This is a genomic window from Gimesia sp., from assembly GCF_040219335.1.
GTDB lineage: Bacteria > Planctomycetota > Planctomycetia > Planctomycetales > Planctomycetaceae > Gimesia.
On record NZ_JAVJSQ010000020.1, the window covers coordinates 115,343 to 230,685 of the forward strand.

The 115,343-nt window shown below is 51.9% G+C and carries 94 protein-coding genes and 1 tRNA gene (2 of these 95 running past the window's edge); 42 read left to right on the forward strand and 53 right to left on the reverse strand.

Features of this window, described 5'->3' with window-relative positions; genetic code table 11:
* Positions 1-10, reverse strand: partial view of a YaiI/YqxD family protein gene (locus RID21_RS17820; protein WP_350191135.1) — the 5' end (the start) only. 452 nt of this gene lie to the left of the window's left edge; only the first 10 of its 462 coding nucleotides appear in the window; the start codon lies at positions 8-10; its stop codon lies off the left edge, out of view.
* Positions 11-224: 214 nt separating this feature from the next.
* On the opposite strand from RID21_RS17820, the gene RID21_RS17825 reads away from it, so the two are divergent.
* The 3 genes from RID21_RS17825 to RID21_RS17835 all read left to right on the forward strand — a co-directional run bounded on the left by RID21_RS17825 (position 225) and on the right by RID21_RS17835 (position 3,470).
* Entirely contained in the window at positions 225-635 is a 411-nt protein-coding gene (locus RID21_RS17825; protein ID WP_350191137.1) for a carboxypeptidase-like regulatory domain-containing protein, read from the forward strand.
* 435 nt (positions 636-1,070) lie between these two features.
* A complete protein-coding gene (locus RID21_RS17830) occupies positions 1,071-2,045 on the forward strand; it encodes a DUF1559 domain-containing protein (protein ID WP_350191139.1) in 975 nt (324 codons plus the stop codon).
* Positions 2,046-2,498: 453 nt separating this feature from the next.
* Positions 2,499-3,470, forward strand: coding sequence for a DUF1559 domain-containing protein (locus RID21_RS17835; RefSeq protein WP_145044347.1), 972 nt, complete (start codon positions 2,499-2,501; stop codon positions 3,468-3,470).
* Positions 3,471-3,592: 122 nt separating this feature from the next.
* On the opposite strand, the gene RID21_RS17840 is transcribed toward RID21_RS17835, so the two are convergent.
* Entirely contained in the window at positions 3,593-4,972 is a 1,380-nt protein-coding gene (locus tag RID21_RS17840) for a tetratricopeptide repeat protein (RefSeq protein WP_350191141.1), read from the reverse strand.
* Entirely contained in the window at positions 4,969-6,273 is a 1,305-nt protein-coding gene (locus RID21_RS17845; RefSeq protein WP_350191143.1) for an FG-GAP repeat domain-containing protein, read from the reverse strand. Before RID21_RS17845 ends, RID21_RS17840 begins: the two co-directional genes overlap by 4 nt.
* A 492-nt stretch (positions 6,274-6,765) precedes the next feature.
* On the opposite strand from RID21_RS17845, the gene RID21_RS17850 reads away from it, so the two are divergent.
* From RID21_RS17850 to RID21_RS17860, 3 genes are all read left to right on the forward strand, one after another.
* Positions 6,766-7,164: a BlaI/MecI/CopY family transcriptional regulator gene (locus RID21_RS17850; RefSeq protein WP_350191145.1), complete on the forward strand. Its 399-nt coding sequence runs from the start codon at positions 6,766-6,768 to the stop codon at positions 7,162-7,164.
* Positions 7,161-11,282, forward strand: a complete 4,122-nt coding sequence (locus tag RID21_RS17855) for a M56 family metallopeptidase (RefSeq protein WP_350191147.1) — start codon at positions 7,161-7,163, stop codon at positions 11,280-11,282. The genes RID21_RS17850 and RID21_RS17855 overlap by 4 nt, the downstream gene beginning before the upstream one ends.
* Positions 11,283-11,440: 158 nt before the next feature.
* Positions 11,441-12,175, forward strand: a complete 735-nt coding sequence (locus RID21_RS17860; RefSeq protein ID WP_350191149.1) for an SGNH/GDSL hydrolase family protein — start codon at positions 11,441-11,443, stop codon at positions 12,173-12,175.
* 85 nt (positions 12,176-12,260) lie between these two features.
* On the opposite strand, the gene RID21_RS17865 is transcribed toward RID21_RS17860, so the two are convergent.
* From RID21_RS17865 to RID21_RS17890, 6 genes are all read right to left on the reverse strand, one after another.
* Positions 12,261-12,334 (reverse strand) — tRNA-Arg (locus RID21_RS17865).
* A gap of 306 nt (positions 12,335-12,640) precedes the next feature.
* Complete coding sequence (locus tag RID21_RS17870) at positions 12,641-13,030, reverse strand: hypothetical protein (RefSeq protein ID WP_350191151.1); 390 nt, start codon at positions 13,028-13,030, stop codon at positions 12,641-12,643.
* A gap of 489 nt (positions 13,031-13,519) precedes the next feature.
* Positions 13,520-13,810 carry a hypothetical protein gene (locus RID21_RS17875; protein ID WP_350191153.1) on the reverse strand — a complete coding sequence of 97 codons (291 nt, stop codon included), beginning with the start codon at positions 13,808-13,810 and terminating at the stop codon, positions 13,520-13,522.
* Positions 13,811-14,135: 325 nt separating this feature from the next.
* Positions 14,136-15,068 carry a fumarylacetoacetate hydrolase family protein gene (locus tag RID21_RS17880; RefSeq protein ID WP_350191155.1) on the reverse strand — a complete coding sequence of 311 codons (933 nt, stop codon included), beginning with the start codon at positions 15,066-15,068 and terminating at the stop codon, positions 14,136-14,138.
* A 128-nt stretch (positions 15,069-15,196) separates the two neighbouring features.
* Entirely contained in the window at positions 15,197-17,449 is a 2,253-nt protein-coding gene (locus tag RID21_RS17885; RefSeq protein ID WP_350191157.1) for an ABC transporter permease, read from the reverse strand.
* A complete protein-coding gene (locus RID21_RS17890; protein ID WP_350191159.1) occupies positions 17,446-18,579 on the reverse strand; it encodes an HlyD family secretion protein in 1,134 nt (377 codons plus the stop codon). The genes RID21_RS17885 and RID21_RS17890 overlap by 4 nt, the downstream gene beginning before the upstream one ends.
* Positions 18,580-19,122: 543 nt before the next feature.
* Here RID21_RS17890 and RID21_RS17895 point away from each other — a divergent pair.
* On the forward strand, positions 19,123-19,695 hold the full coding sequence (locus RID21_RS17895) for a type II secretion system protein (RefSeq protein ID WP_232106685.1): 573 nt from the start codon (positions 19,123-19,125) through the stop codon (positions 19,693-19,695).
* Positions 19,696-20,286: 591 nt separating this feature from the next.
* Positions 20,287-21,021, forward strand: coding sequence for an OmpA/MotB family protein (locus tag RID21_RS17900; RefSeq protein WP_350191161.1), 735 nt, complete (start codon positions 20,287-20,289; stop codon positions 21,019-21,021).
* Here RID21_RS17900 and RID21_RS17905 read toward each other — a convergent pair.
* Genes RID21_RS17905 through RID21_RS17915 form a run of 3 tightly spaced genes read right to left on the reverse strand, consistent with a single transcriptional unit; the run spans position 21,018 to position 24,693 of the window.
* A complete protein-coding gene (locus tag RID21_RS17905; RefSeq protein WP_145442871.1) occupies positions 21,018-22,619 on the reverse strand; it encodes a hypothetical protein in 1,602 nt (533 codons plus the stop codon). The genes RID21_RS17900 and RID21_RS17905 overlap by 4 nt on opposite strands.
* A 19-nt stretch (positions 22,620-22,638) precedes the next feature.
* Positions 22,639-23,259, reverse strand: coding sequence for a MarC family protein (locus tag RID21_RS17910; RefSeq protein WP_350191163.1), 621 nt, complete (start codon positions 23,257-23,259; stop codon positions 22,639-22,641).
* A 36-nt stretch (positions 23,260-23,295) separates the two neighbouring features.
* Positions 23,296-24,693 carry a sulfatase gene (locus RID21_RS17915; RefSeq protein WP_350191165.1) on the reverse strand — a complete coding sequence of 466 codons (1,398 nt, stop codon included), beginning with the start codon at positions 24,691-24,693 and terminating at the stop codon, positions 23,296-23,298.
* Between the two features lie 165 nt (positions 24,694-24,858).
* On the opposite strand from RID21_RS17915, the gene RID21_RS17920 reads away from it, so the two are divergent.
* Entirely contained in the window at positions 24,859-25,845 is a 987-nt protein-coding gene (locus RID21_RS17920) for a Gfo/Idh/MocA family protein (protein WP_350191167.1), read from the forward strand.
* A gap of 13 nt (positions 25,846-25,858) precedes the next feature.
* Here the strand turns inward: RID21_RS17920 and RID21_RS17925 are convergent, their stop codons facing one another.
* Positions 25,859-27,100, reverse strand: coding sequence for a lactate racemase domain-containing protein (locus tag RID21_RS17925; RefSeq protein ID WP_350191169.1), 1,242 nt, complete (start codon positions 27,098-27,100; stop codon positions 25,859-25,861).
* 228 nt (positions 27,101-27,328) lie between these two features.
* On the opposite strand from RID21_RS17925, the gene RID21_RS17930 reads away from it, so the two are divergent.
* The 5 genes from RID21_RS17930 to RID21_RS17950 all read left to right on the forward strand — a co-directional run bounded on the left by RID21_RS17930 (position 27,329) and on the right by RID21_RS17950 (position 32,468).
* Positions 27,329-27,916 carry an RNA polymerase sigma factor gene (locus RID21_RS17930; RefSeq protein ID WP_145044372.1) on the forward strand — a complete coding sequence of 196 codons (588 nt, stop codon included), beginning with the start codon at positions 27,329-27,331 and terminating at the stop codon, positions 27,914-27,916.
* Between the two features lie 120 nt (positions 27,917-28,036).
* Positions 28,037-28,591: a PspA/IM30 family protein gene (locus RID21_RS17935; RefSeq protein ID WP_350191171.1), complete on the forward strand. Its 555-nt coding sequence runs from the start codon at positions 28,037-28,039 to the stop codon at positions 28,589-28,591.
* A gap of 446 nt (positions 28,592-29,037) precedes the next feature.
* The gene (locus tag RID21_RS17940; RefSeq protein WP_350191173.1) at positions 29,038-30,570 is read left to right on the forward strand and encodes a hypothetical protein; all 1,533 of its coding nucleotides are present in this window, start codon (positions 29,038-29,040) and stop codon (positions 30,568-30,570) included.
* 216 nt (positions 30,571-30,786) lie between these two features.
* Positions 30,787-31,848, forward strand: coding sequence for a BPSS1187 family protein (locus tag RID21_RS17945; protein ID WP_502892622.1), 1,062 nt, complete (start codon positions 30,787-30,789; stop codon positions 31,846-31,848).
* 11 nt (positions 31,849-31,859) lie between these two features.
* Complete coding sequence (locus RID21_RS17950) at positions 31,860-32,468, forward strand: HAD family hydrolase (protein WP_350191175.1); 609 nt, start codon at positions 31,860-31,862, stop codon at positions 32,466-32,468.
* 22 nt (positions 32,469-32,490) lie between these two features.
* On the opposite strand, the gene RID21_RS17955 is transcribed toward RID21_RS17950, so the two are convergent.
* Entirely contained in the window at positions 32,491-33,303 is an 813-nt protein-coding gene (locus RID21_RS17955) for a class I SAM-dependent methyltransferase (protein WP_350191177.1), read from the reverse strand.
* A gap of 389 nt (positions 33,304-33,692) precedes the next feature.
* On the opposite strand from RID21_RS17955, the gene RID21_RS17960 reads away from it, so the two are divergent.
* The 4 genes from RID21_RS17960 (at position 33,693) to RID21_RS17975 (ending at position 36,960) form a co-directional block, all read left to right on the forward strand.
* On the forward strand, positions 33,693-34,220 hold the full coding sequence (locus tag RID21_RS17960; RefSeq protein WP_350191179.1) for a sigma-70 family RNA polymerase sigma factor: 528 nt from the start codon (positions 33,693-33,695) through the stop codon (positions 34,218-34,220).
* On the forward strand, positions 34,220-35,587 hold the full coding sequence (locus tag RID21_RS17965; protein WP_350191181.1) for a FecR domain-containing protein: 1,368 nt from the start codon (positions 34,220-34,222) through the stop codon (positions 35,585-35,587). The genes RID21_RS17960 and RID21_RS17965 overlap by 1 nt, the downstream gene beginning before the upstream one ends.
* 127 nt (positions 35,588-35,714) lie before the next feature.
* Positions 35,715-36,752 carry a DUF1559 domain-containing protein gene (locus RID21_RS17970; RefSeq protein WP_145191763.1) on the forward strand — a complete coding sequence of 346 codons (1,038 nt, stop codon included), beginning with the start codon at positions 35,715-35,717 and terminating at the stop codon, positions 36,750-36,752.
* A gap of 37 nt (positions 36,753-36,789) precedes the next feature.
* Positions 36,790-36,960, forward strand: a complete 171-nt coding sequence (locus tag RID21_RS17975; protein ID WP_350191183.1) for a hypothetical protein — start codon at positions 36,790-36,792, stop codon at positions 36,958-36,960.
* A 153-nt stretch (positions 36,961-37,113) separates the two neighbouring features.
* Here RID21_RS17975 and RID21_RS17980 read toward each other — a convergent pair whose 3' ends face one another.
* Positions 37,114-38,802 carry a hypothetical protein gene (locus tag RID21_RS17980; protein WP_350191185.1) on the reverse strand — a complete coding sequence of 563 codons (1,689 nt, stop codon included), beginning with the start codon at positions 38,800-38,802 and terminating at the stop codon, positions 37,114-37,116.
* Between the two features lie 430 nt (positions 38,803-39,232).
* Between RID21_RS17980 and rffA the strand changes: the two genes are divergently transcribed.
* The 7 genes from rffA (at position 39,233) to RID21_RS18015 (ending at position 47,280) form a co-directional block, all read left to right on the forward strand.
* Positions 39,233-40,444: a dTDP-4-amino-4,6-dideoxygalactose transaminase gene (rffA, locus tag RID21_RS17985; protein WP_350191187.1), complete on the forward strand. Its 1,212-nt coding sequence runs from the start codon at positions 39,233-39,235 to the stop codon at positions 40,442-40,444.
* A 64-nt stretch (positions 40,445-40,508) separates the two neighbouring features.
* Positions 40,509-41,474 (forward strand): glycosyltransferase family 2 protein, encoded by a 966-nt coding sequence (locus RID21_RS17990; protein WP_350191189.1) that lies wholly within the window; start codon positions 40,509-40,511, stop codon positions 41,472-41,474.
* Positions 41,467-42,612 carry a Gfo/Idh/MocA family protein gene (locus RID21_RS17995; protein ID WP_350191191.1) on the forward strand — a complete coding sequence of 382 codons (1,146 nt, stop codon included), beginning with the start codon at positions 41,467-41,469 and terminating at the stop codon, positions 42,610-42,612. Before RID21_RS17990 ends, RID21_RS17995 begins: the two co-directional genes overlap by 8 nt.
* The gene (locus RID21_RS18000) at positions 42,612-43,706 is read left to right on the forward strand and encodes an FkbM family methyltransferase (protein ID WP_350191193.1); all 1,095 of its coding nucleotides are present in this window, start codon (positions 42,612-42,614) and stop codon (positions 43,704-43,706) included. Before RID21_RS17995 ends, RID21_RS18000 begins: the two co-directional genes overlap by 1 nt.
* 1 nt (position 43,707) lies before the next feature.
* Complete coding sequence (locus tag RID21_RS18005; protein ID WP_350191195.1) at positions 43,708-44,892, forward strand: ATP-grasp domain-containing protein; 1,185 nt, start codon at positions 43,708-43,710, stop codon at positions 44,890-44,892.
* Positions 44,893-44,923: 31 nt separating this feature from the next.
* Complete coding sequence (locus RID21_RS18010; protein WP_350191197.1) at positions 44,924-45,337, forward strand: EamA family transporter; 414 nt, start codon at positions 44,924-44,926, stop codon at positions 45,335-45,337.
* 170 nt (positions 45,338-45,507) lie between these two features.
* Positions 45,508-47,280, forward strand: coding sequence for a hypothetical protein (locus tag RID21_RS18015; RefSeq protein WP_350191199.1), 1,773 nt, complete (start codon positions 45,508-45,510; stop codon positions 47,278-47,280).
* A gap of 302 nt (positions 47,281-47,582) precedes the next feature.
* On the opposite strand, the gene RID21_RS18020 is transcribed toward RID21_RS18015, so the two are convergent.
* On the reverse strand, positions 47,583-48,962 hold the full coding sequence (locus tag RID21_RS18020; protein ID WP_350191201.1) for a hypothetical protein: 1,380 nt from the start codon (positions 48,960-48,962) through the stop codon (positions 47,583-47,585).
* 378 nt (positions 48,963-49,340) lie between these two features.
* Here RID21_RS18020 and RID21_RS18025 point away from each other — a divergent pair, with 378 nt between their 5' ends.
* The 5 genes from RID21_RS18025 to RID21_RS18045 all read left to right on the forward strand — a co-directional run bounded on the left by RID21_RS18025 (position 49,341) and on the right by RID21_RS18045 (position 57,138).
* A complete protein-coding gene (locus RID21_RS18025) occupies positions 49,341-50,162 on the forward strand; it encodes a sugar phosphate isomerase/epimerase family protein (protein ID WP_350191203.1) in 822 nt (273 codons plus the stop codon).
* 557 nt (positions 50,163-50,719) lie between these two features.
* A complete protein-coding gene (locus tag RID21_RS18030) occupies positions 50,720-50,962 on the forward strand; it encodes a hypothetical protein (RefSeq protein WP_197999543.1) in 243 nt (80 codons plus the stop codon).
* Positions 50,963-51,220: 258 nt separating this feature from the next.
* The gene (locus tag RID21_RS18035) at positions 51,221-53,122 is read left to right on the forward strand and encodes a transglutaminase-like domain-containing protein (RefSeq protein ID WP_350191205.1); all 1,902 of its coding nucleotides are present in this window, start codon (positions 51,221-51,223) and stop codon (positions 53,120-53,122) included.
* A gap of 246 nt (positions 53,123-53,368) precedes the next feature.
* Positions 53,369-54,724 carry a GTPase HflX gene (gene hflX / locus RID21_RS18040; RefSeq protein WP_350191207.1) on the forward strand — a complete coding sequence of 452 codons (1,356 nt, stop codon included), beginning with the start codon at positions 53,369-53,371 and terminating at the stop codon, positions 54,722-54,724.
* 227 nt (positions 54,725-54,951) lie between these two features.
* On the forward strand, positions 54,952-57,138 hold the full coding sequence (locus tag RID21_RS18045; RefSeq protein WP_350191209.1) for a tetratricopeptide repeat protein: 2,187 nt from the start codon (positions 54,952-54,954) through the stop codon (positions 57,136-57,138).
* Between the two features lie 46 nt (positions 57,139-57,184).
* On the opposite strand, the gene RID21_RS18050 is transcribed toward RID21_RS18045, so the two are convergent.
* The gene (locus tag RID21_RS18050) at positions 57,185-58,192 is read right to left on the reverse strand and encodes a ParB/RepB/Spo0J family partition protein (protein WP_350191211.1); all 1,008 of its coding nucleotides are present in this window, start codon (positions 58,190-58,192) and stop codon (positions 57,185-57,187) included.
* 158 nt (positions 58,193-58,350) lie between these two features.
* Complete coding sequence (locus RID21_RS18055) at positions 58,351-60,168, reverse strand: ArnT family glycosyltransferase (protein ID WP_350191213.1); 1,818 nt, start codon at positions 60,166-60,168, stop codon at positions 58,351-58,353.
* 287 nt (positions 60,169-60,455) lie between these two features.
* Here RID21_RS18055 and RID21_RS18060 point away from each other — a divergent pair, with 287 nt between their 5' ends.
* Positions 60,456-60,773 (forward strand): tetratricopeptide repeat protein, encoded by a 318-nt coding sequence (locus RID21_RS18060; protein ID WP_145044398.1) that lies wholly within the window; start codon positions 60,456-60,458, stop codon positions 60,771-60,773.
* An 87-nt stretch (positions 60,774-60,860) separates the two neighbouring features.
* On the opposite strand, the gene RID21_RS18065 is transcribed toward RID21_RS18060, so the two are convergent.
* From RID21_RS18065 to RID21_RS18175, 23 genes are all read right to left on the reverse strand, one after another.
* Complete coding sequence (locus RID21_RS18065) at positions 60,861-61,676, reverse strand: hypothetical protein (RefSeq protein WP_350191215.1); 816 nt, start codon at positions 61,674-61,676, stop codon at positions 60,861-60,863.
* An 89-nt stretch (positions 61,677-61,765) separates the two neighbouring features.
* Positions 61,766-62,371 carry an ATP-dependent Clp endopeptidase proteolytic subunit ClpP gene (gene clpP, locus RID21_RS18070; protein WP_145044403.1) on the reverse strand — a complete coding sequence of 202 codons (606 nt, stop codon included), beginning with the start codon at positions 62,369-62,371 and terminating at the stop codon, positions 61,766-61,768.
* Positions 62,372-62,443: 72 nt separating this feature from the next.
* Positions 62,444-63,076, reverse strand: a complete 633-nt coding sequence (locus RID21_RS18075; RefSeq protein ID WP_145442889.1) for a ClpP family protease — start codon at positions 63,074-63,076, stop codon at positions 62,444-62,446.
* A gap of 480 nt (positions 63,077-63,556) precedes the next feature.
* Complete coding sequence (locus RID21_RS18080; protein ID WP_350191217.1) at positions 63,557-64,603, reverse strand: DUF1559 family PulG-like putative transporter; 1,047 nt, start codon at positions 64,601-64,603, stop codon at positions 63,557-63,559.
* A 58-nt stretch (positions 64,604-64,661) separates the two neighbouring features.
* The gene (locus RID21_RS18085; RefSeq protein ID WP_350191219.1) at positions 64,662-65,723 is read right to left on the reverse strand and encodes a DUF1559 family PulG-like putative transporter; all 1,062 of its coding nucleotides are present in this window, start codon (positions 65,721-65,723) and stop codon (positions 64,662-64,664) included.
* 209 nt (positions 65,724-65,932) lie between these two features.
* Positions 65,933-67,024, reverse strand: coding sequence for a DUF1559 family PulG-like putative transporter (locus tag RID21_RS18090; RefSeq protein ID WP_350191221.1), 1,092 nt, complete (start codon positions 67,022-67,024; stop codon positions 65,933-65,935).
* Positions 67,025-67,313: 289 nt separating this feature from the next.
* Positions 67,314-72,335: a hypothetical protein gene (locus RID21_RS18095; RefSeq protein ID WP_350191223.1), complete on the reverse strand. Its 5,022-nt coding sequence runs from the start codon at positions 72,333-72,335 to the stop codon at positions 67,314-67,316.
* Positions 72,336-72,422: 87 nt separating this feature from the next.
* On the reverse strand, positions 72,423-74,018 hold the full coding sequence (locus tag RID21_RS18100) for a PulJ/GspJ family protein (RefSeq protein WP_350191225.1): 1,596 nt from the start codon (positions 74,016-74,018) through the stop codon (positions 72,423-72,425).
* 52 nt (positions 74,019-74,070) lie between these two features.
* Positions 74,071-75,375, reverse strand: a complete 1,305-nt coding sequence (locus RID21_RS18105; protein ID WP_350191227.1) for a type IV pilus modification PilV family protein — start codon at positions 75,373-75,375, stop codon at positions 74,071-74,073.
* Positions 75,372-76,712, reverse strand: a complete 1,341-nt coding sequence (locus RID21_RS18110; RefSeq protein WP_350191229.1) for a pilus assembly FimT family protein — start codon at positions 76,710-76,712, stop codon at positions 75,372-75,374. The genes RID21_RS18105 and RID21_RS18110 overlap by 4 nt, the downstream gene beginning before the upstream one ends.
* A 5-nt stretch (positions 76,713-76,717) precedes the next feature.
* Entirely contained in the window at positions 76,718-77,767 is a 1,050-nt protein-coding gene (locus tag RID21_RS18115; RefSeq protein ID WP_350191231.1) for a type II secretion system protein, read from the reverse strand.
* Between the two features lie 54 nt (positions 77,768-77,821).
* Positions 77,822-78,742 carry a prepilin-type N-terminal cleavage/methylation domain-containing protein gene (locus RID21_RS18120; protein WP_350191233.1) on the reverse strand — a complete coding sequence of 307 codons (921 nt, stop codon included), beginning with the start codon at positions 78,740-78,742 and terminating at the stop codon, positions 77,822-77,824.
* 240 nt (positions 78,743-78,982) lie between these two features.
* Complete coding sequence (locus tag RID21_RS18125; RefSeq protein WP_350191235.1) at positions 78,983-80,245, reverse strand: type II secretion system F family protein; 1,263 nt, start codon at positions 80,243-80,245, stop codon at positions 78,983-78,985.
* 63 nt (positions 80,246-80,308) lie between these two features.
* The gene (locus RID21_RS18130; protein ID WP_145044426.1) at positions 80,309-82,015 is read right to left on the reverse strand and encodes a GspE/PulE family protein; all 1,707 of its coding nucleotides are present in this window, start codon (positions 82,013-82,015) and stop codon (positions 80,309-80,311) included.
* 80 nt (positions 82,016-82,095) lie between these two features.
* Positions 82,096-83,217, reverse strand: a complete 1,122-nt coding sequence (locus tag RID21_RS18135; protein ID WP_350191237.1) for a type IV pilus twitching motility protein PilT — start codon at positions 83,215-83,217, stop codon at positions 82,096-82,098.
* A 402-nt stretch (positions 83,218-83,619) separates the two neighbouring features.
* Positions 83,620-85,320, reverse strand: coding sequence for a GspE/PulE family protein (locus RID21_RS18140; protein WP_145044428.1), 1,701 nt, complete (start codon positions 85,318-85,320; stop codon positions 83,620-83,622).
* A 389-nt stretch (positions 85,321-85,709) separates the two neighbouring features.
* A complete protein-coding gene (locus tag RID21_RS18145) occupies positions 85,710-86,882 on the reverse strand; it encodes an aminotransferase class V-fold PLP-dependent enzyme (protein WP_350191239.1) in 1,173 nt (390 codons plus the stop codon).
* A gap of 33 nt (positions 86,883-86,915) precedes the next feature.
* Positions 86,916-87,917, reverse strand: coding sequence for a GTP 3',8-cyclase MoaA (gene moaA / locus RID21_RS18150; protein ID WP_350191241.1), 1,002 nt, complete (start codon positions 87,915-87,917; stop codon positions 86,916-86,918).
* A 103-nt stretch (positions 87,918-88,020) separates the two neighbouring features.
* Positions 88,021-88,452: a molybdenum cofactor biosynthesis protein MoaE gene (locus RID21_RS18155; RefSeq protein ID WP_350191243.1), complete on the reverse strand. Its 432-nt coding sequence runs from the start codon at positions 88,450-88,452 to the stop codon at positions 88,021-88,023.
* Between the two features lie 38 nt (positions 88,453-88,490).
* Positions 88,491-88,745 carry a MoaD/ThiS family protein gene (locus RID21_RS18160; RefSeq protein ID WP_350191245.1) on the reverse strand — a complete coding sequence of 85 codons (255 nt, stop codon included), beginning with the start codon at positions 88,743-88,745 and terminating at the stop codon, positions 88,491-88,493.
* The gene (locus RID21_RS18165) at positions 88,742-91,720 is read right to left on the reverse strand and encodes an anaerobic glycerol-3-phosphate dehydrogenase subunit C (RefSeq protein WP_350191247.1); all 2,979 of its coding nucleotides are present in this window, start codon (positions 91,718-91,720) and stop codon (positions 88,742-88,744) included. Before RID21_RS18165 ends, RID21_RS18160 begins: the two co-directional genes overlap by 4 nt.
* Before the next feature lie 258 nt (positions 91,721-91,978).
* Positions 91,979-93,007, reverse strand: coding sequence for an alpha/beta hydrolase family protein (locus RID21_RS18170; protein ID WP_155365219.1), 1,029 nt, complete (start codon positions 93,005-93,007; stop codon positions 91,979-91,981).
* Positions 93,008-93,046: 39 nt separating this feature from the next.
* Complete coding sequence (locus tag RID21_RS18175) at positions 93,047-93,538, reverse strand: hypothetical protein (protein WP_350191249.1); 492 nt, start codon at positions 93,536-93,538, stop codon at positions 93,047-93,049.
* A 107-nt stretch (positions 93,539-93,645) separates the two neighbouring features.
* Here RID21_RS18175 and mazG point away from each other — a divergent pair, with 107 nt between their 5' ends.
* Complete coding sequence (gene mazG / locus RID21_RS18180; protein ID WP_350191251.1) at positions 93,646-94,584, forward strand: nucleoside triphosphate pyrophosphohydrolase; 939 nt, start codon at positions 93,646-93,648, stop codon at positions 94,582-94,584.
* A gap of 6 nt (positions 94,585-94,590) precedes the next feature.
* Here the strand turns inward: mazG and RID21_RS18185 are convergent, their stop codons facing one another.
* From RID21_RS18185 to RID21_RS18200, 4 genes are all read right to left on the reverse strand, one after another.
* Positions 94,591-95,547 (reverse strand): ornithine cyclodeaminase family protein, encoded by a 957-nt coding sequence (locus tag RID21_RS18185; protein WP_350191253.1) that lies wholly within the window; start codon positions 95,545-95,547, stop codon positions 94,591-94,593.
* Positions 95,548-95,638: 91 nt separating this feature from the next.
* Entirely contained in the window at positions 95,639-96,595 is a 957-nt protein-coding gene (locus tag RID21_RS18190; protein WP_350191255.1) for a GNAT family N-acetyltransferase, read from the reverse strand.
* A 101-nt stretch (positions 96,596-96,696) separates the two neighbouring features.
* Positions 96,697-97,650, reverse strand: coding sequence for a transketolase family protein (locus RID21_RS18195; RefSeq protein WP_350191257.1), 954 nt, complete (start codon positions 97,648-97,650; stop codon positions 96,697-96,699).
* Positions 97,651-97,761: 111 nt separating this feature from the next.
* Positions 97,762-98,604 (reverse strand): transketolase, encoded by an 843-nt coding sequence (locus RID21_RS18200; protein WP_145191859.1) that lies wholly within the window; start codon positions 98,602-98,604, stop codon positions 97,762-97,764.
* 460 nt (positions 98,605-99,064) lie between these two features.
* On the opposite strand from RID21_RS18200, the gene RID21_RS18205 reads away from it, so the two are divergent.
* Positions 99,065-99,487, forward strand: a complete 423-nt coding sequence (locus RID21_RS18205) for an anti-sigma factor (protein WP_145191862.1) — start codon at positions 99,065-99,067, stop codon at positions 99,485-99,487.
* 14 nt (positions 99,488-99,501) lie between these two features.
* Here RID21_RS18205 and RID21_RS18210 read toward each other — a convergent pair whose 3' ends face one another.
* Both RID21_RS18210 and RID21_RS18215 read right to left on the reverse strand, forming a co-directional pair.
* A complete protein-coding gene (locus RID21_RS18210; RefSeq protein WP_350191259.1) occupies positions 99,502-101,097 on the reverse strand; it encodes a sulfatase family protein in 1,596 nt (531 codons plus the stop codon).
* Positions 101,098-101,224: 127 nt separating this feature from the next.
* On the reverse strand, positions 101,225-101,932 hold the full coding sequence (locus RID21_RS18215) for an LON peptidase substrate-binding domain-containing protein (protein ID WP_350191261.1): 708 nt from the start codon (positions 101,930-101,932) through the stop codon (positions 101,225-101,227).
* Between the two features lie 132 nt (positions 101,933-102,064).
* On the opposite strand from RID21_RS18215, the gene nth reads away from it, so the two are divergent.
* Together nth and dcd are read left to right on the forward strand one after the other, a co-directional pair.
* The gene (gene nth / locus RID21_RS18220; protein WP_350191263.1) at positions 102,065-102,766 is read left to right on the forward strand and encodes an endonuclease III; all 702 of its coding nucleotides are present in this window, start codon (positions 102,065-102,067) and stop codon (positions 102,764-102,766) included.
* Between the two features lie 129 nt (positions 102,767-102,895).
* Entirely contained in the window at positions 102,896-103,468 is a 573-nt protein-coding gene (gene dcd / locus RID21_RS18225) for a dCTP deaminase (protein WP_155365211.1), read from the forward strand.
* Positions 103,469-103,549: 81 nt separating this feature from the next.
* Here the strand turns inward: dcd and RID21_RS18230 are convergent, their stop codons facing one another.
* From RID21_RS18230 to RID21_RS18250, 5 genes are all read right to left on the reverse strand, one after another.
* Positions 103,550-104,572 carry a 2-oxoacid:ferredoxin oxidoreductase subunit beta gene (locus tag RID21_RS18230; RefSeq protein ID WP_350191265.1) on the reverse strand — a complete coding sequence of 341 codons (1,023 nt, stop codon included), beginning with the start codon at positions 104,570-104,572 and terminating at the stop codon, positions 103,550-103,552.
* Positions 104,573-104,640: 68 nt separating this feature from the next.
* Positions 104,641-106,512, reverse strand: coding sequence for a 2-oxoacid:acceptor oxidoreductase subunit alpha (locus RID21_RS18235; RefSeq protein WP_350191267.1), 1,872 nt, complete (start codon positions 106,510-106,512; stop codon positions 104,641-104,643).
* Between the two features lie 752 nt (positions 106,513-107,264).
* Positions 107,265-108,350, reverse strand: a complete 1,086-nt coding sequence (locus RID21_RS18240) for a class I SAM-dependent methyltransferase (RefSeq protein ID WP_350191269.1) — start codon at positions 108,348-108,350, stop codon at positions 107,265-107,267.
* 239 nt (positions 108,351-108,589) lie between these two features.
* On the reverse strand, positions 108,590-110,014 hold the full coding sequence (locus RID21_RS18245) for a sulfatase (protein ID WP_350191271.1): 1,425 nt from the start codon (positions 110,012-110,014) through the stop codon (positions 108,590-108,592).
* 141 nt (positions 110,015-110,155) lie between these two features.
* Positions 110,156-110,524, reverse strand: coding sequence for a chromosome partitioning protein ParB (locus tag RID21_RS18250; RefSeq protein WP_350191273.1), 369 nt, complete (start codon positions 110,522-110,524; stop codon positions 110,156-110,158).
* Between the two features lie 300 nt (positions 110,525-110,824).
* On the opposite strand from RID21_RS18250, the gene RID21_RS18255 reads away from it, so the two are divergent.
* The 6 genes from RID21_RS18255 to RID21_RS18280 all read left to right on the forward strand — a co-directional run bounded on the left by RID21_RS18255 (position 110,825) and on the right by RID21_RS18280 (position 115,027).
* A complete protein-coding gene (locus RID21_RS18255) occupies positions 110,825-111,802 on the forward strand; it encodes a YihY/virulence factor BrkB family protein (RefSeq protein ID WP_350191275.1) in 978 nt (325 codons plus the stop codon).
* Positions 111,803-111,855: 53 nt separating this feature from the next.
* Complete coding sequence (locus RID21_RS18260; protein WP_350191277.1) at positions 111,856-112,281, forward strand: DUF4112 domain-containing protein; 426 nt, start codon at positions 111,856-111,858, stop codon at positions 112,279-112,281.
* Positions 112,282-112,437: 156 nt separating this feature from the next.
* Positions 112,438-112,875, forward strand: a complete 438-nt coding sequence (locus tag RID21_RS18265; protein ID WP_350191279.1) for a GNAT family N-acetyltransferase — start codon at positions 112,438-112,440, stop codon at positions 112,873-112,875.
* Positions 112,876-113,261: 386 nt separating this feature from the next.
* The gene (locus RID21_RS18270; protein WP_145044484.1) at positions 113,262-114,047 is read left to right on the forward strand and encodes a hypothetical protein; all 786 of its coding nucleotides are present in this window, start codon (positions 113,262-113,264) and stop codon (positions 114,045-114,047) included.
* Between the two features lie 94 nt (positions 114,048-114,141).
* Complete coding sequence (locus RID21_RS18275; RefSeq protein WP_350191281.1) at positions 114,142-114,588, forward strand: hypothetical protein; 447 nt, start codon at positions 114,142-114,144, stop codon at positions 114,586-114,588.
* Between the two features lie 118 nt (positions 114,589-114,706).
* Entirely contained in the window at positions 114,707-115,027 is a 321-nt protein-coding gene (locus RID21_RS18280) for a transcriptional repressor (protein WP_350191283.1), read from the forward strand.
* Positions 115,028-115,057: 30 nt separating this feature from the next.
* Here RID21_RS18280 and RID21_RS18285 read toward each other — a convergent pair whose 3' ends face one another.
* The gene (locus RID21_RS18285; protein WP_350191285.1) at positions 115,058-115,270 is read right to left on the reverse strand and encodes a hypothetical protein; all 213 of its coding nucleotides are present in this window, start codon (positions 115,268-115,270) and stop codon (positions 115,058-115,060) included.
* Between the two features lie 18 nt (positions 115,271-115,288).
* On the opposite strand from RID21_RS18285, the gene RID21_RS18290 reads away from it, so the two are divergent.
* Positions 115,289-115,343 carry the beginning of a PQQ-dependent sugar dehydrogenase gene (locus RID21_RS18290; RefSeq protein WP_350191287.1) on the forward strand. The gene runs 1,865 nt beyond the window's last position, so 55 of the gene's 1,920 nt are visible here — the first part of the coding sequence; the start codon lies at positions 115,289-115,291; its stop codon lies off the right edge, out of view.

Below are 115,343 nucleotides of genomic sequence, written 5' to 3' on the forward strand. Positions count from 1 at the left end.
AGATTTGCATTCCGCCTCCTGATGGTGGGGCCATTTTAGTGATAAGGTACAGATGATTCGTCTGTTTGCTTCGATTTCACAGACCATGATTAATCTGATATAACGGGTGTTGAGCAGTTTGACAGTGTCAAACCGGAACGATTAGAATTCGTTTCATCAATTCTTCATTATAGCAACACTTCATTCTCAAGTTGCTGTCAACACTTTTAGCGCCAGGAGTAATCATGAAATACTGGAAGTTGTTCTGCCTGTCTACACTCAGCCTGTGTTTAACTGTCGGATGTGGTGACAGTGCCGGCAGTGATCAGCCCGATCTGGGAACCGTCAGCGGTGTCGTCACCATGGATGGCAAACCGCTGCCCGCCGTGACCGTGACCTTCACGCCGACCGAAGGACGTCCCTCAAACGGCGTTACCGACGAGGAAGGACGCTACGAGCTGGGATATTTACGAGACACACAAGGTGCTGTCATTGGAACTCACAAGGTCAGTATCTCCACACCGCAGGACGCACCGACTCCGCCGGGACAGACTTATAAAGACCCCATCCCAGCCAAGTACAACACCCAGACCACGTTGACCGAAGAAGTGAAAGCCGGCGACAATACGATCGATTTCAAACTGGAATCCAACTAAGCCACACCTTAAGATCTCCAGGATCTGCAAATCATATAAACTGAAGAGCCCTGACGACTTACATCCAGTCGGCCGGGCTCTTTTTTTATGGATGGAAGTGCGGGCAGCCGACTTTTCACTGTCAGGATTCAGAGTTTCAAACGTCTTAACTCTGAAGGCAAGTTTTCAGCCCCCACTCAGTTCACATTTTCTAACCATCGTTAATTAACTCGTGGTATCCTCTTTGCCGATCTGTTAGCATTAGATAAGTATGTTTAAATATGACGATATAACGACAACAGGAAATAGATAGCAGGCTTTGGTCCCGCCAATGTAATTCATCCGAATTACGTTCCAATCACCGAAATCATCATTGTTTCCCACAGAGCTCAATCTCATGTCGCGAGGCATGCAGATCTGTTTTTGTTTTTTTATATTTCAGGAGAGATGAAGAACATGAAACGTTTACCTTTGGGGATCCGGTTCAGGTGGAAGCTGGGATTCACGCTGATTGAATTGCTGGTTGTGATCGCGATTATCGCAATTCTGATCGCGTTGCTCTTACCGGCAGTTCAGCAGGCACGCGAAGCAGCACGCCGCAGTACCTGCAAAAACAGTCTTAAACAGATTGGACTGGCCCTGCACAACTACCATGAAACCCATGGTGTTTTCCCGCCCGCCTATATCGACAGCGATCCGGGTTTGAACACTCCAGCGGCTGCCGCTTCCAACCTGAATGGTCTGGGATGGGCCACCATGATTCTGCCGTTCATGGACCAGGCGCCACTTTACAATCAGATTGGAACACAGACGGCCGGGTTCACATATAACTGGCTGGATTCCACTCACAGCGGTTCTCTGACCAGTGCGATTCCTGCGGCCAAGGTTGTATTGCCGGTCTACAACTGCCCCTCTGATCCCATGGGAGGCATCAATACTGATTGCAGCAGCTATGGGAAATCAAACTACCTGGTTTGTGCGGCCACAGGGGCTAACAGCCGAAACGGTGCTTTCTATGTGAACTCGAAAACACAGATGAAATCCATCACCGATGGCAGCAGCAACACCCTGTTTGTTGGAGAGCGGACCACGGCGAATGATCCCAGCAGTTCAACTGCCTGTGGTGGTTCCCCCTGTAACTGGGCGGGCGGATTGTGGATTGGTCCCCGGAACTACACTGCTCCTGCCGGCTGGCATACCAGCCTGCGTGGACTGGATGTGGCTGTGAACGGTGGTTCGAGTACCATTTACATGATCAATGGATCCAGCATCAACTGGGGTCCTGCCTGGAATGCTGGAAGTACACACGTCGGTGGTGCTCACTTCCTGCTGGGCGACGGTCAGGTTCGATTCCTCTCCGAGAACATTGACCTGGCAACCTATCGCGGACTCTACACCCGCAGTGGTGGTGAAGTGCTCGGCGAATTTTAATCCTGAATCAATACAGGATCATTGTTGAACGATAAAAACTCGGTCGCTTCTCTCAGGGAAGCGGCCGTTTTTTTACCCATACGCACACTTACTTATCTTTAATAATTATCGTACAGAACTGTGCAGACCCAACACTAAGCCAGCTCTTAATTCACATGTTCACACCCCCCCGTTATTCATGTGATCACATTCCTGCTGATACATCTATTGTATCGTCTTATATTCTCTATAGTTGAGACTATTCTACACTGGCAGAAGCATCCGATTCCGTATAATAATAGAGCATTGTCATCCTGACTGTGATACTGGGATTTTCCCAGTCACAACGTTGTTTGAGTTACGAGTATTCTCTCTGACGACAACAGTTCTGCACACGGCTGAGCTTATCATTTCGGGCCTCCAGGATGATCTGAATCCATTCATTTTTTTTCGTTACTAGTAAGGATGTAAAGTATGAGACGACCTACGTTCCCGCTCCGATTCCGGTGGCGGCTCGGCTTCACACTGATCGAACTTCTGGTGGTAATCGCGATTATTGCCATTTTGATCGCGCTCTTGTTACCCGCTGTGCAACAGGCACGTGAAGCAGCCCGTCGCAGTACCTGTAAGAACAATCTGAAGCAGATCGGACTGGCCTTACACAACTACCATGAGACGCATGGCGTCTTTCCTCCCGGTTACATGGACAACGACTTGAACTTTACCGCATCCAAAGGTTCCGGAACCGCTGCCAACAACAACGGCATCGGCTGGGGAGCCATGATTCTACCGTTCATGGACCAGGGACCGCTGTATAACCAGTTGTCATCCCAGACGAATCAGTTTGGCGAACACTGGAGTGTCAGCGCAGGTACGCTGGCGAAAACCGTTCTGCCTGCCTATGTCTGTCCGTCTGACCCCATGGGTGGTATCAACACCGACAAGAGCAGCTTCGGTAAGTCCAACTACCTGGGCAGCCATGGAACTTCAGCGGCAAATGCAACCAACGGGATTCTGTTCGGTAACTCGAAGACCCGCATCCGCGACATCACCGATGGAACCAGTAATACCATTCTGGTTTCTGAACGTACCACCAAAAGTGAAGGTTCCGGCACAACCGGTTGTGGTGGTTCGGCCTGTAACTGGGCCGGTGGTCTGTGGGTTGGCCCACGTTACACTTCGAGCATGTCAACCTGGCATCCCGGGATGTACCATTTCGATGTTTCCAACTTTGGTGGAGCTAACTCGACCTATCTGATTAACAGCTCAGCTGCAACCTGGGGTGATGACTGGACTGCATCCAGCGCTCACGTCGGTGGCGTGCACATGCTGTTGTGTGACGGTCAGGTTCGGTTCATCAGCGAGAACATGAGCAGTGGCAGCACAACTTCAACCTACTATCAACTCGTCACCCGCAGTGGTGGTGAAGTAGTCGGCGAATTCTAAACGCCTCTGTTTTATTTGAGATCAGGCGACTCACGATCATCGATTGTGAGTCGCTTTTTTCTTGCGCTCAATCTGAGAGAAGGCTTACACGCCGAGAGTCACCTCGGACTGCCAATATTAACCTACTGGGTTAACAGCTTAAGCTCGTCAATGGCCCGACCATGATTCGGATTCAGCTTGAGGCATTTCTCGTATGCCTCCCGGGCGGCCTGCCTGTCTTTCTGGAGCCGTTTGATTTCGGCAAAGTAAAACCAGGCCTGAGGGTCGTTGGGATTCTTATCAACAGACTGCTGAATCGCTTCCTCGGCTACCACGAGGTTGTCATTGCGAAAACTCATCATGGCTGCCAGTAATGCCATCTTGCCTTGATGGTAATCACGTTTTTCTGCGTCATTCCGATCGTTGTAAATATTGGCAAGCGTCTCGTGGATCTCAATTGTGGGGGACATTTCTGCCACCCGCAGCAAATATTCCTCTGCGGTTTTCAGATCGCCCTTCAGGAGATAAACGCCCCCTTTGAACTGAATCGTATCGGGTTCTTCGATGCCAAATTCATTCAATTTATTCAACAGCAGCAGCATTCGCTCGGGATTCTTACGTTGGAACTCCACTTCGATCATCCGCATCACGGTCGCTTTGACCTGCGGAGTTCTGCGATCCCCCATCAGCGTAAACACTTCATCCAGTTTCTTCGCGAGATGATCCATGTCATCCCGATCCAGCATCTGGTTATAGTCTTCAATGGCCTTGGAGACGCCCAGTCGCTTGCTGTAGGGCATAATAAATTCCGTATTGAAATTCAGGGGAACGACATACATCGCCCGCTCCACCTGGTCGGCAGCCTGTTTTGCCTCAAAGTCACGTCCGAGTTCTTCCAGCGCCAGGTAATTCAGAAAGTTGAAGTAGAGGGAGTTAGGGGATTCCTTCAAATTACGCTCAACGATCAACAACGCTTCTTCAGTCCGACCGGAACGCAACAGCAGCTTGGCCCGCTGGAAATCGGCAGGTTGAAAATCGGTATTCTGCAGAAAAGCCTGCTCGGCTTCATCTGGTTTTTCCTGTCGCAGATAATTTCTGCCGATGGCATACAGATAATGTTTGGGGCTGGTAAATGGAACAGACGTGTCCGCCTGCATGTCTTTTAGTTTTTCGTATTCCAGAGTACTGTCTGCCATACGCCCGGTACGTTCCAGACAGAATGCGTAGCTGGATTGAGCAACTGCACTCTCAGGATCCTGTCGGGCCGCTTCGGCGAAACAGTTCTCGGCGTAGGCATACATCCCCTGCCCCAGAAAGGCCTGCCCTAACCTGATCCATTCCGGTGCATACCCGGTCTCCGCTTCCCGAGCCAGTTCGCGATATTCTTCCATAATCAGAGTATCGGTACTCTCCGCATTTGGCAGAACGGGAAGCGGACGAGACATCCGCTTGGCAACAAGATATCCACAATAGCCTGTCTCCACGACAAGCAGAATCAAGAGCATACGAATAATCTGAATCATGGTTTCACCTCCTGTCCCAGATTCAGCCAGGCAGAAACCCGGCCAATCCGCTGATAAGGCTTTCTCATATTCAGAGCCCCCGCCACCAAGTCTGTTTTCCCATCCCCATCCAGATCTCCCGTGTCGACGGTGACCAGGTGAATGGGATCACTGGCGATCTGCCAGGTTTTGAAATTCTGTTTACCATCATTTTCCAGCCAGACGACGCTGGCCGTTGTTGGATCGTACCAGTCATTGGTCATACTCACCAGAACCACATCCAGGTCGCCGTCAGCATCCATGTCGGCAACGTCGGCCGCATAGGTACCTGCCAGATCCGAAATTCGCTTCAATTCGAATTCCCAGTTGCCCTTGTTCTCGAACCAGTAACAGCCATGATAGGGTTGCGGGTAAGCATCCAGGTCTTCCAGGTTATCACCGGCAGGGAGAATCAAATCCTCATCTCCATCCTGATCCAGGTCTGCTTTGACAAGTCCGGCGCCCCCCAGGTCGAGGTTGACCGTGTACCACAGACGCCGCTTTTTGAATTTCCCCTCGCCCAGATTTTCAAAAGCCCAGAGTTCCTCCTCGTCCTGAGTGACAATCGCAGCGATATCCAGGTCGCCATCCCCGTCATAGTCGGCCACTGGAACGTGAATGGTACCCGGAGCATTTAAGAGTTCGTGATCTCGAAATTTGAAATCGCCCCGGTTCTCCAGCCAGAGAACCCGACCGCGATTGTATCCGAATACCGCGACAGCCAGATCGAGGTCGCCGTCACCATCAAAATCGCCCGGCTGCACATCAGCCACACGACGGACATCATCCAGGATCACGTGCTTGATGTATTTGTCGCCTTGTCGCTCATAAAGTTCGACGCGACCGATCACCCGATCGTCGGGTGTCAGATTCCCCAGAATGGAAATGATGATATCCTGGTCGCCATCCTGATCGATGTCGACGACGGTCGCATGGCCGGGTGCGGCCAGATCTTTTAACAGGACTTCCTCATCCCAGCCCCCCTGTGGATTCGATCGGAAAACGGAGAGCACACTCTGGGCTGAGTCACAGGCCAGCACTTCATTCTTACCATCCCCGTCGATATCGACAATCTGCACGTTGGTGATCAGGGGCAGCCCGGGTGGGTCTGCCGCCAGCTTCAACGGTTTCCAGGCAACCGGGGACGCGGGATAGGATTTTCCTCCCGAAAAGACTTCCGGTGCCTGCCCCAGTGAGGGGAGGGTAGGTAAAAAGAACCAGGTTAATACCGGGATCAGCACCACCAGTATCAACAGCAGACAAACAGTGACTTTCTGGGACATAAAGTTTCGTCAATTCCATAGATGAAAAAATGGAGGGTGGCAGGCCGGAATGCCCGCAGGATTATTCTAGAACGGGAGGGTGCACTCCGCCATTAAGTCCTTACGACAAAACGGAATGAGACACGAGAAAAAACTGAAAGTTTGCTGAATTTTGACTAAAACCTGTCTATTTAACCCCTTACCTCCGGTTTCGTTTTGCAAAAGCGGAGAGCAGATCGCAAAAATCAGCTCAGGGAAACAGGCCGTGATTTTGCGATCAATCCAGCCTGTGCTCCTTCGCGGATTAGTCGGGAAAGAGATTCCCTCTGTTTCCCCAACTATAGCCCAAGCCCCCGATTCTGAACATCATCGCCACCCAATCATCTAATTATTTAGAAGAATAGATTGACAAACGGCACTCATCGATTAGGATCATCTAATTATTTAGATGTTACTCCGGTATCACCGTGCATCTGCCCCTTCAACCAGACGTCAAACACAGGACCAATCACTATGGCACGCCCTGGTTCAGAACACCCGACTCAACTGGAACTGGAAATCCTGAAAGTGCTCTGGGACGAATCGCCTCTCCGCGTGCGCGAAGTGCGGGCTCGCCTGGAAACTCAGGCCCAGCGTCCACTGGCACACAGTTCGGTGATTACGATGCTGAATATCATGTTTGACAAAGGATTTCTGAACCGGGAAAAAGTAGGCAAATCATTTCACTTTTCCCCCAAGGTCCGGAAAGAAGAAGTCGCCGGCGGCATCATGAATGATCTGCTGTCACGTCTATTTGATGGCTCTCCCTCGGCGATGATGTTGAATCTGCTGGAAACCAGCAATGTCGATGCCACCGAGATGACAGAGTTACGCAAACTCATCACACGCAAAGCACGGGAGCAGGAAAAATGAATGACATTTTCTTTCTTCATTCGGACTTCAATCTCTGGCTCTGTCTGACACTGTTGCATTCTCTGTGGATCTGGACCGTGATCGCACTGTTTGTATACACTACTGACTGGTTCATGAAACGAGTTCGCGTCGAAAAGCGTTATGGTTTTCATCTCGCTGCCCTGTTAATCGGACTGGCCAGTCTGCCACTCTCTTTTTATTACGTCATGCTTCGTACGACACCCGTCAATTCCACGGTGACTCAGATCTCCGCTCCCCGTTCGACTCCTCTCCCGACTGTGACGCCTGCAGAGAAACCTGGTGACCACACTCTTAAGCCTGCTCTCCCCACGACAGCACCTGCGGCCGACAATCAATCAAGGGAAACAGCTCAACGGCTCTCTCCCCTGACCGACCAGCAAGCAGACGCGTTGCTTACCCAGTCGAACTGGAACCGTTACCTGCCCTGGATCGCCGGTGGCTATCTGTTGGGAGTCGGCATCATGCTGTTCCGCCTGTTGAGATCCATGCTGCAGGTGAACCGCTTGAGCTCACGCGCGATACAACTCACGAATGGCCCTCTGGTGGAAATCGTCAGCACGCTCGCCACCCGGTGGTCTCTCAAACTGGCTCCCCGGATTGCAGAGACGAAAGAACTCATTGTGCCGACTGTCGTCGGCCTCTTCCGCCCGCTGATCCTGCTGCCCACGTCGATGCTGAGTGGCCTCACCCCGGCTGAACTGGAACTGATTCTGACCCACGAACTGGCGCACATCCGACGCTGGGACATGTGGATCAACCTCTTACAGCGTCTGGCGGAGACCATCCTGTTTTTCAACCCCGGTCTCTGGTATGTGAATCGCAAAATCAACGTGCTGCGTGAGTTCTGTTGTGATGAAATGACCTGCAATTATGAGCCCTGTGATCAGCACACTCAGCGGGTCAACTATGCGAGTGCCTTACTGCGCGTTCTGGAACTGGCACAACCCCAACATCCCCGGACCGCGGATCTCTCTTCACTGGCCGTCAGTGGTGCCTCGCCCTCTGAAGTCCGTCGGCGGGTCGCACGACTGTTCGGGGAACCATTGTCCGAACCGCTTCGGCTGTCCAGAGGGTTGATTTATCTGACTCTGCTACTCTGTGTCATGTTGGGCTCTGCGATCTGGGCCAGCCAGTCCCCGTCCGAAGAGTCGGACAAGAAAGCTGCTGAGTTGGAGCCCCGTGATTCATTCCAGTTGAAGGGGAATGTCGAAGTGATTGCTCTGGGAACTTACGATACTCCAGAGCAGCGCTGGTGGAATCTTACCGGGAAGAGGCTGAATTCGGTTCCTTATCAGCAGCAACCACGGATGATCGCCGATAATCCTGGTGAAACAGGTCGTCAGATCATATACAGAATTCGAAATCTGCCTGAAGGGTCCAGCGTCCGGGGAGCTTTGATTCGGCAGGATCCTGTGACCGGAAAACAGTACGTTTCACGAATGGGCAGTTCTCCATTTCAGAAAGATCAAAAAGCATTTCCCCCCGGGATCTTTGGAAATGCTTTTGCTGTCAAAGAGAAGCAAATCAAAGCCAATGTACGAATCAGTGTTGCCAGCGGTTCCTGGGACACCAAGATCAGACTCCCCGCAGATAACACCTATGGAGATCAGGGTCTTTCAGAATCGGGTGGTTCTGGCGAAACGTATCACATGCAGATGTCCGGTCCTTATCAGCAACAGGACCGTATTGTTGTGGTGGCGACACACAATAATCATGATCGTGAGGTTCGTATCATCGCCGTCGATAAGACAGGGAAAGAACACCGCACCTCACAGTCTGCCAATTCGAGTATCTCCCAGAATAGCTACTTTACATACCGAGCCTATTTTAAGAATCTCAAACTGGAAGATCTCGATTATTTCGAATTCCAGGCACGTCCTTATGAATTTATCGAGATTAATGACGTCCCCCTGAATCCCGTTGAAACAGCCTCCAAAACACCCCAAAAACCTCGAGTAAATAACACTGCAGAACGGGTCAAAGTCTCAGGCAAAATCCTGCTTGAAGATGGTTCTCCTGTTGAATCAAAGGGCCTCCTCCTGCACAGGAGCCCGGGTGTTTATGGTACAGTGGGCTACTTTACAGACACCTTTGAAGGATTGTTCCCCGAGGGACCTCTGGTACTCTTTTATCATCCCAATCAATATGCCCCGGTTCGCCTGGATGTCGGGTCCCTGAAAGCGGGCGTTTCCCGCAATGATTTGCAGATGATCCTCAAACCCGGACATGCACATCAACTCAAAATCCACAATGAGCAGGGGGAGCCGATCTCAGGTGCAACCATTGTGATTCACCCAACCTGGGGGGGCTCAGCAGGTGGACCGAATTATCCCCTGCAGTCAGATGAGCAGGGAAACGTTCAACTGATCCATCTGGCCGATACCTCGTATAATGTCAAAGTCTCAGCCCCCGGATACGAGCCCAGTCAGTCGAAGAAACTTCCCGTCAAAGCAGACGGCACCAGCACGATCACGCTGAAAGCCAGCCAGAAAACGACGGGGCGGATTCTGGACGAAATGGGCCAGCCGGTCGAAGGCGTAAAACTCTACCTCAAGCATCAGTTTGGTGGCCAGCGTTCCCACGCTTATTCTGGATCCGGCAGAGGCACCTACTGGGGCAGCCCCTTAACAAAGACAGACGTGGATGGTCGATATGAACTGACAGAGATGACGTCAGGTGCCCAGTACCTGTTCATAATCGAGGCCCTCGATGGCCGGCGGGCGATCGTGCAGAGCATCCAGGCAGGACAGAATCAGGAATTTGTGATTCCCGATCGGCGGGACCTGCGCATCACGTTTTCCAAAGACTTCATTGAAAAGTATTCCATTAAAAATGATTCGAAAGTCGCCGTTCGCCAGAGTGTCGTCTGTGTACCAGAAGACAAGTCACGGTATACAGAATTGATTGGCGCGGATGTTCCCATCAAGGTCACGGAATCAAGAGGAACGGCCCTGCTCCCGGGGCTCGCCATCGATCTTGACCCGGCAGGCAAACCTCAGAAAGTGGAAGTCATCCTGCAATATCACAAAGGGCCCAGGCAGGATGTGCAGATCAACCCGAATGGTGAGACCCAAGTGAATTTTGAGCTGGCCCAACGTGATTCCACGAAAGAAGAAACGACAGACGCCCAACCAGCGATTGAGAAAATCCCCGTTGTGATCGCGCAACATCTGATGTTGCTCAACGGTCGGCAGCCGATCACCTGGGAGGAGTTGGACCGGCATTTTGCAAAGCTGAAAGATCCTGCAGCGGTACAGCCTGCCTTTTATTTCACACGTGGTGCGCTGTCAGCTCAAAAAGCTGTCGTCAATTTAAATCCTCAGATTCGAAAACTACAGCAGAAATATCATTTTCGTGGTTCCAGCCAGGGGGCTCTTTCAGCTCGGGCTGATTATTACTATGACCACATCAAGACAGACGCAGACCTGCATCCTGATCCAGCTGATAAACTGACCGGACGGATTGTGGATCTCAATGGCAAACCAGTTGCCGATGCCGAAGTCGTTTTGATCACTTCCGTGCCCGAATCGATCTCTTATAAGACGTACGAGATGGCCCTCGTTCAGGGACGTATTCGCAACCCGCTCGAGCACAGGATGACACGTTCAAATTCCCAGGGCGAGTTCACACTTTACCCGCCGGCAGGAGAGAAATATTATATCATGGCCCTGCACCCGGAACAGGGTTTCAAATTTGACAGTAATGAATATTTTGCATCTCAAAATGAGCTCAAACTCCTGCATTGGTCGGGCCTCAAGGTCAATCTTGCCAAAGTGCCGGAAGAAACCCAGACCGTCAATCTAAGCACCCGCGTCGATGCCCGCGCGGGCTGGCCTGATATCTCCATCAATCAATATTGGAGCGACCTGCCCGCGGAGGCGCAGAAACAGCAGTTCGCCTATCACCATATACCTCCCATCAACCAGACACTGCTCTCTCGCAACTTTCATAACGAGGACGGAAGCAGCATTGGGCTGGCAGGCGTTTCAGTCAGCGTGTTACCAGAAGAAGTGCGCGAAATCAGCCTCGGTCCCCTTTCCCGCCAGCAGTCACAACAACTGGAATGGATGCGTAATCGCTCACGCGGTCGAAAGTAATCCCTGAATACCGGCTTCGATGGCATCAATTATATTGAAGCCATCTCGCGAGTAGAATATTGTTTACTGCAGTCGGTGCCCTTCAGCAGGGTACGGGTTAAGTGCTTCAACTGATTGTAATCACGCCACTCATTGCGATCGAACTCACAGGACTATCTATGAACAAAAAACGTCTGCTCAGGAATCACCTGCTCTCTTTCAAACAATGTCCTCTGATCTGGGCCATGATAATCGTAGGTTGTTTTTCAATTCAGCCCGCTGAAGCAGAGGAATCACAGCCAGCAAAGCAGTTCCAGAGAATCCTGTTTCTGGGGAACAGTATCACCCTGCATGGTCCTGCTCCCAAGATTGGCTGGAAGGGCAACTGGGGAATGGCGGCCAGCAGTCTCGAGAAAGACTACGTTCATCTGGTGACCAAAGCACTGACGAAGTCTCCGTCCGAAAAACCGCAAACGATGGTGAAAAACATCGCCACGTTTGAAAGAAACTATGCAGACTACAATCTCAAGGAACACCTGCAGGATGCGTTCTCATTCAAACCGGACCTGGTGATCCTCGCGATTGGTGAAAATGTTCCGCAGTTGAAATCAGATGCGGAACAGGCCCGCTTCAAAAGCAGTGTAGATGAACTGCTGAAACTGGTGCAGTCAGAGAGCCAGCCCACAATCATTGTCCGCAGCAGCTTCTGGTCTAATCCCGCCAAAGACAAGGCATTGAAAGCAGCCTGTGCGCAGGCCGGTGGCACCTTCGTCGATATCAGCAAACTGGGTAAGAACGAAGAAAATTACGCCCGCGCGGAGCGAAAATTTGAACACGCAGGTGTCGCAGCCCATCCGGGCGACCAGGGAATGCAGGCGATCGCAGATCTCATCGTGAAAGCGGTGAAACCGTAGAAAGCCCCTGGAAATGCAAAAGGCCTTCGTCAGAATGACGAAGGCCTGTCATTTGTAAGCGATTATCTCAAGAGGAGATAATAAGTACACCCCGCAGGGTTCGAACCTGCAACCTTCGGTTTCGTAAACCGATGCTCTATCCAATTGAGCTAGGGGTGCCCGTCCCGATTGGGAAAGGGTATTTTAGCGAGCCCGTTCTCCGTTTTAAAGCGTTTCGGAAGCTGCATTTGAATCTTTTTGGCAGCTCATCCCCGGTTTTGGGAGTGGAATCGCTCCCACTGTATGCTTTTTGACGGTTTTTCGGGCTCGAATCGAACCATTTGGCGATCAGCGCCTGTTGATATGAGACAGCTCTCAGGCAGGTCAGGTTCCCAGCCGCGCAAGAAAAAAGGCTCTGTTCCCTGGAAACAGAGCCTGGTCTCACTAAAAGTCGGGACTAATCTGAGAGGATTCTCAGCATCAACCTTAGTGATGGCCGTGATGGTGATGGCCACGATGTCCGTAACCGCCACGGTATCCGCTTCGGTACCCACCGCGATATCCGCCATAGTATCCGCCTCGGTAGCCGCTACCGCTGTAAATTCCGATTCCGAAGGACGGGCTGCTGTAGTAAAAGCCCCCCGATCCATAGCTGGGATAGGAATTATAGTAACCGCGATACCCGTAGCTGGGATAAGAATAACCATATCCCCGATACCCGGAGTAACATCCGTGGCCTGCTTCAGCCTGTTGGGTCGGCATCAGTAAAAACGTACCGCCGAGTACCAGTCCCATACACAGTGCCAGCTTCAGTCCTTTACGCTTTTTGGGAGTAGCTGTTTCGCCTGCATCAACCGTATCTGTGCTCTTTTGCATCGTTTCGCTCCTTGGAAAAATGAACCATGTGAGTGTCACAGACGAGTTGGAATCAGCATCCTCGCTGTTTGTCTGGCACTCGGTTGCAGAACGGTTGAGAATCCTTCACTCATTACATACTTGTCCGCCTGCTCTGATTCTGAAAATCGCTATAAGTGTGCCAAAATCCCAAACAATAACTGTCCACCCTTAACCTCTTTTTTTATTGGGACTTAGGAAATCAACAATTTTTGGCACCAGTGGCGGATCGAAAAAAAGCGTCTCAGTCTTGCAACAGCCGAGATCAATCTGATGCCAGTCAGCCTGGATATTCCAGCAGAAACTGCCGATCGAGTGGGTATAAAAAAACAAGCCTCCCATTCAAATGATCGGGCCGAACCAGATGAATGAAAGACTTGAGAATATTTGCCAATTTGAACCTGCTAGACAGGAACCGGCCCGACAAGATCAGCTAAAACCTGATCAGGGCGGATCTATTATAAATATGGATTACCATCCATAATAGAAACCGAAACCGGGTGAGTAATAGCCGCCCCGGTAACCGCGGTATCCACGATAGTAACTACCATGGTTGTATCTGCGGTGATGTCGGCGGTAATGGTTTCGGTATCGATTGTAGGAACGTCGATAATCCCGCCTTGCATGGCGGTAATTTCGCTCAAATTTACGATAACTTTTACGAGCCTGTTTCCAGGCAGGTGGCCTTGCCTCGGTTGTGTGTGTGGCCCCGATTAAAAATACACTACTCACGAGCAGGGCTACGGTCAGTGCACGTTTCATGGTCTTGTCTCCTTGATAAGAACCCTGTTGTTGCCTGACTTCATCCCTGTTTGAATGAAACCAGAAGTCAAATAACTTTGACTGTCTTATCAGAGGGAAAACGCAATAGCTGTGCCATTTGCGTAGAATTTGCGGACCAATCGCCTAAACCATGTCAGAGTTTTGGTTTAAAGAGAGTTTTTTACTCAAGTCGAAGCAGAGCCACTACTTGAAACTGTTGTAGAATTGAAAAAAGTGTGGTCGAAAAGAGAACAATTAAGCCGCCCACCGGCCAGTTTTGCTGATTGATGGGCGGACAACTCTTGTTCTCTGCAAGAACCTGCATTTAAACAACAGGGTTTTGCAGGACACCAATTCCTTCAATCTCGGCTTGCATCTCATCCCCATCTTTGAGGAATTTGTTTTTCGAGGCGCCAACGCCGCTCGGCGTTCCGGTGGAAATAACATCACCCGGTTCCAGTTGTACAAAGCTGGAAATAAATTCAACGATCGCTGCTACGGAAAAGATCATCTCTGCGGTAGACGAATCCTGCTCCACCTCTCCGTTGACGGTGAGTTTCATTTTGAGCTGCTGTGGATCTTCAATATCACAGGCCGGAGTGATACAGGGGCCCATCGGGCAGAAGGTATCATGCCACTTACCATGCAACCAGTCGAAGAAACCGTCCTTTTCCCGCTGGGTCCGCTCCGGGTTGGGACGGAACTTGCGGTCGGAGATATCATTGATCACGGTATAGCCGGCCACGTAATCGAGGGCCTCTGCTTCTGAGACTCCCTTGCAGGATTTTCCAATCACAATGCCCAGTTCCAGTTCCCAGTCAATATGATCGGGTGAGACAGAAGGAATTTTCACCGGCTGTCCCGGATGAGTGAGAGTCGTCAATGGAGGCTTCATGAACACATAGGGAAACGTCTTCTGGCGCTCCTCGGCTTTGCCGCCCCCTTCTTCAATGTGTTTTGAATAATTCCCAGCCAGAAGCAGCAGCTTGGAAGGTTCAGGTACGGGCACGAGCAACTGCACATCTTCCAGCATGATCGACATCGGAAAGAGTTCTTCATCCATGGACTGCTTCAACTGCTGCTCAATCACCAGGATCGTTTCCCGCTGTGCCCCCCCGGGAAGAAAGGGAATCAGTCCTTCAGATTCATCAAGCTCGACGCCAGCCAGGTCAGCAGCAGCACTCAAGGGCAGAACGGAATCTTCTGTATAAAAACCGCAGGCAATCTGGTTATCTAACTGATAGCGACACAGTCTCATGGTCTTTCAACTCCTGATCGGGATCTGCAAATCGGTGGGTCAGTCTTGAGGACAGTACGAATTCCTGAATGAGTCTCTCCCTGTTCATGCTAACGTCTGCGGCAGGAAAGACCAGTTTACAGGAACGTTTATGTTAGCTGCTTCTGAAATCTCTTTAAACTTACAGCCAGAATTACCACGCAACAGAGACTGAGCCCGGTGACATAAGGGAGCAGATCCGCAATCCCCGCCCCCCGCAGAACAATGCCTCTTAAGATCTCCAGGAAATAAGTTACGGGAATGATAAAGGTAAACAGGTAAATCGGCAGCGGCATCTGGGAACGGGGGAACATGAATCCCGAAAGCAGCACTGAAGGCAGCATAATCAGAAACGCAAACTGCACCGCCTGCAACTGTGTCTGTGCGATGGTGGAGACCAGCATCCCCAGGCCGAGACCACAAATCAGGAACAGCAGCGAAAGTGTCAGCAGTTCCCACAGATTTCCGTGAATCGGTACGCCGAACAGGAAGACCATCACTGTTAAAACAATCAGGGTTTCCACAAATCCGATCATCGCATAGGGAACCAGTTTCCCCAACATCAAACCGGATTTGCTCACCGGCGTTACGAACAACTGCTCCAGGGTCCCTAGTTCCCGTTCGCGGACGATGGCAAATGAAGTCAGGAACAGAGTCACCAGTTGCAGAATAATACCAACCAGACCAGGCACGAAGAAATGCGAGCTATCCAGGTCGGGGTTGTAGAGCAACCGCGGTCGGATCTCCACAGGCAGCGCAACCTTCCCTTCTGCATCACGGGAGGGCACGACATTCAGTGTTTCGGCTAACTGCTTGGTAATGCTGGTCGAATAATTAAACCCCAGCAGGCTGGAAGCATTGAGTGCCGTCGTGGCGACCTGGGAATCGCTGCCATCAATTAACACCTGAACCGAGACCTGCTCTCCCTTGAGCAGGCGATCGGAATAATCCGGCGGAATGACAACCCCCACCTTGGCCCTGCCAGACTCGAAGGCACGACGAAAGGCATCGTGATCATAAACGCGATCAATGATCATAAAGGTGCGGGTGTTCGCGAACGCCTCGCGGAGCTCGCGCGCACTGGAGCGACCGTCCAGATCAAAGATGACCGTCGGTATATTTTCAATCTGGGTGTCGATCGCAAACCCGAAGATCAGGGTCTGTAATACCGGGACGGCAAAGGCGAACAGCAGCGTCGATGGTTCCCGTCTGATATGAGAAAATTCCTTGACCAGAATGGCCCAGAAACCTGCCAGCATCTTCTGCCTGAATTGGGGAGTCTGCTTACTGCGGGCTTTAGTATTACCGGGTGATTTCTCCGGAGCAAGTGGTGGCTCAGTCCGCGCGGCACTCGTCTCTGCCTGTGGTTCGGTTGCCTGCGTTGTAGTTCCCTCTGGTACAGCACTCGCGTGAGTGTCTCCGTCGCGATTCAATCCCTCCGCCCGACTCAGTGTCACAAACACATCTTCGAGTGAAGGTGTGATCGGCCGGACTTGAACGGTGCCCTGCGATTCTGGAATACGATTAATGAAATCATGTTCTGTCAGACTCTGATCCGCGAGCACGTGAATTGTTTGACCAAACAGAGTGGCGTCGTGCACCCCGTCCATTTCGCGATAAGTACCCAACCACGTCGCTGGGTGTGGAATATCGATTTCCCAGCGCGCCGATCCGGGGGGAGTCACGCTGGATAACTGTTTCAGCTCTTCCGGCTTTCCACAGACAATCAGTCGCGAATTATAAATATAGCCCACATCGCTGCAACGTTCGGCTTCATCCATGTAATGTGTGGTCACAAACAGGGTCACCCCCTGCCCCGCCAGTTCAAAGAGCAGGTCCCACAAATCGCGGCGGGCAACCGGGTCAATCCCGGCCGTCGGTTCATCCAGAAACAGCAATTCCGGTTCATGAATCAGAGCACAGCCCAGAGCCAGACGCTGCTTCCAGCCTCCGGATAAATTTCCCGCCAGCTGATCCAGGCGGTCGCCCAGAGAAGTCAGCTCAATGATCTCCTCAAACCGCTGTTCCAGTTTCTCGGGACTCAACCCGTAGATTCGACCGTAGAATTCGATGTTCTCCCGGACGCTCAAGTCGGCGTAGAGACTGAAGCTTTGAGACATGTAGCCAATCCGGCGTTTGATCAGCTCGGCATCGGTGCTCACATCATAACCCAGAACCTGTGCACCGCCGCCCGTTGGTTCCAGAACGCCGCACAACATGCGGATGATCGTAGACTTACCGCTGCCATTGGGCCCCAGCAGACCGAAGATCGCTCCCCGTTCAACTTCAAAGCTCACCTGATCAACGGCCCGTAGAGTACCAAAGTCACGCGTCAGCTGATCAAGCTGAATCACCGAGTTCATGAGCGGTCTCCCCGTTGATCCAGCCAGACATCAGCCGCCATCCCGGGACGGAGCAGGCGTTCTTCATTCTGTAGCCTGACTTTCACACGAAAGACCTGCTTGGATCGCTCTTCGGGTGTCTGCACGTTGCGAGGTACGAACTCAGCCTGACGAGAAACGAATGAAATGACGCCTTCAAAGCTGCGATCCGGATAACTGTCGATGGTGACCTTGACCCGCTGATCAATGCGAATATCCAGATGGTTTTCAGGAACGTAACAACGAACCCAGAGGTGATTCAGATCCAGTATGGAGATGACCGGCGCGTTGCTTCCCACCAGATCCCCCGGTTCCAGGTCGACTGCTTCGACGACCCCGTCCGCAGGCGAAATGATTTTCAGCTCGCTAATCTGCTTTTCAATTGCCTGCAGGTTTGCTTCTGTTTTTTTCACTGCTGCCGCCGCCTGTTCGATATCTTCCCGGCGACTTCCGTTTTTCATCAACTGCCAGGCATCCTCTGCCTGCTTCAGCTCTGCCCGTGCTGCGTCAATTTCCTCTTTGCGGGTCCCCTCTTTGAGCAGTTCCAGTGCTTGCTCCTTGACCGATTTTCTGGCGGCAGCCACCTGGAATTCCGTATTGGCGGTATCCAGTTCGTCCTGAGAAGCTGTTTTTTCGGCAAACAGAGTTTCGATCCGAGACTGCTGCGCCTGCGCCAGTCGAAACTGGGCATCGGCCAGTCTGAGTTCTGCGACGGCGGCTTCAATTTCCTGGGGACGTGGTCCATTCACCAGCTGTGTGAGATGCGCTTTGAGCTGATCGACCTTTGCTGCCGCTTCAGCGATTTCTTCCGGGCGAAAGCCGGCTACGAGTTTACTGTGATATGCTTTCGCTTCCGCCAGTGCCGCTTCGGCCTCGGCCTTTCGTTCCAGCAGATCGTAAGGCTCCAGTTCAATCAGCAGTTCTCCCCTGCTGACCTTTTGTCCCTCTTCGATAAGAACCTGCCTGACTCTCCCCCCCACTCTGGAACCGGGTCGAATATCATCCGCCTCAATGAACCCGGAGACCTTTAAGGGTTCATAGCGATTCTGGCTCATGACGAGGGCCAGGATCAGGATCACTCCCAATCCAATCAGTCCCAGAATTTTCTTCAATGGTCTATCCTTGTTTGAAAGTATGAACACGTCTGGCAGGTAGATCGCATTATATACATTTAAGTCCGATTCATCTTGCGGGCCTTTAGAGAATTCCAAAGGAACGCCGGGAATCGAATCAGTTCCCCTGTATCAATCATCACATCCGCATTTTCAACCATCACAGCTCGACAGGGTAGCAACCGCAGTGAGCTCCCTTGATGCTGCTTAAGAATCGGGCAGCTCTCGATGGTGACTGCGGGAGTTTGATGATTCAAAAAATAAATTCCTCTTAACACACCATATCTTCAGTCGTCTTATCTCTTTTAATCTATTGAGGATAGAGCCTCAGGCAATGTTGTTTCTTCGGACGAAAACAGATTTGGCACATCATTCGCTTAAGTACCAAATCACAATAATCATCAAACAGAAACAATCCCTTAAACATGTGCCCTTATAAACCCGGGCGTTAAGAGTTTGTGCTCGTAACTGTTTGTTGAGCATGTTGTGGTTTTCGTTAAATAAGGAGAGATGATGAGAACATCATCATCTAAGAAAAGAGGAATGAGAAGAGGATTCACACTAATCGAATTGATGGTCGCTATCGCAACGATAGCTGTTTTGATCGCATTACTTTTACCAGAGATTCAGAAGGCACAGGATGCCTCCCTGCAAAGTAAACAGAAATCGGGCCCCTACTGGGTATACCGCGAATACGAATACGCGGGCGGCCCGGTAATCACCGAAATTTCGGGAACCTATAAACACTCCCTCCAGGAAATCCTGGACATGTACGCCATCAACCTGAAAAAACAGCAGAAGGCTCATGCAGATGAACTGATGGCTGAAGAAACAGGTGAAGAGCCCGTTTCTGCCCCGAAAGTAGTTGCCCTGGCATCTGCTCCCACCAATGACATCACTGAAGTCAATGACACTGTGACACATGACCCTAATCTGGTCGAATACGATCACGTAGAGATGACCAAAGAAGAAAAGATAGACAAAGCAAAACGCGCCTTGAAGAACTTTAAATATGATCTGTCTCAGAACACCGCCTCACTGGTTGCACGCCGGAATCTGACTGAAGCGATCGAATTGCTGAAGCGGGATCTGAAACGCCTGGAAGCAGAACCGTAAGCCGGAATTTGTTTCCGCTATACAATGAAGACACTCTCCTGAAAACAGGTGGAGCTTGATTTGAGCGTCAAGTTTCACCTGTTTTTCTTTATTAATGGTCTGACTGCCGCGACTTACGAAGATCAATTATTTGTAGATCTTTCAAACTGGAAAAATGCGATCTTTTTTAGGAAAGTTGGTCTTGGCAGAAAAAATCAATCGCATTATAAATCCGCCTCTGCTGACTTCTGAATGAGTAAAACTCTCTCACTTCACTTTACTGATCCAGGCCTTCAGCGGGACACGTCCCCACGTGTCATATCTCAAAACCTACCACCCCATCAAAATTGATTTTTTTCCATTCATCTTTCCTTGAATCAGCTTGGCTTTTCCAGGAACTGTGATGCGTCGACCGATGTTTTCGATCTCCGGATCAATTTCACATCGCCTCGATGGATCGCGCTCTGGCAAATGTGATTCTATTCAGAGATCGATAAAGGAGCACTTAAGATGCCCATCTTCGTACGGGTATGCCTGCTTAGCGCAGTAACTTTATTCAGCATCACTCAGGTCGGTTGCCATCGCGGGCCAAACGCGCAGGTACGGCAGAGCATGTATCGCTCACAGCAACTCTATGATCAGAACATGGAGTTGGCCATGCAGCGTGATCAGTTCCAGCAGTCTGCATCTCTGTTGCAGCAGGAACGCGATCAGTTGGCCATGCGGGCGCAGACGCTGGAATCGAACCTCAACATTGCTAATAAGCGGCTCGACAATCTGAATGCAGAGCGTTCAGAAATGCAACAGCGTTATGTCAGCCTCATGAAGCAGGCCAAAGGACAGCCCAGCCCACTGGATGGCGAAGCCACTCGTCGCTTCCAGGAACTGGCTGATAAATATCCTGACTTCGAATTCGATCCACATACTGGCGTCAGTAAATTCCATTCTGACATCCTGTTTTCCTCAGGTAGCGATCAGCTTAAACCTTCGGCCAGAGAGATCCTCGACCAGTTTGCAGCCATCATGAATGATGGGAATGCGAAACGTCTGAACGTTCTGGTTGTCGGTCATACCGATGACAAACCGATCTCCAAAGCAGCCACACAGCGGCATCATCCGACCAACTGGCACCTGTCTACCAACCGAGCTAACTCAGTTGTCCTCTCACTCTCCAAGTTTGGAGTCAAGCAGGAACGCATGGGAGCCGCCGGTTACAGTATGTTCCAGCCGGTCGTACCGAATGCAAACGATTCCGCCCGGCAGAAAAACCGCCGTGTTGAGATCTTTGTACTCGCACCGGATGCAGTCGTAGCCGGCTGGGATCCAAACCCGACACTGTTGAATTAGTCGGTGCCTTCCGACATCTCAAATCTCTGATGGCTTCCCGCTAATGGCTCACCATGCGTCTGGATGGTGAGCCAGCCGATGACTCCGCAAAGCAGCGGAACAGCTAAAGCAACTCCCACCCTGGTCCACATTTTAATCGACCAGCGTGTATCTTCAGTCGGCCAGAAGACGCTTGGTAGAATCTGGTCCGTTTCCAGAACTCGTACGACCAGCATCGTGCAGAGCGCACCTGTGATCCAGAACGAGATCTGTACGACAAACACCGCCCGACTCTCCAGCCGTGGCAAATTACCACAAAAATCTCCTGCGAGCGACATCCAGAGTATCAGCAGGAACAGCCATTGTGCCCGACCCAGGTTTGATCTGGGAATGAGAGCCAGCTGATGCCGCCTCGCCTGACAAATTGCTGAGCCGACCGCAACCGAAAGCAGACTTCCCACGATTAGAAACCAGACCGTACCAGGAATCCCAGCATATTCATCAGGTATCCAGCCCGCCTCCTGCCAGCGAAACACATTTTTATGCAGGTTCTTCCAGGGTAATACGATCAGCAGAAAGATCAAACCGCTGAAGTTCATACCCCTGGATTCCACATCTTCCACAGGCGCTGCCAAAGCGATGACGGGCAGTGGTTGCCCATTCTCTCCCTGATCCGATCCCGCAGTGTTCTGTTGCCGTGCGAAAGTTAGTGCGCCCCAGCCAATCCCCGCCCCCATAATCAGCCCGAACAACTGCTCCATCCATTTCCAGTAATCCAGCCCCTGTAATGCGGGCCAGGCTCCGATGATCGACCACTGAGCTCTTCCCAGCATGTTCACAAAGTCCCCGAGCAGAAAGCCCAGCCCCCCAAACAGGAAGCCATAGCCACACCAGCGCAGAGCGGCTCGATTCTGTTGTTGACTGAGTTCATACAACAGAGCCAGCAAGACCCCCACACAGCCGGCCCAGTTATCCCCGCGGGGCGGCGTCATGCGGAGTCCCAGCACGAGTGTCAGTAGAAAAAATCCGAGCAACCAGCCTGACGCCAGCCGCAGCATAAAACCACAGGGAACGTGAAAGTCCGAACGCGTGTGGTAGAGCATCAAACTGACCAAAGCAGCAGACCCGGCAGCCACCCAGTCCACATCATAGGGGTTCCAGAGTTCGAACAGCCAGAAGGTCAAACCGCTGAAGTCCAGAGCCAGCCAGAAGAGCCACAGAAAAACCAACGGAACCGTAAAACGCTCCAGTTCGGATCGCTTCAGGGTGACCGACAGCGCCATTATTCCGGCACCAATGCCTCCCCAGAGTGCTCCAATCAGAAACAGGCTGGCGTAGCCATAGACGACATTCGGAAGTTCCATTCCCGCGGTATAGCCGATCACGCGGCCATAACTCATCTGCCCGCCGAACGACCAGCCAATCGCCCCAAGGAATGCCATCAGCGTAGCCCGCTGCCACCATTCGGGCCTGCGCGCAGTTAGACAGACGGCCAGAGCGACCAATGCTCCGGGGACCATCGCCCCGGCTTCATGTCCGTAATTCCCACGAAAGCCCCAGCCAACGGACATGGCCAGCGCGGGTAACAGAATCTGGCTGCAATGCTGCGCGGATCGCATACATCCCCCAAATCTCTGATTACAGAGCAAAGTAGCTTTTGATTCCACTTAATACACTATCAACGGCCACTGATGCCAGAATGAGTCCACTGATCCGGCTCACAATACTCGCCCCGGCATCACCAATCGCTTTCTGAATTGGTCCGGCCAGCAATAGAAAGCCGTAAGTGATGATCAGGACAGCCAGCATTGTGACCGTAGCGAGAAGCTGTTCACCCACATGAAACCGGTGATTGTCCGTGATCAGAACCACTGCCATCATTGCTCCGGGAGAGGCAATCGAAGGAATCGCCAGTGGAAAAACCGCTTTATTCTGGTGATAGTTGGCACGATTCGATTCTTCGATCTCTGACTCAGGTTTACTCTCGCCAAAAATCATCGTCAGCGCAAACAGAAACAGCACCAGTCCCCCGGCAATCTGAAATGCGGCGAGGGGAATATCCAACTGCTCCAGCAACAGTTGACCGCCGACAATAAATAGAATCAGCACGAGCGCCGCAGTAATAATGGCACGCAACGCGATTTTACGTTGCACCGCTCTGCTGGTCCCTGCAGTCACGGCGATAAAAACCGGAATACTCCCCACAGGATCGATAACCGCCCAGAGGTAGATAAAATCCTTGAGAATGTTTTCCCACATGAGACTCTGCTGTCTTTCCTGTTACCCGCACTTGAGTCAGTTATCCTGTTGATAGTGCGGGTTGGGCTCGGAAGGAATCGCCGCTTGGACCTGTTTCTGCCAGCGATGCAGTTCCCTGATGAGAGCTGCTGCTTTTTCCGGCTGGCTGTCAATCAGGTTCATCGTTTCGCCGATGTCACTGCGGGTGTTATAAAGTTCCCGATGCCCGTCTTCAAAAAACTCCAGCAGCTTCCATTCTCCCTGTCGAATGACTGAGACTGGCGTTGTACGAAATCGCTGCTGCATGCCCTGGTATTTTTGCAGATAAGCCGGAAAGTGCCAGAACAGAGACCGTTTTTTCAGGCTGCTTTGTGGATCTTTCAACAGGGGGACCAGACTTTCGCCGTCTAACTGGTAATCTTGTGGAACCGGAATCTCCGACAGATCCAGAAAAGTCGGGTAGAGATCCAGATTGATCACAGGTACTTCACTGGAACTCCCTGCCTGAGTCACACCAGGCCACTTGATAAGCAGCGGCACACGGATACCTCCCTCATACAACATACCCTTGGAACCACGGAGAGGTTTCATCGTGGTCGCGGGACCATAACCACCATTGTCTGAAGTGAAGACGACAACCGTGTTCTCTTCCAGCTTATGTTTTTTCAACGTCTGAAGAACACGACCGATACTGTCATCCATGCTTTTAATCATCGCCGCATACGTTGCATGCTGATGCAGCTTGCCTGCAGGTTTGTCTTCAAAATGTTTCTTATATTCCTCTTTGGCCTGCAGCGGTGTGTGCACTGCATAATGTGTGAGGTAGAGGAAAAAAGGTGAGTCCACGTTATCCTTGATGAAACTGCAGGCTTCAGCGGTCAGTCGATCTGTCAGGTATTCCCCCGGATCTCCATTTGAGAGTTGCGAATTGCGATAGGGACTGAAGTAACCGCCCCGCGGACTGCCCGACTGATTCCCGGCGATATTCACCTGAAATCCCTGAGAACGCGGTGACTTGCCGAGATGCCACTTGCCAATGCTGGCACACTGGTAACCGGCCTGGGAAAGTGTCTCTGCAATCGTCACGAATCGATCTGCCAGTACGACATTATTTTTAGCTGGGATCAGCTTGCGATAGCGGTCATTACCGCGTGCCGGGTCACCGACTGTGTAAACGCCATGTCGGGGCGTGTATTGTCCCGACATCAGGCAGGCTCGACTCGGTGCGCAATTCGGTGCTGCTGCATAAGCCGAGGAAAATCGCATTGATTCCTGTGCGAGCTGGTCAATATGCGGGGTTTCGTAGAAGTCACTGCCCATGTAGCCGACGTCACGCCAGCCCAGGTCGTCGATGAAAAACAGGACAATGTTCGGTCTGTCAGGAGCAGCGGAGATTGGCGTATGCAGACCAGGCATCCAGCAGAACAGGCAGGCAAAAACCAGCGAGCGAAGCATCAGAATTCCTTCCCGGACGAAGATCGAAATGAATGGTTTTTCCTACGACGATGGTATAGGATTGAAGCAGATTCATTCTAAACCCCCGGCGAACGGATGTCATTCCTTTAGCTGGCAATTCGAGCCAGATATGGAATCACTCGCTTACAGCCTGAAGGAACCAGCATGGTAGACAAGATCAAAGTCGGACAGATCGGTGTCGGACACCCTCACGCCGGCGGTAAAATGCAGGCCTTTCGCAAGTCAGCCGACTATGAAGTTGTAGGCGTTGTAGAACCCGATCCACAACTTCGCAAGTATGCAGAATCGACGGGCATTTACCAGGGGCTCCCGTTTCTGACGGAAGAGCAACTGCTCAATATCGATGGTCTGCAGGCGGTCGCCGTGGAAACCGAGGTCCCCGACCTGTTGAATACTGCGGAAACCTGCATTCGGGCGGGCAAACACATCCATCTCGACAAACCGGCGGGACTTTCATTGCCCCACTTCAAACGAATTCTGGATCAGGCAGCCCAGAAACACCTGCTGCTGCAGATGGGTTATATGTATCGCTACAATCCCGGCGTGGTGCTGCTGCGAGATCTCCTGCAGAAAGGCTGGCTGGGTGAACCGTTTGAAGTACACACGGTCATCAGCAAGAAAATGGATTCTGCCAGTCGGACTAAACTGGAACCCCAGCCGGGAGGAATGATGTTTGAACTGGGGTGCCATGTGATCGACCTGGTCGTTCAGATTCTGGGCCGCCCCGAAAACGTCACTGCGTTCTCACAGCATGCGTCCCAGATCGATGATCAACTGCAGGACAACATGCTGGCTGTGTTTCAATATCCCCGGGCACTGGCCACGGTGAAATCGAGCTGTAATGAAGTAGATGGTTTCAACCGACGCCACATTCTTGTCTGTGGTTCCGAAGGCACTTATCATCTGCAACCATTCGCACGACCGAAGGCAATACTGACTCTTGAGAAAGCCAAAGGCAAGTACAGAAAAGGGGCACAGGAAATCTCTTTCGACGGTTATACCCGTTATCAGGATGATGTAGCAGACATGGCTCGAATCATCCGACGTGAAAAAGATATGGACTTTTCCTATCAACATGATCTCGACGTGCAGGAAACTGTGCTTAAATCAGCAAGTCTTCCGATCACCTGATTTGAAAATCCACTCAGTCCTGCTTGAGTTGCCCGTAGGTATGCTGCGCGGAAGCGATCACGGTGACTGTCTCGTCGGTCTGCAGCAGGCGGCGGATCTCTGCTTCATCCTCCAGAGGGATGATAAACAGATCTTCGACCCGGTCACTGTCCGCCTGGCTTAACAGACAGACCAGCGCCCAGTCACCCGCCAGCGCCAGTTGGGTCGCAGCTACCAGATCCAACGGCAGTTTGTCGCGAAGTGGTTTGATGGCATCCAGTGGTTCATGACAACTGGCCAGCAACTGCATGCCCTCACCAAAGTCGGTGTCGATTTGAGTCAGTAGCACAACGCGACCATCTTGCGTCACCAGATTGCGTGCCGTCTCAAGTACGCTTCCCAGCTGATTCCACTGGTGCCCCGCTGGTCCACTCTCTATGGCAACCAGGATCATCTCGGCTTTATATTCCGGCTCGACGCGCCAGACACGATCGAGCAGTTCCTTGCCTTTTCGAAATGCAGCTTCCAGGCTGCCAAAAATAATATCCGCAGCCTGTTGACCGCCGGCAGGAATGACCTGCAGACTGTATTGTAGTCCCAGCATCCAGCCCACTTCATCGATCAACTGCCGCAGGGGCCGACTGTCGGACGGAGTCAGCTCACGGTGCGACTGCCCTCGACTTCTAACGATCGCTTCCATTGAGGAGAAGCCGGGATACAGCGAACTGCCGCCCCCCGCATATCCGATGAGCGGATCGTAGCCGACTTTTTCGATCGGCAGAATAAAATCCGCTTCCAGCAGATGGCGGGAGAGGTAAATGCGTTCGCCTCCTGTCGACGTGCCCAGGTATCCGAGATCGTCTTGAGACTCAGGGTTGTGGACGACCCAATTCGCCTGTTGCTGCAACTCGTCTGATACCGAGTTCTGGAGTTCCGATGCCCCGCTCTCGGAATCAATGGCGGACTGTAGAATCGTCAGATCTTCGATTGAAATCCCGCATTTGGAAAGATACCCCCAGACAGCATTGATGATGGCCCCGGCTTCCGGTGCCTGCGGATCAACCAGGATGGTTATTTTATCTCCCGACACAATTGCCAGATTGAGAGGCGGGAGTTCCAGTGGGCTGTTCAATGCCTGCTGCATCTTCTGCTTCACATCAGACAATGGTTCGGGCGACTGATGGTAGCAGATGACTCTTTCGGACGGGATTTCACATTGGAAATCCCCAGTCTGACCATATTTCAGTTCAATTTTGACAGTATCCGTGAGCGACACAACTTGATCCTGACTGACGCAACAACACTGGCTGATCCGATATGACGCATCGAATCAGGGATTCTGGTTGTTGATTTAAGTGAAATCGGGTGACACACTGAAATGTTAGCGGTTTAGAGGTGATTTCTACAGGAATTGTGATCACAATATTAGAATAACATTGCAGATTGCAGTTCAGAGACCCGACCAGTTTCTTGAACAGCGCCTGTTTTTTCCGGAAAGGTCATCATGACAGAAGACGATCAATTAATGATTCGAATTCAAAGTGGTGACCAGCGCGCCTTCGATGAGCTCGTGGAAAAATATCAGGGCCCCCTGATTGGTTTTTTTTTCCGAAACACCCGCGACTCCCAGCTCTCTGAAGACCTGTCCCAGGAAACGCTGCTGCGGGTCTACAACCAGTCGTGGGATTATCTGCCCCAGGGACGGTTCCGGGGCTGGATGTATCGAGTGGCCCGCAATCTGATGATCGACAGCATCCGCCGACAGTCGCATGATGCCCTGATCAAAGCATATACGGGAAAAAAACAGGACGAAGATGATTCCCTGAACCGACTGGCCAGCGAGGTCGTCTCGCCGGAAGAGAAGGCAAATATCAAGGAATTAGCGTTGATTGTAGATGAACTGCTGGGAACAATTCCTGAAGACCAGCGACTGACCTTCACACTGCATCATTATTCCGAACTGACCCTGAATGAGGTCGCGGACGTCATGGAAACGAACCTGGCCACGGCCAAAAGCCGTCTGCGGCTGGCTCGCGAGAAACTGCGGGAAAAACTGAAACTGATGGGCGTCACTGGCCCACAACAAAATTAAGAAATTTCGAACTTAAAAAAAGATATGAACCCACCGGCAACCGATTGCGTTGGTGTGAGCGGGCCTGGGAAATCGCATCCATTTTCATCAATTAACTGAAACAATACGGAGAAGAGGGGAATGAGCTATTTCAGCCGGCTCACTGATATTGTGACCTGTAATTTGACTCATCTGCTGGAAAACGCAGACGATCCCATTCAGGAAATCGAGCAGATCATAGCCGAAATGAAAGAAGGCCTCGCAGGCGCTAACCGCAGCGTGAAAACTGCGACCTCCAACGAACGGGCGATTCAACAGGATCTGGAAGAACATCAGCAGCAGATCTTTCAATGGAAAGAGGCAGCCAAGAATGCCCTGGCGCTGGGTGATGAAGCGGAAGCCCGCAACTCCCTGGTCCGAAAACAGGAGATCGAAGATCTCAAAGCCGGTCTGGAACAGCAGCATCGGGCAGCAGTCGCAACCCGCGAACATTTGACAACCACGTTGCACGCCCTGGAAGCCAGACTGGCCGAAGCCCGACGTAAGCAGGTGGAACTGACACAGCAGGCGGGGATCAGCGACGCTCCCACCGAGGAAGCGACTGAGGCTCCGGAACCGGAATCGACGGTCACTCCCTCCCGCTCCGAGCAGATCGACTCAGAACTGGCTGAATTAAAGCGGGAACTGGGACAATAACAACACGCCCCGTCCGCTGGCCCGGATTCGCGTCAAACTCCTCGATTTCGACAGGCACCATAAATCCGGCATAACCAGTTGAACTGGTTAGATTTAGGATAACCGAACCACCTTCAATCTGGACAGATGGTTCGAATGAGAAATTGTTTCTGAAGAAACCGCCAATCAGCAAGAAGGTACTTGCAACAGACCGGTTCTCATTTAGAATAAAAATAGATAAATAAAGGGGTTCGGAAGGTTTCAGCCTTGAACCGTCACTATCAGCCACGAGGCTGGAGCGACCGGTGCGGCTGGCATTATTCACCGAATCCGTATCTTCTTCGCCAAGGCATTCGTCTACCGTTTTTCAGGTTTAATCGGACTGAAATTCCCGAGACAATTGTCCGATGACGAATAACACAACTTCATTTCTCAATTTACATCATTGATGTCGGAGTCGCGCCACCATGGCCAAAAAGTACCTGAACCTCGAAGAAGCAGCAGCGCAGCTGGGCATGGAAACTGAAGAACTCAACCGCCTGCGGGAAGCGGGCGACATTAGAGGCTTTGCCGACCGGGGTGCATGGAAGTTCCGTCTGGAAGATATTGAAGAACTGGGGCGAACCCGGCAGGCAGATTCGGATCCCGCCATTCCCCTGTATACCGAAGATGCGGACCTGGAAGACGACGACCTGTTCGATTCCGGAATTCTGGACGAAGAAGAAATCTCCGCAGAATCAGACAGTGTAATTGATGAAGACGAAGTCGGTGAGCAGGCGACTGTGATTCGAGGCAGTGTCCATGACGATGATGATGAGCCAGTTGAATTAAGCAGCTCTGACAGCGATGTTCGTTTAGTAGTCGACGAAGGCGATGATCTGCAACTCGACAGCGAGCCCGAACTGGTAGCCGTCGGCGAAGACTCCGACAGTGATGTTCGCCTGACCGACGATTCGGGCATCGACATGAGCAGTGACAGCGATGTGAAGCTCGTAGATGCCGATGCGGAACAGGATGAGGAACTCATGGATCTGGATCTGGGAAGCGACAGCGATGTGAAACTCGTTGCTGACAACTCCAGCCCGATGGGTAGCGAAAGCGACGTCGCCCTGGTGGGCAATGACGACCTGGAACTGGTCAGCGACAGTGATGTCGCTCTGGTTTCAGATGAAGGCGACGATTCATCCATCCTGGCCGAAGACAGTGGCATCTCACTGGCGTCGGACAGTGGTATCTCCCTGGCCGGTCCGCTGGACAGCGGGATTTCTCTCGAAGGTGCAGATGAAAGTGGGATCTCACTGGGGGGAGACGATGACAGTGGTCTCTCGCTGGCCGATGATGAAAGCGGCATCTCACTGGAAGACGATACAGGCAGCGATATCTCGATTACAGCCGACAGTGGAATCTCGCTGGAGCCGTTCGATGCTGAAGAAACCAATCCTATGATGGCATCCGGCGCGAGCAAAGATGCGACCATGGAAATTCCCGCGCTGGATGATGACGATGACAGCAGCTTCGACCTGTCTGCCGATGATTCGAACGCGGATACCAGCGTACTGATGCTGGATGACGAAGGCAGTGCCGGTGGGTCTTCCGGATCCGTCATTCTGGACTCCGATGAAGATGGTGAATCCGGAATTTTTGATGAAGACGACGACTTCGCCAGCGACGACGGCATGTCGGATGTCTTTGATGAAGACGAAGATGACTTCGACGACATCTACGACGCTGACGACGACGACTTCGACGATTCATTCCAGAGTGGAGAAAGTCACGCCGAGTTTGTAGCGCCCGCTTCCTTTGCTGGTGGACGTGGTGCTGCGATGGCCGCTCCCGAACCGGAGTGGGGTGTTGGCACCTTCGTCGCTCTGGGCTTCTCAACCGTGCTGATGTGTCTGTGCGGCGTCATGATGTATGACCTGGTCCGCACGATGTGGCACTACGACGATCCGTCCACATTCAGCTCGACTCTGCTGGATACTTTCGGCGGCTTGTTCTAAACTCGCAGTCGAACATTGATCTACATATACAGACCGCAGGTCACAGTTACCCTGCGGTCTGTTTTTATGCGCAGTTGAAGCTGCAAAGATGAAAAATTTCCCCCTTCTCAGGAGATCAATCTGGTCTGGGTGGGAATCAGGTCAGGCAGATCGATATAATCAGATCTGGTAAGTTTCAAATCGTATCATTCGTTTTCAATACTATCTGGTGTTTTTATGCTGAACTGCAAATCGCTGCTCGTATTTGTTCTCCTCGCTCAATTTTCCGTCTCCCCTGCCCTGGCACAGGAACGTGAGTTAACATATCGCGATCGACGTCCACAGGAATACAAGCTCACCGCACGGGCCAGCGAAATCGATCCGCGTGCCAAAGAACATCCGGAGATTGACTACGTCTTCGAAGCCAAAGGGAAAGTTCAGGACCTGGAACACGCCGTGGTCGATACACGGAAAAAGCCACGGGGTAAACTGGTCATCTGGCTGATGGGATATAACAGCCAGCTGTTTGATGGCCTCTCTAAATTAGGTTTTCACGCAATTCAGGTCCATTATGCAAACCGCTGGTTTTCTAAAGTCTGTCGCGAGAATCCGGTTGGCGAGACCTGCCGGGGAAATGTGAGGCTGGAAGCTGCAACCGGCGAGGACTTTAGCGATCAGGTTTCCATCCCAAAGCCCGATGGTATGAAAGAGCGGGCACTCCAGTTCGTAAAATGGCTGGCGAAAAACAATCCCCAGGGAAAGTGGGACTATTACCTGACTCCCGACGGCAACGATCTGCGCTGGGATGATGTGATCATGGCGGGAAGTTCGCATGGTTCCACCACCGCTGCCCGTTTTGCCAAGCATCAAAAGGTGAGCCGGGTCGTGATGTTCTGTGGTCCCCGCGATCAGTATCAGAACTGGCAGTCCCTCCCCTCAGCAACTCCGACGAATCGATACTTTGGATTTTCCCATGTGCTGGACGGTGGTTGGACCGGCGACCATTACTGTCGTTCCTGGGAGCTGATTGGTCTCAATGAATACGGACCGATTGTCAACGTCGATCAGTCAAAGCCTCCTTATGAAAATACACGGCGGCTGATCACCGACTTCGATGTCAAAAACAATACCCGCCGCGCCCACTCTTCCGTCGTACCTGGTGGCAGTGCTGGTAAGAATGCGAAAGGCCAGTACATCCACGAACCAGTCTGGCTGTACCTGTTTACGCAACCAGTCGACAAAGTTGGCAAGCCGGTCCCATTGGATCCGGGTTGTGAGAAAAACCAGCGTGACAGCTGAGAGCTGAAGCCGTGATTAAGGCCGTTATTTTTGATCTGTATGGAACTCTGCTGGAACTCACGCAGGACCACAGACCTTTTTTACAAGTGGCGAAACACTGTACGTCGCTGAGTGTTCAGGCAGCCATTCACAAAGCACTGATCAATGATTGCCCTACCCTGAAAGCCTATGCCAGTCTGCTCCGGTTGAAGACACAACTCAACCTGGAGGGACTGGAACAGATCCTTGCTGATGACCTGCTCAAGGTGAGGCTCTTTCCGGATGTGCTCTCTGCATTAGAAAAACTTCAAAGCCAGCAGGTGAAAACTGCGGTCATCTCCAATTTAGCCACGCCTTACATCCGCCCCTTCGATGCGCACAATCTTCGCACTCACTTTGATGTTGTTCTCTTCTCATGTGAATGCGGTCTCTCCAAACCTGATCCTGCGATTTATCAACGGGCCATCCAGCAACTGATTTTAGCCCCTGAAGAAATCCTGATGGTTGGCGACAGCTATGCTTCAGATGTTCTCGGACCAGCGACAGCAGGCATCAAGGGCATTCATCTCGTGCGTTCGAGTGAAGACAGTTCTGCTACAGCTGTGATCTCTGGTTTGGAGTCACTGTTCGATTTTATCTGACTGGAACTGCCCCATACGAAGCTCAACTCTGAGGTAAACGTCCCCAGACCTGCACGATGCGGGGTAAGCCGGTAACGGTTCGCTGGTCTGCAGCAAACGCATTGAGTTCATCCACGATCTGGTCAATTTCCTCAGAGGATGCCAGTCCGTCTGCCAGAACCGCATCGGCAATGTTCTCCATCGTCAAACCGTTGAGCAGTTTGACTTCACCAGTCAGCCCCGTAGGTTGCACGACTGATACCTGAATGGATTCCAGCCCGCAGTCCATGACAAGCACAGGCAATCGCTGCCCGATATGCGGATCACCGCCCCGGTTCTGAACGACGGTGCAATACAGTTCATAGAACCTGCGAAACGCACCAGTTTCCGGCCAGGCAAATGAGCCACTCAAGTCGATGTCCTCCAGCGCCAGGATTCCTCCCGGACGTAACTGGTTTAGAAAAGAACTGAGAACCGCTTCCGGATTGCTGAGATGAGTCAGCACAAAACGGGAATAAACGACATCATATTCCGGCGGGCCTGCAGCATCCCGCACATCGACCTGACGATATTCCAGGTTGGATAAACCCAGGTCACGTGCTTCCTCTTGCGCGACGGAGAGTTTGGTGGCATCAAGATCAATGCCGACAGCCCTACCCGCGGGAGCAATGCGGCAAGCCAGTTCGCGCGTCACATCTCCTCCGCCGCAACCCACATCCAGACAATTTAGACCATCAACCAGCTCCAACCGATTCAAAAACGAGGAAGTGCTCTCCAACATGACACGCGACAGAACCCGTAATCGTTCCCGACCAGGCAGACCACCTCGAATGGCATAATGTGGAGTCTCAGTCATCCGTGTATCCATCCACTATTGAATTAATTGGTGTGCATTCTTTTCGAATGCATGCTCTGCGACCTCAGCAAAATAACGTAAACCGTCGCCAGCGACCACCTTCTTTTTGAGAAGAGGGGGGGGGATCCGTGCCCAAAGATGACTCACAGCGAAACTTCTAAGGTAAAAACCAGTAGAGCAAACGGTTAATTCCCACCAGCCAGTTACTTACATCAAATTCCCGGTACGCGCCACTTACAATCATGACGACTGAGAATCAGAATACTCTGAGTTTATTCAGAAAATCAGAAAAAACTATGTAGTCTGCCTGCTTCATCTGGAATGTAGTTAGAAGGGGCCCTCTCCTATTGGATTTGAGACACTGAAGTAGATCATATACAGGCCTACTGATGAATGAAGTTATCGTCAACAATGAGTTCTTTCAGCTGCTGTTACAGCATCAGGGGCCCTTGCACGCTTACGTACTTTCCCTGGTAGGTAATACTACTGATGCCCGAGATTTACTGCAGGACATCAATCAGTGTCTGCTCGAAAAACGGGACACCTTCACCCCGGACAGTAATTTCCTGGCCTGGTCTCGCAAAGTTGCTTTTTACAAGATCCAGTCATACTGGCGTGACAAACACCGTAACCGCCTGCTGTTCGACGACGAGTTACTCAACAGCATGTCCGAGACCATCGACAGCCTGCCCGATCTATATAACGAGCAGATCGAAGCCCTCAAATCTTGTATCAACCACCTGCCTGCTGACAAACAGACCATGATGCAACAACGCTACGGGCAATTCATGCCTCTCAAACAAATTGCTGACTACTGGGGAAAATCGGAAAAAGCGATCAGCGTCATGCTCTTGCGGATACGCTTGCGGCTTCAGGATTGCATCCAGAAAACACTCTCTGCAAGGCCCCGCATCTGATGATCTCTGAAAACACTTCGAACTGGGAAGACCCCCTGCCCCGGCTGGTCGCTCTGTATTTCGATCAGCGACTGGATGAGTCCGAACTGCAGCAGTTGCAGACGCGACTGAAAACGGACCCGGATGCAAGAGTCTTTTTCGCTCAGTTTTCGATCCTGCAGACTCAGCTGGAATGGGTCTGCACCGACTCAGTCTCACCACGAGAAATGACTCATATTCCGGCCTCCTATCACGCCAGAGCGCGTAACTGGAATCTGATTCTCTATATCTCATGCTGTATCTGCCTGGCGATCGGCGGACTGTTTTTCATGTATCTGACAACTCCCGTCGCTCACGTTTATCCAACCGCTGACAGCCACTGGGAATCCGGTTTGATCGCAGATGAGGAAACGCTGCTTTCAGGTTCGCGCAGACAGCTGTCGAGAGGTGCCATAGAAATTCGCTTCACTTCCGGATCGATCGTTAACCTGCAGGCACCAGCGCTGTTTACAATCCAGGGATCGAATGCGGTCTTTCTGGAAGCGGGAAAGCTGGTTGCCGACATCCCTGAAGCAGGACATGGCTTTACCGTGGAAACACAGTCCGGTCAGATTGTGGATCTTGGCACATCTTTTTCCGTAACCGTAGAGGCGGACCGAAACACGGAAGTCAAAGTCTATCGGGGTAAAGTCCAGGTCGCTGGTACAACAGATTCGCAAACTCCACTCGACCTGTCAGCCAACCACGCGGTGGAGATCGACTCCATATCCAGGTCAATCCTGCCTCGGGACTATACCAGCAGCGATTTCATCCCACTGATTGCCCGCGATTACAGCGTAGACAGTTTCAGCGAAAATGTTGTGTTTCAGGAACAGTTTCCGGATCAGATCGCCCGGGGAGAGTTTCAGCTTCTTGAACGAGATGGCACAGTCTTTCTCTTTCCCGAACTGAGAGAGATCCAGCTCTACAATAACCTCAATGTCTCCATCAGCCAGCCTGGCAGCTACTGGTCCTACGAGCAGATAGAAACGGATACCGATTTCATCCCGCGGGGAATGAAAGTCGACTGCTACCGACTCTATTACGATCCAGCCAGCAACAAGAATGACATGCTGCCGGTAGAAGGCACGATTCACTTTCATCAGCCTGTGTTGGGAATGATTACCACCAGAAACCGGCTGCTGGAAACCGACCACATTCTCAATCCCCTTTGCCAGGGAGGCAACTGCCCTCAGATTAAACACCAGGAAATCGAAACCCGAGTATCAGAGAATGGCAGCCGCCAGGACATCATTACACTCTCCGAAGACCGCAAAACGCTCAACTTCAAACTATTCACAGGTACAAACTACATCGATGAATTCAGGGTGCTGGTTGCAGCCCCCTAGCCTCTGCGCAATGCGCTTGTTTTCACAGTCATCCCGGGTCGGCTATATCCATATTTTCACCAGTGAGCTGAGACTGTGAATTGCCATACCGAGTTGTTATCTGCTTCATTATTCAAAGGAGTTTTTTATGAAACCTGATCGTTCTGCTAAATACGTTCGAGGCTTCACATTAATTGAGTTACTCGTTGTAATCGCGATTATCGCAATTTTAATTGCCTTACTGCTGCCTGCAGTTCAACAGGCTCGCGAAGCGGCGCGGCGCTCGCAATGCAAAAACAATCTCAAACAGTTCGGTCTGGCGATGCACAACTATGCCGACACGCATGGTGTGCTGCCCTGCCTGAAGGGAGGCGCAGGGGGAGATGTATCCGGTGCAGGACTGTTAGACACCGGAACGGGCAACCGCAGCTGGATGAGCGGCATTGTCTTTCTGCTTCCCTTCCTCGACCAGGCACCTCTGTGGAACCAGATCTCGAGTCTACCCGGTCAGGGAGGCCGACCGAATGATCCCAATTCGTTTCCCCAACCTCATCTGGCTCTCATGCTCTGCCCCTCCTCACCTGTGCCACCACGTGCAGAAGGTGGACTGGCACCTCGCAGCTACTGCTTGAGCGTAGGGGACACCATCAATGACAACATCTCTTCCAAGAATCCCCGCGGGCCTTTTGGCTGGCTCTCTGACACCCGGATGCGTGATTTTCTGGATGGGACCAGCAATACCATTCTGATGGCAGAACGAGAACTGGGAGGCACCGGATCCTTTCTGGGGCGTGCTGCCGCTTCCATCTCCAACCTGGACACGAACCCCGCAGCCTGCCTGAGTACGATTTCAGGGAACACCTATAACGTCACCATGGACGGTCATCGGATGGGTCAGCGCTGGGCCATCGGATATCCGTTTTACTCCGGGATCACCACGGTACTTCCGCCGAACAGTCCTTCCTGCTCTTCGAGCGGACACCAGGGATGGGGCATCTATTCTGCCAGTAGCCTGCACACAGGTGGCTGCCACGTGTTGATGGGAGATGGTGCGGTACGCTTTGTCAGTGAAAATATCGATTCCGGTTTCCCCTCTGATCCACAGGTGACGACCGGTCCCAGCCCCTACGGTGTCTGGGGCGCATTGGGAACCATGAGTGGATCGGAAACCATTGGAGAGTTTTAATCCTCTACTCAATACAACAAACAGAAAGAATCGCCATATGAATCACATCTGGAAACAACTCCTACTCAGTCTTACCCTGCTCTGCGCTGCCGGCCTGACTACCGGTTGCAGTGATGACAGTGGCCCTGCTGATGCTCCGAAAGAAACGACCCCCGAACCAGGGGACACCACACTTCTGGAACAGAGCCTGCCCGGTCAGATTTCCTGACTACTGTTTCAGAATGCTCAAGACGCCTGCCTGATTTTAATCCGGCGGGCGTTTTTTCCTGGAAGTAAGATCGCTGACCGGTTTATACAAGTCGGTATGAGAGACCTGTAGAATTGGTGTGTCGCATTCAGAGCTGTCAAAGCAAGAAAGAGTTCAACCAGCGTGAGCTCTTGTTTGCGGCGGATTCTGTTCTTGAGAATTGGAATTCTTTTCCTTACGAGTCAACTGCAGCACGAGAAACCCCTCTCCCCTGTATTTCAGAATTAATCGGATCGCTCCTTTGTAATGCTGTTTTAGATAAGAGTCGATCAGTGGAACCTGTTTCTCGCGCGTGATCAAATACATTTGATCTGAATCGATTAACTCATCCATCGGCGACTGAATTTTGTAAGCACGCAGCTTCTCCTGAAAATGGGGAGATTGCTGCAGCCCATTCAAGAACAGAAACTTGAAATCCCTGATTTCGGATTGATTGTCATAGGGCAGAAAACTCTCAATGGGAAGCATCCACATACTGACAAACACCTTCTCAGGCCAGCGTTGGTGCATTTCCGTCAGATTCTGTTTGAAACCAGCATTCCTGGCCACAAGATGATCTGACCACTTTTTCTGATCCCAGACCAGTAACGCACATCCCAGCAGCAGAATGACGACACCGATTTTAAACAGAACCCCTCGAGAGGGAGATTGCGTATCAGTTGTCACATTCCAACCGGTCTGATTCAGGAGCAACGTGAAATAGAAGGGAAGTGAAATCAGACAGGTCAAGACCCGCGAAGGCAATTTCAAATAAACGATCAGCATGATCATTATCAGGACCACCCAGAATAGAGTCCATCTGATAATGGAACGTTGCCAGGACCGTCTCTGGTTCAGCCGATTGAAGACAATTGTAGCATAAAGACAAATCAGGAAAACCGGATGCACGGCTGCATGTCGGGCCGAGTGAATCCAGGCTTTTTTTACCTGGGGAAATTCACTGAGCTTTAGAGCATCCGTTTTTTCTTTGAACTTCTGTAGTCGTTCCAGGCTGTATGTATCCTGATCGAGATAGACCCACTCCCGCAGCATCTGGTAATCCGTATTACTCCAGCCGACTTCGTCGAAGATGGGTTTCGTCGTTTCTACATAAGGAATTTGCGTGTAGTTGATTAATAGAGCTGTTACAGAATGGTAAGGCAGAAAGACGCGCCACGCTTCATCCTGCTGGTAGTATTGGCGATCATAATATTGCCCCCCCAGCACTCCACAGATCGCAAGAGTTGCAGGCAGGAGATAAGGTTTCAGTTTATTGCTCCTGGCCATCTGCCATCCGATGACTATCAGAATTGGCAGACTTGCCAGACACAACATTTGCAGACTCGCATAACGAATCAGACTGGCATAAATCAGACAAGCGGCACCTTCCCATTTGAGCCAGGGAAGATGACTCCCTCGTTGATCCTGAAACAGGCTGACGATCACCAGTGACAGACCGGCCAGGCCGACCATAAATGCCGTCGTGGTGAATTGCAGATGAGCCAGAAAGTAAATCCCGACTCCCAGATAAAAAATCAGGTAGCTCAAAACCGAGAACTTGTTTCGGCTCAATAGCAGAATGGCATACAACAACAACCAGTGCGCCAAAAACTGAGAAAGCAGCAGATAACTGCCGTACCATGGAACATCGGGAGCGACAGAGTAAAGCTGTTTCAGAGTGCTTCCCAATAGCACATTCGAATACAGCAGGTGCTCATCAGGCCCCTTGACCGTTCCGTATCCGGATGCAACCAGCGCCATAACAGGGTCGTCGTTGGTGTCATAAGTGGGCGTCATCAGCAGATGTGTCAACCCAAACAACAAGATCACAACACCTGCTGCGCAACGCGCCGGTGACTGGCAGTACCAGTTCAATAGAGTGGAGATTCTGGATTGTTCTTCCTGGGACGACATCGGCTACCAGTCGAAAGTGAAATAGCGGGAATAACAGACAATATCCGATACAAAAGCAAAATATATACCAGTTCCACTGCGTCGGGTTATAACAATAATCCGGATTAGAGATCTCATGCATCCGCAAAGAACGCTGAAATCCTCTAGAAAAGCCCCCTCCAATAGCAGTAACCTCGTTAGTCTCACCGTTTCGAATTACGGGGACCCGGCGCTGAGCAAATGGCACTGTTGTTGCTATTACATAGTTCATATTTGACTCAGTTTCGCAAATCATGATCGGCCAAGATGATAATGCACCTGACCTCGTCAGGGGTGATGTACATAATTGGATACATTTTGTATGGCGTCGTTAATCCCGTTCAACAAACCGTTTTTTGCTGGTAAAGAACTGCATTATATTGCCCAGGCAGTCACGCTGGGAAATATCTCTGGAGATGGTGATTTTGCGCGGCGCTGTGTGGAGATTATGCAACAGCGTTTCCACGTTCATAAGATCCTCCTCACACCGTCCTGTACGGCGGCCCTGGAGTTGTCAGCCATGCTGCTGGAGCTTCAACCTGGTGACGAAGTCATCATGCCATCCTATACTTTTGTTTCGACGGCCAACGCCTTCGCCCGCATGGGAGCGAAACCCGTGTTTGTCGATATCCGTCCCGATACGCTCAACATGGATGAACGACTGGTCGAGGAAGCGATTACCGAAAAGACCAAAGCGATCGTCCCCGTGCATTATGCCGGCGTCGGTTGCGAAATGGATCTTATCCTGACGATCGCCGACAAATATGGACTGCGTGTGATTGAAGATGCAGCGCAAGGCGTGAACGCCCAATACCAGAACCAGTATCTTGGTTCGCTGGGTGACCTGGGTTGCTACAGTTTCCATGAAACGAAAAACTTCATCTGTGGTGAAGGAGGCGCAATCTGCCTGAACTCAGAAGAGTTCGTCGACCGGGCACACGTTCTGCGCGATAAAGGAACCAATCGGCAGGCATTCTTCCAGGGACTCGTAGATAAATACACCTGGTGCGACATCGGTTCTTCCTTTGTATTAAGCGAATTGAACTGTGCGTTCCTCTATGCACAACTGGAAATGTTTGACGAGATCAATCAGAAACGTCAGCAGATCTATGAACTCTACAGGCAGAGCCTGCAACCACTCGAAGAAGCTCAGTTACTGCGTATGCCCCGGATTCCGGAAGACTGCGTCAGTAATCATCACATGTTTTACATTCTACTTCCCAGTAAAACGGTGCGGGATGGACTGCTGGCTCATTTAAAGGAGCAACAGATTCATGCCGTCTTCCATTACATTCCACTACACACTTCCCCCGTCGGACAGACATGGGGATATCGTGAGGGAGACTTGCCGGTTACGGAGCAATGTGCGGCGTGTTTACTGCGTCTTCCTTTCTACTATGAAATTACCCCTGAAGAACAGCAACTGGTCGTTTGCGAAATAGAAAAGTTTCTAACCAAAAATGTTTCTCAGTCCCTGTTGCCAGACAGTTTACAGTTGAAGACTGATTTTCAACGCCCTCTCGATACCCCTTAAAAGTTACCGACAATGAAAATCACTCTTCATTGTCATTCAAGTTTACATATTTCAGATTGATACGATGAAAGTTTCTGTATCAAAATCAGGACCGCTAATCAGTGTCGTGACTCCGGTATACGGAGCACACGACCTGCTGGAAGAGCTTTATGCTCGCCTCATCCAGGCTTTATCCCAGATTACTGAAGATTATGAAATCATCATGGTCAATGATGCCAGTCCCGATGATTCCTGGTGTCTGATCCAGCGGTTCGCAACACAGAATTCTCGACTTAAAGGAGTCAATTTATCGAGAAATTTTGGCCAGCATCATGCGATTACAGCCGGCCTGGAATTCGCCCGAGGGAAATGGGTTGTTGTCATGGATTGTGATCTGCAAGATCAACCTGAAGAAATCCCCAAGCTGTATCAAACTGCTCAACAGGGATTTGATGTGGTAGTCGGGATTCGTCACACCAGACAGGACACCACAATCAAGAAGCTATGTTCTCGCTATTTTTACAAGGTATTTGCCTATTTCACCAATACCAGAATTGAACACCAGATAGGAAATTTCGGTATTTATTCGCGCAAGGTCATTCGGAGTATTTTGAAATTTAAGGAACAGACAAGATCGTTTGGACTCTTTGTGATCTGGGCTGGTTTCCGCAGAATCGAGATCCCGATAGAACATGCAAAACGCCCCACCGGAAAGTCTACCTATAACTTCCCCCGTATGATCAGCCTGGCTTTCAACTCTATTATTGCCTACTCCAACAAGCTATTAATCCTCTTTGTCAAACTGGGATTTCTGCTGGCTGGTTTTTCGTTCCTGTTTACACTGTGGTTACTTTTCCGTTACGTCATCTGGGGAATTCCAGTTATTGGCTGGACCAGCTTAATCGTTTCCATATATTTGTCGACCGGATTGATGATCATGGTTGTGGGAGCAGTAGGAATCTACATCGGAAAAATCTTCGATGAAGTCAAAGGCAGACCGCTCTACCTGATCGAGTCAACCACCTTCGAACTGGATTCTGACGATGAATAAACCTTTCAAGCTGGGATTTATCGGTGGTGGAATTAATTCCGCCGTCGGAACGACACATTTTATTGCCGCACAGATGGATGATCGTTTTCGAGTGAAAGCAGGCTGTTTCAGCCGAAATCCCGAAATCAATCGTCAAACCGCCGAACGATGGGGCGTTTCCCCGGAACGGAACTATGCGACTTTTGCTGAATTGCTGGAACAGGAACAAGGACGACTGGATGCAATTGTGGTTCTGACTCCCACTCCAGACCATGTCGAACCGGTCGTTCAGGCGTTTCGCCGAGGATACGCTGTGATCTGTGAAAAGTCTCTCGCCAGCAACATTGAAGACGCGTTAGTGATACGTCAGGCTCAACTGCAGCATGGCAACTTCCTGGCAGTGACCTACAATTATACGGGCTATCCGATGCTGCGGGAGCTCAAATATCAGATCGATGAAGGCCTGTTAGGGGCCATTCAACAGATTCATATTGAAATGCCTCAGGAGGGTTATGCACGGCTGAACCGAGATGGAGAGCCTATGCTCCCCCAGGAATGGCGCCTGCATGATGCCGAACTTCCCACCCTTTCTCTGGACCTGGGTGGCCATGTCCACAATATCATCGACTTCCTTTCAGGAAAGAACCCACAGAAACTGGTGGCACTCCAGAGTAGTCAGGGACGGTTCAGCCAGGTCATAGATAATTTGCTTTGCGTTGCCGAATACACGGGGGGACTCACGTGTAACATCTGGTACAGTAAATGTGCACTGGGCTATCGCAACGGGTTGCGTGTTCGTGTATTTGGGGAACGGGGCGCGGCTGAATGGCTGCAGATGGAGCCGGAGTATTTAATCTGCCATGACCATAAGGGGCACAAAACCATTCTGGATCGGGCAAGTGTTGATACAGGAATAGCGCATCTGGCCCGGTATAACCGCTTCAAGTCAGGTCATCCAGCCGGTTTTCTTGAAGCATTCGGAAATCTTTACTGGGATATCGCGGACAGTCTGCAACAGTTTCAACAGACTGGGACCCAACAGAATATGGAATACGTGTTTGAAACCGGACATGCACTGGAGGGGTTGGTCATGTTTGACGCGATGTCTCGGTCGTCAGAATCAAATCAATGGGTCTCTGTCATCGTTCCAGAGAAATAATGAGTGCCATGAGTATTGAACTAACGCTCGACAGTTATCCGGATGATCCCGAAAAAATTGCATTCTGCACTGATTTTCTGGAGGGTAAATCCCCGCGATATCTATTGGGGCGTAATCAGTGGGCACAAAGTATCAGTCGTCATCTCAATGTTGCTGGATTTATTGATGAGTATTGTCACGAGAGTGAATTTCTCGGGAAACCTGTACTCTCGTTAGATGAAGTACCAGATAACGGAATTGTTGTTTCGACAGTCGTGGGAATTTTGCCATTGACGGTCGCTCTAAAATTATCGGAACGAAACATCCGCCATATTGATTACTTTGCATTTCGCAGGTACTCGGGCCTTACCTTGGAGCCAGTGTTGTTCTGGGATGAATTCATCACAGATTATTCGCGACATCAGGAAAAATATGAGAAGGTTTATTGTTGTCTGAAAGATCAGCAATCTAGAACGATATACGAAAACCTGATCAATTTCCGTCTGTCCGGCGATCTATCATACATGGATGGATTTGAAGATCGACAGCACCAGCAATACTTTGAAGACTTTCTCAATCTGAAAAACCAGGGGGAAGTCTTTCTTGACGTCGGCTGTTTCGACGGCTTGACCAGTCTGGAATTTATTAAACGCTGTCCTGAATATGCCGGCATTCATATTTTTGAACCTGAACCTGGGAATCTAAAGGTCGTTCGGAAGAATCTGGCTGACTACCCGCGTATTGTTTTTCATGACTGTGGGTTATCTGATCACAGCCAGACCTTGCGATTTTCTGCTGATGGATCCTCTTCCCGTGTGAGCGATCAGGGAGAGTTGCAGATTCAGGTAGAACGTCTGGATGACGTCATAAAGGGGCCCGGTTCCTTCATCAAAATGGATATTGAGGGTGCTGAAATTGAGGCTCTTCGAGGGGCACGACATACAATTCTTGAGCATCATCCGAAACTGGCAATCTGTGTTTACCATCGTGCTGACGACTTCTGGAAAATCCCTGAAACGGTATTCTCGATCCGAGATGATTATGATCTCTACCTGAGGCATTACACCGAAGGAGTCACTGAAACCGTCATGTTTTTTATTCCTGCTGGGAATTGAGATGCCCGTTAAAAAACGACTGTTAATTGCTGGAGGTGGATACGCAGAAATCCCTCTGATCCTGGCAGCTAAAAGACTGGGATTTCATGTCATCACCAGCGGTAACCGTGCAGATGACCTGGGACATCGCCATGCTGATGAAATCCATCTGGAAGACTTTTCCAATAAGAACGCCATGTTACAACTGGCACGCTCGCTGGAAATCGATGCGATCTGCGCTTCCTGCAACGATTTTTCTGCTCTGACTGCAGCCTACATTGCCGAACAAATGCAGTTACCAGGTCATGATCCTTATGAAACTGCAGTTTTGATTCATCATAAAGACCTCTATCGTGAATTCGCACAGGAAAATCAGATACCCACTCCGCGGGCGGCCGGTTTCGAATCCATCCAGCAAGCATTGGATCAGTTGGATTTGTTTCAGTTTCCGGTAATGATTAAACCCGTTGATCTCACCGGGGGAAAAGGTATCACCAAGCTCGAACGAATCGATAATGCCAGAACTGTCCTAGAACAGGCATTCCAGATCTCACGCGCCAAACGGATCGTGATCGAGGAATTTATGGAAGGAAGTCGACATGGTTTTTCCAGTTTTCTGCGCGACGGTCGGGTTGTGTTCTGCTTTCAGGATAACGAACACTATTTTCAGAATCCGTATCTGGTCTCGGCTGCTTCGACGCCAGCCATTGTCCCTGCAACAACGGAAGCAACTCTCTGTCAACAGGCCGAGCACATGGCCAGCCTGCTCAATTTGAAAACGGGAATATTTCACATTCAGTATATCCTCCACCAGGGAGAACCCGTCATCATTGAAATCTGCCGGAGGGCACCTGGGGATTTATATATTCAGTTTGTTCAGCATGCGACGGGAATTAACTATGCTGAATTCATTATTCGCGCGGCAACCGGACTGGATTGTGGAGGAATAAACCAGAAAGAACCTACTGGTTATTTTACCCGTCACTGTATTATGCCATCCCGCAACGGTTTGATTGAAGATGTGATCTATGCCCCTGAAATTCGCGATCAGATTATCGACCAGATGCTCTGGTGGGAACGTGGCGAACAGATCGATCAGTTTCTGGTTCAAAAACAGGGAATTGTATTTTTGCAATTCGAATCGCTTCAGGAAATGTTGACCAGAACAGAAGTATTGCCAGAACTGATTCGAGTTGAAATGAAGTAGCAAGTTAACCCCAAGAGATGAAACCAGATCTATGAATCATTTCTTTATTCTAGGAACGATTTTTTTTACCGTATACGGCCAGCTCATCCTCAAGTGGCGGATCGGCAGATACGGTGACTTACCAGACAGTCTCTCGGACCGAATCCAGTTTCTGTTTCGACTTTTACTTGACGGATATATTTTGAGTGGTTTCATCGCTGCTTTTATCGCATCCTTATTCTGGATGGCGGCGATGACGAAATTTCCGTTAAGCTATGCCTATCCGTTTATGAGCCTGGCATTTGTTCTGGTAATGTTCCTCAGTGCCTTTTTTTTCAATGAACCGGTTACGCTGGCCAAAACACTGGGTCTGGCGCTGATTGTGACGGGAATTATCATCGGCAGTCAGGGAGTGACATCTGATAAAACAGATACTCCTTCATCTTCACTCTCTGCAAAGGACTAATTCCAGTTCAACAAACAAAAAAAGGGCGGCAGATCTAAAATCAACCACCAGTATGCGGGCTGTTTTCTATTCAATCTCTGACCGGTGTTTACAAACGGGTACATATTTTGCTGTCAGCAATCAAAACAGTATGTTTATGTTCCAAAATTCTACAGCACAGCTGAGTATCAATGTCTACTCATGTTATCAAAACAGGAATGATGAGAGTGATTAACTGGTGTTACAAATCCACAGGGATCTGGACACTCGGAATTACAATTTGTCTGTTTGCAGTAACATTACTTCTGATTACTCCAGTCTATGACCAGCCAGATGACCCTACTATGGCTCTGGTTGCATCAGGCTATGGAAATGTAGATGGACCGGATGAACATTTAATCTATTCCAATGTGCTGATTGGGTTGATTTTAAAGCAATTATATCTGACAGCGCCACTTGTGCCTTGGTACGGAGGCTATTTACTTTTGATTCAATTTCTGGCCCACTGGATACTGCTTTATGCCTTGCTACTGCTGAATCGCGATTATCGCTGTGTTCTGGGTTACCTGCTTTTTTACCTGGTGGTGGGTGTCTACCTTCTGACGCATATTCAGTTCACGACGTCTGCATTTCTAATTGGGATGGCCGGCCTGGCGGTAATACTAGTGAGTCTGTTTCTGGACTTAGCAGGATCCCACTGCCGCTGGCTGAAGTGGCTGGGGGCTTTGTGCCTGATCATCTCCAGCCTGATTCGATTTACCTCATTTCAAATGTTGGTTCTGGCCAGTGTGCCATTAGTTCTGGCTTGTGTATTTCATTATTTCAAAGTGATTAAATTAAAAGCGTATCTGGTTCCTGCAGTTGTAGCCATCATCGGAGTATCAAGCTGTAAAATGTATGATACACACTACTATCAGCAGGATGATGACTGGCGAAACTTCATTCAATATCATGTTGCAGTTGCTCAAGTGAGTAACAATGTCCTTGTTCCATATACAGAAGAAACCAGGCAAGTTTTTGATAATGCGGGTTGGAGCTATGCCGACTATCTGATGATTCGTGACTTTAATTATCTTGATTCAGAAACGTTCAGTTCAGCAAACCTAAGAAGATTTGACAAACAAAAGAATGCTACTAATCTGCGGAAGCACCCTCAAGTTTTGCAGGCTCGCGTGAATGCATTTAAGAATTTATTTACCAATTCAGTTTCAGTGATCTCTCTCATTGCGGCCATCTTCTTTGCGTCTCTTAACCGGAAAAACTGCTGGCAACGATCTATCGTCAAGTGGCTGCTGATGTGGAGTGCTCTGATCATGTTAGGGTTGATAATCTACAAGAAATTACCAGAACGAGTATTTATACCTTTAACTGCGTTACCATTTTACCTGTCCCTATTGCTAAACCTTCCCGATCTTTCCTCGCAGATAAAAAATCAGAAATTCAAAAAGCATTTTGTATTTCGGACGGGAGTCCTGCTTCTTTTCCTTGCTGCAACAGCCTCTGCCTGGGGACAGGTAAAACGATCAGACCTGATGGTGATGGGAAATATCAGATTTAAGAATGATTTAAAAAATCTGCAAGGGAGTTGGCCAGACAAAGTGTTCCTCGCGCAGTGCAGATTTCCAGTTGATTTATTTCTGCCCCTCGATAACCAGTCGGAAATTCAGGGAATGAAGTGGCTGTACTTGACAGGGAGGCAGAAATCACCTTTGTTTCAACAGAAAATGAAAGAGTATGGAATTCATTCAGCTTATACAGAACTATATGAAACAGATCGTCTCTACTTAATAATGCTTCCCAGATTTATTCCTCTGTTCGAATCCTATCTCAAACAGCATTACGACGTTGATCTGGAATTCAAAAATGTTTACTCGGGAGGACATTTTCAAGTTTATCGTGTCAGTACCTCTGAAAGAGATAAGAACACGAATAATGAAATGGAGCACTCCGCGATTAAAGAGTAACTACCGGGATGTGGTTTTCGGAAGTGATCGTTATTAAATCGGCTGACATCGATAGGCAGACAAAACGTCCCGCGTCCACAACATCTATGGAGAGATCAGAAATGGGGGGGGGTTAGCATGCCACCGCTGCTGACCTGCGTGTGGCTCACAGCTACCTGATCATTCACCTCCAATGATTAAATTTGAAGTCTATGCCTTGCTGGCGAGGCCCACAACGAAAAAAAGGGCGGCTGATCTGAGATCAACCGCCCTCTCGCAGTTTCCATTTTCAGTTGCTGAAAATTCTTCTGGCGTCTCGTTTACTAGTTGCTACAAGTCTTCGGCTCTGGTGCAGTGCAGGTCTTGGGTGCCGGAGCCGTACAGGTTGGCTGCGGGCAGCAGACGGGCACTTTACGACAGACCTGTCGCGGTACACAACGTGTCTTGGTTACACAGACGGTACGTGGAACACATTTGGTCCGGGTAACATACCGTGTGCAGCAGACCTGCTCACAGGTTGTGTAAGGAACTTTGCGAGTACAGGTTTTTTGCTCATAGGTGCAGGTTGTGTAAGGAACCTTGCGGGTCCGACACTCTTCAACCATGGTGCAAGTGGTGTAAGGAACCTGTTTCGTTACGCATTCTTCCTTCCAGCAGCAGGTGGTGTAAGGCACTTTGCGTGTCCGGCATTCACGTACCATTTTGCAGGTTGTGTAAGGAACCTTCTTGGTCCGTGTTTCGCACTCGTAACGCACGCAGGTGTAAGGCACCTTACGGGTAACGCAGCAGGGAACTCGCTCACATACGGTGTAAGGAACCCGCTCGGTTACACATTCGCGTTTGTAAGTTGTGCAGCAGACTTTCTTGGTGACCGTCTTGGGGCACCAGATTCGTCGGCAGACTGTAGTGCCGGGGCACTGTACTTTCACTGTTTTGCAGCAACCGGGTTTGTAGACAGGGCAGCATGAGCTGCAGTCATATTCCCAGGTTCCTGGCTCACAGACACATTTTTCTACAACCGGACCGGGGCAGTGTTCGGTAACCGTCTTCCATTCACCACAGCAGACTTCAACGTCGTGCCAGGTGTGGACAGGCTTGCAAACAGTGCGACAGACATCGCGGTAGCAGGTCTTGTAATTCGTTTTGTAGATCGTGCTGCAGACTTCACGGTAGTGAGTCTCGCAGATCGGACGTCTGACGGTGTAGCAGACATCTCGGTAACAGGTGTTGTAAACCGGCTTGCAGACTGTGTAGCAGACGTCCCGGTAGCAGGTATTGTATACCGGGCGGCGGCGTTTACAGGTCACAGTACGATAGCAGGTCTTGTAAACGGGACGGCAGACTTTGTAGCAGACATCCCGGTAACAGGTGTTGTAGACCGGTTTGCAGACCGTGTAGCATTCATCACGGTAGCAGGTCTTGTAAACATTCTTAGTGTATTGAACGGGAACTTTTTCGCAGATCGTATCGTACACTGTCTTCTGACAGGTATAGTTCTGCTTTTCCCAAACGGTTTCAGTGACGGTTTTATAGCAGGTACTTGAGCACTCTTTGGCAGCACAGTAATCACCACAAGAAGTACATGCTTCTGTAGGACAACACTTATATCTGCCTGCTCCCAGGTAACCTGCCTGGGCTTGCTCCCCAAAGCAGGCCATAATCAAAGCGGCCGCCAGAAGGGGAATCCAGGTTGCGTGTTTCATTGGTCTATTCCTCTATTTGTAATTTCAGCAAACAAAATTGAAATCTGGAAACAGTTAGAATCTACTTCGTCAACTGAAACAGCCCGCCTTCACTGAGACCACCACTTCTCCACAACTTACTGCACAACCCCTTCTACTGAGTCACGATAAACCATTCGATCAATACAATCGATACCCGTCAGGATACGTTACATCCCTTCAGTGACTCCGGGGCGAGGATCCCTGGCGGGAAAAATGACCTAAATCTTCTCCTGACAATCTTTAAAAGTGATCGAAGAGAGTCTTTATAGACTCGATGAATGCGAGACAGCCTGTTATCCTCAACAGACCGGACGCGTCTTTGCATCATTAGTTCAATAGATAAAGTGAGAGATTTACATGAAGTTTGCCATTTGTCAGGAAATGTTTGTCGATTGGGAGTGGGAAAAACAATGCGATCTGATCGCGGAGATTGGTTATACGGGCATCGAGCTGGCACCTTTTGCTTTTGCCGATCATCCATCGAAAATTACTCAAGAAGAGCGGGCCTCCCTCAAGAAAACAGCTGAGGACCGCGGGCTCCAAATCTTTGGGCTGCACTGGCTTCTGGCAAAAACCGAAGGTCTGCATCTGACCACTGCTGACTCCGAAGTACGCAAAAACACTGCCGCTTACCTGGTTGAGTTAGGGAACCTTTGTGCCGATCTGGGTGGAGACCTGATGGTCTTCGGTTCTCCATTCCAGCGCAACATCGAAGAAGGCATGTCGCGCGAACAGGCTTATCAAAATGCAGCGGAAGTTTTCCGCAACTGTCTGCCGGCGATCGACGAACGCGGGGTTCGCATCTGCATGGAACCGCTGACAACCAAAGAAACGGATTTCGTGAATACCTGCGCGGAAGCCATCGAGTTAATCGACATGGTCGGCGCGGACAACTTTGTTCTGCATCAGGATGTCAAAGCCATGGCCGGCGCAGAAACAGAATCGATTCCGGAACTGATTCACAAGTACGCTTCGCGGACGGGGCACTTCCATGTGAATGACACCAACCTGCTCGGACCTGGAATGGGAGAGACCGACTACCATCCGATCTTCAAAGCGCTGAAAGAAACGAAGTACCCGGGATGGATTTCAGTTGAAGTGTTCGACTACAAACCGGGCAGCGAACACATCGCGCGCGAAAGTTTTCGTTACATGAAAGAGGTCTGGGAAAGCGTCTGATAGACTCAAAACAAGCGATCGGGCAAATTTTTTTTTGAAAACGTGAAAATATTTCCGACCCTTTTTTCGCGTTGTTTTGCCAGACAAACGAGACTCTATAAACATGCAGTTTAAGCATGTCAACTGAGAAACAAAAAACAGAAGAGATCGTTTTCAGTCTATAATAATAGAGCGAAATCGATCTCTTGTTTTTTATCAAGCCTGTAAAACGCGTCTCATCCTGTTTCTATTTTTCAGCGATTCGTTTTTAAACGCTAAGCACATCGCAGTTTACAACAAGCTGGAAAAAGGCTTTTCATATCAGAATTGGCTTGCAGAATTTTACGAAATATTTACGATGATGCCCAACAATTAGATGTAAGTCCTTAGTGTGTAATGAGTGTCAATTAAAAATGTGTTTTGATTGAATTTACACACACCAATTAAGGGGGATGAACATCGGAGTTTGTCAAGGTTGACAGACTCACTTCTTATTCGTTGTGGCAGACCTTTGCCGACTTATAGCCCGGAGCCAGCGGCAAGGCAGCCCTCGTTTAACTCTCAAAGGAGGATTTGCGGTGGCAAAGAAAAAGGCAAAGAAAGCAGCACCTAAGAAAGCAGTAAAGAAAGCTGCTCCAAAGAAAAAAGCAGCCCCTAAAAAGAAAGCAGTGAAGAAAGCTGCTCCTAAGAAGAAAGCTGCTCCCAAGAAAAAAGCTGCTGCTAAAAAGAAAGCCGCCCCAAAGAAAAAGGCAGCTGCAAAGAAAAAAGCAGTGAAGAAAAAAGCTGCTCCCAAGAAAAAGGCCGCTAAAAAGAAGAAGTAATTCTTCTGCACTTAGCAGCTGGAAACAACAAGCCATAACGAGTAAGAAGCGATCGTTTTTTTCGATCGCTTCTTCTATTTCCCCCCTGAGTATTTCACACCTCTTTCTCAGCAGAATCTCACCTGGATTCTTCTCCATATGGAATATATTCATGTGTGCACTATTTGGTCACATATGCTGTGTCTCTGCCTGCAGTTAACGTTACAATAGTTAGCCAATACGTTTGCCCCAACTCTGCAGTCTGAAAGCAAACCGGCCTTGAACAGCTCCCGCAAAGTGACCTCTGTCAAACCCAGGCGCAAATTATGGCGGACCCGGTTGAAACTGGCGCGCAACGTCCTGCCATTTGCTCCCCGCATTTCGTATGCGGAGGTCATTCCAGATTCAGCCATTGATGGCGACCTCCAACACTGGGGTGAGGTCATCTTTTTGTCAGACCTGGTCGCCGTTCTGCATCGTGATGGAACCATCACGCGCAGAGCGCATCACATTGCCAGCCTGCACGCCAACGAGTCGTTGTCTCAATGGGACGAAGTCTTTCGATTTTATGATCGCCAGACAGCACTGCATAAAATTCAGACCGCGAAAGTATACCTGCCTGATGGCAGTCAGAGAAAAGCCCGCAAGGTGGTTCAACCGTACGGACAGATCGCCGTTCAATTTTATCCTCTGCGTCCCGGGGTGACTGTTGAGTTGGACGAGCAACAGGACTTCTTCACCCCGGACCGGATCTCAGCCTGCATGTGGGGCCAGGAGTACCTGCGATATTCGATTCCCTGCCAAAGACTGCGCTGCACGATTGCCGTCGCGGAACCATTCAACTTGCAGTATGAATTACATCAGACGAATCAGGAACCACGCTCCTGGAAACAGGGAACCTATCAAGTCTATCAATGGGATCTGCAGGCATTACCTGGATATGAAACTGACGACGCCACACCTCACCCGCGAGACGTCCTACCCTGGGTCGACTTTACCACACTGACCGACTGGGAACCGATCGCGAAGTTCTATCGACAGGACCTTGAGCCGCCATCCAAAATCCCGGTTCAGATTCAAAAGCTGTCAGAGAATCTGACGCGTGAATCAGAAACGACTGAAGATATAATTTACGCCCTCTACAAGTATGCCTCTGATGATGTCCGCTATGGCAGACATCCCAATGAACTGTCCCTGGAAAAAACCAGGGAGGTCGGTTCGATGCTGGAGGATATGCGCGGAGACTGCAAAGACAAATCGTCGTTACTCGTCTCCCTGCTCAGGCACCAGGGAATTGAAGCCGAGGTCGCAGTTCTGCTGACACGCGCGAATGGAACAATCCCCTTTCTGCCTGGAGCTCACATCGATCATGCGATAGTCTGCGTTACCGATGAGCAGGGAGTCAGACTCTGGCTCGATCCGGCCGGCGGCCCGATGACTTTCAAAGATCTGCCTTATAATGACCAGGGCATGCAGGCACTGTTGTTGAATCTACCAGCGGGAGAACTGACCACCATTCCCTGCGGCGGACCGGAATCTCATCAGGTACATCGGCAATGCGAGGGGAAACTGTCCGAAGACTGCAGCTACGAGTTCGGCACCAATGTCTCAACGACAGGTGACACCGCCATGGAATTCCGTCTTCGCTACATCAACCGCAACGAAGAATATCAGAGCCTGACTCTGGAGCGGGAACTCGCGTCTTCTCTGACGGGAGCCCGCATCGATGCTCCTCTGTTTCAAAATCTGACAGATCTCTCGCAGCCGGTCACCTACTCCTGCAAAATGACACTCGATCAGTGGGCGCGCAAAATTGAAGACATCATTCTATTCCGGGTTCCCTGGATCGGGGCGATGCACACGGTGGCCCTCGTCAATGTGCAGAAACGCAACTCGGCTCTGCAAGCTCCCTTGCCAATCCGCTTCTCCGACCAGCACTGGATCGAACTCCCCCCTGGTTATCAAGGTTACGGACTGCCTTACGAACAACGATTTGAATGCGAATGGGGCCGCTACGAAACCTCCATCTATGAGGAAGATTCTCAACTGATCTGCCACCGACAGGTAGATCATTTGGGAGGCATCATCCGTGAGGAGCAGTATCTGGAATTCAAACAATACTGGGAACAGTGTACCCGCGCGGATGCCCTGGATGTCGTGCTCATGAAAAAGCCAGACTGAACATACACACAAGCATTCATTGATCTGTTCGTGGCTAGAAAAGTGCCAGAAAAAGTCAACGACTTTCTGAACATGGAATCCAGAAATGGTGTCAGTCCGTCACAATGAGCCTATTCTCTCATGGGTAACCTGTTAAAATAGAGATTAGGAGAGGGGAGGCTTTCGACTCTGGAGAAATCCAAATCTGGGAAAGCCCAGCCCAAAATGAATGCTCCATCCTCAACGAATATAGAAAGTGGAAACTCCTTGGCGGATCCTAAACGAGAAGAACTACAAGTCAAAGCGAAACGAGCCATCCTGGTCTCGGTTATCTCTCCTTCGAGTCATATCAATAAAGAGCAGGCCCTGGATGAATTAAAGGGGCTGGTCGAAACAGCGGGTGTGAAGGTCGTAGGCACTCTGGTACAGAGTCGCGAAAACCCTCATCCGGGGACCTGCCTCGGGAAAGGGAAACTGGCTGAGCTGAAATCAATGGTCAAACCCGTTGATGCCGAACTGATCATCTTTGATAACAATCTGTCCCCTTCCCAGGGACGTAATATTGAAGAAGAGACTGGTACGATTATTGTGGATCGCAGCGAGTTGATCCTCGATATTTTCGCGACCCACGCCAAAACCTATGAGGCCAAACTGCAGGTCGAGTTGGCGCAGCTGCTCTATTTCCGTCCCCGTCTGAAACGCTTGTGGACCCACCTCGAGCGTATCGAAGGGGGTGTGGGTGCCGGCCGTGGTCCTGGTGAAAAGCAGCTGGAAACCGACCGTCGACTGTTGGATAAACGCGTCGCTGAATTGAAGCGTAAACTGTCCGAAGTTGAAAAGCGTCGCGAGCGCACCGTTTCCAATCGATTCCAGCAACTCACAGTCTCGCTGGTTGGATATACCAACGCAGGGAAAAGTACGCTGATGAATGCACTCACTGGCGCGGATGTCTACATCGCGGACCAGTTGTTTGCCACGCTGGATACCCGTACGCGGCGCTGGGAACTTCCGCACTGGGGAGAGATCCTGCTCAGCGATACGGTTGGATTCGTCCGTAACCTGCCTCACCATCTGGTGGCCTCATTCAAGTCAACTCTCGAAGAAGCTCGGCAGGCTGACCTGCTGTTGCATGTGGTTGACAGCAGCAATCCGGAAGTGGAGCATCACATCAAAACCGTTAACGGAGTGCTTGAAGAAATCGGTATCGACTACTCGAACGCACTGCTGGTATTCAATAAAAGCGATAAGGTGGAAGACCGCTCCAAGCTCGATGTCCTCCGGCTGAAATACGAGAATGCAATCACCGTCAGCGCGGTATCAGGTGAAGGGCTGGATCGTCTCTCCCAGGCAGTCATTGATCGGCTGGGATCCGGTTATGTCATTGTCGAAATCGAAACCCCCGTCGGAAATGGTAAACTGCTCTCTCAACTCGAAGAGCATTCGCTGATCCTCTCACGAGAGTATTCCAGCAACGACACCCGCGTTACCTACCGAGCCCGGATTGCACGTCGTTTCCTCCCCGTGCTGAAGAGCAGCGAAGACACCGAAATCCGGATTCATGATGATGGGGACCAGGGAGCCCCGAATCGGCTACAGCACGAAGAATCCATCCACGAGGTTTAGTTTCCTGACGCGTATGCTGTTCAGGCAGGACGGCTCAGTCAATCTTTCCGTCGGCTGGCGACAGTCATTGCAATCGGTCTGGCGGGCAGGTTATCATCGATAGAAGGGCGTGTCATCGACAGTCGGAAAGTTTCTCCTTCCGGTCTGCATGCTCCCCCTTGACCGTTCTGATTTTGACCTTCCCCTGCGACTGACTTCCTGAGAGAAACTGACGAAACTCATACGCGATGAAAAAACGATGGATCTATGGCGTCATCATTTTCCTGTGTCTCACATCGATTGGCCTGGCCATCGACTGGTGGACCGCTCTGCCTGAAGGCGAACAGGCAACCTACGTCGGTCGTCAGACCTGCTTCGAGTGTCATCAGCAACAGGCAGAAGAGTGGAAAGAATCTGACCACGATCTGGCGATGAACCCAGCGACTCCCAAGTTCGTTCTCGGCGACTTCGATAACACCGAGCTCGAACACTTTGGGATCACCTCCCGCATGTCCCGGCAGGGCGACAAATACTATGTTACCACCCAGGGACCTGATGGCGAGATGTCCCGCTTTGAGGTCAAGTACGTCATTGGCGTGCACCCCCTGCAACAGTATCTGGCAGAACTCGAACGCGGCAAGATTCAGGTCCTGCCGGTAACCTGGGATACGGAACTCAAACGGTGGTACTACGCCAGCCCGGATGAACCTTTCGGCCCGGAAGACCCGCTGCACTGGACCGGCTCCGCTCAGAACTGGAACCACATGTGCGCGGAATGTCACACCACGAACTGGGCAAAGAATTATGATATCGCCACCGACACCCATCATTACTCCTTCTCCGAGATGCGTGTCAGCTGCGAAGCCTGTCATGGTCCTGGATCGATTCACGTGAAACTTGCCAACTCGCATTCGCTGTTCTGGGATCGTCGCTATGGCTATGGCCTGGCGAAACTCAAAGGTGAAGACGCGACCGCACAGCTGGAGAGCTGTGCTCCCTGCCATTCTCATCGGCGGCATGTCTCACCCGGTCATACTCCCCTCGACCGCTTCCATGATCATTACGCTCTCTCACTGCTGGAAGATCACCTCTATCATCCCGATGGTCAGATTGATGAGGAAGTCTACGTCTTTGGATCCTTCACTCAGAGCAAGATGTATCGCAAGGGAGTTCGTTGCACAGACTGCCATAATCCGCATTCACTGAAATTGAAATTCGAGGGAAACAAACTCTGCACCCAGTGCCACCTCGAGGCCAAGTATGACGTGCCCGGTCATCACCACCACAAGGTTGGCAGTAAGGGAGCTGCCTGCGTGGAGTGCCACATGCCGACCAAGACCTACATGGGAGTCGACCCTCGCCGGGATCACAGTCTGAGAATTCCCCGCCCCGATCTTTCAGTCAAACTGGGAACCCCCAACGCCTGCAACCAATGTCATACGAAAGCGGACGAGACGCCGAAGTGGGCTGCGAAGAAGGTCGATGAATGGTACGGTCCCAAGCGGCGCGACGACCCGCACTATGGTGAGATCCTGGCAGCAGGTCAGGCTGGCAATCCGGATGCAGAACGCGCGCTGATCAAGTTGACCCGCGAAAAAGAAGTCGGTCCCATCGTTCGGGCAACTGCTGTCTCCCTGCTGGCCTCCCGATACGATACCCCCGAAAGTCGCAAGGTTGTCGAGCGGTCTCTGAAGTCAAATGAAGAGCTGGTCCGGATGGCGGCGCTGCGTGGATTCGAAGGCTGGAACCCACGTTCTGAAGCTGAAGCCAGCCGGGTGGGTAAGCTGCTCGCGGAAGGACTGACGGACGACTCGCGCGGAGTCCGGACGGAAGTCGCCCGGATTCTGTCTTCGCTGCCCATCATGCCCAACACGGATTCGAACCGGAAGGCACTCGAGCGGGCACTCAAAGATTATAAGAAAAACCTGCTGACCGATGGTGACCAGTCGGGCTCTCACATGAGCCTGGGGATCCTGTATGCCAATGAGGGTGACCTGAAGAAAGCGGAAGCCGAGTTCCGTCTGGCCATCAAACTGGCACCTGCTGTAGCGGGAGCCCGATCCAATCTGGCCCAGTTACTGGAACAACAGGGGCGCACTCAGGAGGCGCAGGAACTCAGATCTGAAGAGGTCAAATTGCTGGCTCGCGATGCCCGTCTGCTTCCGGACAATGCCCTGCTCCAGTACCGGGTGGGCCTGCTCTACTACCTGCTGGGTCGGGAGGACGAGGCGGCTTCAGCCCTGGAGAAAGCCTGTGAACTGGAACCGCAGTCCGCCGACTTCCGGTTGATGCTGACTCTGCTTTACGAGAAACAGCAGAAGTGGGAGCAGGCACTGGACTCGGTCAAACAGTTGATTCAGCTGCAACCAGAGAACCCCACCTTCCGCCAGATCCAGATGAACCTCCAGCAAAAAGCAAACCCGCAAGGCAAGTGAATACCTTACGGGTCTGTTGAGTTTCACATGATTCTGAACTCAGCGATCAGGCCGACTTGCGGAGCACTCCTGTAATCCGCTCGAAGGTATCATTCGAATCGAAGGGAATCACAATCTGACCGGACTGTTCGGTCTTGAGTTTGATCTCTACCTGGGCTCCCAGAATTTCCCGCAGTTGCTGCTGCAGGTCAATCAGGTGATTCGTCATCTGGGGAGCATCGGCGGGTTGCTTCGGTTTGGGATTCTCAAAGGGAACGGTGTCAGCCTCACCTTTGAGGATCTTCCGCACCTCTGCTTCAGTCTTTCGGACCGAGAGGGACTCGGACTGAATCTGCTCACAGAGGGCGACCTGTTTATCGTTATCCAGGCTCAACAGGGTCCGGGCATGACCGGCTGAGATCTTCTCTGCCTGGAGAGCCTGCTTGACGGGTTCCGCCAGATCAAGCAAGCGGATCATGTTGTTGACGGTCGAACGGTCCAGACTCAATCGCTGTGCGAGCTGCTCGATCGTACTGTCGAACTGGCTCAGATAGTTTTTGAAGGCCTGGGCCTTTTCGAGTACATTCAAATCTTTTCGCTTGAGGTTCTCCTCGATCGCGACTTCACAGACTTCGCGTTCTTCCAGATGGAGCACCCGGCAGGGAACCGTTTTCAGTCCCGCTTCACGGGCTGCCTTCAAACGGCGTTCCCCGGCGATCAGCTGATAGGCACCATCGAACGGACGGACCAGCAGCGGTTGCAGAATACCGTGTTGACGGATACTGCCTTCGAGTTCCTTGAGGGAGTCAGCTGCGAAATCCTGACGAGGCTGATATGGATTCCGTTCGATCAGATCAATGTCGATCTGGTCGGAGGACTCAACTGGTGCCGGCTTCTCTTGCGAGTCTGCACCAGCACCGTCCTGATTATTTTCTGCATCTGGTTCTCCCCCACGTCCCAGCAAGGCGTTCAAACCACGGCCTAACCGTCGACGAGGGACCCCAGGATTTTCTGATTGCTCAGCTGCTGGATCAGCTGGATTCTGGTTTTGATCTTTCTGATTATGATCTTCCATGACCTTCTTCTCTTATACTTAAACTGCCTGACAAAAACGGGAGATTGAAACGTGGCGCGGGATTTTATTTCGAATGGCTATTTGAAGCAAGAGGGCTTTGCGGCAGAGCTGCCTTCCCCCGGGCAGGTGTTCCACGTGGAACACCTGTGTTACCACGCTTACCGGACACGGTAAAGGCGGACCGATTCCTTCGTAGATTTAGCTGGCAGCTGAGCCTGATTCAGTCGGACCAGCAAGCTGGGATCATACTCGTAGGACTGGACCAGATCGAGTCGATCTTGAGCCAGATCGAATTGCTTCACAAACTCGAGGTCACGCTCCGCGTGTGGTCCCGCGAGCAAGTAGACGGGCATCTGGGGTGGAAGTGATTCCAGAAACTGGAAGTCAGCTACCGGACCGGTCAGCTGATGACCCTCTGCTTTCAGATTGAAGAACAACCCAGGCTCGGCATAGATGTAAAGAATCGCTTCATCCGAATTGGCGTGTTCCTGCCGGAGATCTGCCAGCAACTGACGGGATATCGACGCCAGTCCGTTTCGAGGTTGCCAAGCAGGAACCGACCAGGGTAACGCGATCAGAATCACCAGGAGGGCGGCTCCCACTAGAGAGAAGGCGGTGATGATACGCGCGGATGGGATGCGGATCTCACCGGGTCTCGACAAGAGTTCGCAGAGGGAGCAGTCTGCTCGTGCTTCGAGCCAACCCACCAAAGCAGCGGTACCTAACCAGGCAGAGATCATCCAGGGAATCGTCAGACGAGGATAAGAGTGGTAGAGCGGCGTGGCCAGAAGCAGACCACAGAACCAGGCCGCCAGTAACCAGGCTGCCAGCGATCGGGCCAGGTCTTTCGAGTCAACACGGGAATCGGCAGCTTTCAGAGAATCCGATCGTTGTCCTGACATACAGAACAGTTGCAGCAGAATTCCGATAACAGCCAGGGCGGCGAGGACTGGAGTGATCCCTACTAACCAGCCCCCCAGTAAGGGGAGTCCTGCCAGGCAACCAACCAGCACCGTGTTCCACGTGGAACGCCTACCTTCCTCATTCTTGTTTTCATTTCCGAAGTGAGTTGTACTACAGCAACCGACATGGAGTGCCAGCAGGCATCCTACCAGACAGACCAGCCCGAGGCTGATCGCTCCGAAAGGTCCCTCGAGCAAACGCAGGTTGAGGAGTTGCCGCGTACAGGAATCGAACCAGCCCGAGAAGCCGACAACATACCGGCTATGATTGGCAGCGACGACGGAATAGCCTCCCCACTTCTGTAGACCGATCAATACCGGCGACCAGACAACCACAGCCGTCAGAGTAAAGACGACAGCGCGTGACAGGTAGCTGGTGAGAGGGAGACGATCACGGCAGTAGATCCAGAGCCAGGGAACGATTCCAGAAAAGCCGATGGCCAGCGGGAGCCAGCCGTTGTACTTGACCGACCACCCCAGGCCGATGGTGACACCAGCCAGTACCGGCCACTTCCAATCGAGCGAGAGCCAGCTCCGCCAGATAAGGTAGACGCTGAGCAGCAGAAAGAATCCGAGTGCAACGTCTGTCAGCGCGGTTCGCGTGTAGAGCAGATGCAGGTCACTGCCTCCCGCCAGGAGTGCTGCCACCAGTCCGGCGGAAGAACCAAACCAGGCACGAGCCACCCACCAGATCAAGAGCACAGTCATGACGCCCAATAGCAGTGAGGGGAGAAACACACCCCAGACACCACTGCCCAGAAAGATCATGGACCACTCGATCAGAAACGGTAACAGAGGCGGCGCGTAAAAATAGCGGCCTGGATACTCGGCCCCCTGCTCTGCAGAGAACCAGAGGTTGGATGCATAGACGCCTTCATCGAAATGCTCGACAGCCACCTCGGAGAAGAACATCACCCGTGCCAGACAGGCGACCAGCAGAACGATCCCCAGCAGGATCAGCTCCAGTCGGGAGTATGTGGCGGAGGGCTCTGCTGTCGGTTTAGGAGAAGGCACATCGAACCTTTATGAAAATGGTGACCAGTGATATCAGTCCAAGTCACCAAATTCTACAGGAAGCAGGTCGCTTTGCCTATGAAACCGAGCAGCCCGTCAATTATCATTAACAGAGGCAGGAATCCGATCAGACAGAGGTCTGGCCAGATTTGCCGTATTGGTATTTTGCCCCACAGGCCTACAATTCAAATAGCGAGCTGATGATAATTCTGTCGTGACGACAGAATGGTCTGCATGCGATCCTCATACTTCAACAGAACATTTGAAAGAAAAGCGAGATTAAGCAGATGAGTACTCCATCCAGTCTGTACGATGAAGCAGTCAAAACTTACGAGAGTGGGGACGTGGAACAGGCGGTCGAGAAACTGAAGGAAGTGCTGGCTCAGGATGAAAATTACGTTCTGGCTCACTCAGCCTCCGCGGTCTATTACCAGAAGCTGGGAAAGTTTGATGAGGCCATCGAGCATGCCAAGAAGGTCACCGAACTGGAACCGGAAGACAACTTTTCCTACCTGCAGCTCTCCGTAATCTGTCAGCGATGTGGACGCATCGCGGAAGCAGAAGATGCCCTGGCCAAAGCCCACTCCATGGGACAGAAGAAATAGTCGCGACGACTTCAGCACGACGAAAACAAAACAAGCTCTCATCGGTTGACCGGTGAGAGCTTGTTGCATTTGGGAATCAACGTTTTGCTATTCCTGGATCACCCGGAACGGCGAGTCGGATTCGGTTGCTGACGCCGGTTCAATTGTCTCGGCAGACATCTGCTGGAACGGGTTCTCCTCAGCAGGTTCTTCGGTTACCATCGCTGGCTGCTCTCCAAAGGAGATTCGTGCAGGCTCAGCTGGCGTGAGCTGTTTTCGTGAACGAGGCTCTTCTCGGCTGGCGGTCTGAATCTGTGGGCTGCTTTCCAGACGAGCCACTCTTAGTGAAGAGGTTGCCTGGAAGGTACGACCATCCTGAGATTTCATTCTCACCAGCAGTGTCAGATCCTCGCTGGCGGGGGCACTTTGCCAGGGGAGCTCAAAGCGAAAGCCCGAACCAGCAAAACCTGAATACCAGTGAGAGCGGACTTCCTGGCTGTCAAATTTCCAGATCCCGACGCGACGCTGATTCTCGGGTTGATTCAGATCGACCAGTTCCAGTTCCAGATCGGCGGGCAGTTTGACGGTTTCGCCATCCACATCGTGTGGTGTAATGACAGTGGTCCAGAGTTCGTCCCCCGGCTTGCTGTCGAGATCAACTCCCCCGGTCAGCAGGCTGTTGACTTTGACGCCCGTCACCCGAAACAGTGTCTTGGACTGCTCGGGCAGCAGGCCACCGTTGGACGATTTGGCCAGCTGCTTCTGCATAGACTCAGACTGCTCGCGGGCAGACTGCAGGGCCTGCTGAGATTCTTTGAGATCTCGCTGCAGAGCAAAAATATTGTCTTCCTGGTCGCGCAATCGCGCCTCTAGAAGATCCGTGTTGCCACGACCTCCACACCCGAAAAGGGTGAGAATCAACATCAACGACATCCATGTCGTAAGGTATTGCTTCATTGGAAATCAATTAAAACAGAAGATCCCTCTTCTGTCTCCTCTTGTCAGAGTTAAAACTATTCTTTGGTTCCGGGCAGATCGAGGTGCTCGAGCACGTTGTCGATCAGTCCGTAGGCTTTGGCTTCCTGGGAATCCATGAAGTTATCCCGGTCTGTATCCTGCTCGATTTTCTCGAGTGTCTGACCGGTATGATGCAGCAGAATCTCGTTCAGACGCCGCTTCATTTTCAGAACTTCTTTGGCATGAATTTCCAGATCGGTAGCCGTACCCTGCATCCCGGCGAGCGGCTGGTGAATCATAATGCGGCTGTTGGGCAGTGCGTTGCGTTTGCCCGGAGCACCGGCTGTCAGCAGCAGAGCCCCCATACTGGCGGCCTGCCCGATACAGTATGTGGCCACGTCACAAGAGATGTATTGCATCGTATCGTAGATGGCCATCCCGGCAGTGACTGAGCCACCCGGAGAGTTGATGTAAAAATGGATGTCTGCTTCAGGATCATCAAACTGCAGAAACAGCAGCTGAGCCACCAGGCTCTGAGCCACCTGATCGTTGACCTGAGACCCCATCATAATGATACGATCCTGCAGGAGACGACTATAGATATCCATGGCCCGTTCATCGCGGCCATTCTTTTCGATCACATAAGGTGTTAGGACCGTCATGTATAACTCACTTCAATTGATGGTAGATTGATGTTGGATCGTCATGGGGCAGCATGTCTGCCGACGTCTATGCTATTTCTTGTCTTTGTCTTTATCGCTGGTATCCCGGACCAGAACTTCATCGACCAGACCATATTCGACCGAATCGGCTGAAGAAAGGAAGCGGTCACGAGAAGTGTCCTGCGCAATTTTTTCAATACTCTGACCGGTGTGGCCAGCCAGAATTTTATTCAATACCTCACGGGTATCGAGAATGTCTTTGGCCTGAATTTCAATGTCAGAAACCTGACCACCGACTTCCCCGAAAGGCTGGTGAATCATCATTTTGGCGTGCGGCAGAATGTAACGCTTCCCCTTCTGTCCCCCGGCAACCAGGATCGCTCCACCACTGGCAGCCAGACCAACACAATAGGTGGCGACATCACATTCGATGAACTGCATCGTGTCATAAATGGCCATCGTGGATGTCACTGAACCACCGGGTGAGTTGACATAAAGATGGATGTCCTGGTGACGATTTTCAGATTGCAGATAGAGCAGTTTCATCACGATCAGATTCGCACTGGCATCATTAATGACGCTGTCCAGAAAGATGATCCGGTTGTCCAGCAGAAGGTCACCAATGCCCATCTGGCGCTGCTGGGAATAGCTTCTGGCACGTTGATTCGCCTGAGTCGGCATCTGCCCTGATAAGGGATCGAACATGATTGTATCCTGAGATGTAATAGTATGCTTTAGTGAATCGTGACGAGGTTAATTCTAGTTAACGCTCACATCTGTTTGAACCAACGACTATCGCTGCTGCTGGAGAACCCGTCAAGTTGCAGCCCGTTATTTTCTCTGGCTCGAAGCGGCTGAGACACTCCCCTGTCTGATCCTCAGGCAGGCGCACAGTCACTCCTATTTTCGTTTCTGAGTTTATATTGTTCCTTATCCGATTTCCCCTTGTTTCGTCAAGAGACGTTATGCGGAGATCCACCTGACGGACAGTGCTTTAACACAAGCGCCGCTCTCTTATGAAAAGCTTAGGGACACACTCCATATGCAAAAAGTGTACAGGACAACAGATTGTATTCCACCACGTAAAAAAACACCAGAGACCATAGAATCTCTGGTGCAATGAGTATAAATCGAACGGAGCGCAGTCAGTCGACATTCAGAAAAATCGCCAGTCCCCCTGTTTTATCAGAATCCAGATTTGGCGACCACATCCTGACCGTGCCTTAAACCAGCAGGTGTCAGCAGGCGGGCATACACTCGGGGATCCATCTTCGGTGACAACGATCTTCCACTTCCGTCACACAAAATAACATTCACAGCACCACTGGGGTGATTCGAGCTGGGGCGCCAGGCTTGCCCTTCCCCGGCGGAATGGTTCGCATCGATTCGCGAATCAGAGTGGTCGGTTTTCAAATTGAAATCAGCCGGCAACTTCAGAGAGGGGCCAGTCAGAATCCCTTCCACGTCGACTCCAAATCCCAGGTCGCCGGTATAGATTGAGGACCACTTCCCGGCCTGCAGATTCTCCGAGAGCATCAGTGTCTGCGTCAGTCCATCAGCTGCTGCGATATAATCGAGCGACATGCCGGACTTCCAGGGGCGCCAGAATACTCCCGAGGCAAACTTGACGGGCAGGTCTGTGTCATTGTCGGGATCAGCATCAAATCCCCCATCTGGACTGTCCACAACGTGAGACGTATCTGCTGCGGAATTGTAATGGGATGTCACATATCCGATGTTCGCACAATAAGAGAGCCCGCCAGATTTCACCGTATCAGAATCATCCGGGCAGACAAAGACCGGAATTTGAGCCGCATTGAATCGATCGAGATCTGCTTTCGCATGCTGTTGCGCCGCGGACGTCTCCCCCGCCGCGACATAAGCGGCCAGTTCCCAGCGTTGATAAAAGGCGACCTGATCCAGGTAAGGCAGGATCATCACAAACAGCGACATATCGTCATTGCCAGCATTCTTGCCAGGTCCATTCATCTGGTTGGGACTGACCAGCGGGGGCAGATGCGCGTTCGCCTCAGAAGAATAGTTGATCGCAGCCAGACCGACGTTTCTCAAATTATTAAGACAGGATAATCTTTTGGAACTATTTCTTGTCCTCTGAATCGCGGAGAGACTGAGTGATCCCAGCAGCGTGATCACGGCCAGTGTGATTAACAGTTCGACCCAGGTAAATCCCCACCGCTGGCAGATCTCATTTTTTCGTTTCCCGCTCTGCATTTCACACTCTCGATTCCCGATTTGATCAGCTCATATCAGATTGGATTTGGACTCCCGATCAGAAGGACTTTTCGTCCAGCTCTGCCTGGCCGTTTGGTTGTCCCGCTGGAGTGATGAGTCGGGCATAGATTCCTGGATCAATATCAGGGCTCAGCGATCTTCCACTGCCATCACAGAAAATCACATTCACTACACCACCGGGGTGATTTGAACTGGGCCGCCAGGCCTGACTTTTTTTAGCGCCGGTCTGGGATCCAATGCTTGAGTCCGTCGAGGTTGTGGCATTCTCGAGAGTGAAATCCGTTGGCAGTGTGAGTCGAGTTGTGCCGCTGGAATACATGCCCTGCATGTCGATGCCAAAACCGAGACTGCCGGTATCGGTGGATGACCAGTTGCCCGCCTGCAGATTTTCTGAGAGCATCAGTGTCTGTCTCAGACCATCTCCTTTCTGGGAGATGAAGTCGAGTGACATACGAGATGTATAAGGTCGCCAGAAAACTCCGGTAGCAAATTTCACCGGGATGTCTGCTGTTGTCTTGATGTCGCCATCCAGCCCGCCGTCGGCACTGTCGGGACGGTGCGCTCTGTCAGTCGCAGTATTATAATGAGAGGTTACATAACCCACATTCGCGACATAAGAGAGTGCCCCCTGTTCTGTGTTCGCCGCGTCGTCAGGGCAGGTGAAGACGGGGAAACGTGTCGCATTCAGATTCGTCAGTAACGAAACCGCTTCTGCATTCATCGTGGCACTGGAAGCCTGACTGGCGGTCTCATCCCAGCGCTGGCGAAAACCGACGTTATCCAGGAAAGGCAGAATCGTCGTGCACCAGGTGAGGTCGTCGTGCGTCGCCTGTGGATTGGGGGCATCCTCGGTAGAAACGCTCATATTCGGATCCACCAGCAGCGGCAGTTCCGCATTTGCTCCGGAGGAGAAGTTAACGACAGCCAGGCCCACGTTTCGCATATTATTCAGGCAGGCTAATTTCCTGGAGGGAGCCCGGGCGCTTTCTACAGCGGGCAGAGTCAGTGCCACCAGGATTACAATAATCACGATCACCACAATTAATTCGGTCAGCGAGAAACCACTTCGCTCCGGTCGTTTTGTTTTTTGAATCTGCATGCGAGTGCCCCTTGAAAGAAATGACAAAGAGAGGTGTCTCGTGCGTTTCTAACGCCCAGAAGGAAACAGACGAACAGAAAGCACGCGCCCATACAGTATGCGGTCGAGATATGAAAAAAGCACCAGAGACCCGCTGATCTCTGGTGCCCGTTTGTTTGAACCGATTTGAGAAAATGACTCAAATGATGGTTGCAGGATCAGTCTTCAGATTAGAAGGATGCTCCATCAACAACAGCCTGACCATAACGCAGACCAGCAGGTGTCAGCAGACGAGCGTAAACGCCAGCGTCCATCTGTGGTGTCAGTGATTTTCCACTGCCGTCACAGAAGACAACGTTCACAGCACCACTGGGGTGGTTAGAGCTGGGACGCCAGGCCTGTGATTTGGCGGCAGTCAGGTTGGAACCGATGCGTGAATCGGTACCGCTGGTTGTGTTAACCAGGTTGAAACCGGAGGGCAGAGCCAGAGTGGTTGCACCACTGGAGTAGACACCTTGCAGGTCGACACCAAATCCGAGACTGCCTGTATCCTGGCTGGACCAGTTACCAGCCTGCAGGTTTTCGCTCAGCATCAGGGTCTGAGTCAGACCGTCGGCAGCTGAGATGAAGTCCAGAGACATACGTGAGGTGTGAGGACGCCAGAAGACGCCGGAAGCGAATTTGACAGGAATATCAGCAGTCGTCATCGCATCACCGTCCATACCACCATCGCCGGCCGGGTGATGTCCTACACCGGTCGAAGAGTCATAACCAACGCCGGCAGCGTTGTAGTTCGCAGTCACATAACCAATGTTAACGGCATAGGACAGTGCAGCCTGATCCGTACTGAACTGGTCATCCGGGCAAGTGAAAACCGGAAAACGATTGTTGTTCAGGGCAACGAAAGCATTGTAGTTGGCGTTTGAAGTACCACCAGTTGAGGCGTCTGAAATAACGCTGGCCAACTGATCCCATCGTTGACGGAAACCGACATTGTCGAGGAACGGCAGAATCGTCGTGCACCAGGACAGGTTGTCAAATCCGGCGTTCGCATTAGGAGCAGCGGTTGTGCTGACGGCAACGTTGGGATCGACGAGCAGCGGCAGCTGTGAGTTAGCGCCTGAAGAGAAGTTGACCACAGCCAGGCCGACGTTCCGCATGTTATTCAGGCAGGACACTTTCCGTGCAGCGGCACGGGCACTCTGGATCGCCGGCAGTGTCAGCGAGACCAGGATACCGATGATGGTGATGACCACCAGCAGTTCGATCAGCGTAAACCCTTTACGCTTTTGCAGTTTTTGTTTTACTCTAAGAGTATGCATTGTCATTCTCCTCACTAAGAATACGGTTCAAACTGATTATATATTACTTGTTTACAAGTAGCAAAAACAAACTCTAATTCGACGTGTTTTGACAGGAATCCGACGCTTCTCCGGCTTTAACCTGCCTGATCGGAACAGACGTTGTAAACATCCACCCCTGTTGACTTTACCCAGTGGCCCGCAACCGAAGTTGTTCACTCAGGTAACATGGCTTTCCCCCTCCCAGTTGTGTCAGATTTATCAATTATACCCACTTGCCCAGTTGGACAAGCCGGGTAAAACGGTCGTTTTATTGTTGAATCGTGTGACGGTAACGAATCAGGTTTTTCCAGTGGTCAAATTTACCCGTGCTGGGTTCAAATGCCTGCTCTGCCCGCGTCCGATCGATGACGAAGAAGCCCCGATAGTCAGGCTGGTTCGCGGTCCGAGCCGGATCAAAGGGTGACAGTCGCCCCCCGATCTGCACCGGACTGCCATACGTCGTGGTTCCTGCACCAGAGGCTTCGAAGTAAGCGACTGACATGAAGACCACAAACGTGTTACTCCGTGTTGTCGTGTTCGCAGCAATCTTGGATAACAGACGATTACGCGTATGGAAGTCAACTTTGTTTGTGGCAGCAACTGTCCCCAGGTGCTCGCCTCCCGTAGCAACTTCAAACAGTAGTCTGGGGTTGTAATTCGTTGAGCTGAAATCAGCTGGCAGACTACGATAGATCGTATTTTCACGCAGATTCCGAACAGCTGTCTGATCCCCCCCCGTTGGAATGTTTCTCTGGAGACTGCGGAAGGGAACCGCCTGTTCGTTGACCACCTTGGGATTCCCTGGAATACGGGGTTCACTCCCAGCAAGACCAGGTATGCCATAGCAAATAGGATCTCGAGAATTCTGGAACTGCTCCCACCAGTTAGCACCACCCAGGTGCGGTGCAGCCAGTGGTGGGTTCCGATCATTGATCGCCAGATTCAGTAAAAAGGCATCGGAATCATCCAGCAACGCAGCCAGGACTGAAGGATGCCGGATTGTATTCAGGTTGATGCGTCCTGGCACGCGAGGATCTGCCAGCGGATTTCCCAGTTGCAGGTGAGCTCGTGTCGGAACCTCGACAAATTCGAGTAGTCGATACCAGCGGTTGTCATCAGTTGCAACACCATCATCGGGGCCACTCGGATCCAAAAATTTCTGTATTCCAGCGAATTTAACATCGTCATTTTTAATTGCACTAACGGACGTATCAGTTCTGGTCTGCCACCCATTTTCTGTTGCCAAGTCACGGGTTACACGATTGGGGCCGATAACTGGAATCGAGAAGAGTTCGACCACTGAGGCAAAATCACGGTCAAAGTGGGGTTGCCAAACATCAAATCGTGGGTGATCGTCAGAAAAGGCCCAGCCACGTTCCGCAGCGTTGTCCGGAGTCGAGTCGCCGTCATCATCGAACGTCGCGATCCCTGGCAACCCATCAGGGCCCAGATCACCGGCCCCGGTATTGGAGTTGGTCGTTCCTACTGTGTTGGCACGGTAACCTGTCCCAGAACTACCTGCTGCGTGAGATCCCTGCCCGATACCACGAGCGTAGAGCGGCTGAGACCGTTCATAACTTTGCAGTTGATTTAACTGAGTTTGAATTTGCGTGCTCATATCCGATTCCTGCAACGCGAACTCATTCATTATCGCAGAAACGACCATACTGTCGACTTCCACCCATGGGTTATCTTCGTCAGCAGCAGTATTGAAGGCTGGAGTGTCTCGCCCCAGATGAGCACGCCTCATCAGACGTACAACAAAGGTTAGTGTGTCAAATTCTTCTCCTGAAGAAGGTACAGTATTAGAGCCATTCAGAAAATCACCACGATTGGCTAATGGAGTAACAATGTCGTTTTCACTAGTCAACCTGAAGTCACTGGCATCATCATCGGTAATCAAATCCGTCGCGGGACTCGAAGTGTCTCGGGGGACAATAATTGAGAAGGTTGGCGCACCTCCAGAGAAATTGGGATCAACGCGGAGAAAACTCTTACGGGGCATCCCTGACATCGGGTCTATGTTTTCACTATCTCCCGCGGAACGAATACTATAAATACCTCCTCCGGGAACGGTGCCGCTACGAAGGGTTAATCTTCTTTTATGTGAATCATCAAAACCACCAGCAAGTTCGGCAGGTACATCATCAAGCCAGTCATTTCCGTGCCCCAAACCATCAAGATCAGCATAGTCTTCGGGTGCGGTTTGAACTTTAGGCTCCAAACGAATCTGCCAGGCATCATTGGCAAAACTAACGGTACGGGTGCTCGCATTTCGCAGCTCGATGTAAGAGAAGTATCGATCTTTTTCGTCATCGTAGTCGGTCGCATCATGATTGACTGGATTTGACGAAGAGTCCTCGACCCGGGGCGCTTTGATCGCCAGAAATTCGCTGAGCGTCAATTTCTGTGCTTCGACACCAAACACCTCCGCACGATCACCACCCTCATCTGTGTAAGGGTTATCATCTAGACTCCAACCATCAGATAAATTGGTGTCATATTCGAAGCGTGTGATTACATCATCAGGATCAAGAGCATCAACCAGATTGACAGCAAACTGAGCCATTTCTCTGAGCTGTGAAGGCGTGTAAGGAGTCGCATTTAGGGTGTATTGAGTTGAGTCACTTCCGCCACCAAACGTGTAGAGCATAACATAGTAATCACGTGCCATCCGCTGACGGTCATAACGAGCCCAGATCTCCTGGTTGTTTGCCAGAGACATCGAATTTTCGGCTTGAGGAGGGTAGGATGGCAATACCGCAGGATTACCTCGCCATTCAGTGGATGGTGTAGTTCTATAAAGAATCTTCGAAGCAGGGAGCGCATCTAGTTGACCATTCCCGTTCAGATCTTCTCCCGGGTCAAGAGTACCATCATCATCAACATCTTCACCAGGATGTGGAGTCAAGGGACGAGTCGTCACTGTACGTCCTGTACCTGTATCCTCGAAAACTAAAAGCTCGTTAACATTCAACCTCATCTGCAATTTAGCGGTATCATCTGAGTTAGAATTGATATTTAGCAATGCACGTAACTCGCGTCTAAAGGGATCTACTGTGGCAGATGGAAAAGTAGGTGGAAACAGCGTACCACCAGCAGACTCCCAGTTACGCAAACTGGGTACAGCAGACATACCGAACTGCTTGCGGTCCCAACTCATCGTGGTGAATTTTTTACGAATCTGATTACCACGTTTATTGATGGTTGCTGCCCGGCCAAAGTTGAACGGCAGCAGGTTTTCCAGGCGGGAGTTGACGCCCGTGTCATCCTGGTCGGTCTGGCTCATATGCAGAAAGGCCAGATCGTCGGGGGTGAAAGGTTCATCATAGGGGCGTTGTACCTTTTCCATATCGACGGTAATTTCATCAGCATCGTCCATCAGGACGCCGAAGCTCGCTGAGGAATCGGCGACGGAATCCTTGAAGAAGGTCAGTCCGCTGTTGTAACGGATGCCGCCGGCAATCTCGAAATCCTGATAGCCTTTCCAGCCGTTATAGCCTACCAGAGCCTGACGGTAGCTCGCACCGGTTTTGTTGACTCTCCCCGAACCATTGAAAGCCAGGGGATGCATGAAGGAATGCACGTTCGCCCGGTTGCCCGCCAGGGATCCACTGAGGACGCCCCCTTCGTAACGGTTGGCGTTATCATCGACCAGGGTCTGTCCGGCTCGCGGGAAGGCGACCACGGGGGACCCGCTGGCATCAACGATGTAAATATTGTCTGTGGGATTGGTGCGGAGTGCATCGTACATCCGGTTGGGTTCGCCCCAGCGACCGGCGTAGAGGTCGATGACATCACTCTGAGTTCCATTGGCGATCGGACTGGGTGCAGTGAATTCGGGCCGTCCGAAGTTCAGGAAGAAGTATTCCATGTTCGATACTTCACGCCAGTCCCGGGTGTTTTCATACGCCGTCTGGAAGTCGCCTGCCCCCGCATAAGCACGAGGTGAAGCGATAGCACCATGTGGGTAAGGATAGCCACCGAAGAACAGACGATGCTGCTGGAAGACGTCGGCTGCTGAGGCGGATGATTTCAAATCGCCGCCTGAGGTTTCCAGTTCCGGACGGGCATTGAGTACCCACTGGGGATTGACTTCCCCGGGTGAGGAGAGCCCCATGTTGGACCGGGAGAGGAACAGATACTTGTCGGTATAGATCGAGCTGTGCTCGCCAAAGAAATTATTACTGGGAGTGTAGTTCAGATCGATATCGCCGGGGCGTCGCATGTTGCCGGCCGTATTCAGGTTGACCAGGCCGTCCATATCGTAAACGGTAAACGAGAACAGCGGCAGAATATATTTGGTTGGATCGCTGGGACTCTGAATCGGCGGAAAGTCGAGGTCCATCCAGATCCCTTCCAGCAGACCGTCGCTGTCGTTGTCGACATCAAGTTCGACGACCGGAGCTCCGAGGTTGAAGGAATTCGTGAAGATCCCCAGTTCGCCATGAGTGGTCGCATTCCCACCGGGATTCGTCAGCGGCTGAAAAGGGAACGAGCTCGTGAATCGAGGTGTCGTCGTAATAGTGCCATCAGGGGCCACGAAAACATGGCTGGGATGCGGACGTAAAACCATTCTTGTTGTTTCTTGTTCAGGAAGAACAGAACCATCATTCTCATACCAGTCATTGACATGAACACCAGTATTACTATTTCGTAAAAACTGTGGCCTGAGGAAAGACGGAATGACAACCCGACTCCAATTCCCGTTTAAAAGCGTGTACCCGTCGTAAGCCAGGAACAGGTTATTGATATCGGGAGCCGTGTAATCGACGTCCGGCTTCGGAAAAGTGGCCGTATCTGGATATGTAACTCCATTGTAAGCGGTGGGGCTCAGATTGATATTTTTGAATACGGCATTGTCAGGGGTCGTATTATAATCCTGGTCAACCGCCACGATCCCAGAGGTATCCATGATGACGTTAATTCCCTCCCCATTAAACGGGTGTAGGTCAGAACCAAACATGTTAGTCAACATGGAATACCGATTGATTGTTTCCTCTGTTAATCCGGTCGCCAATGCACTGTTGTAAAGTCCATTCTCGGGGCCTTTGACGAGTTGTTCCAGACCCCAGTTGAACAGAACATCGGCATCGAGGCCGGGGTCGGCTTCGTTGAGCGAGGCTTCTGTGAAGTACTGCGCGCTCCGCTCTTCCTGGGCTGCGAAGGTGTAGAAGACTACCCCGAGCAGGGAGAGCATCGCCAACAGGGCGATCACGACCAGCAACGTCGATCCGCGTCGGGACCGGTTCAGCTGAGTCTCATTGTTCTGTTTTTGTTTAAGCTTCATGGGTTTCATCTCAAAACCTCCCAAAGTGACCAAAGGCCGTGGCCCGGATTCGGCACATTGGGGAAATTGCCTGCTGAGTTGTGTCTGTTAACCTTCACCCTTATTCCGCAACGGCTGAATGAGGGTCATCTGCCTGAGCTGTCCACTGGATTGATCTTCGTAGCGAATTTCGATGCGAATCGATGTCAGGGGAGCAGCCCTGGGAACTGGTGTCTGGTTAGCCAGATCGTAAACGGGAACCTGGGGCGCAACAGCGGAAACTGTTGAATCGGACAACATCGGATAAGGTGGATCCTGATCGCCACCACTGGAGACGGCCCGAACGTGCCAGGTATCAAATACGTTCTGAAATACATTGTTGCCGTGAACCGTGTTCTGGCGTGCGCCCGGAGCAAAGCGAACCGCGGTTGCACCGCCGATATCGACATAGTCCTGGGCACCGTCATCGAAGACTTTGATATCAAACGAACGCACATTGGAAAGCACCAGGTCTTCTGAGCGACGCGATCCGTTACGGAGCAGGTCGATGACACGATCGTTGGGATTGACCAGCAGGGAGGGGCCGGACGGATCCATGGGATTGCCGCCACCACCGATAGAAGAATCTGTCAGATCCTGTGGGTAGTTGAAGTGCCGATGTGAAGTCTCTTCATGGGTGAACCGTCCGATGAACAGTTCCGGGTTCGAACCGGCAGAACTGGGTACGAATTCGCGGGAAAGGCCTGTCCCGTGATTAAAGCCGAACCGATATTGCGGCATACCAAGTGGATACCGCACTTCACTCCCGGTCGGGTCGTTATTTTTCAGCTCGCTCAGGTCATGAAAATGGACATAAGGGTTCATCGGATCAACGACATCCCTGAAGGCCGAGAAATCAAAGTCACGCCAGAAATTGTCGCCGGAAGTATATGCTTCCCCATACAGAGGACCGGGAGTACTGGTTGACCTCAGAAAGAAGGGCGTACTATTGTTATCTGAGGCTATAGGCTGTGCCGTCTGCGTGCTGGAAAGCGCCAGCGGTTCGCGAATCAACATGACCCGTCGATAGAGATTGCTGCCCCGCAAAAAGTAGGAGATTTCGGCTGCAGAAGACTGCGACGTTCCATCGGCGGTAATACGACCGTCATCGGCCTCCGGCTGGTTGGGATGGCGTGACAGAGTCGTTCCACCACTGGGGGCACGACCACTCAGATCGACGGCTTTACCGTAATAGAAATCTTCGGTGTCGTCTGCACGAGACGGATTCGCATAACGGGAAACCGTAAACTGAATGAAATCATCCGTATCATCGTTCGGATCATTTTCCGAAATGTAGAAGTAACCTTTCCGGTCCTCTTTGTGGTACAGATAGCTGCGGGGATCGGTGGGAGCAGGATTGACGCCTGCGGGCGTTGTGAAAGTCTGATAGTTACTGAATGGGAGCAGGTACTGGAACGTACGGCTATCCAGGTCTGCTTTCAGCACGGTGACCAGCAGACGTTCCCGCTGATCGTTTTCGGAAATCCCCCGCTGCGTGGTCATGGACCCGGAGAGCAGCTGGAAAATTTCGGTAAACATCAACATCATCAGCAGGACCAGGGCGACTGAAACCAGCATTTCGACCAGCGTAAAACCGGCGCGGACGCCGCGATTGGCGGCGCTGCGATCTGTAGGCCCCTGTTGTCTGATGTGAAAGGTGTTCATAAATAACTTCGCTTTATAACGGATGACTGACTGTCATTATTGATTTCAAATACTAGCGTGTTTTGTTGCCTAACGGATAAACCTGTACGACGTGCGGCATGAGGATCAGACCTGAAGCCGGTGTGTCATCTGCACTGGGGTTGATTGACTGAATGATGGGTTGATCCAGTGTGATATCTGCTGTGGGGCTACCGATCGGATAGTTATCCACTTTCTGAATGCGGTACCAGCGGGCGTTGATGGTATCGAAGACATAACCGCCCCGCTTGAGATTGGGTGGATCCACATTCGTGTTAAAGCGAACGCGGAAGGCACGCCGCCGGTAATCATCGGACCCAGCGGCCCCCTGCTCTCCTGCCTGTTCGTCGGTGGAACCATCGTTGTCGTCATCCACCCCCGAGATTCCCCAGTCCCCGTCGGGACCTGGTAACCACTGGGCAACGAAGTTTTCGACTTCGTGAACTGCTTCAAATTCGGGTGAAAAGTTGCGACGGAAGAAAACCACGACATCGACCGAGGCGATATCGCTGGCGATCGAACGACGGACGGTCAACAGGTAGGAGTATTGTGGATCGAGTGTCTCAAGACGGATCTTGGAAATACTGTCATACAGACCGTTGTTGGGCAGCGGATCAGAAAAACTGATTGTCGCTGCACCGCTGTTGATATTCGCGCCGGTAATAAAACGTTCCTGCATCTGCTTACCGGTGGTATCGTAAATCAGAATCCGCCCACCGACGGCCGACCCGGTTGCCGGAGTGACGATCTGTGAGACTTCATCCAGGTTGACAACCCCGGAAGCGATATCGTTGGCATCGATTGTAATCGTGTCGCGTGCCCCGTTGATTCCAGCTGGAATTCCGGAATAGAGTTCATCCCAGCTGTCCTGCTGGGTGAAGAAATTCAACGCCTGCAGCTGTGTCGTCAGGCCTGCATTGAAGCGACGGATGTTTGGAAACGGACTGCTGGAGCCATCGTTACCGAACCGGGCTTCGAGGCCGGTCCCATCCAGTGAGGCATAGTAGGCACCGAGGGGATCCACCACGTATTTGCGGTTTGCCCGCTGATGGGCGATATGCCCGTTCGCATTCAGAGTGCCATCCGGATCGAAGACAAAGTGAGTCGGGAAGGAATCGATGAGTGCTTCCGCGTTGTAACGCAATACGGTCGCGTTTGTCAGCTGAGTCGCCTGGACTCCCCGCAGAATGGAAATCGGAAACAGGGACGCGAGGGAAACCACACCGATGCTCATAATCATGACTGACATGAGAACTTCCATCAGCGTCACACCGGCGCGCTGCTGTGAACCGGGAGTGCGAAGAACGGGTTGGCCTGATTTGAAACGGAATGTTTTCATTTGGCGGTCTCCCCGGATTCTGCATAGTAAAAGACATCAGGTGCCTGTCCGGTAGGAACGCTGACCGCGTTATCGAAGAACAGCGGATAGGCGCTGACATTCCCCGTGCGGGTAAAAATGGAGAGTAAAGAAGGAGTCGAATTCAATTCCACTTTCCAGGTGACACCGCCATCGGTAAAGGTGGCGCCTTCGGTGCGAGCAGTTGCTCCCATGAAAATGGAGGGGTTGCTGCCACTCGTGCCGGTGGATGACACTGCCGTATACATGCGATCGTAAGGTTTAAAATTCATATCCCAATCAAGGGTACCGGGCGTGATGTACCGGGCAGGTAAGAGCACGCGGTCCCCTTCGGAATAGCCTGTGGTTGAGAGCCAGGTCGACCGGGCATTTTCAATGGTATCGATGACGAAATGAATCTTGCCCCCTCCCGCTTCGCTGCCGGAAACGGAGCCACGGGGTGAAAACATCAGGTCAAGCTGGCTGGAATAGAGACGGATATCATCTGATCCGGGCCAGAGGTATTCACCATTGTCATCGGTACCGCCGGAACCATCATCATTAACGCCGGCTTTTCCGGGCTGACCATCATCACCGCCAGACACACCTGTAATCCGCCAGCTGGCGGGCAGGTAGGAACGATCGAGGTCGATGCAGGTATTGTTAGGAAGCAGTGTCGGCTCTTCTCCTGAAAGTACCACAGGGGGCAGCTCCAGCAGATAGGTCGAAGGACCACTGCCGGGTGCGAAGGCCACAACTTCAGAGGTATCGGACGTACCCGGGTCCCGGTAGGCTGTCGTCAGGCGGAGGATTTCGGTTCCCCCGGTCACGGGTGATTGATTCAGATTGATAGTGTACCAGGATCCGCTGGCATCGCCGGGGATCTTGATCCGAGCACCATCCACCAGCTGACCACGGTTGTAAAGGAAATTCCAGTCAGTACCATCACCACGCACATGCAGGATCGTATCAGGTGTGCCATCACCGATAGTATCGATGCGTTCCAGGCGAATCACACCCTGGCTCCAGTCAGGGCTGGGCGCGATATAAACCATGCTGGTCACCATGGCTGGATTATTCGGATCAACCAGGAAACGAACCCCCCGGGGTTCCTTGGCATAGATGGCCCGGTCGCGAGCCCCCGCCAGGTAAGACTGAACCTGTCGTGAGGCACTCCGCGTCACATCGCTGGAGAGTGCCAGATTGATCGAGGAGACGGTCATCACGGCCAGAATCGCCAGGATGGAAATCACGACCAGCAGCTCGACCAGCGTAAAGCCAGTGCGGCGTTCTGATGTGAATCGCAGCGGTAACTGATTGTCCTTATGAAAGGCGTACATAGACGTTACCTTCCTCCGGCTCGTTGATTGTGGTTGGTAATATTATCGAAGACACCTTCGACAATAGGAATGACCGGCTGTGCCAGCACACCCGTGTTGACTTCGTCGTGCGGTTCCTGCAGCCCCAGGATGCCATCCTGGCCAGCGGAAACGATCAGGGGCAGCCAGAATGTATTCATGACGCCATACTGACCGGTCACATACTGTGAGTCTGCACTGCTGTTAAATAACGGCGTCAGCAGATCCCCCGAACGATTGTTTTCGTGCTGGATCCGACCTTGAGGATCGTCGGCGTCAACGTTCATAGGGTCTGCTTCGTTGAATCCGGCTGCTGAAGCGGGGGGCAGTCCGTTAAAGAAGGCACTGGCAATGTCCCGCCGAATAGTCGAACCATCAGGCTTGATCAGACGGGTCGGCCAGCGGTAGAACCGAAGTGGTTTGCCCCAGCCATCGACGAACTCCATGAGCCCGTCACCATCAGTGTCGGCAACTTCCGATGCGAGAAACGCATCTTCCCCGACCGGCGAGACCCCATAGGTTTCATGTTTGGTGAGGATGTAATACAGGTATTCCGAACTGATACTGGCACCAGCATCGGCCCCCAGATTTCCGGCAGCACCAGAAGCGACCCCCTGCTGGGCGTCCATGGCGGCATTGACACTCGGATTTTCCGCGACATATTGAGGCAGGTTCTGTCGAAAGATGTCTTTACGGACCAGGATTTCGACGACCGGCTTGGGAATACTGCGGTATTTTGCACCGTAGTTGTTCACCAGCGATGTATATTTCTGCCCCACCAGGGACTGCAGCTGCTGCTGGTTTTTCGTGGAGTCGAGTGCTTTCCGCATGGCTTCGATGCGATCCTGCATCAGACCATTCACTTTGACGATGGTCGACATGGTCTTTTTCTCACGCGCTTTATTCCCGATGTTGCGAACCACAAATGCGGACGTAGCAATCAGGAACAGCAGAATGCCAATGACCACCAACAACTCGACGATCGTAAAACCGCTTCGCGCTGATCGAACAGATTGATGAGTTATATTACGACGCATTGAAAACCTGACATCATTGATGAGAGAGACACAAATGAATTTATGAACTACTGACTACTTCAACGCCCCGCCGACAAAATTGGTGATATTGTCTGCTTCAACAGTCCGACCGGCCGGGAAGTTTTTATTGGCGTCATAATTGCCGCCGGTCCCGAACTGATAGTCAGCACCGGGTGAAATAATCTGATATGACTTGGGCTTGAAAGGTGTACTGTTAGTCGACGGAGTCGTTGAAGGATCTCCCTGGAAATAGACGCTGGTCATACCTGTCCCGGTAATATCCGCCACGCGATAGCCGCGTCCGTCATAGCTGCTGACGTAGATATAAGGCTTCTGTTGACTGGGAAAGGGATCAAGGAATTCGGGGGAAAGATCACCGTCTGTATCAACAAAACGACTGTTATCAAATTCGAAGTAGGGCCCCAGACGTCCGGAATTCGTCGCTGTCAGAGAAGCAGAGTAACCTGGATCTGCTGAAGTATGGCCGGGATTTAGAAAAGGACGGGCTGGATTTTTTGAGAAGCCAAACACCCGAAACGTGCCATCAGCAGCCCGTTCCGAAACACCTCCCAGGAAGAAGACCAGACATTCCCCTGCATTCAGTGCAATCACGTCTGTGGTGTCCCCATCCCCGTTGATATCTTTATCAAGGCCGAAGTTAAACTGTGGCCACATTTTGCGGATCAGTCCTTTGCTGCGCTGATCCCAGGTGGCACTGCCGGATTCATAGAGCACGATGCCACTGGGGGGATCCATACCGAAATCCTGCCTGAAGGCAGTAATGGCACCTTCCAGGCTGGTAATTTCCGTTCTGACGTTCGCCTGCTGTGCTCGGAGACGGACGGCACCTACGGCGGGGATGAGGAGGCCGATCAGAATCAGGATGATCACGATCACAATCATGAGCTCGATCAGAGTAAACGCACTCCTGTTGTGCTGCGACGCCGAAGGGGCATTTGGCGACCGTTTTTGCATTTTTAACTCCTAACTCTTTTCATTGATTCATTTTAGCATTAGAAAACATCCCGTTTGCCTGATACAGGCGGGTTCAGCCGGGACTTTTCTACAATATATATAGGGCAAATTTTATGCCCGACTTTCACTATTTAAGTTAAGTCATTTTTATATAACAACTTATCACCATTCAGGCAGTATCAGAGAGGGGCGAAAAACTGTATTATTCTGCAACACCCCTCTCAAAATACTACGATATAACTAGGACAAATCGTTGAGCAATTTAATCAGAGGCATGAAGAGTGCGATGACGATGAACCCCACGATGAGCCCCAGTACGATCACCATCAGAGGTTCCAGCAGACTCACCAGGGCGTCCACGAGCACAGCGACTTCTTCGTCGTACACATCCGCCACCTTGTAGAGCATGTCATCGAGCGCACCGGTCTCTTCACCCACGTCCACCATGTTGACCACGATATCATCCACGATGCGGGCTTCCTTCAGCGGAACCGCCATGGTCTCCCCTTCGCGGATCGCGGCATAAATCGTATCGAAGGCCCTCTGGAAGACCATGTTCCCCGCCGTGTCACGGGCGATGATAATCGCTTCCAGAATGGGTACCCCGGATGAAATTAATGTCCCCAGCGTTCGACAGGTTCGCGCGGTCACCGACTTACTGATAATTTTCCCTAACAAGGGTATTCGTAGCGAAATCCAGTCGACAATAAACGCTCCTTTCTTGTTCTTCCTCACAATCTTGATGAAGATCCAGAGCGCAATCGGAACGGCCGGGAAAAGATAGAAGTAGTTCACCACAATATCACTAACATTCATGAGCATGAGCGTAATACCGGGTAGTTCAGTACCGAAGTCGAGGAAGATCTTTTTGAACTTCGGAATAATCCAGTACATGATGAAGCCCACGATCAAACTGGCTACCGTGATCACGGCGACCGGATAGATCATCGCCCCCTGCACTTTTTTCTTCAGACTCTGGGCCCGTTCCTTGAACTCGGCCAGACGCTGCAGAATGATTTCGAGCGCACCACCGGCCTCACCGGCTTTCACCATGTTGACGTACAGGTTATCGAAGCACTTAGGCTGCTTGGCCATGGCTTCGGAGAGCGTGTTCCCCGATTCAATATCTTCAATAACGCCATCCAGGGAGGCTTTGAGCGGCCCCGGTTTGGCCTGCGATTCCAGAATTCGCAGACTTCTCAGGATCGGCAGACCAGCGTCCTGCAGCGTGGATAGCTGACGGGTGAAGGTACAGAGCTGTTTGGGACGCACGCCGCCGATGGAGAACCCACCTTTCTTGGCGCTGGCTTTCTTGGCAGCTGCCCCCCCTTTGCCGCCTGCTCCTTTTTTCTGTTTTTTGCCGCGGCCTTTTTCAGCAATTTTGGTAACGAAAAAGCCCTTCTCTTTGATCATGGTCTGGGCATCGGCTTCGGAAGGTGCTTCGATGGTATCTTTGACCTCGAGCCCTGTGTTATCCATGGCCTCATACTGATAAACCGGCATGGCGTTACTCCGTCATTAGTCGTCTTGAAAAAGTGTGTTTTGCATGTACCTGGTGGTAGCAGATTATTCGATATCTTCCATAACGGTTTCCCGCACGACCTCGTCGATCGTGGTGACTCCGTCAAAAATCAGTTTCAGCCCGGCTTCACGCAGCGTGGTCATTCCCTGGCTGCGTGCCACATTTCGAATGTCGTCGACCGACGCATCCTCGGTGATCAGGTCGCGAATTTCGTCGGTGACGTCCATGAGTTCATACAGACCGGTACGGCCTTTGTATCCCGAGTTATTACAGGTGGCACAACCTTTTCCATAGTAGAAGCTGTACTGTCGTGCCTGCTCGATGGGGAGTTGCAGTTCCATGAGCAACTCATCGCTGGGCTCGAACTCGGTCCGGCACTCTTTACAGATGGTTCGCACCAGACGTTGTGCCTGAATCGCTTCAACCGTCGCGGTGATCAAGAAGGTCGGAACCCCCATATCACGCAGTCGAGTGATCGCCGACGGTGCGTCGTTGGTGTGCAACGTGCTGAATACAAGGTGACCGGTCAAAGCACTCTGCACCGCGATTTCGGCGGTTTCGTAGTCACGAATCTCACCGATCAGAATCTGGTCGGGATCGTGTCGCAGAATCGCCCGCAGCACTGATGCGAAGGTCACCTGGATATCGGGATTCACCGGTACCTGAATCAGGCCGTCGATGTCGTACTCGATCGGGTCTTCGGTTGTAATAATTTTTTCTTCGATGACGTTAAGCTCATTCAACGCCGAGTAAAGGGTCGTGGTTTTCCCACTCCCCGTCGGGCCGGTCACCAGTACGATCCCGTTGGGGCGATGAATCATTTCGCGGAAACGGGTGAGTGTATTCGGATCCATGCCGATTTTATTCAGGTCTAGCTGAACCACGGTCCGGTCCAGAACTCGCATAACGACCGCTTCGCCGAACAGGGTAGGCAGCACACTGACACGCAAGTCGACCGGGTTGCCGCCGACGTTCAATTCGATACGACCGTCCTGCGGCAGACGCCGTTCGGCGATGTCGAGGTCGGCCATAATTTTGATACGGGAGACGATGGCATTCGCCAGGTGGCGGGGAGGAGGAACCATTTCATACAGCACACCGTCGGCGCGAACACGGATCTTGAATTCATCTTCAAACGGTTCCATGTGGATGTCGGAAGCTTTATCTTTAATCGCCAGCAGCATGACCATGTTGAGCAGCTTACGAATCGGAGCCGCATCGACGAGTTCATCCGTATCGGTGATGTTGTAGACGTTTTTGCCGGTCTCCTCACCCAGTTCATCCTCGATAGCTCCGATGACGTCTTCGATGCTGTCCTGATGCTCGGAGTAATGTCGTTCGATGGCCGCTTCAACATCTTTCAGGTTCGAAACCGCACCGCGGACATCGTATCCCAGAAAGTTACGCAGGTCATCGAGGGCTGCCACGTTCTGAGGATCAGCCATGGCGACGGTCAACACGCCGTCTTTCAGGGAAACGGGCATGATCTTGTAAATCGAGGCCATCGTTTCCGGAACCAGTTCCAGCACCTTGGGAGGAATATTGGTTTCACTCAGTTCAACAACAGGCATACCCCACTGTTCGGCGAGTGCCTGGGTGACCTGCTCGTCAGTCACGAGGCCCATGCGGATCGCCACCTGGCCGATCACTTCCCCCGGACTCTGCTTCTGTTCTTCCAGAATATCCCATAACTGATCTTCTGAAATGTATCCCAGATCGACCATGATTTGACCAAGGCGTCGTGCTGCCATGTGTGTCTACCTCTGATTAACACCTAGTTTATTCCAGACAGAAAAGGACGACGTCACTGTGTCGCCTTTCTGTTTTGATCTCAATCCTCAAAGTCATCGTCTTCGTCGTCTTCATCGTCATCTTCCAGGAGGCCCTTCTTGGCCATCGCAATCTTGGCTTTCAACTCACCTGGATTATTGGAGCGAATGACAACATCTTTTTCTTCACACAACCCGTCGCGCCAGAGATTGAACAACGCATCGTCGAGCAGCTGCATCCCGAATTTACGCCCTGTCTGAATACTGGAGTTGATACGATAGGTTTTCGCTTCACGAATCAGGTTCGCGATCGCGGGTGTAACGACCAGCATTTCATAAGCGGCGACCAGCCCCTTGGGTTTCTTAGGCATCAGCGCCTGACTCAGAATCCCGATAATCGAGCTGGAAAGCTGCGTGCGGATCTGGTCCTGCTGACTGGTGGGGAACACGTCGATAATTCGGTCTACCGTTCCCTGAGCACCAGTGGTGTGCAACGTTCCAAACACAACGTGACCCGTTTCCGCAGCGGTGATCGCCGCTGAAATGGTTTCCAGGTCTCGCATTTCCCCCACGAGAATCACGTCCGGGTCCTGTCGCAGAGCACGACGCAGCGCTTCGGGGAAGGTCGGCACATCCACGCCGATCTCACGCTGGTTAATGGTCGATTTTTTATGCTGGTGATAGTACTCGATCGGATCTTCCATCGTGATGATGTGGTGATCCATCGTGTCGTTCATATGATTGATCATACTCGCGAGGCTGGTAGTCTTTCCTGACCCCGTTGGACCGGTCACCAGGAACAGACCACGGGGGCGTTCCAGCAGGTCACCAATCACTTTGGGCAGCCCCAGCTGTTCGAACGTGAGGAACTCGTTGGGAATTCGACGCAGCACCATACCGATTTGGCCACGCTGCTTGAAGACGGACACTCGAAAACGCGCTTTTTCTCCAAACGCGAATCCGAAGTCGGTCCCCCCGACTTCCTGCAGTTCCTGCTGGTTTCGCTCGGGTGTGATACTCTTCATCAACGCGACGGTATCATCCGGCTCCAGACTTTTGGTTTCCAGGCGGACCATCCGGCCCCCGACGCGTACAACAGGAGGCTGCCCGGTGGTGATGTGCAGGTCACTCACCTTTTCTTTAACGACAGTCTCCAGCAATTTATCAATCTGAACTGTTGCCATCCAAAGTACTTTCTGAAAACGCGATATTTGGATCTGGAGCGTGTTCGACGAAGATCGGAAATGAGATCAACGCCGGAAATCGAGGATCATTCTGTGACTTGAGGCAATCCTTTTCTCAGAACGATCATGAACTTCCGGCTTTCCGTGAACCACCTGATGTAACAAGTTATCCGAGAACAAAATAACGTAGATTTAGATAAGACGATTTAGAAATGTATTTATGAATTCGGGCCGCTTTTGAGTGCGAATCCGATGTAATTATCCGGTAATGTCAGGCAAAACTCAACAAAATCAGGGAATTTAGATCAATATCTTCACATGAAAAGTCAGAACGATCAGCACCTGGAACCGGGTGATTGCCCTTAAAATGCTCCTGAAACAGAGTGTCTGAACGCGACCAGATTAAGAATCCATGCCCTTAGCCAGCTTCATTGCTTCCGAGAGTGTTGTGATGCCCAGCAGGGCCTTATCAGTAGCATCCTCTGCAAGTGATTTCATCCCGTGCAGGATGGCCTGCCGCCGAATGTTTTGTGAAGCCTCACTGCGGAAAGTCATCTCACGTATAGCGGAATTCATCATCATCAGTTCAAAAACCGCCTTACGCCCTTTGAAGCCTGTGTGTGAACATGTGTTGCAACCCTTGCCTCGATTGAAGATCGCTTTCTCCATCTGGCTGGAGGTGATACCGAGGTACTCCAGCTCCCCTGGATCGGGTGTGTATTGCTCCACACATTTACCACAGACAACACGCACCAGACGCTGTGCCATGACCGCCATCACACTGGAAGCCACAAGGAACGGCTGAACACCCATGTCGATCAAGCGTGTAATAGAACTGGGCGCGTCGTTCGTATGTAGGGTACTGAATACCAAGTGTCCTGTCAAAGATGCTTGAATTGCCATCTCAGCAGTTTCCACATCGCGAATTTCTCCCACGAGGATCACGTTGGGGGCCTGTCGCAACATAGCACGAATGATTCGGGAAAAATCCAGACCAATGCTGTGCTTCACTTCCACCTGATTGATACCAGGCAAATAGTATTCGACCGGGTCTTCGGCGGTAATGATCTTCCGGTCGGGTCGGTTCAGCTCACCCAGAGCACTATACAAAGTTGTAGTCTTACCACTCCCCGTAGGCCCCGTCACGAGAAAGATGCCGTTGGGGCGCCGAATGATCGTCTGGAAGCGGCGGTAGTTCTCTTCCGAGAAACCGAGGTTTCGAATCCCGACTTTAATGTTATCCCGGTCCAGAATACGCATGACCACTGCCTGGCCATGGTTGGTTGGCAGAATACTGACACGCAGGTCGTAGTCCTTACCGGAAATAGTGGTCTTGATACGACCGTCCTGCGGACGACGTTTCTCAGCGATATCCATTTTCGCCATAATCTTGAAACGGGAGACCAGGGCGGAGAGCAGACGGCGGGGCGGGCTGTCCCGTTCGATCAGGGAACCATCGATCCGGTACCGAATTCGGATCCGGTCTTCGAAGGGTTCGACATGAATATCACTGGCCCGCATATTAACCGCTTCACTAATGATCAGGTTGGCCAGGCGGATAACAGGGGCACTCTCGTCCTCTTCTTCTACACTGGTGGACGTCGCCAGCTCGGTCGCGGTGATATCGATCTGAGTTTCAGTGAACTCTTTCAGCATCGTATCGACCGACTCAGTCTCACTTTGACCATAATGCCGGTTGATTGCGGCCTGAATCGCTTCGATGGGGGCCATCACCACATCGATATCGCGGTTGATAATGAACCGCAACTTGTCCAGAACTTCGTACTTCATCGGGTCGTGCAGGGCGATCTGCAGTGAATCCCCCCGCATCCCCACTGGAATTACCGTGTTTTCACGGGCCATGGACTCCGGCACAAGTTCGATCACGGACTGGGGAATTTCCAGGCCTTCCAGCTCAACGAACTCATAACCATACATGGATGCCTGGGCCTGGGCGATCACCTCGGCTCCGACGTAGCCCAGCTTGACCAGCGCTTCCCCAGGAGAAATTCCCATTGAACTGGCCAGACTGGAAGCTTCGTCCAGCTGTGCGGGACCAAGATATCCATCATCGACTAACTGTTGCATCCAATCATCGGCCATTCAATTTCTCCACGGAATAGAATCAGATTTCACCAGCAACGCTTTTTGTTTGTCCCATAACGCATGCAGGGAATCAAGACTCTGGTTCGATCTGGTTTGTGAAATTTCTATGAACTCAAGGCGATTCGCTCGGCAGAAACAGGCTCCTGTTACGACTCCAGCACCGATCAAACTCAGTTCGACTGAGCTGATTAATCTCGGTTCATCATGTTTCGTTCAGGATAATAGTTTGCAGATAGGTCGAGCTAGAATTGCCTATTTTAATTTTGAAGTGAATGAGGAAGAGTGTCAAGCAAGTAATTGCTATACATAAAATACTCGAAGAGTTTTCCCCGGCAGGTTTTACGCCAAAAAAGGCGTCTCTATTCACTCATCGTCATTAACGGGGATCAGACTGAAAAAGAAACAGCCAGCTCCTGCATGGCAGAGAGCGTTGTCTCAATCTGAGACCGTGTTGTAAAAGGCCCGGGACTGAAGCGAATCGTGCCCCCCCACTCTACGGAACGAATTGAGTCATGAATGCGCGGAGCACAGTGCAGACCGGCTCGAACCTGAATCCCGAAGTTTTCATCAAGAATCGATGCCAGCACCTGTGGTTCCACCGCCTGATTGATCAGGCTGACCACCCCCACGCGGTCTGCTACCTCCTGCGGTCCGGGCACTTCAAAGCCAGAAAGAGAACGAAAGCTTTCCAAAAGACACCCCGTCAACTCCTGTTCGTGCCGCCTGATATCCTCAAGGCCTCTGTCCTGCAGGTATTCCAGTGCAGCTTTTAAACCAACCAGGCCGGGAGTGTTGTGGTTGCCCGCCTCGTATTTATCGGGTTGAGTCAGGGGCTGGGTCTCTTCTTCGCTGCTGGTTCCTGTCCCGCCCTGCTTCAGGCTTTCAACCTGCTCCGCCAGATCGGCCCGGATATAAACCAGCCCTGTCCCCAAGGGCCCCAGCAGCCCCTTATGGCCGGGACAGGCCAGAAAGTCGATCGGCTGCGCGGAAACGTTCAAAGGGAGATGCCCGACAGACTGTGCTGCGTCGACCAGAAAGAGTACCCCCGCCTCGCGTGCGATCTCTCCTACTTCATCAATAGGTTGAATGCTGCCGGTGACATTCGAAGCATGGTTCAGAATGATGAGCCGGGTATTTTTGCGGAGTGCCTGTTTAAAAGCGAGCGGATCGACCACTGACTCTGCATTCGCGGGGATATATGTGACCTCCAGCCCCCAGCGCTGTTTCAGTGTCTGTAAGGGACGGAGCACGGAATTGTGCTCAACATCGGATGTAATGACATGATCGCCCGGGCGGAGCAGACCGTGAATCACTGTATTGAGACTGTCGGTGCCATTAAACGTGAAGCTCACTTCTTCAGGTCGGCTCGCCCCCAGAACTTCAGCTGCCAGCTTACGACACTGATCTACATCAGATTGTACCTCGACCGATTTTCGATAGGCCCCCCGGCCGACAGGTGCACCGCAGTGGCGATTGTATTCATCGATGGCGGTGTAAACTGTATCCGGCTTGGGATAGCTGGTCGCCGCGTTATCCAGATAGATCAGCTGCTCGTTCATGTATCGTTCACCGTCAGGAAGGAACCTGCGAGATCAGCCTCCGATGGAATACATGGGACGATCGGGCTGAATGAAACGGGCGGTATTGATTTCGTGCCCCTCTTTTTTGGCAGCGATGCTCTTTTTCACGGCGTCGATGACTTCCGCATCGGGTGCGTCTGTACGGAATAGTTTGCGGATATCGGTCTCATCCAGGCTGAAAAGGCAGTTTCTTAACTTGCCGTCCGCAGTCAGGCGAAACCGGTTGCAACTCATGCAGAAGGGGTTACTGATCGAGGCAATAAAACCAATTCGCCCGACTCCGTCTTCAAACACGAAGTCTGATGCGGGGGCACTTTTGTCGGTCTGCTCGACAGGTACCAGCGGCATGATCCCCTGCGTGAGGATTTCGCGGATTTCCTGTGCGAACAGAACCTTCTCGCGTTCCCATTTGTTGTCGGCATCGAGGGGCATGAATTCGATAAAGCGGATTTCCGCCCCGGTTTCCCGGGCCAGCTGCCCAAAGGGAACTATCTCGTCTTCGGTCAGATTGCGAATTGAGACGGCATTGATTTTTACGGGATCAAATCCAGCCGCGTGAGCAGCACGAATTCCTTCCCGTACTTTCTCGTAATCGTCTCGGCGGGTGATCTCCTGGAATTTCTGTGCGTTTAATGCGTCCAGACTGATATTAATTCGTCTGAGTCCGGCATCGAACAGAGCTTGCGCGTATTGAGGCAACAGAATTCCGTTCGTGGTAATCCCGATATCCTGAATTCCGGAAATCTCGGCGATCATCTTGACCAGTTCAGGAATGTTTTTGCGAACCAGGGGCTCTCCCCCGGTGAGGCGGATTTTATTGACTCCGAGCGGGGCCACCAGTCGCACGAATCGTACAATCTCTTCAAAGGAGAGGATCTTGCTGCGGTGGACGAACTGGACATCTTCCGAAGGCATGCAGTAAAAGCAGCGGATATTACAGCGATCGGTGACGCTGATTCTCAGGTTATTATGCGCCCGTCCGAATGAATCGATGAGCTGATTCTGCAGTTCCATCAATGCCTCTCGCGTTTGACGTCGGTTAAACGCTGACGTGGTTATTAAAGTCCAATGATTTGTCTATCTACTATTATAGCCGCGATCTGCGGTTCCACAGGGATTATTCTGCCGTGACCCCCGGATGTTCCCATTCCGTGGTCCCGTCGGCCCAGTTCTCTTTTTTCCAGATGGGAACGATTTCTTTCAGACGATCAATCAGGAACCGGCCGGCTTCGAACGCTTCATTGCGATGTGCCGAGCTGACGGCGATCGCCACGCTGATTTCTCCCAGCGTCAGATGTCCGACACGGTGTTCAATGCCGATTAAATGCACATCCCATTTCGCACGGGCTTCGTCAATCAACTGCTGCATCGTTTTATACGCCATCTCCGGGTACGCTTCGTAGTCGAGCGCGACGGTCTGCTTGCCCTGGGTCATTTCCCGGACCGTCCCCATGAACAGCACCACGGCACCACAGGCATTCGAACGAACCTGTTCGGTCAGGGCAGTGTAGTCAATCGGTTCTTCTACAATCGCAATCGAGTCGGGCATGATGCTCCCAGTTTTAATGGTTTTCTTACTCGGACGAGTCAGCCACCGCTTACCGGCGGGAAACAGGCAATTTCCTGTTCCGCGGTGAGTGGCTGTTCTTCGCCTGCATAAGCATTGTCGATGGCGATAAACAGTTGACCGCTCAAGGACTGCAGTTCAGGATACTGTTCTGCAATCGCAGTTCGCAACCCGGCCACCGTCATGTTGTCAACGGCTTTGATGCTGATGGTATCACTGCCTGCCAGTTCCCGGGCACGGGCAAATAATCGGACCTGAATGGAGGAGGCTGTCATGATACGACCAGTTTTTTCTTCTGCGGCTGCAAAGACCGTTCGAGTTCTGGCATGAGCCCATAAGAAAGCGCCAGTAGCTTGATCGGATGAATGGTGGGAATCGCAGATTCCTGCTCCATCTGCATTTTACAGCTGCTGCACTCCGTCGCACCCGCGTGAACATTCGTTATTTTCATATGATCGATCAACTCCTGACCGATCTGCTTGGAAGTCTCAAAGGTTTCCCGGGCCAGACCGTAAGTACCTGCCATACCCGAGCAACCTTTTTCAATTGTATTCACCTGCAGCTCAGGAATCAAAGCGAGAAGCTCTTTCAAAGCGGACCGTGACGATAAAGCCTTGATATGACAGGGGGTATGATAATCCAGCTCCATCGCCAGCCGTCCGAAATCGGTCCTCAAACGACCTGATTCACGCCGCTCCCACAGATATTCTCCCGCTTCCAGTACCTGGCTCGCGATTACCTCACTGTCTTCTCCGGGTACCAGCATGGGATATTCCTGCTTGAGACAGATAGCGGCTGCCGGCTCGGTACAGACGATGCGATGCCCTTCGCGGGCGAATTCACTCAGGATCTGAATGTTTTCCCTGGCCAGACCACGGGCCGCGATCAGATCTCCTGCCGACACCATCGCCATGCCTGAAGCAAGCTGCAGGGGTGGAATGTAGACCGGAATCTGGTTATGTTGCAGAATGGCCAACAGGGCATGCGCGAGTTCTGGATCATGGTAGTTGGCGTAGTAATCGACGAAAAAGATCACCAGGTCGGGATCGCTTCCCGGCCGAGGGCGTTTTGTCAGTTTACGGGGGACCGACCGCAGAAACGATCTGCGGGAAAACAGAGGCAACTTTCGGTGCCGATGAATGCCCATCATCTTTTCCATGACCCAGCGGGCCGTCGAATTGTTGATCGCCCAGTTGGCGGCCATAGAAAGAGTACTGCCCAGTGCACCGAAGGAATGGGCACGGGAAAGAATCCAGTCTGTGTGGTCGAGCCCATTCGCAGAAACGTAAGCCGCCTTGGCTTCGATGGCCATCTGCGGAATATTCACCGAGGAAGGACAGTCGAGCACGCACTGCTTACAGTTCACGCAGGTATCCGCGAGTCGCTTGGTATCCTGGGAGGAGAGCTCATTGGGATGAATGGCTCCCGAGAGCAGACCGCGAAACAGGTTGGCTTTGGCACGGGGTGAAGCCTCTTCGACTGGTTCGATGCGGAATACGGGACACATGCGGGAACCGTCATCCTGACGACGACAGGAACCACAGCCGTTACAGCGACTGGCCTCGTTCTGCAGTTCCTGGGGCGTCCAGTTCAACTGCAGGTCGATCAGCTCGGGAAATTTTTCGGGAACTGGACGCAGGTTGCGAATCGTCACGTGCGGATCATCATTGATGATCTTGCCGGGATTGAGCAGGTTACTGGGATCGAAGATGTCTTTGACTTCACGGAAGACACGATAGAGATCGCCGTACTGGGAACGGAGGAACGCCGTGCGTGCCAGGCCGTCGCCGTGCTCTCCACTGATGGTTCCGTTAACGGAAAAGACCGTCTGGTAGAGGTCGCGGGCAATGCTTTCCAGAATAGGTGCATTCTGCTCGGTCAGAGCAGGCAGAAAGGGCCTCAGGTGAATCTGCCCCGAGGCGGCGTGCGCGTAAAACGTAGCCGTCACCTCGTGGCGTTGAAAGACTTTCTGCGCTTTCTGTGAGAACTCGTTGAGCCGTTCCGGAGGCACCGCGATATCTTCGACAAAGGGCTGCGGTCGGGACTCCCCCGGGAGACGACTGAGTGAAGGCACTACCTTTTGAGGCAGCGACCAGAGAAAATCGACCTCGTCCGGCTGATGGGTTTCCATCGCCACCACCACGCGGGAGTTAATGTTTTTTACAGCCAGCGTTACGTTGTGCAGACGCTGCTGAACCTGGGCATCACTGAAGCCAACCTGCTCTACGAGCAGTGCTGCTTCGGCTGCAGGTGAAATCAGTGAAGCGAAGCGGGGATCAGCGTCCCGCGCCAGCGATAACAGGCGACGGTCAAGCAGGTCACACGCCGAGGGTTGCTCGTGGATGATGGTCTGCACTGCTTTGATCGCAGAGGAGAGATCCCCGAACAAAAGCAGCGCCACGCCTCGATGAGCGGGTAAAGGAGATACGTGCAGAATCGCCGAGGTGAATAGCCCGAGTGTTCCTTCGGATCCCACCATCATCCGCGCCAGGTTGAGGTGCTCCCGGGATTTAATCCCTTTGAGAAAGTAGCCGCTGCAGTTGGGAATTCCGGTACGCTGCTTCTCCTGAATGAGCTGAGCATTATCGGTGAGCAGCTTCGACATTTTACTCAGAATCGTTCGTCGGGTCTGTTCGCCGCGGACTTCGGGGGACGGTTCACTGAGCAGAGAAGTACTCGAACCGGCGACAGGCTGATTGAGAATCGACAGACTTTCGTTCCCCACATCAAAACAGGTTCCGTCTGCCAGCACGACTTCAATGCGATTGACATGATCGCGGGTCGATCCGACGCGAATTGCACGGGAGCCGGCAGCATCGATGGCCAGCATGCTGCCGACTGTCGTGACTTCTGTATTTGAGGGATCCGGAGGGAAATAGAGACCCAGCGGCTTGAGATAGCGATTGAGACGCGCATGTACCACGCCGGGCTGGACCAGAATCAGATTGTCATTGAGTAGTTCAAATCCGGTCATAAACCGCGAGCAGTCAATTACAATTCCGGTGCCGATCGCATCTCCGACCAGGCCCGTTCCTGCACCACGGGGGATGATGGGGATATGCATCTCCGAGGCATACCGGGCGATGGCGATCATATCCTCGCGATCACGGGGATAGGCGACACAGAGGGGAGGCATCTGATAGAGGCTGGCATCGCTCGAGTAAATCGACAACGACACCGGATCGCATCGCACATCACCTGCAATCAGGCTGGAGAGATCTTCTGCGATTCGTTGCTGTTGACGGTCCAAAGTAACTGACTCTCAGGTTGAAATAATTCGCAAGCAGGTTTGAGGCTTGGGACAGCCTGTATTGTACGCGAAGGCGGGTCAGGGTTTGAATAGTCAATTGCCCCAAACGATCCGACCTAAGCGAATTCGAAGACTGCTGCGCAAGAACCCGCAGAACAGGCTTATTCCGCAAGCTCTCTGCAGAACCCCCTGAAGCAGCAGATTAACCAGGCACGCGTCAACAGCCCCAGTGAAGCGTGTACACGTCCTTCCGATCTCTCAGTCTGACCCTTTTCCAAAGCTGGAAGTATCACGAGACTGCTGCGACAGCCAGGCGCAGGCTGGTTCCGGTAATCCTTCATGCCCCCCTTCAAAAATGGTGACGCGGGCCTGCCCCGACTTGCGACGGAGATGAATATCGCGGCCGTAAGTTTCGTCAGGGGTCTCATCGGCAGACTGAGGCGTTGTGAGTTTCCCCTGATCCCACAATTGATGCATTTCTGCATCAGTAATTAGGGGGCTGTTATTCTTTTTCGCCAACTGATTGTAGGCCTTCAGTGTATGCATGAAGGGCACGGAACCGGTCTGGCCATCAGTGACACCGGCGTTGAGATCCAGCGGTACTTCACTGGCATTCGCAATCCAGTACAAAGGGGAGCGGTCACGATACTGGGCATCTACCTCTTGACTGGTTCCCGGTTTGGCAGTCAGCGACTTGAGAATCATCTGGGCGTACCGCTGGGGTTTACCATCTTTGACGTGGAAGCGATACCAGTCTGCGAGATCACTGATGCCGACCCAGGCTGAGGCGGCAGAGAAACGATCCGGATGATGACCAACCATGAGCATTGTCATGTGTCCGCCCCCCGAAGAACCCGCCAGGTAGATTCGCGACTGATCGACATCATAGTGTTGAATGACATAGTCGATCGCATCGAGAATGTCCTGTCGAGCCAGTCGAGAACCACAGGCTTCCGGCTGCTGATTGACGCCCCGGAAATTGGGATGCAGGTAAATCCATCCGCGTTGTTGTGCCTCTTTAAGCCACTTGGCGTTGTTCTGCTTATAATTGCCACTCCAGGAATGCAGGAAGACAAACAATGGTGTGGGACTGGATTTGGCAGACTTCGGCGCCCAGATGAGAGATGGCTGCATGCTCTGATCCAGCGTGCTTTTGACTTCAATCTTTGTGAGAACCGGATTGTCCGCCGGCTGTGCTTCAGGCAACTTTTCTGCAGCGGTCGATGTATGACTGCCAGACAAACCCCAGGCCAGCATCAGGGCGACGGAACATAATTTTCGGAACATCAATCGGAACTCCTCAGTTAGCTGAATCAAAGGCTGCTGTTACTTGTCGTTTTCAGAATCGGTTTTCTCTTTGGCGTACTCAATTTTACCCCAGAGGCTTCCGCCTACTTTGCCGTGCTGCCAGGTCCCCGCATAACGACCATCGTAGAACATGACCCGGGAAGTGAATGCGTTACCGAGACCGGGGATCGAAATATTCGTCAGTGAGATCACCGGAGTGTCGCCGGCCCAGTAGACATTCAATGGGATCGGGACATTGACATCGTTGTCACCGTACTTGATACGGGCTGTCAAGACCCACTGGTCACCCTGCAGTTTTTTGGCTGAGGCGATTTCATAGCGTTCCTCGCGGAGTGGATTTCCGTTCTCTCTGCCATCGACTGTAAAATGTCCCACCAGCGTGGCACCGGACATTTCTTTTTCGAATTTCTTTTCCAGTTCCGCCTGCTGAGTGGAATCGTCGGCGAACGCGGTACTCAGAGACAACATCATTACACAGACTGCCAGTGAACTTTTCTTGAGAAAACTCATGATTTATGCCTCATCGATTGGTTGTGAATTTTCAGGAACAAGCGAATTCGCTACGATACATTCATCCTACACGATCCGAGCCTTCAGGTGAATCATACGGTAGCACAATGACAGATTCTGTCCCCCCAGCCCGATACGAGAACACTCAGGGTAGCTCTGCTCCCCTGCCGGGTACTCCTCCCGATTATAGCATTCTAACCCCCGCCTTTGAAAAGCTTTGCGACGTGATTGCCCGACTGCGATCGCCGGAAGGCTGTCCCTGGGACCGGGCACAGACGCTGGAAACGATCAAACCCTATACCCTGGAGGAGACTTACGAACTGCTGGAAGCCATCGACTCGGGTAATGATCAGCATATCATCGAAGAACTCGGGGATCTGCTGCTGCAGATTGTTCTCGACTCGCAGATCGCGGCGGACGAGGGTCGGTTTGATTTAACCCACGTGGTTGATGGTTTGACCCGTAAGATGATTGAACGTCATCCGCATGTGTTCGGTGACGTGAGTGCGGAAACGCCGGATGAAGTCCGCAAAAACTGGGATCAGATCAAAGACCAGGAAAAACAGCGACACTCGATCTTTGATGGCCTGCCCGAGGCACTGCCGGCATTGGCTCGTGCATCGCGGGTCGCGGAGAAAGCGGCCAAGGTGGGTTATGATTTTCCTCACCGCGACATGCTGTTTGATAAGCTGCGGGAAGAAATCCAGGAACTGGCAGACGAACTGTTTCCTGATGGACGACTGCCTGAAACACCAGCCACCGTGGAAGCGGAAGTCATTGCGGACCAGGAACTGGACGATCCGGAGCTGCAGGCCCGGGTGGAAGGCGAACTGGGAGACATCCTGTTTGTGGTCGCGAACATTGCCCGTCGCTGGAAGATCAACCCGGAAGAAGCCCTGCGAAAGAGTAACCGCAAGTTTCAGGCGCGGGTCCAGAAAATCGAACAGGCCCTGGAAGCGGAAGGCCGCTCGATCCAGGAAGCGACATTGCAGGAGATGGAAGCTATCTACCAGGCAGTCAAACAGCAGGAACGTGCACAGCGCTGAAGCAATTTAGAACGGCAGATCGACGCCGAGCCCTTCTTGCAGTGCATACTCATAAACCTGAACGCCCATCGCGACATCTTCGGCTGCGATGCCCACCGACTTAAACAGAGTCACCTGATCATCGGTAGCCCGGCCGGTTTCGCGTTCGGCGACGATCTCTGAGAGATTGTGCATCAGCCGCCAATCCGTGATTCCTTCGTCGACCGGCTGCATGAAGTCGCCGGCTTCGATCTTACACTGTTCGATGTCATCACAGACAATCACATCGGCCCGTTTAATCGTGGTGCGATCAATCTCGCGGCGGCTGCGATGATTCGATCCGATGACATTCAAATGCGTCCCTTCATCCAGAACCCGTCCATCGAAGAGGGGGGCTTTGGCGGTGGTGGCGCAAATCACAATGTCTTTTTCGGCTGCCGTCTCGTCGGGGGAATGACAGGCACTGACTTCGACATCGCAGAGTTCGGTCATTTCTTCAGCGAAGCGGCTGCAGTTTTCGTAATTGCGCGAATAGACCTGCACGAACTCAATCTTGCGGGTCATACAGATGGCCTGTAATTGAGTGCGTGCCTGCAGACCGGAACCAAACAGGCCGACAACCTTGGAATCCGGGCGAGCCATGAATTCGGTAGCGACAGCACTGGCTGCGCCGGTGCGCAGCTGGCCGAGGAAATCGGCTTCGATCAAGGCCCGCATCTCACCCGATTCCTGATCGTAGATCGCCACATGAAAGCGGGCTGACTCTTTGGTGGTAGTGTATGCTTTCCAGCCGACATAGTTCAGATATTCATTGGCAGCAGACATGGTATGCAGCATGACGCCTGGTGCCCGCACCCGTTGTCGAGGGGCATTCATCACTCGCCCGCTTGCGATTTCTTTGAAAACCTTGTGCGTGATGAGAATGGATTTCTCCATGTCCATCAGGGAACGGACATCGTCTTCGGAGATATAGAGAGCCGCCATCTACGGTTACCTTTCCATGGACATTTCGGAAATCAGCAGAACCAGCGTGCCTGTCGAGAGTTATACAAACAACGCGACAGTCAGTTACACGCTAACGAGAAACGCGCTGATATACAATACCAGTATCCACCTGATAATAGCCCACCGCTTCTGCGACGTGCCAGGCAACCGCGTTTGTTTCGGCGACGTGCAGTTCGAGCTTGGTGATCAGCTCGTCCTGTAGACGACGGCCGATTTCCAGCAGGAGCGACTGACCGTAGCCTTTGCCGCGTTCTGTTTCTTTCACGTAGACATCCGTGAGACCGATCACACGTTCTTCCCATTTGGGAATGTAGAGGTCCAGTCCCACGACGGTTGCCGAGGCCATGGCATCATAGCCGGACTTGGGCACGAGTTCGAAATGCAGCGTTTCAAGTCTTCCCAGACGTGTCAGCCACCACCAGTTGGGGGCCTGGTAATCATCGGAGATTTCCAGCTGCATTTTTCGGCGGAGGTTCACGAGGTGAAATTTAATCGGCGGTTTCTGACCGAGCAAATCACGCTGATAGATGCGCGTGGAGCCGATAGCTTTGTAGCCCAGACTCTCAATGAAAGGAGCAGCCAAAGGATCAGAGAGCAGAAACCCAGAAGGGCGTGTCCCACCATACAGGCCGACCAGATAGGGTGAGAGCAGTCCGGAGGGACCGGCGGTGATCTGTGTAGCGCCTTTGGCGAGCAGGTATTCTTCAGCTCGACGGACCAGTTCGCGACCTATACCCCGACGACGGAATTCCGGATGTACGATAACGGCACAGATGACGCCTTCAGAGAAATTGAGGGCCGAGAGTTCCTGGTTCGGACCGAAGCCAGCCAGCACGAAACCGACGACTGCACCATCTTCCACAGCGACGATCAACCCTTCCGGGTCAAAGTAGGGCTGAGAAAAGATGAGAACTTCAAATGCATCGTTGGTGAGACATTCTGCGGCACCTCTCCCTAATCCTGCAGAATGCCAGAGTTTCAGCAGCTGCGGCGGGTCAGTGTTGTGGAAGGCGCGAAACTCAGTCACAAAGTTCTCTCACAGAATGTGAATGGGTCGTATGAATCAATTTATCAGGAACAATTATCGACAAAGCCCCCCTGAAAAATCAGGAGGGCTTGCCATTCTGCTTATTTCACTTTTTTGACAGCTTCAACGATCGCTTCAGCAGTCAGACCGTACTTGTGGAGCAGTCCCTGAGGATCGCCACTTTCAGCGAAGCAGTCGCCGACGTTAACGAATGCCATGGGGACCGGGTCGATCTGTGAGACAGCCATGGCGACAGCAGATCCCAGTCCGCCGTGTGCCAGGTGTTCTTCAGCGACCACAATCCGACCTGTTTCACGGGCTGCCTTGGCAATCGCGTCTGTGTCCAGCGGCTTGATGGTGTGCATGTCGATGACGCGAGCGCTGACACCTTCTTCAGCCAGTTTGGTGGCAGCGTCCATCGCACCGGCGACCATCAGGCCGTTAGCGATGATAGTGACATCGTCACCTTCACGAACGGTGTTAGCCTTACCGATTTCAAAGCTGTCACCATCTTTGTAGATTTCAGAAACGTTGGGACGTCCCAGACGCAGGTAGACAGGACCTTCGTGCTCCAGCATGGCTTTGGTTGCTGCTTTGGTGGAGAAGGCATCAGCAGTTACCATCACGACAACGCCGGGCAGGCTGCAGGCCAGGGAGACGTCTTCGATACCCATCTGTGAAGGACCATCTTCACCGATAGAAATCCCGGCGTGAGTACCAACCATTTTGACGTTCATGCCTGGGAAAGCGATCGACATTCTGATCTGGTCATAAGCGTTGCACATCAGGAATGCGGCAAAGCTGGCGACGACGGGGATGTGACCGGTTGAGGCCAGACCACCGGCCACGCTGACCATGTTGCTTTCTGCGATCCCAACGTTGAAGGCACGTTCGGGGTATGCCTTGGCGAAGACTTCGGTACGAGTCGAGTTTCCTACGTCACCATCAACGGTAACGACAGTTGAAAACTGGTCACCCAGATCTTTCAATGCATCGCCAAACGCATCGCGGGTGGCCTGTCCGATTTTCAATCCGCTAAGTTCACCTAAATACATAATGCTTTATCTCTTTTGTCTGTGTTTTGCCTGTAGATATTGTTTGATTCGAACTGCCGGCAACCTGACGCCGCCCGGATGTTTACCGAGCGGTCAGGAACAGCAGGGGTACTAACTGAGCAAGGCCAATGCTTTTTCTGCCAGTTCGGGAGAAAGCGGCTTGCCGTGGTAGTTGGTATCGCCAGCTTCTTCGAGTACCGGCAGGATGCCATACCCTTTTTTGGTCTGCGAAATAATGGCTTTGGGCCGGTCGGTGACTTTAGCGGCTGCTTCCAGTGCTTCGACTACCGTTTCCTGGCAGTTACCGTTGATGGTCTGGGTATGCCAGCCGAAGGCGGCGATCTTGTCTTCGAAAGATCCCATATCCAGAACGTCTTTCGTGGCACCGGTCTGCTGGTAACCGTTCTGATCGATAATCGCGGTCAGATTACCGAGCTTGTATTTCTCGGCGGCTGCGAGTGCTTCCCAGACCTGGCCTTCACCCATTTCGCCATCGCCGATGACGACGAAGACGTTGGCACCGTTTTTATTCAGACGAGCGCCGAGGGCCTGACCGATCCCCAGTGAGAGTCCCTGCCCCAGTGAGCCGGTGGAGGCTTCAATCCCGGGCAGACGCTTCATGTTGGGGTGACCTTCGAAGGGGCTGCCCAGTTTACGGAGCGTCATGACATCATCAGTGGAGAAGTAACCGGCTTCCGCCATCGCGGCGTACAGCACGGGAACTGCGTGACCTTTACTCAGAATGAAGCGATCGCGGGCTTCCCAGGTGGGGTTCTGTGGATCGTATTTCATGAACCCGCCAAACCAGAGTGCGTTCACCACTTCGACGGCAGACAGACTGCTGCTGGGGTGTCCACTGCCAGCTTCGGTCGTCATTTTGATGATCAGACGGCGAAGGACTTTTCCTTTTTCCTTCAATTCTTCCATTGATAAGGCATTTGCTTGAGCAGCCACTGTATTTCCTTCAATTCTTCTAAACGAACCATAAATCATCACGCGCCCGACTCTGAATCCAGTTCCCCTCTGCGATAATGGAACCTGCTGTCTTCTGAGGACCGAAAGAAGGGTGTTACCTGATCTGACAATCAGAGAATGGAGCTGTGACAGCATTCAGGCGCCACCAGGCGCAACTTAAGCGCGTCAATTTTCTTCCGGTATGCTAACGAGCAAGCCTTCCAGCCACAACCATTTGAGCTGCAGAAACCCGTTTGTGCACTGGAAAAGCCAGTCGACGACCTACTTTTTCTGTAAAATACCTGCTTCGCCTCAGGCAGCTTTCTTCAGAAATTAACGGTTTGCCCTTTCTGGTCAAAATCACAACTGTTTATCCGACTAGTCTTTAAAGCGAGAATCCATTCGTCCATAATGAAGTGGTGGTAAAGAAATCTCCCGTACTCTTCCCGTGGGATGCAGCATGACTGAAAGCAGCTTCACCGATCAGGAATTACTGTCGTATCTGGATGAAAGTCTGTCGACAGACCTGATGTCGCAAATCGAGGCGGCGCTCCGTCAATCTGATCGTTTACGGGTCCGGCTGGCGGAACTTGCGCGACAGCGCGACGAAGGAGTGCATTCTGTCGGCGAGATCTGGAGACGGAACCGTTTGAGCTGCCCGACCCGGAGTCAATTAGGGGGCTATCTGCTGGAGACCCTGCCGGCGGAATTCCAGAGTTTCGTTGAATTCCATCTGCAACAGACCGGTTGTCGCTACTGCAATGCGAACCTGGAAGATCTGAAAGCGGGCCTCTCGAATCTGTCTGCCGACTCCCAGCGCCGGCGCGAGAAGTACTTTCAGTCCTCGGCCGGCTACTTCAGTTCCCAACAGGATGACGAATAAATCCGCGTCCCACTTCAGTCGAGCGGAGCAGCTTCAAAGTCCGTCTTGTTAACCCAGCCCGCTTTGAGCGGTTCTCCCCTCATATAGCGTTCGTAGAAATTCCGCGTGCGGAGATCGGAATACTGATAAGCTTCGAAGACGCCCCCCTTGCCTGTCATCCGAGGATCCTGTTGCGCTTTGAGTTCCGCTTCCAACTGCTGTTTCAGGGCCTGTTTGACTTTCTGATATTCCGGCGCTTCTGCCAGGTTCGTCATACACTCCTGATCATCGTCGATCGCAAACAGTTCTTCGGACGGTCGTTTCCCGAACGCAAGTTCCCAGAACTGCTGCTGACTGCCGTCGCGTCGAAGATCAAGGATGACTGACTTCGTCGGGCTGCCATCACAATTCAGGTAACCGGTCTCTGGATTGCCGGCGGGCCAGCGTCCTGTTTCGTAATTGTGCAGGTAAAGCATCCCCCCTTTGACGATACCACGGATCGGATATCCCTGATCGTGAGGGCGACCGATGTCGTGGCGTTCTTTGCCGATGAGGACATGATCGCGGGCGGGATTGACCTGCCCCGATTTTGTTGACTGAAAAATATCGGTCAGGCTGTGGGCGGTTGCGGGCTGCATCCCGGTCTGATTCCATTTGAGTCCTGCGACTTCGATGAACGTGGGCGCGAAATCGATGAAGCTGACATAATCTTTGATGACGCGCCCGGGGGCTTTAATGCCATTTGGCCACATGATGGCCAAGGGGAGATGGTTGGAGAGTTCGTATTCCTGTCCCTTGATCCTGGGGAAAGGCATTCCGTTATCCGCTGTCACCACGACCAGGGTATTGTCCAGTTCGCCCCGCTCTTCCAGCAGTTTCAACATGCGTCCCAAGTGCTGATCGAAGTGTTCGATTTCATACGCATAGTCGAGCATGTCGTTGCGAATGACTTCGTTATCGGGCCAGTAAGCGGGAACGCGATCGATGTCCGTGATTTTCTTGCCGGCGTTTTTCGCCCCCGAGCCGTATTCATAACGTCGATGCGGTTCAAAGCCGCCGTACCAGAAGCACCAGGATTTCTGGTCGGGGCAGGTCTTGAGAAATTCACCGAAGTTCCCGGCATAGTCGATGGATGAAATGCCGTTAGCGGGAGGTTTGAGTTTCTGTCTGTTAAACGCGGGACCGGCCAGGTTTCGCCGTTTGCCTTGTGCATCGACGGCTACACCAGGTGCCCAGCCTTTCGCTGTTTTCCCGACGACATAACCGTGCTCTGCCAGGGCTTCGACATAGGTTTTGAATTCCGGCGGAAAGAACGCCATATGATTGCCGGCCTCTTTGAGCTGCCAGGAATTGCGTCCGGTCAGGATACAGGCACGGGAGGGTGCACACTTCGCATTCGGCGTATACGCGTTCGTAAAGAGCAGACCTTCGCGAGCCACCCGGTCGAAGGCGGGCGTTTTGACCCAGTCACAACCGTATGCCCCCATGTGCGGATAAGAGGCATCATCGGCGATACAGAACAGAATATTGGGGCGACTGTTTTCGGCAGCGTGCGAATGGTCAGTCATGAACCCAGCGAGCAGCAGACAGATACAGATCACCTGCCAGAAATTTGTGAAGCGCAAATTCATCGAAATCGATTCCCGGAGAAGAGACTGGGGATAAAATCAAACAGTAGACTTTATCTTAAGTCAGTGTGTCAGCAGTCACAAGCAATTTTGCTTATCCGGGAAGGCATCGCAGGAACGGAAGAGCACTTCAGTTCAGGCTGAATCCGTTGGAAGGGATCGCGGCGGCGGGATCGCGCTGTTGCTGGCGATGGATGCTCTTCAGAAAACTCAGAAGCAGATCGCTCCGCTGATCGACATCCTGTTCTGCCAGGATCAGTTGCTGCAGTGGAGATTCGAGCGGCAGCGAACCAGCGAGTGTATCACAGAGAATCCCCAACTCGACATCGCGATGAAGTTGATGGAAGTATGTGGGTTCAGAAACGTGATCGGTAAAGATCTGCGAGTAATGTTCGATCAGTTCCAGTTGACGATGTTCCCGGTGAATCACCGGTTCCTCGGGATAGTAATCGGGTTTGAGATCCAACAGTGCGGTGCGATAAGGCGTATCCGTATTGAGCAGTGTCACGGAACGGGCCCGACAATGTCCCTGAACCAGCAGCGAATAGTGCCCCGATTCCAACTGAGATGGTGCAATGATCGAAGCCAGACAAACGGGACGAATGTCTGTTCCGGGAGAGAGAATTGATCCAGTGCGGGAACAGACCTGCTGCAGATCGATGGCGAGCAGAGATCCGGAAGCGAGAACATCTGAGATGAGCTGGCAATCGAGGGGCGCAGTGATTCTCAATAACTGCAGCGAGTGGGGCAGTAGAACCGTGTTCTCCAGACTCAAAACCGGTACAATACCTGCGCTGGCTTCCAGCCGCTGCTCAATCATTTCCGAATCAGATACCATCTGCTAATTCCTGTCGATTCATTGAAAAAGAATCCGGGGTCTCCCATACTGAGACCAGTTCACATACTCGCCGGTGAAAACCTGCGATGTCACTCAGAGTAGCACTCCAGTTTGGGAAATGTCATTCAGAATATGGCCAAAAAAACGAAACCCGTTGAGTCAGGTTCCAGTTATGCCGACTCACTTGATGATAAAAAGAAACATGCCCGCAAAATCGCACGCGGACTGGCCCGCCTGTTCCCTGAACCCGAGTGTGCCCTGATTCACGATTCACCGTTTCAACTGCTGGTTGCCACGATCCTCTCAGCGCAGTGCACCGACGAACGCGTGAATGCAACGACGCCGACCTTGTTCAAAAAATATCCCACTGCAGCGAAACTCGCTGCCGGCAAGCAGGCTGATGTGGAAAAGATCGTTTACCCGCTCGGCTTTTTCCGCGCGAAAGCGACGAACATCCGCAAGATGGCCCAGGCTTTGATGGAAGATCACGAGGGGGAAGTTCCGAAGACGCTCAAAGAACTGGTCGCCCTGCCGGGTGTCGGCCGCAAGACCGCGAATGTGGTTCTGGGAACGGCTTTTGATATTCCCAGTGGTGTGGTCGTTGACACGCATGTGAAGCGGATCTGTAATCTTTTCGGACTGACGACCAGTAAGAACCCGGAGATCATCGAGCGGGATCTGATGGAGGTCCTGCCGAAGAAGGAATGGATCGCCTTTTCGCATCGGGTCATTTTGCACGGTCGAGCAACCTGTGTCGCCCGCAAGCCGCGCTGTCAGGAATGCGCTCTGCTGAAAATCTGTCCGCGGATTGGTTTAAACCCCCTGAACCAGTAATTGCCTTTCGGTTGACGACTTGTTCCCGATTCTGAAAACGTCCGCCTGAACTGTTGAAAGCCGGTACGCCGCGGTTTATGGTTCCAGTATGCGAAGTCTTCCTTCAACCTTCACAATAATGAGTCGCCGATGATCCTGACCGGGAAAGAAATCGAAAAACGCCTGGGAACCGATATTGTCATTGAGCCGTATAATGCAAAGTATCTGAATCCCAACAGCTATAACCTCTGTCTGCACAATGAGTTGATGGTCTACGAGGAAATCGTGCTGGACATGGCCCGTCCGAACCGGCTGGGGAAATATGTGATCCCCGAAGAGGGGATGGTTCTTTACCCCGGACAACTCTATCTGGGACGAACCGTCGAGCGGACGGAAACTCACAACCTGGCTCCCCTGCTGGAGGGCCGCTCTTCCATCGGACGACTGGGAATTTCTGTTCACGCTACCGCGGGGGTAGGTGACATCGGATTCTGCGGCTACTGGACTCTGGAAATCACCGTGGCTCAGCCGGTCCGCATTTATGCAGGCATTCCGATCTGCCAGATCATTTACCACACCGTGGAAGGCGAGATCGTCGAATACAACAGTGACAAGTACCAGAACAACAAAGGCATTCAACCCAGCCTGCTGTTCAAAGAGCTGAATCCCAACGAGAATCGCCAGATGCGACTTTCTTTCGGCGAAGAGAAAACGTCGGACTAGACGTCTGAAATAATTCACTCAAAGAAAAAGGCGTTACAGCAGAAACTGTAACGCCTTTTTTCATAGAATAATGTAAACCGGTTACACGGTCCAGGTATCCCCGGTGTTGAACAGAGCTTCCAGGTTCCCCTCTCCGTTACGTTCAGTAGCGGATTTAACCTGGTCGTAAACCGCTTCGTTGTAGGTCGGATGTTCGACACAACGGAAGACACCCATGGGTTCGGGCATTTCCGGATATCGCATGCTGGCCAGCAGGAATGCAAGATTCATGTCTTCCGATTTTTCATCGTGGAACAACAGATCGTCTTCGGTAATGCCTTTACCCAGTTCGACGACTTCGGGCTGATCGTGGCTGTTGAGCCGAATCCCTTTGTCGCGATCTTTACCGAAGATCAGCGGCTTACCGTGTTCGAGATAGATGACGTTTTCTTCCTTTTCGCCCTTCTTCGAGGCAAATGCGAAGGCACCGCTGTTGAAGACGTTACAGTCCTGGTAGACTTCAACGAAGGCGGTTCCCTTGTGGTTGGCAGCCCGTTCGAGCACGCTGCAGAGGTGCTTAATATCAACATCGACCGAGCGGGCCGCGAAAGTTGCACGAGCGCCGATGGCGACAGACAGTGGGTTCAACGGACGGTCGACCGAGCCGAACGGCGTACTTTTGGTTTTGGTACCCGTGGGGCTGGTCGGTGAGTATTGTCCTTTGGTCAGACCATAAATCTGGTTGTTGAACAGAATGACTTTGACATCCACATTCCGCCGCAAGACGTGCATGAAGTGGTTCCCGCCGATGGAGAGCGAGTCGCCATCACCGGTGATCACCCAGACCTGCAGATCGGGGTTGGCAAGTTTCACGCCTGTCGCAACTGCCGGTGCACGACCGTGGATACTGTGCATGCCGTAGGTATCCATGTAGTACGGAAACCGGCTGGAGCAGCCGATACCGGACACGAATACGAATTTTTCCTTGGGGATTCCCAGGGTGGGCAGAACTTTTTTCATCTGGGCGAGAATGGAATAGTCGCCGCAGCGCGGGCACCAGCGGATTTCCTGGTCACTGGCAAAATCTTTTGGCGAGAGGACAGGTAGCGAGGTGTCTACACTCATTTTATTATCCTTAAACGCAATCAATCGTTTCTAAAATAGTTTTTCTGTTGGTCTGTGAAAACGATGGTTTATTTGTCTTCGATCACTTCTCTGATCTTCTGCTTGACTTCGCTGATCAGGAACGGTTTCCCCTGGACCTTGTTCAAACCAACGGCATCTGCCAGATAAGTGCCGCGAATGATCATTCGCAACTGCCCGGTATTGAGTTCCGGAATCAGGACTTTCTTGTAGTTCTTGATCACGTCGCCCAGATTTTTGGGGAACGGATTCAGATACCGCAGGTGAGCGTGTGCCACCGAAAGTCCTTCTTTGATCGAATGTTTGACGGCGGTACGGACAGCACCGTAAGTTCCGCCCCAACTGATCACAAGCAGGTCGCCAGATTCCGGGCCTTCTACTTCCTGTTCTGGAATGAAGTCGGCGATGCCGGCGATTTTATTGGCTCGCAGAGTCGTCATGTACTGATGGTTCTCGGGCGAGTAATCGACGTTACCGGTGACATCCGATTTTTCCAGGCCACCCACGCGGTGTTCACAGCCGGGTGTACCAGGCACAACCCAGGGACGGGCCTTCTTTTCATCCCGCAGGTATGGCATGAACTGCTCGCCATCCTTCTGCCGGTTTTCATGTGAGACTTTGATCGGCTTGAGCGAGGACATTTCCGGAATCTGCCAGGGCTCGGCACCGTTGGCGATGTAACCGTCGCTGAGCAACATGACGGGGGTCATGAATTCCACAGCAATCCGCATCGCTTCCTGTGCCATGTGGAAGCAGTCTGCTGGAGAAGCAGGAGCGACCAGAGGCAGCGGGCAGTCGCCGTTACGTCCGAACATGCACATATAAAGGTCGGACTGCTCTGTTTTGGTCGGCAGACCGGTACTGGGTCCGCCGCGCTGGACATCGACGATGACCATCGGCAGTTCCATAATGGCGCCCAGTCCCATGCCTTCCCCCTTGAGGGCAATCCCGGGACCACTGCTGGCAGTAATCGCCAGGTCGCCGGCATAGGAGGCTCCCACCACACTGGTGATGGCGGCGATTTCGTCTTCTGCCTGGAAGGTGACCACGTTGAAGTTTTTCAGTTTGGACAGCTCATGCAGAATATCGCTGGCAGGTGTGATTGGATAACCGCCGTAAAACAGCTTCTTACCGGCCAGTGTAGCTGCGGTGACGAAACCGAAGGCGATCGCTTCATTGCCGGTTACTTTGCGATATTTACCCGGTGGCAGTTCTGCAGGATCAACACGATAGTGCACGGTCATCGCTTCGGTGGTAATCCCGAAGTTATAGCCGGCCTGCAGTGCCTTGAGGTTTGCTTCGACCAGTTCCGGTTTCTTGGCAAACTTACTCTTCACCCATTCTTCGGTCGGTGTCGCATCCCGCTGGTAGAGCCAGTAGACCAGCCCCATGGCGAAGAAGTTTTTGCAGCGTTCTGCTTCACGAGGCGAGAGTCCCAGCTCTGCGACAGCGTCACGGGTGAGGCTGGTCATCGGCACTTTCTGAACCTGGTAAGCTGCCAGTGACTCTTCATCATCGAGTGGATTACTGTCATATCCCGCTTTAGTAAGATTGCTCTTCTCGAAAGCGTCTTCGTTGACGATCAGGGTTCCACCCCGTTTGAGGTCGGCAACGTTCGTCTTGAGAGCAGCGGGGTTCATGGCAACCAGGGTGTCGACTTCATCGCCCGGCGTATAGATGTCGGAACTGGAGAAGCAGATCTGGAAACCACTCACGCCACCCAGCGTACCGGCGGGTGCGCGAATTTCTGCGGGGAAATCCGGCAATGTGCTGACATCATTACCGAAGACGGCCGACACGTTGGTAAACTGCGTGCCAGCCAGCTGCATCCCGTCTCCACTATCTCCACAAAAACGGATAACAACAGCATCCAGTTGTTCGCTGATTTTGCCGTTAGCACCAGACACGTCTGTGGTCGCCATTCTGCTTGTTACTCCCTGGCAGTCTGTTCTGTTGCCAGCTCAGACTGTTTCAGTTGAAAGAAAATTGTATTGTAAGTTTTTTGCTGCGTTTTTATTCCTGACAGCAGTCTGTCTTCTCGACAGCAGCCCGTCTTATGGATGTCCGTTCCTCTGGTCTGGCCCTGTTCTCCGATAACGCAAAAACCAGACTGCCCATCACTGAATATATGAAACCAGGGAAAACGCGATGTGGTCTCTCAGACATGACACGGGCCCGTTTGAGCATGACCCTGATGAGGAGGGAAAGACGCAGGAGTATTTCACACTTGATTTCAAAACTTGATGAATCATTCCGTCTGGTAAGCGAAATCGATTCAATCCCCGTCAGGGATTGAAGTTCGGCTTCAGACTTCCATATATTCCTCATTGACCGTTCACCATCGCTCCATCAAACGGTAAACCCAATGAAATAGAATTATTCCTTATAATCGGCATTTTTACACCAAATTCACCACAGGGAAAGCCTTGAAATAGCACATTCTTGCGTGTTTCTTGAGAATTTCCATGAGAATGTACTCAAGCGACTTCCCCTGCCGGAATTATAGTCATAACCGTTACAGATCCAAACCAAAGCGTATCTTTCTGTCCATTTTATTGGGTGAATGACATTAAGCTCAGTTAAATCAACGGATTCAGGGAATAGCCCAAAAACACGACAGCAGAAACATCTTCATTTCTGCTGTCGTAGAGGACACATCACAATCTCAAAAGGCTCAGGCTGCCTTGGTGGTCGTATAGAAATAATTCATGATGTCATGGGGCAATTCCTGTACATCCACTTTCTCAAAGCCGGCGGTCTGCAGCATTTCGCAGGCAAGCTCTTTCCCCCAGCAGGTTCCGAGCCCTGCCCCGCCCTGGGCAAGCGAAACGGTCATGCAGTGCATGGTGGAGATGGTATAGAACATGGGCCCCAGTGGATTGCTGATGTTCTGTTCCACATTGCTCGAAGCGGCGATGTCCTGCATCAGGAAGGTGCCGCCCGGTTTCAGCGAAGCATTGACCTGGCTGAGTACTACTGCTGGCTGGGCCTGATCGTGAATCACATCGAAAGCAGTAATCAGGTCAAAGGATTCCGGCTGGTCCATGCGGGCCACATCCTGCACTCGAAAGGTGACGTTCGTCAAGCCGCGTTCCGCCGCAGAGGCCTGCGCCCGGCCGATTGATTCTTCCGAGATGTCATAGCCAGAGAAGCGGCTATTCGGAAATGCGGCTGCCATTTCGATCAGTGCCATCCCGCTGCCACAACCGATATCCAGTACTTCGATACCAGTCTGCAGTTTCTCTTCCAGTCCGGGAACGAGGGGGAGAATATGCTCGAAGAGTCCGCAGACCACCGAGTTATAACTCTCCTCCGCCATCACTTCATGGAAGCGGGCAAATTCGGAATAGGGCACCCCGCCCCCTTCCCGGAAGCAGTCGACGATTTGATCTTCGACGCTCCCCAGCACCGAGAACCACTGCATCGTTGTCGCGAAATTGTTAGAGCCGGCGGCCCGTGTCAGCAGGGCCGCATGTTCTGCCGGCAGGAAGTACGTCTTCAGCACCGAGTCGTACTCCACAATGCCTCCGGTCACCATGGCTCCCAGCCATTCGCGTACATAGCGTTCATTCAGGCCTGACTGTTCGGCGATCTGACTGCTGGTGGCGTGTTCCATTTCGCTCATGATGTCAAACAGTCGAGCGCGGTGCCCGATGGAAATCATGAAAGAGAGTCCGCTGTGATTGACGATCTGCAGCAGTTTCTGCCCGAATTCGTCTGTCCGCTCGGCATCAATATTCAGGTTACAGTTATTACACATGGTCGCTCATACTCCTTTGCAGTAGTGTGACAGCAATTTGTTTTGGGGGACAAGCACAGGCCCGCTGTCCTTCCATCTGAAGGACAGAGCGGTAAATCAGGGAGTATGTTACCCTGTTTTTTAAAAAAACGGGCATCGGGACCTGACCGATCCCACCTAAACACCAACCATCAAGACAGTTATGCAAATAAACAACTGATTGATTTCATTTCGAACGACTTCAATTACTCGCCGTAGAGCTACTGTTTACTCGCTTTGAAAGTTGGATTCCGGAGTGGCATCTGAGCTCCCACCTGTTTGAGGTGAGTCTGCAGCCGCTGGTAGAGTCGGGAGGTCAACTCAGGCTGTTCGGCTGACAGATCGCGTGTTTCGCCCAGATCATCAGCCAGGTTGTAGAGTTCATTGCGGCCGCCTTCGTAGTAATGGATCAGCTTATGATCGCCAACACGGACGGCACTGTAAGGGACTCCGATAAAGACGTTGTAATGCGGGTAGTGCCAGTAGAGAGCATCGCGGTTGAGTGCAGCCTGCGGATCTTTGAGAACGGGAACCAGCGAGATGCCATCCACGTTTAGATTGTGGGCGGCGTTTCCCTGAACGCCGGTGATTTCAAGAATGGTGGGATAGAAGTCCATCGTGATCGTAGGAGTCTGGCAGACTGACCCGGGACGAGTGACACCGGGCCAGAGGACGATCGCAGGCACACGGGTTCCCCCTTCCCAGTGCTGGCCTTTTTCACCTCGCAGGGGAAAGTTGCTGCTGGTCTTGCGACAGACGCCGCCATTGTCAGAAGTGAAGACGATCAACGTGCGATCTGCGATGCCGCTCTGTTCCAGTTGAGCGCGGACACGACCGACGGCAGTATCGACGGAGTGGACCATGGCTGCATACTCGGGGTTATGATGATACTTGCCACGAGGCTGCTGTTTGAATTTCTGCACCAGGTCAGGTCGCCCCTGAATCGGTGCATGTACCGAATAGAAGGCAAAGTAGAGGAAGAAGGGATTGTCCTGCTGCTCACGGATGAGTGTCACTGCCTCGTCGGTGAGCCGATCGGTGAGGTAGCGTCCCGCGCGCTGTTCTTCGGTCAGTCGACTGTCCCACTTCAGTGCATCACCACCATAGGGAAAGTGATAACTGCGGGGCAGTCCCCGGTTCGTACCGCTGATGTTAACATCAAAGCCGTGATCTTCAGGCAGGTTGCCTGGCCCGCCGAGATGCCATTTGCCGACGTGCAGAGTTTTGTAGCCTGCCTTGCGAAGCGCTTCAGGGAGCGTTGTGTATTTCTGTGCGAGGTGCTGCTGCCACTCGGGTGGTTTGAGTGGAAAGTCGCGGTACTGCTTCGCCCAGCCGGGAATCCAGTCGGTCAGGTGAGTGCGGGCGGGATACATACCGGTCATCAGGGCACCGCGGGTCGGCGAGCAGGCATTGCAGGCCGCATAGTTCTGTGTGAACTTCATCCCTTCTGAAGCGAGACGATCGATATTCGGCGTCTGATAATAGTCACTGCCATAACAGGCCAGATCGGTCCAGCCGAGATCGTCGACGAGAAAGAAAACCACATTCCACGGACGCTCGGCTGCGGTGAGGTTTGTAGCCCCACTACCAAGGGTGATGAGCAGGACGACACTGAAACAGCAGACACGTTGCAGCAGACGGACCATGGAAGTTCCTCTGATCGGGGATCATTCAACTGAGCCAGGAAACAAATCGAAACGCTTGCCTGCGTTTTATGATAACGATCACAGAAGTCAGATGAAACGTTGAGCAGACGAAAGACAGGTCAAGGTTTGCTGCCGCTCGCATTAATAGATCGAGTCCACGATTTCATCGGGGGGTGGCAGTTCCAGAAGTTTCACTGCCTGGATTGTAGTATCTCCCTGGCTGAGCGCTTTCGCCACGCGATGTGCCCCGTCGAAGAGCTGGCCTTCTGGATCCAGAATGATCGGATAGTCAGAATCGACCTGTTCCATTCTTACGAAATGTTCAACCACGTTACGGAGAGTGGGCGGGAAATTGTCGTCGAACCAGCAGACACCGTCGAGGTGTTTGAGCGATTCGATCTCGATCGTAATCACCGGCAACTGTGCCGCCAGTTTCCAGAGTCGCTCCGTATACCAGACGTGGTATTTGTCACCCACCTTCTGAGTCGTGCGATCAATGCGTCGTGTCACTCGGGCGCTCCGTTTGAGATCTCATGTAGCGCTTTCCGTTCTCTCTGAAGATCAGAGGCGGAAAATATCTGCAGATTCATCATACCAGAATCGTGAGTCTCCGAGCCTGTTTTACCACGGAAACAGCCTCTGCCAGAGATTTGCTGATTCTCAGAAGACTGGCAGCCCACAGACCAGACCGCAGGCTGAGACACCCATGTTCAGTATCATTTCCACTAAATCACCGCCTCGAAAACTCTGGCATATGAATTGCGATTGATAGAAGACGTACCTCCGTAGCTCATGCAGGAGCGATAACCCATGGATTATCAAAAATTACGTAATGTTCTGAAACGAGCCGGTTCTGATTTCCTCGATGACGAATGCATGTCCAGTGGCGCTGCGATTGCGTATTACACCATTTTTTCGCTGCCGCCTCTGCTGGCGATCGTCTTCGCATTGACCACACAATTCTGGTCAGCGGAACAGGTCTCTTCAGTGATCAATTCCCAATTAGGACTCCCAGTCGAACAGACTGTCGAAGCGGAGGATGACGTAGATACGTCTGCAGGGTTCGACCTGACCAGTGTCGCGGAACGTGTGCAGTCAGGCCAGACACCGGAGCGCCCCCTCTGGTCCCAACTTCTGGGAGCGGCCGTACTGATTTTTTCAGCCAGCGGTGTGCTGGCCCAGTTGCAGTCCGCGTTGAATAAAGCCTGGAATGTCGAACCGGACCCGGAACAGGGTGGCATCATGGCTTTTATCAAAAAACGATTGATCTCACTGGCGTTTCTGATCGTTGTCGGTCTGCTGTTGTTAATCTCACTGGTGCTGACCACGTTTGTCGATGAATTTACGCGCTGGCTGGACTATGGATATCTGGACGTCGGCATCCTGTCTGCAGTCATGATTGTGAATACTCTGCTGACGCTGGGCCTGGCGACCCTGCTGTTTGCTGCGACCTTCAAAGTTCTGCCTGACGCAAATATTAAATGGCGGGATGTGTTCGTGGGAGCGGGAGTCACGGCGTTCCTGTTCGTGATTGGTAAAAGCGGTATTGCCTGGTATCTGCAATTCTCTGAGGCAGGGTCCAGTTGGGGGAGTGCAGCGACATCCATGATCGGGATTCTGATCTGGGTCTATTACTCGTCCCTGATCATTTTACTGGGAGCTGAATTCACACAAAGCTGGTCGATTGAATTTGGTGACGGCCTGATGCCGGCCCCCGGAGCCGTACTGGTGACTGCTGAGAAAATCTATCACCGAAATGAACCAGAGAATCTGTCCTGTAAAAGTTAACTCCGTCTCTTACTCCATCATAACACGACTTACCGAACTGAAAGGCGAGTCCCATGATTCAGAAAATAAAACAGAACCGTTCCCTGGCCGAATATCTTTTCCCTCCGTCCGCTGATCAGGGTGCGTATCGCGCGGAACGCGTCGATCGTTTTGCCCGGTTTGAAAAGCTGACCAGCCTGCTCGACGATTCGTTTACCATCCCGGGAACCAGTATCCGGGTCGGCTGGGACTCGATCATCGGGATTGTGCCTGGGCTGGGGGACATGATCTCCACGGTTTTATCGGGTTACCTGATCTACCAGGCAAAGCAACTCGGCGCTTCTAACTGGGTGCTGGCCCGGATGGTCGGTAACACGGGTCTGGACTTTCTGCTGGGTTCGATTCCCGTCGCCGGAGATATTTTTGATGTGTTCTTTAAATCGAACCGCCGTAATTCCCGGTTGCTGAAAAAACATCTCGACCGCCGGAACGCGAGTTGAACCAGGGTTTGCTGAGTATGATCATTTCCGTCTGGGACAACAAAGGGTCCTCGAATTCAGCTAGAAATCCGGATACTGTAAAGTGCCTGCATTTGATACCATGCTCGGGAAGTGAACGATATATTTTGTTTGAGTCCTGAACATAAAGGTCTCACCGTGGATGCTCAAATCAGAGAAGCCCATACCGAGTCGATTGAAGCCGAGGTCAGCCGGATCCTGTCCGCGAATGCTGAGACGACGGGATTTCCCTACGCGCCGGAACCGCTGAAAATCAAAATTGAGCTGGACGGAAAGCTGGTCGCGGGGCTGGTTGGGTTCACGCTGTGGGAATGGCTGTATATTCAGACGCTGGCAGTCGAAGCGGATTTGCGGGGACAGGGGCTGGGACGCCAGCTGGTGCTTGAAGCGGAACGGATCGCCCGCGACAGAAAGTGCCACGCTGCCTGGGTCGATACCTTCAGCTTTCAGGCCCCGGCCTTCTACACGCAACTGGGTTATGCTCCGTTCGGGACGCTGGCAGACTTCCCCACCGGACAGGAACGGATCTTTCTCTATAAGAATCTGACAACAGAGCCGTCTCAGTCTGACGACTGAATCATTCAGTGAATGGACTCGCGCGTCCCATCAAAGAGATTTGATATTTCATTTTAATGCCTGTTTCAGGACTGTTTTACAACCTGAATCTGAGAACCCCAATCCTCTCGACCTGCTGGTCTGATTTTGTGAGGAATTGCTATTTGTGATTTTGGGCAAATGGCTTAATATCGCGGCCCTGATTCAAGTCAGTCCCCGATGGCGAGCGCTCGTTCCAGTTGATTCTGTAACGACACAGTGAATGGATTCACCTTCATCTGGAGGCGATTTTTTTAATCGATCTCTGGTCTGCATTCACCGGGCTGCTCTCTACTCCCGGATCTGATCGTGTTAACCCCACAACTATAATGGTCCGTCTGGATCAGCGTCAGAAAGTAGAGTCACCGATGGAGCTTGCATCCCCGTCCGCCAGTTCACAGATTACCCAGCACGTGTTATCGCATATGATCAACCGTTTGAGTGCCGTCGATCCGTGTGAAGATCCTTATCCCCATATCAGCGTTCGCGATATTTTCCCGCAGGACGTCTATGCCGATCTGATTGATCTGCTGCCGGAAGATTCCGTTTACACTACCATGGGTAAGCGGCACATCATGGAAAACGGCGAATCGAATCGTTTTGAATTTCAGCTGTCCGCGGAGAACATCGACGCGAACCTGACCGACAGCCGTCACACACTCTGGACCGGCATCCGTAATGCGTTGAATGCCCCCGAACTGAAAAAGGCGGTCTTTAATCGTCTGAGTGCAGGCATCGGATATCGGTTTGGTATCGATCCCAAAGATGTCAACCAGGTAGAAGCGTTTCCCCGTCTGAGCCTGATGCGGGAAAAGCCGGGCTACTTCATTACGCCTCACCCTGACACCCGTAAAAAGCTGGTCACGTTTCAGATTGCCCTGCCCCGCGATCGCTCACAGCTGGACCTGGGCACCATGATCTACAAACGCAACCTGTCACCTAAGTTTCTGCTCAACCGTCCCAAGGGATTTCGCGGCTTCGAAAAGGTGAATCAGTATCCGTTCGAACCAAACAGCGCTTTCGCATTTTCCGTGATCAATTCGGTTCGTAAAAAGAGCTGGCACGGCCGCGAACCTCTGGAAGGGGAATCGGGCATTCGCAACAGTCTGCTCTGCATCTACTATGCCTCCAAAGAGAATGCAACGACCTACTAAAGCGGGGCGTAAAATAATAAAATTGAACAGGCCGGGACTTTTTTACAGAGTCCCGGCCTGTTTGCGTTTCTGAAATCAATATGGGGGAACAGTCATGAACTTTAAAACGACTCTGCTGACAGCCGTGATTGTTGTGCTTTCAGTGGTCACAACACTGTTTGCCATTCAGAAACAGGCAGTCCGTCAGACTCCCCGTGCGATCCGGGTCGGTCAGAATATCCAGGAAGCGATCCAGGTCATGGAACGGGCCGGGCTCAAAGAATATCTACCTTTACAGATCGCCCCTGCGAAAAAAACGGAGCGATTGACCGGCTGGCCCGTGAGTGAGGGGCATCTGATAGCCTGTTACTCAGTCGTCGATCATAAGATTGTCGACCTCGAATTGTACCTCGTCGATCAGGATTGCCAACGCCGCTTTAAAAGTGAGCAGGTACGGAATCTGACCTTCGAAGTGAAAGCCTATGCGCCGGACACAGGGGATATCCTGATGAAGGTCCCCCACAAAGGCATGCCATCTCAACAGCGTCCCCAGTCCAGATAACCGTGAATTCGACTGTCGCTGCTGCTGGAACCACGCGTCAAATCACGCTACGATAAAGAGCCGTCTGATATCAGGACATATTTGGGACAGCTCTGTCGTATCTGAGGTCTGTGGAAACATGATCCGCCGCAATCGAAGTTACCTCGAAGAATTCGCCATCCGGATTCGCGAACACAACCTGTTCAAGGCAACCAGGGAACGGCTGCTGATTGTCCGTCACATTCATGAGCAGTACCGCCAGCGGGAAAGCTTTACCGGCGTTGATGTCGCGGAATCGATCAAGGTAGCGACACCGCGGCGGGTTTCCCTGTCCACGGTCTACCGCACACTCAGATGCCTGCTTGAAGTAGAACTGCTGGACCGGCTGGAACAGGAACCGTCTTCCCAGTCGGAGCCCCCATTAATTCTGTATCGTTTGCCTGTTGCGTGGCGTGACTGACAGTTTCTTTTCGTAAGATCAGATAGGATTTCAACCACGAAAAGTACTAAATACATGATTGTTGTCCTGCGATACTGATCTGCTGTGAAGCATGTTGTTGCGATGCTGAAATACGTTGCCAATCTGCATCAGGCATCCGTTTATTGTTGATTCTGCCCGTGAAATATTGGATAACAGGGGTAATTCAAACATTCTCGCCTGAAGTTCTGCAACTTCAATCCCTCCATTAAATTGCTGATTCATAAAGGAAGCGCACCTGTGATGCTAAACTTAAAGACCAAGCTGACGCTCATATTGTCTGCCTGTCTGTCACTGT

Coding starts and splice junctions, on each gene's coding strand:
- RID21_RS17825 (WP_350191137.1), top strand. CDS start 225: ATGAAATACTGGAAGTTGTTCTGCCTGTCTACACTCAGCCTGTGTTTA.
- RID21_RS17830 (WP_350191139.1), top strand. CDS start 1,071: ATGAAACGTTTACCTTTGGGGATCCGGTTCAGGTGGAAGCTGGGATTC.
- RID21_RS17835 (WP_145044347.1), top strand. CDS start 2,499: ATGAGACGACCTACGTTCCCGCTCCGATTCCGGTGGCGGCTCGGCTTC.
- RID21_RS17840 (WP_350191141.1), bottom strand. CDS start 4,972: ATGATTCAGATTATTCGTATGCTCTTGATTCTGCTTGTCGTGGAGACA.
- RID21_RS17845 (WP_350191143.1), bottom strand. CDS start 6,273: ATGTCCCAGAAAGTCACTGTTTGTCTGCTGTTGATACTGGTGGTGCTG.
- RID21_RS17850 (WP_350191145.1), top strand. CDS start 6,766: ATGGCACGCCCTGGTTCAGAACACCCGACTCAACTGGAACTGGAAATC.
- RID21_RS17855 (WP_350191147.1), top strand. CDS start 7,161: ATGAATGACATTTTCTTTCTTCATTCGGACTTCAATCTCTGGCTCTGT.
- RID21_RS17860 (WP_350191149.1), top strand. CDS start 11,441: ATGAACAAAAAACGTCTGCTCAGGAATCACCTGCTCTCTTTCAAACAA.
- RID21_RS17870 (WP_350191151.1), bottom strand. CDS start 13,030: ATGCAAAAGAGCACAGATACGGTTGATGCAGGCGAAACAGCTACTCCC.
- RID21_RS17875 (WP_350191153.1), bottom strand. CDS start 13,810: ATGAAACGTGCACTGACCGTAGCCCTGCTCGTGAGTAGTGTATTTTTA.
- RID21_RS17880 (WP_350191155.1), bottom strand. CDS start 15,068: ATGAGACTGTGTCGCTATCAGTTAGATAACCAGATTGCCTGCGGTTTT.
- RID21_RS17885 (WP_350191157.1), bottom strand. CDS start 17,449: ATGAACTCGGTGATTCAGCTTGATCAGCTGACGCGTGACTTTGGTACT.
- RID21_RS17895 (WP_232106685.1), top strand. CDS start 19,123: ATGAGAAGAGGATTCACACTAATCGAATTGATGGTCGCTATCGCAACG.
- RID21_RS17900 (WP_350191161.1), top strand. CDS start 20,287: ATGTATCGCTCACAGCAACTCTATGATCAGAACATGGAGTTGGCCATG.
- RID21_RS17905 (WP_145442871.1), bottom strand. CDS start 22,619: ATGCGATCCGCGCAGCATTGCAGCCAGATTCTGTTACCCGCGCTGGCC.
- RID21_RS17910 (WP_350191163.1), bottom strand. CDS start 23,259: ATGTGGGAAAACATTCTCAAGGATTTTATCTACCTCTGGGCGGTTATC.
- RID21_RS17915 (WP_350191165.1), bottom strand. CDS start 24,693: ATGCTTCGCTCGCTGGTTTTTGCCTGCCTGTTCTGCTGGATGCCTGGT.
- RID21_RS17920 (WP_350191167.1), top strand. CDS start 24,859: ATGGTAGACAAGATCAAAGTCGGACAGATCGGTGTCGGACACCCTCAC.
- RID21_RS17930 (WP_145044372.1), top strand. CDS start 27,329: ATGACAGAAGACGATCAATTAATGATTCGAATTCAAAGTGGTGACCAG.
- RID21_RS17935 (WP_350191171.1), top strand. CDS start 28,037: ATGAGCTATTTCAGCCGGCTCACTGATATTGTGACCTGTAATTTGACT.
- RID21_RS17940 (WP_350191173.1), top strand. CDS start 29,038: ATGGCCAAAAAGTACCTGAACCTCGAAGAAGCAGCAGCGCAGCTGGGC.
- RID21_RS17945 (WP_502892622.1), top strand. CDS start 30,787: ATGCTGAACTGCAAATCGCTGCTCGTATTTGTTCTCCTCGCTCAATTT.
- RID21_RS17955 (WP_350191177.1), bottom strand. CDS start 33,303: ATGACTGAGACTCCACATTATGCCATTCGAGGTGGTCTGCCTGGTCGG.
- RID21_RS17960 (WP_350191179.1), top strand. CDS start 33,693: ATGAATGAAGTTATCGTCAACAATGAGTTCTTTCAGCTGCTGTTACAG.
- RID21_RS17965 (WP_350191181.1), top strand. CDS start 34,220: ATGATCTCTGAAAACACTTCGAACTGGGAAGACCCCCTGCCCCGGCTG.
- RID21_RS17970 (WP_145191763.1), top strand. CDS start 35,715: ATGAAACCTGATCGTTCTGCTAAATACGTTCGAGGCTTCACATTAATT.
- RID21_RS17975 (WP_350191183.1), top strand. CDS start 36,790: ATGAATCACATCTGGAAACAACTCCTACTCAGTCTTACCCTGCTCTGC.
- rffA (WP_350191187.1), top strand. CDS start 39,233: ATGGCGTCGTTAATCCCGTTCAACAAACCGTTTTTTGCTGGTAAAGAA.
- RID21_RS17990 (WP_350191189.1), top strand. CDS start 40,509: ATGAAAGTTTCTGTATCAAAATCAGGACCGCTAATCAGTGTCGTGACT.
- RID21_RS17995 (WP_350191191.1), top strand. CDS start 41,467: ATGAATAAACCTTTCAAGCTGGGATTTATCGGTGGTGGAATTAATTCC.
- RID21_RS18000 (WP_350191193.1), top strand. CDS start 42,612: ATGAGTGCCATGAGTATTGAACTAACGCTCGACAGTTATCCGGATGAT.
- RID21_RS18005 (WP_350191195.1), top strand. CDS start 43,708: ATGCCCGTTAAAAAACGACTGTTAATTGCTGGAGGTGGATACGCAGAA.
- RID21_RS18010 (WP_350191197.1), top strand. CDS start 44,924: ATGAATCATTTCTTTATTCTAGGAACGATTTTTTTTACCGTATACGGC.
- RID21_RS18015 (WP_350191199.1), top strand. CDS start 45,508: ATGTCTACTCATGTTATCAAAACAGGAATGATGAGAGTGATTAACTGG.
- RID21_RS18020 (WP_350191201.1), bottom strand. CDS start 48,962: ATGAAACACGCAACCTGGATTCCCCTTCTGGCGGCCGCTTTGATTATG.
- RID21_RS18025 (WP_350191203.1), top strand. CDS start 49,341: ATGAAGTTTGCCATTTGTCAGGAAATGTTTGTCGATTGGGAGTGGGAA.
- RID21_RS18045 (WP_350191209.1), top strand. CDS start 54,952: ATGAAAAAACGATGGATCTATGGCGTCATCATTTTCCTGTGTCTCACA.
- RID21_RS18050 (WP_350191211.1), bottom strand. CDS start 58,192: ATGGAAGATCATAATCAGAAAGATCAAAACCAGAATCCAGCTGATCCA.
- RID21_RS18060 (WP_145044398.1), top strand. CDS start 60,456: ATGAGTACTCCATCCAGTCTGTACGATGAAGCAGTCAAAACTTACGAG.
- RID21_RS18065 (WP_350191215.1), bottom strand. CDS start 61,676: ATGTTGATTCTCACCCTTTTCGGGTGTGGAGGTCGTGGCAACACGGAT.
- clpP (WP_145044403.1), bottom strand. CDS start 62,371: ATGACGGTCCTAACACCTTATGTGATCGAAAAGAATGGCCGCGATGAA.
- RID21_RS18075 (WP_145442889.1), bottom strand. CDS start 63,076: ATGTTCGATCCCTTATCAGGGCAGATGCCGACTCAGGCGAATCAACGT.
- RID21_RS18080 (WP_350191217.1), bottom strand. CDS start 64,603: ATGCAGAGCGGGAAACGAAAAAATGAGATCTGCCAGCGGTGGGGATTT.
- RID21_RS18085 (WP_350191219.1), bottom strand. CDS start 65,723: ATGCAGATTCAAAAAACAAAACGACCGGAGCGAAGTGGTTTCTCGCTG.
- RID21_RS18090 (WP_350191221.1), bottom strand. CDS start 67,024: ATGCATACTCTTAGAGTAAAACAAAAACTGCAAAAGCGTAAAGGGTTT.
- RID21_RS18095 (WP_350191223.1), bottom strand. CDS start 72,335: ATGAAGCTTAAACAAAAACAGAACAATGAGACTCAGCTGAACCGGTCC.
- RID21_RS18100 (WP_350191225.1), bottom strand. CDS start 74,018: ATGAACACCTTTCACATCAGACAACAGGGGCCTACAGATCGCAGCGCC.
- RID21_RS18105 (WP_350191227.1), bottom strand. CDS start 75,375: ATGAAAACATTCCGTTTCAAATCAGGCCAACCCGTTCTTCGCACTCCC.
- RID21_RS18110 (WP_350191229.1), bottom strand. CDS start 76,712: ATGTACGCCTTTCATAAGGACAATCAGTTACCGCTGCGATTCACATCA.
- RID21_RS18115 (WP_350191231.1), bottom strand. CDS start 77,767: ATGCGTCGTAATATAACTCATCAATCTGTTCGATCAGCGCGAAGCGGT.
- RID21_RS18120 (WP_350191233.1), bottom strand. CDS start 78,742: ATGCAAAAACGGTCGCCAAATGCCCCTTCGGCGTCGCAGCACAACAGG.
- RID21_RS18125 (WP_350191235.1), bottom strand. CDS start 80,245: ATGCCGGTTTATCAGTATGAGGCCATGGATAACACAGGGCTCGAGGTC.
- RID21_RS18130 (WP_145044426.1), bottom strand. CDS start 82,015: ATGGCAGCACGACGCCTTGGTCAAATCATGGTCGATCTGGGATACATT.
- RID21_RS18135 (WP_350191237.1), bottom strand. CDS start 83,217: ATGGCAACAGTTCAGATTGATAAATTGCTGGAGACTGTCGTTAAAGAA.
- RID21_RS18140 (WP_145044428.1), bottom strand. CDS start 85,320: ATGGCCGATGATTGGATGCAACAGTTAGTCGATGATGGATATCTTGGT.
- RID21_RS18145 (WP_350191239.1), bottom strand. CDS start 86,882: ATGAACGAGCAGCTGATCTATCTGGATAACGCGGCGACCAGCTATCCC.
- moaA (WP_350191241.1), bottom strand. CDS start 87,917: ATGGAACTGCAGAATCAGCTCATCGATTCATTCGGACGGGCGCATAAT.
- RID21_RS18155 (WP_350191243.1), bottom strand. CDS start 88,452: ATGCCCGACTCGATTGCGATTGTAGAAGAACCGATTGACTACACTGCC.
- RID21_RS18160 (WP_350191245.1), bottom strand. CDS start 88,745: ATGACAGCCTCCTCCATTCAGGTCCGATTATTTGCCCGTGCCCGGGAA.
- RID21_RS18170 (WP_155365219.1), bottom strand. CDS start 93,007: ATGTTCCGAAAATTATGTTCCGTCGCCCTGATGCTGGCCTGGGGTTTG.
- RID21_RS18175 (WP_350191249.1), bottom strand. CDS start 93,538: ATGAGTTTTCTCAAGAAAAGTTCACTGGCAGTCTGTGTAATGATGTTG.
- mazG (WP_350191251.1), top strand. CDS start 93,646: ATGACAGATTCTGTCCCCCCAGCCCGATACGAGAACACTCAGGGTAGC.
- RID21_RS18185 (WP_350191253.1), bottom strand. CDS start 95,547: ATGGCGGCTCTCTATATCTCCGAAGACGATGTCCGTTCCCTGATGGAC.
- RID21_RS18195 (WP_350191257.1), bottom strand. CDS start 97,650: ATGTATTTAGGTGAACTTAGCGGATTGAAAATCGGACAGGCCACCCGC.
- RID21_RS18205 (WP_145191862.1), top strand. CDS start 99,065: ATGACTGAAAGCAGCTTCACCGATCAGGAATTACTGTCGTATCTGGAT.
- RID21_RS18210 (WP_350191259.1), bottom strand. CDS start 101,097: ATGAATTTGCGCTTCACAAATTTCTGGCAGGTGATCTGTATCTGTCTG.
- RID21_RS18215 (WP_350191261.1), bottom strand. CDS start 101,932: ATGGTATCTGATTCGGAAATGATTGAGCAGCGGCTGGAAGCCAGCGCA.
- nth (WP_350191263.1), top strand. CDS start 102,065: ATGGCCAAAAAAACGAAACCCGTTGAGTCAGGTTCCAGTTATGCCGAC.
- dcd (WP_155365211.1), top strand. CDS start 102,896: ATGATCCTGACCGGGAAAGAAATCGAAAAACGCCTGGGAACCGATATT.
- RID21_RS18230 (WP_350191265.1), bottom strand. CDS start 104,572: ATGAGTGTAGACACCTCGCTACCTGTCCTCTCGCCAAAAGATTTTGCC.
- RID21_RS18235 (WP_350191267.1), bottom strand. CDS start 106,512: ATGGCGACCACAGACGTGTCTGGTGCTAACGGCAAAATCAGCGAACAA.
- RID21_RS18240 (WP_350191269.1), bottom strand. CDS start 108,350: ATGTGTAATAACTGTAACCTGAATATTGATGCCGAGCGGACAGACGAA.
- RID21_RS18245 (WP_350191271.1), bottom strand. CDS start 110,014: ATGGTCCGTCTGCTGCAACGTGTCTGCTGTTTCAGTGTCGTCCTGCTC.
- RID21_RS18255 (WP_350191275.1), top strand. CDS start 110,825: ATGGATTATCAAAAATTACGTAATGTTCTGAAACGAGCCGGTTCTGAT.
- RID21_RS18260 (WP_350191277.1), top strand. CDS start 111,856: ATGATTCAGAAAATAAAACAGAACCGTTCCCTGGCCGAATATCTTTTC.
- RID21_RS18270 (WP_145044484.1), top strand. CDS start 113,262: ATGGAGCTTGCATCCCCGTCCGCCAGTTCACAGATTACCCAGCACGTG.
- RID21_RS18275 (WP_350191281.1), top strand. CDS start 114,142: ATGAACTTTAAAACGACTCTGCTGACAGCCGTGATTGTTGTGCTTTCA.
- RID21_RS18280 (WP_350191283.1), top strand. CDS start 114,707: ATGATCCGCCGCAATCGAAGTTACCTCGAAGAATTCGCCATCCGGATT.
- RID21_RS18285 (WP_350191285.1), bottom strand. CDS start 115,270: ATGAATCAGCAATTTAATGGAGGGATTGAAGTTGCAGAACTTCAGGCG.